General features: G+C 70.8%; 95 protein-coding genes and 1 pseudogene. 67 read left to right on the top strand and 29 right to left on the bottom strand.

Annotated elements, in window-relative coordinates; genetic code table 11:
- From AC07FA_RS32125 to AC07FA_RS32080, 10 genes are all read left to right on the top strand, one after another.
- Positions 1-305 (top strand): transposase (locus AC07FA_RS32125; RefSeq protein ID WP_479079860.1); only part of this gene is annotated, 305 nt, incomplete at its 5' end.
- A 159-nt stretch (positions 306-464) separates the two neighbouring features.
- Positions 465-1631, top strand: a complete 1167-nt coding sequence (locus AC07FA_RS32120) for an NAD(P)/FAD-dependent oxidoreductase (RefSeq protein WP_479079859.1) — start codon at positions 465-467, stop codon at positions 1629-1631.
- Positions 1632-1766: 135 nt separating this feature from the next.
- Entirely contained in the window at positions 1767-2060 is a 294-nt protein-coding gene (locus AC07FA_RS32115; RefSeq protein WP_479079866.1) for a (2Fe-2S)-binding protein, read from the top strand.
- A gap of 91 nt (positions 2061-2151) precedes the next feature.
- A complete protein-coding gene (locus AC07FA_RS32110; protein ID WP_479079865.1) occupies positions 2152-3609 on the top strand; it encodes an FAD-dependent oxidoreductase in 1458 nt (485 codons plus the stop codon).
- A gap of 68 nt (positions 3610-3677) precedes the next feature.
- Positions 3678-4592, top strand: coding sequence for a dihydrodipicolinate synthase family protein (locus AC07FA_RS32105; RefSeq protein ID WP_479079858.1), 915 nt, complete (start codon positions 3678-3680; stop codon positions 4590-4592).
- 64 nt (positions 4593-4656) lie between these two features.
- Positions 4657-5658, top strand: a complete 1002-nt coding sequence (locus AC07FA_RS32100) for a proline racemase family protein (RefSeq protein ID WP_479079857.1) — start codon at positions 4657-4659, stop codon at positions 5656-5658.
- Entirely contained in the window at positions 5655-6596 is a 942-nt protein-coding gene (locus AC07FA_RS32095) for an ornithine cyclodeaminase family protein (RefSeq protein ID WP_479079856.1), read from the top strand. Before AC07FA_RS32100 ends, AC07FA_RS32095 begins: the two co-directional genes overlap by 4 nt.
- 82 nt (positions 6597-6678) lie before the next feature.
- The gene (locus AC07FA_RS32090; protein ID WP_479079855.1) at positions 6679-7401 is read left to right on the top strand and encodes a GntR family transcriptional regulator; all 723 of its coding nucleotides are present in this window, start codon (positions 6679-6681) and stop codon (positions 7399-7401) included.
- A gap of 566 nt (positions 7402-7967) precedes the next feature.
- Positions 7968-10337, top strand: coding sequence for a M9 family metallopeptidase (locus AC07FA_RS32085; protein ID WP_479079854.1), 2370 nt, complete (start codon positions 7968-7970; stop codon positions 10335-10337).
- Positions 10338-10570: 233 nt separating this feature from the next.
- Positions 10571-10981: an ATP-binding protein gene (locus tag AC07FA_RS32080; protein WP_479079853.1), complete on the top strand. Its 411-nt coding sequence runs from the start codon at positions 10571-10573 to the stop codon at positions 10979-10981.
- Between the two features lie 94 nt (positions 10982-11075).
- Here AC07FA_RS32080 and AC07FA_RS32075 read toward each other — a convergent pair whose 3' ends face one another.
- A complete protein-coding gene (locus AC07FA_RS32075) occupies positions 11076-12176 on the bottom strand; it encodes a DUF2637 domain-containing protein (RefSeq protein WP_479079852.1) in 1101 nt (366 codons plus the stop codon).
- Positions 12177-12368: 192 nt separating this feature from the next.
- Positions 12369-13217, bottom strand: a complete 849-nt coding sequence (locus AC07FA_RS32070; RefSeq protein WP_479079851.1) for a (2Fe-2S)-binding protein — start codon at positions 13215-13217, stop codon at positions 12369-12371.
- 145 nt (positions 13218-13362) lie between these two features.
- On the opposite strand from AC07FA_RS32070, the gene AC07FA_RS32065 reads away from it, so the two are divergent.
- Positions 13363-14121 carry a GntR family transcriptional regulator gene (locus AC07FA_RS32065; protein ID WP_479079850.1) on the top strand — a complete coding sequence of 253 codons (759 nt, stop codon included), beginning with the start codon at positions 13363-13365 and terminating at the stop codon, positions 14119-14121.
- Positions 14122-14251: 130 nt separating this feature from the next.
- Here AC07FA_RS32065 and AC07FA_RS32060 read toward each other — a convergent pair whose 3' ends face one another.
- Both AC07FA_RS32060 and AC07FA_RS32055 read right to left on the bottom strand, forming a co-directional pair.
- Entirely contained in the window at positions 14252-15064 is an 813-nt protein-coding gene (locus tag AC07FA_RS32060; protein ID WP_479079849.1) for a hypothetical protein, read from the bottom strand.
- A gap of 163 nt (positions 15065-15227) precedes the next feature.
- The gene (locus tag AC07FA_RS32055; protein WP_479079848.1) at positions 15228-16979 is read right to left on the bottom strand and encodes a PucR family transcriptional regulator ligand-binding domain-containing protein; all 1752 of its coding nucleotides are present in this window, start codon (positions 16977-16979) and stop codon (positions 15228-15230) included.
- A gap of 258 nt (positions 16980-17237) precedes the next feature.
- Here AC07FA_RS32055 and AC07FA_RS32050 point away from each other — a divergent pair, with 258 nt between their 5' ends.
- The 7 genes from AC07FA_RS32050 to AC07FA_RS32020 all read left to right on the top strand — a co-directional run bounded on the left by AC07FA_RS32050 (position 17238) and on the right by AC07FA_RS32020 (position 28680).
- Positions 17238-18128, top strand: coding sequence for an FAD binding domain-containing protein (locus AC07FA_RS32050; protein WP_479079847.1), 891 nt, complete (start codon positions 17238-17240; stop codon positions 18126-18128).
- Between the two features lie 2 nt (positions 18129-18130).
- Complete coding sequence (locus AC07FA_RS32045; RefSeq protein WP_479079846.1) at positions 18131-18724, top strand: (2Fe-2S)-binding protein; 594 nt, start codon at positions 18131-18133, stop codon at positions 18722-18724.
- A 5-nt stretch (positions 18725-18729) separates the two neighbouring features.
- A complete protein-coding gene (locus tag AC07FA_RS32040) occupies positions 18730-21147 on the top strand; it encodes a xanthine dehydrogenase family protein molybdopterin-binding subunit (RefSeq protein ID WP_479079845.1) in 2418 nt (805 codons plus the stop codon).
- Positions 21148-21394: 247 nt separating this feature from the next.
- A complete protein-coding gene (locus AC07FA_RS32035; RefSeq protein WP_479079844.1) occupies positions 21395-22852 on the top strand; it encodes an NCS2 family permease in 1458 nt (485 codons plus the stop codon).
- A gap of 38 nt (positions 22853-22890) precedes the next feature.
- A complete protein-coding gene (locus tag AC07FA_RS32030) occupies positions 22891-24030 on the top strand; it encodes an XdhC family protein (RefSeq protein WP_479079843.1) in 1140 nt (379 codons plus the stop codon).
- A 206-nt stretch (positions 24031-24236) separates the two neighbouring features.
- The gene (locus AC07FA_RS32025) at positions 24237-27890 is read left to right on the top strand and encodes a S8 family serine peptidase (protein ID WP_479079864.1); all 3654 of its coding nucleotides are present in this window, start codon (positions 24237-24239) and stop codon (positions 27888-27890) included.
- Positions 27891-27999: 109 nt separating this feature from the next.
- Positions 28000-28680 (top strand): hypothetical protein, encoded by a 681-nt coding sequence (locus AC07FA_RS32020; RefSeq protein WP_479079842.1) that lies wholly within the window; start codon positions 28000-28002, stop codon positions 28678-28680.
- A gap of 50 nt (positions 28681-28730) precedes the next feature.
- Here AC07FA_RS32020 and AC07FA_RS32015 read toward each other — a convergent pair whose 3' ends face one another.
- Positions 28731-29462 (bottom strand): nitroreductase family protein, encoded by a 732-nt coding sequence (locus AC07FA_RS32015; protein WP_479079841.1) that lies wholly within the window; start codon positions 29460-29462, stop codon positions 28731-28733.
- A gap of 183 nt (positions 29463-29645) precedes the next feature.
- Here AC07FA_RS32015 and AC07FA_RS32010 point away from each other — a divergent pair, with 183 nt between their 5' ends.
- From AC07FA_RS32010 to AC07FA_RS32000, 3 genes are read left to right on the top strand one after another with little or no spacing between them, the layout of a single operon-like run.
- Positions 29646-29879 (top strand): acyl carrier protein, encoded by a 234-nt coding sequence (locus tag AC07FA_RS32010; protein ID WP_479079840.1) that lies wholly within the window; start codon positions 29646-29648, stop codon positions 29877-29879.
- Complete coding sequence (locus AC07FA_RS32005) at positions 29876-31144, top strand: beta-ketoacyl-[acyl-carrier-protein] synthase family protein (RefSeq protein WP_479079839.1); 1269 nt, start codon at positions 29876-29878, stop codon at positions 31142-31144. Before AC07FA_RS32010 ends, AC07FA_RS32005 begins: the two co-directional genes overlap by 4 nt.
- Before the next feature lie 17 nt (positions 31145-31161).
- Positions 31162-32082 (top strand): alpha/beta fold hydrolase, encoded by a 921-nt coding sequence (locus tag AC07FA_RS32000; RefSeq protein WP_479079838.1) that lies wholly within the window; start codon positions 31162-31164, stop codon positions 32080-32082.
- An 8-nt stretch (positions 32083-32090) separates the two neighbouring features.
- On the opposite strand, the gene AC07FA_RS31995 is transcribed toward AC07FA_RS32000, so the two are convergent.
- A complete protein-coding gene (locus tag AC07FA_RS31995) occupies positions 32091-34496 on the bottom strand; it encodes an endonuclease/exonuclease/phosphatase family protein (RefSeq protein ID WP_479079837.1) in 2406 nt (801 codons plus the stop codon).
- A gap of 179 nt (positions 34497-34675) precedes the next feature.
- Between AC07FA_RS31995 and AC07FA_RS31990 the strand changes: the two genes are divergently transcribed.
- From AC07FA_RS31990 to AC07FA_RS31980, 3 genes are read left to right on the top strand one after another with little or no spacing between them, the layout of a single operon-like run.
- Positions 34676-36184 carry an MFS transporter gene (locus tag AC07FA_RS31990; RefSeq protein WP_479079836.1) on the top strand — a complete coding sequence of 503 codons (1509 nt, stop codon included), beginning with the start codon at positions 34676-34678 and terminating at the stop codon, positions 36182-36184.
- Positions 36181-37215, top strand: a complete 1035-nt coding sequence (locus AC07FA_RS31985; protein ID WP_479079835.1) for a glutathione S-transferase family protein — start codon at positions 36181-36183, stop codon at positions 37213-37215. The genes AC07FA_RS31990 and AC07FA_RS31985 overlap by 4 nt, the downstream gene beginning before the upstream one ends.
- A gap of 52 nt (positions 37216-37267) precedes the next feature.
- Positions 37268-38431, top strand: a complete 1164-nt coding sequence (locus AC07FA_RS31980; protein WP_479079834.1) for a winged helix DNA-binding domain-containing protein — start codon at positions 37268-37270, stop codon at positions 38429-38431.
- 30 nt (positions 38432-38461) lie between these two features.
- Here AC07FA_RS31980 and AC07FA_RS31975 read toward each other — a convergent pair whose 3' ends face one another.
- Positions 38462-39304 (bottom strand): LuxR C-terminal-related transcriptional regulator, encoded by an 843-nt coding sequence (locus AC07FA_RS31975; RefSeq protein ID WP_479079833.1) that lies wholly within the window; start codon positions 39302-39304, stop codon positions 38462-38464.
- A gap of 110 nt (positions 39305-39414) precedes the next feature.
- On the opposite strand from AC07FA_RS31975, the gene AC07FA_RS31970 reads away from it, so the two are divergent.
- Both AC07FA_RS31970 and AC07FA_RS31965 read left to right on the top strand, forming a co-directional pair.
- Positions 39415-41091, top strand: coding sequence for an AMP-binding protein (locus AC07FA_RS31970; protein ID WP_479079832.1), 1677 nt, complete (start codon positions 39415-39417; stop codon positions 41089-41091).
- Complete coding sequence (locus AC07FA_RS31965) at positions 41088-42695, top strand: AMP-binding protein (RefSeq protein ID WP_479079831.1); 1608 nt, start codon at positions 41088-41090, stop codon at positions 42693-42695. The genes AC07FA_RS31970 and AC07FA_RS31965 overlap by 4 nt, the downstream gene beginning before the upstream one ends.
- A 36-nt stretch (positions 42696-42731) precedes the next feature.
- On the opposite strand, the gene AC07FA_RS31960 is transcribed toward AC07FA_RS31965, so the two are convergent.
- From AC07FA_RS31960 to AC07FA_RS31950, 3 genes are all read right to left on the bottom strand, one after another.
- On the bottom strand, positions 42732-42971 hold the full coding sequence (locus tag AC07FA_RS31960) for a hypothetical protein (RefSeq protein WP_479079830.1): 240 nt from the start codon (positions 42969-42971) through the stop codon (positions 42732-42734).
- A 98-nt stretch (positions 42972-43069) separates the two neighbouring features.
- On the bottom strand, positions 43070-43588 hold the full coding sequence (locus tag AC07FA_RS31955; RefSeq protein ID WP_479079829.1) for a GNAT family N-acetyltransferase: 519 nt from the start codon (positions 43586-43588) through the stop codon (positions 43070-43072).
- Positions 43589-43649: 61 nt separating this feature from the next.
- Positions 43650-44366 carry a hypothetical protein gene (locus tag AC07FA_RS31950; protein WP_479079828.1) on the bottom strand — a complete coding sequence of 239 codons (717 nt, stop codon included), beginning with the start codon at positions 44364-44366 and terminating at the stop codon, positions 43650-43652.
- Between the two features lie 220 nt (positions 44367-44586).
- Here AC07FA_RS31950 and gcl point away from each other — a divergent pair, with 220 nt between their 5' ends.
- Entirely contained in the window at positions 44587-46371 is a 1785-nt protein-coding gene (gene gcl, locus AC07FA_RS31945; protein WP_479079827.1) for a glyoxylate carboligase, read from the top strand.
- Positions 46372-46713: 342 nt separating this feature from the next.
- On the opposite strand, the gene AC07FA_RS31940 is transcribed toward gcl, so the two are convergent.
- The 3 genes from AC07FA_RS31940 to AC07FA_RS31930 all read right to left on the bottom strand — a co-directional run bounded on the left by AC07FA_RS31940 (position 46714) and on the right by AC07FA_RS31930 (position 50145).
- Positions 46714-48171, bottom strand: coding sequence for a catalase (locus AC07FA_RS31940; protein WP_479079826.1), 1458 nt, complete (start codon positions 48169-48171; stop codon positions 46714-46716).
- A 191-nt stretch (positions 48172-48362) separates the two neighbouring features.
- On the bottom strand, positions 48363-49256 hold the full coding sequence (locus AC07FA_RS31935; protein WP_479079825.1) for a 2-hydroxy-3-oxopropionate reductase: 894 nt from the start codon (positions 49254-49256) through the stop codon (positions 48363-48365).
- A 49-nt stretch (positions 49257-49305) separates the two neighbouring features.
- Positions 49306-50145, bottom strand: coding sequence for a TIM barrel protein (locus tag AC07FA_RS31930; protein WP_479079824.1), 840 nt, complete (start codon positions 50143-50145; stop codon positions 49306-49308).
- Positions 50146-50323: 178 nt separating this feature from the next.
- Between AC07FA_RS31930 and AC07FA_RS31925 the strand changes: the two genes are divergently transcribed.
- From AC07FA_RS31925 to AC07FA_RS31890, 8 genes and pseudogenes are all read left to right on the top strand, one after another.
- On the top strand, positions 50324-50563 hold the full coding sequence (locus AC07FA_RS31925; protein ID WP_479079863.1) for a YkoF family thiamine-binding protein: 240 nt from the start codon (positions 50324-50326) through the stop codon (positions 50561-50563).
- A complete protein-coding gene (locus tag AC07FA_RS31920; RefSeq protein WP_479079823.1) occupies positions 50560-50937 on the top strand; it encodes a helix-turn-helix domain-containing protein in 378 nt (125 codons plus the stop codon). Before AC07FA_RS31925 ends, AC07FA_RS31920 begins: the two co-directional genes overlap by 4 nt.
- 155 nt (positions 50938-51092) lie before the next feature.
- Positions 51093-51605, top strand: a complete 513-nt coding sequence (uraD, locus tag AC07FA_RS31915) for a 2-oxo-4-hydroxy-4-carboxy-5-ureidoimidazoline decarboxylase (protein ID WP_479079822.1) — start codon at positions 51093-51095, stop codon at positions 51603-51605.
- The gene (gene uraH / locus AC07FA_RS31910; protein WP_479079821.1) at positions 51605-51994 is read left to right on the top strand and encodes a hydroxyisourate hydrolase; all 390 of its coding nucleotides are present in this window, start codon (positions 51605-51607) and stop codon (positions 51992-51994) included. The genes uraD and uraH overlap by 1 nt, the downstream gene beginning before the upstream one ends.
- A gap of 6 nt (positions 51995-52000) precedes the next feature.
- Complete coding sequence (gene pucL / locus AC07FA_RS31905; RefSeq protein WP_479079820.1) at positions 52001-52924, top strand: factor-independent urate hydroxylase; 924 nt, start codon at positions 52001-52003, stop codon at positions 52922-52924.
- Between the two features lie 37 nt (positions 52925-52961).
- Positions 52962-53489 (top strand): annotated as a pseudogene (locus AC07FA_RS31900) (solute carrier family 23 protein); the annotation flags it as partial.
- 45 nt (positions 53490-53534) lie between these two features.
- Positions 53535-54923, top strand: coding sequence for an 8-oxoguanine deaminase (locus AC07FA_RS31895; RefSeq protein ID WP_479079819.1), 1389 nt, complete (start codon positions 53535-53537; stop codon positions 54921-54923).
- 277 nt (positions 54924-55200) lie between these two features.
- Entirely contained in the window at positions 55201-56640 is a 1440-nt protein-coding gene (locus tag AC07FA_RS31890) for a nucleobase:cation symporter-2 family protein (RefSeq protein ID WP_479079818.1), read from the top strand.
- 70 nt (positions 56641-56710) lie between these two features.
- Here the strand turns inward: AC07FA_RS31890 and AC07FA_RS31885 are convergent, their stop codons facing one another.
- Both AC07FA_RS31885 and AC07FA_RS31880 read right to left on the bottom strand, forming a co-directional pair.
- The gene (locus AC07FA_RS31885) at positions 56711-57583 is read right to left on the bottom strand and encodes a chitosanase (RefSeq protein WP_479079817.1); all 873 of its coding nucleotides are present in this window, start codon (positions 57581-57583) and stop codon (positions 56711-56713) included.
- A gap of 139 nt (positions 57584-57722) precedes the next feature.
- Positions 57723-58547 (bottom strand): chitosanase, encoded by an 825-nt coding sequence (locus AC07FA_RS31880; RefSeq protein WP_479079816.1) that lies wholly within the window; start codon positions 58545-58547, stop codon positions 57723-57725.
- 64 nt (positions 58548-58611) lie between these two features.
- Between AC07FA_RS31880 and AC07FA_RS31875 the strand changes: the two genes are divergently transcribed.
- Complete coding sequence (locus AC07FA_RS31875) at positions 58612-59295, top strand: alpha/beta fold hydrolase (RefSeq protein ID WP_479079815.1); 684 nt, start codon at positions 58612-58614, stop codon at positions 59293-59295.
- A 28-nt stretch (positions 59296-59323) separates the two neighbouring features.
- Here the strand turns inward: AC07FA_RS31875 and AC07FA_RS31870 are convergent, their stop codons facing one another.
- A complete protein-coding gene (locus AC07FA_RS31870; protein ID WP_479079814.1) occupies positions 59324-59929 on the bottom strand; it encodes a TIGR03086 family metal-binding protein in 606 nt (201 codons plus the stop codon).
- Positions 59930-60090: 161 nt separating this feature from the next.
- Between AC07FA_RS31870 and AC07FA_RS31865 the strand changes: the two genes are divergently transcribed.
- Positions 60091-61053: a fibronectin type III domain-containing protein gene (locus AC07FA_RS31865; RefSeq protein WP_479079862.1), complete on the top strand. Its 963-nt coding sequence runs from the start codon at positions 60091-60093 to the stop codon at positions 61051-61053.
- 66 nt (positions 61054-61119) lie between these two features.
- On the opposite strand, the gene aceB is transcribed toward AC07FA_RS31865, so the two are convergent.
- Entirely contained in the window at positions 61120-62739 is a 1620-nt protein-coding gene (gene aceB, locus AC07FA_RS31860) for a malate synthase A (protein WP_479079813.1), read from the bottom strand.
- Positions 62740-62984: 245 nt separating this feature from the next.
- Positions 62985-63590: a nucleotidyltransferase family protein gene (locus AC07FA_RS31855; RefSeq protein ID WP_479079812.1), complete on the bottom strand. Its 606-nt coding sequence runs from the start codon at positions 63588-63590 to the stop codon at positions 62985-62987.
- 202 nt (positions 63591-63792) lie between these two features.
- Here AC07FA_RS31855 and AC07FA_RS31850 point away from each other — a divergent pair, with 202 nt between their 5' ends.
- Entirely contained in the window at positions 63793-64098 is a 306-nt protein-coding gene (locus AC07FA_RS31850) for a DUF5955 family protein (RefSeq protein ID WP_479079811.1), read from the top strand.
- A 115-nt stretch (positions 64099-64213) separates the two neighbouring features.
- On the opposite strand, the gene AC07FA_RS31845 is transcribed toward AC07FA_RS31850, so the two are convergent.
- The gene (locus AC07FA_RS31845; RefSeq protein WP_479079810.1) at positions 64214-65014 is read right to left on the bottom strand and encodes an IclR family transcriptional regulator; all 801 of its coding nucleotides are present in this window, start codon (positions 65012-65014) and stop codon (positions 64214-64216) included.
- 326 nt (positions 65015-65340) lie between these two features.
- On the opposite strand from AC07FA_RS31845, the gene allB reads away from it, so the two are divergent.
- From allB to AC07FA_RS31830, 3 genes are all read left to right on the top strand, one after another.
- Entirely contained in the window at positions 65341-66684 is a 1344-nt protein-coding gene (gene allB, locus AC07FA_RS31840; protein WP_479079809.1) for an allantoinase AllB, read from the top strand.
- Between the two features lie 2 nt (positions 66685-66686).
- The gene (gene alc / locus AC07FA_RS31835) at positions 66687-67802 is read left to right on the top strand and encodes an allantoicase (RefSeq protein WP_479079808.1); all 1116 of its coding nucleotides are present in this window, start codon (positions 66687-66689) and stop codon (positions 67800-67802) included.
- 94 nt (positions 67803-67896) lie between these two features.
- Entirely contained in the window at positions 67897-68226 is a 330-nt protein-coding gene (locus AC07FA_RS31830; RefSeq protein ID WP_479079807.1) for a putative quinol monooxygenase, read from the top strand.
- Positions 68227-68316: 90 nt separating this feature from the next.
- Here the strand turns inward: AC07FA_RS31830 and AC07FA_RS31825 are convergent, their stop codons facing one another.
- Positions 68317-69054, bottom strand: coding sequence for an SDR family NAD(P)-dependent oxidoreductase (locus AC07FA_RS31825; RefSeq protein ID WP_479079806.1), 738 nt, complete (start codon positions 69052-69054; stop codon positions 68317-68319).
- Positions 69055-69341: 287 nt separating this feature from the next.
- On the opposite strand from AC07FA_RS31825, the gene AC07FA_RS31820 reads away from it, so the two are divergent.
- Positions 69342-70271 carry a DMT family transporter gene (locus AC07FA_RS31820; RefSeq protein ID WP_479079861.1) on the top strand — a complete coding sequence of 310 codons (930 nt, stop codon included), beginning with the start codon at positions 69342-69344 and terminating at the stop codon, positions 70269-70271.
- Here the strand turns inward: AC07FA_RS31820 and AC07FA_RS31815 are convergent.
- Positions 70261-70464 (bottom strand): hypothetical protein, encoded by a 204-nt coding sequence (locus AC07FA_RS31815; RefSeq protein WP_479079805.1) that lies wholly within the window; start codon positions 70462-70464, stop codon positions 70261-70263. The two genes, AC07FA_RS31820 and AC07FA_RS31815, sit on opposite strands and share 11 nt — an antisense overlap.
- A gap of 146 nt (positions 70465-70610) precedes the next feature.
- Here AC07FA_RS31815 and AC07FA_RS31810 point away from each other — a divergent pair, with 146 nt between their 5' ends.
- From AC07FA_RS31810 to AC07FA_RS31790, 5 genes are read left to right on the top strand one after another with little or no spacing between them, the layout of a single operon-like run.
- Positions 70611-71828 carry a sensor histidine kinase gene (locus AC07FA_RS31810; RefSeq protein WP_479079804.1) on the top strand — a complete coding sequence of 406 codons (1218 nt, stop codon included), beginning with the start codon at positions 70611-70613 and terminating at the stop codon, positions 71826-71828.
- The gene (locus tag AC07FA_RS31805; protein WP_479079803.1) at positions 71825-72547 is read left to right on the top strand and encodes a response regulator; all 723 of its coding nucleotides are present in this window, start codon (positions 71825-71827) and stop codon (positions 72545-72547) included. Before AC07FA_RS31810 ends, AC07FA_RS31805 begins: the two co-directional genes overlap by 4 nt.
- A gap of 27 nt (positions 72548-72574) precedes the next feature.
- Complete coding sequence (locus AC07FA_RS31800) at positions 72575-73747, top strand: cytochrome P450 family protein (protein ID WP_479079802.1); 1173 nt, start codon at positions 72575-72577, stop codon at positions 73745-73747.
- Positions 73748-73762: 15 nt separating this feature from the next.
- Positions 73763-74182, top strand: a complete 420-nt coding sequence (locus tag AC07FA_RS31795) for a PaaI family thioesterase (RefSeq protein ID WP_479079801.1) — start codon at positions 73763-73765, stop codon at positions 74180-74182.
- Between the two features lie 11 nt (positions 74183-74193).
- On the top strand, positions 74194-75390 hold the full coding sequence (locus AC07FA_RS31790) for a cytochrome P450 family protein (protein ID WP_479079800.1): 1197 nt from the start codon (positions 74194-74196) through the stop codon (positions 75388-75390).
- Positions 75391-75447: 57 nt separating this feature from the next.
- Here the strand turns inward: AC07FA_RS31790 and AC07FA_RS31785 are convergent, their stop codons facing one another.
- The gene (locus tag AC07FA_RS31785) at positions 75448-76455 is read right to left on the bottom strand and encodes a Gfo/Idh/MocA family protein (RefSeq protein ID WP_479079799.1); all 1008 of its coding nucleotides are present in this window, start codon (positions 76453-76455) and stop codon (positions 75448-75450) included.
- 132 nt (positions 76456-76587) lie between these two features.
- Here AC07FA_RS31785 and AC07FA_RS31780 point away from each other — a divergent pair, with 132 nt between their 5' ends.
- The 7 genes from AC07FA_RS31780 to AC07FA_RS31750 all read left to right on the top strand — a co-directional run bounded on the left by AC07FA_RS31780 (position 76588) and on the right by AC07FA_RS31750 (position 83442).
- Positions 76588-77346: a GntR family transcriptional regulator gene (locus AC07FA_RS31780; RefSeq protein ID WP_479079798.1), complete on the top strand. Its 759-nt coding sequence runs from the start codon at positions 76588-76590 to the stop codon at positions 77344-77346.
- A gap of 135 nt (positions 77347-77481) precedes the next feature.
- Positions 77482-78477 carry a sugar ABC transporter substrate-binding protein gene (locus AC07FA_RS31775; protein ID WP_479079797.1) on the top strand — a complete coding sequence of 332 codons (996 nt, stop codon included), beginning with the start codon at positions 77482-77484 and terminating at the stop codon, positions 78475-78477.
- A 152-nt stretch (positions 78478-78629) separates the two neighbouring features.
- Positions 78630-79640, top strand: coding sequence for a sugar ABC transporter substrate-binding protein (locus AC07FA_RS31770; RefSeq protein ID WP_479079796.1), 1011 nt, complete (start codon positions 78630-78632; stop codon positions 79638-79640).
- Positions 79637-80695, top strand: coding sequence for an ABC transporter permease (locus AC07FA_RS31765; RefSeq protein ID WP_479079795.1), 1059 nt, complete (start codon positions 79637-79639; stop codon positions 80693-80695). Before AC07FA_RS31770 ends, AC07FA_RS31765 begins: the two co-directional genes overlap by 4 nt.
- Entirely contained in the window at positions 80662-81504 is an 843-nt protein-coding gene (locus tag AC07FA_RS31760; protein WP_479079794.1) for an ATP-binding cassette domain-containing protein, read from the top strand. The genes AC07FA_RS31765 and AC07FA_RS31760 overlap by 34 nt, the downstream gene beginning before the upstream one ends.
- A gap of 111 nt (positions 81505-81615) precedes the next feature.
- Positions 81616-82782, top strand: a complete 1167-nt coding sequence (locus AC07FA_RS31755; protein ID WP_479079793.1) for an ROK family glucokinase — start codon at positions 81616-81618, stop codon at positions 82780-82782.
- 63 nt (positions 82783-82845) lie between these two features.
- Entirely contained in the window at positions 82846-83442 is a 597-nt protein-coding gene (locus AC07FA_RS31750; RefSeq protein ID WP_479079792.1) for a hypothetical protein, read from the top strand.
- Here AC07FA_RS31750 and AC07FA_RS31745 read toward each other — a convergent pair.
- The 5 genes from AC07FA_RS31745 to AC07FA_RS31725 are packed head-to-tail and all read right to left on the bottom strand — an operon-like array spanning position 83439 to position 89676.
- On the bottom strand, positions 83439-84869 hold the full coding sequence (locus AC07FA_RS31745; RefSeq protein ID WP_479079791.1) for a cellulose binding domain-containing protein: 1431 nt from the start codon (positions 84867-84869) through the stop codon (positions 83439-83441). The two genes, AC07FA_RS31750 and AC07FA_RS31745, sit on opposite strands and share 4 nt — an antisense overlap.
- Positions 84866-86503 (bottom strand): beta-N-acetylhexosaminidase, encoded by a 1638-nt coding sequence (locus AC07FA_RS31740; protein WP_479079790.1) that lies wholly within the window; start codon positions 86501-86503, stop codon positions 84866-84868. Before AC07FA_RS31740 ends, AC07FA_RS31745 begins: the two co-directional genes overlap by 4 nt.
- 54 nt (positions 86504-86557) lie before the next feature.
- The gene (locus AC07FA_RS31735; protein ID WP_479079789.1) at positions 86558-87397 is read right to left on the bottom strand and encodes a carbohydrate ABC transporter permease; all 840 of its coding nucleotides are present in this window, start codon (positions 87395-87397) and stop codon (positions 86558-86560) included.
- The gene (locus tag AC07FA_RS31730; protein ID WP_479079788.1) at positions 87394-88377 is read right to left on the bottom strand and encodes a carbohydrate ABC transporter permease; all 984 of its coding nucleotides are present in this window, start codon (positions 88375-88377) and stop codon (positions 87394-87396) included. Before AC07FA_RS31730 ends, AC07FA_RS31735 begins: the two co-directional genes overlap by 4 nt.
- Positions 88378-88413: 36 nt before the next feature.
- Positions 88414-89676, bottom strand: a complete 1263-nt coding sequence (locus AC07FA_RS31725; protein WP_479079787.1) for an extracellular solute-binding protein — start codon at positions 89674-89676, stop codon at positions 88414-88416.
- A gap of 260 nt (positions 89677-89936) precedes the next feature.
- Between AC07FA_RS31725 and AC07FA_RS31720 the strand changes: the two genes are divergently transcribed.
- The 6 genes from AC07FA_RS31720 (at position 89937) to AC07FA_RS31695 (ending at position 95237) form a co-directional block, all read left to right on the top strand.
- Positions 89937-90773 (top strand): GntR family transcriptional regulator, encoded by an 837-nt coding sequence (locus AC07FA_RS31720; RefSeq protein ID WP_479079786.1) that lies wholly within the window; start codon positions 89937-89939, stop codon positions 90771-90773.
- A 116-nt stretch (positions 90774-90889) separates the two neighbouring features.
- Positions 90890-91483 (top strand): TetR/AcrR family transcriptional regulator, encoded by a 594-nt coding sequence (locus AC07FA_RS31715; protein WP_479079785.1) that lies wholly within the window; start codon positions 90890-90892, stop codon positions 91481-91483.
- Positions 91480-92316, top strand: coding sequence for an alpha/beta fold hydrolase (locus AC07FA_RS31710; protein ID WP_479079784.1), 837 nt, complete (start codon positions 91480-91482; stop codon positions 92314-92316). Before AC07FA_RS31715 ends, AC07FA_RS31710 begins: the two co-directional genes overlap by 4 nt.
- A 129-nt stretch (positions 92317-92445) precedes the next feature.
- Positions 92446-93735, top strand: coding sequence for a bifunctional 3-oxoadipate enol-lactonase/4-carboxymuconolactone decarboxylase PcaDC (gene pcaDC / locus AC07FA_RS31705; RefSeq protein WP_479079783.1), 1290 nt, complete (start codon positions 92446-92448; stop codon positions 93733-93735).
- Between the two features lie 12 nt (positions 93736-93747).
- Positions 93748-94395 carry an MBL fold metallo-hydrolase gene (locus tag AC07FA_RS31700; RefSeq protein ID WP_479079782.1) on the top strand — a complete coding sequence of 216 codons (648 nt, stop codon included), beginning with the start codon at positions 93748-93750 and terminating at the stop codon, positions 94393-94395.
- Between the two features lie 62 nt (positions 94396-94457).
- Positions 94458-95237: an exodeoxyribonuclease III gene (locus AC07FA_RS31695; RefSeq protein ID WP_479079781.1), complete on the top strand. Its 780-nt coding sequence runs from the start codon at positions 94458-94460 to the stop codon at positions 95235-95237.
- Between the two features lie 11 nt (positions 95238-95248).
- Here AC07FA_RS31695 and AC07FA_RS31690 read toward each other — a convergent pair whose 3' ends face one another.
- Positions 95249-95560 carry a glutaredoxin domain-containing protein gene (locus tag AC07FA_RS31690; protein ID WP_479079780.1) on the bottom strand — a complete coding sequence of 104 codons (312 nt, stop codon included), beginning with the start codon at positions 95558-95560 and terminating at the stop codon, positions 95249-95251.
- 110 nt (positions 95561-95670) lie between these two features.
- On the opposite strand from AC07FA_RS31690, the gene AC07FA_RS31685 reads away from it, so the two are divergent.
- Positions 95671-96462 carry a Clp protease N-terminal domain-containing protein gene (locus tag AC07FA_RS31685; protein ID WP_479079779.1) on the top strand — a complete coding sequence of 264 codons (792 nt, stop codon included), beginning with the start codon at positions 95671-95673 and terminating at the stop codon, positions 96460-96462.
- Here the strand turns inward: AC07FA_RS31685 and AC07FA_RS31680 are convergent.
- Entirely contained in the window at positions 96427-97206 is a 780-nt protein-coding gene (locus tag AC07FA_RS31680; RefSeq protein WP_479079778.1) for an SDR family NAD(P)-dependent oxidoreductase, read from the bottom strand. The two genes, AC07FA_RS31685 and AC07FA_RS31680, sit on opposite strands and share 36 nt — an antisense overlap.
- A gap of 151 nt (positions 97207-97357) precedes the next feature.
- On the opposite strand from AC07FA_RS31680, the gene AC07FA_RS31675 reads away from it, so the two are divergent.
- The 6 genes from AC07FA_RS31675 (at position 97358) to ggt (ending at position 103226) form a co-directional block, all read left to right on the top strand.
- A complete protein-coding gene (locus tag AC07FA_RS31675; RefSeq protein ID WP_479079777.1) occupies positions 97358-97798 on the top strand; it encodes a DUF6278 family protein in 441 nt (146 codons plus the stop codon).
- Positions 97799-97922: 124 nt separating this feature from the next.
- On the top strand, positions 97923-98666 hold the full coding sequence (locus tag AC07FA_RS31670) for an amino acid ABC transporter ATP-binding protein (RefSeq protein WP_479079776.1): 744 nt from the start codon (positions 97923-97925) through the stop codon (positions 98664-98666).
- 13 nt (positions 98667-98679) lie between these two features.
- Complete coding sequence (locus tag AC07FA_RS31665) at positions 98680-99591, top strand: glutamate ABC transporter substrate-binding protein (RefSeq protein ID WP_479079775.1); 912 nt, start codon at positions 98680-98682, stop codon at positions 99589-99591.
- A gap of 16 nt (positions 99592-99607) precedes the next feature.
- On the top strand, positions 99608-100252 hold the full coding sequence (locus AC07FA_RS31660; RefSeq protein ID WP_479079774.1) for an amino acid ABC transporter permease: 645 nt from the start codon (positions 99608-99610) through the stop codon (positions 100250-100252).
- A complete protein-coding gene (locus AC07FA_RS31655; RefSeq protein WP_479079773.1) occupies positions 100249-101118 on the top strand; it encodes an amino acid ABC transporter permease in 870 nt (289 codons plus the stop codon). The genes AC07FA_RS31660 and AC07FA_RS31655 overlap by 4 nt, the downstream gene beginning before the upstream one ends.
- A 308-nt stretch (positions 101119-101426) precedes the next feature.
- A complete protein-coding gene (gene ggt / locus AC07FA_RS31650) occupies positions 101427-103226 on the top strand; it encodes a gamma-glutamyltransferase (RefSeq protein WP_479079772.1) in 1800 nt (599 codons plus the stop codon).
- The last annotated feature ends 135 nt before the right edge of the window (positions 103227-103361 follow it).

Below are 103361 nucleotides of genomic sequence, written 5' to 3'. Positions count from 1 at the left end.
ACGACCCCCACCGCGGCCGGTCCTTCAAGCCCCAGCGCCTGCACGCCGACAAGGCATACGACGTCCCTCACCTGCGCAAGTGGCTACGCCGCAAGCGCATCGGCGTCCGCATCGCACGCAAAGGCATCGAGTCCAGCGAACGACTCGGCCGTCGCCGCTGGGTAATCGAGCGCACTATGGCCTGGCTCACGGGCTACCGCCGGCTCAACCACCGCTACGAACGGAATCCCCGCAACTACCTGGCCTTTCTCGGCCTCGCCGCCGCCATCTGCTGCTACAAGCGACTCGTCCGCCTCACCACGTAGGACACGGTCTAAGTCCGGGCGTAGGTCGGCCCCGGGGCGGTGAGGGGAGGGGCGGCCGCCCGGCGACGTCGTGGGTGACAGTGAGCGCGTGATGGTCCGTCAGAACGCGGTGATTTACGCACCCTTGGCGCTCACAGAGCAATGTGACATATTACTGCCGTGCTCACGAGACAGCCACTGGATGTCGTCATCGTCGGCGCCGGCGTCGTCGGTGCCGCTTGCGCCTACTACGCCACCCGTGCCGGGCTCCGCGTCGCCGTGGTCGACCGCGGGCCGGTCGCGGGCGGCACCACGGGGGCAGGTGAGGGAAACCTCCTCGTCTCCGACAAGGTGCCCGGACCGGAACTGGACCTCGCCCTGCACTCCCACACCCTGTGGCAGGAACTGGCCGACGAACTGCCGGCGGACATCGAGTTCGAGCGCAAGGGCGGACTGGTCGTGGCGGCGGGCGAGGAGTCCCTCGCCACGCTCACCGCGACGGCGCAAGGACAGATCACCGCAGGAGTCACCGCGTACCCGGTGACATCGCACGGTCTGAAAGACCTCGAACCGCACCTGGCCCCCGGGCTGGCAGGCGGCTTCCACTACCCGCAGGACGCCCAGGTGCAGCCCGCCGCGGCCGCCGCGCACCTGCTCCGCGCGGCGCGCGACGGCGGCGCGCGACTCTACGCGGGTGAGGAGGTCACCGCGGTGCTCACCGGCCCCGCGGGGGACGTACTCGGCGTGCGCACGGGCCGCAGGGAACTGCACGCCCCCGCCGTGGTCAACGCCGCCGGTACGTGGGGCGGGGAACTGGCCGCCCTCGCCGGGGTGGAACTGCCCGTACTGCCGCGAAGGGGATTCGTTCTCGTCACCGAACCACTGCCCCGGCTGATCCGGCACAAGGTGTACGCCGCGGAGTACGTGGCCGACGTGTCCAGCGGCTCGGCCGCACTCCAGACCTCACCCGTGGTGGAAGGCACGCCTTCCGGCCCCGTACTGATCGGCGCGAGCCGCGAACGTGTCGGCTTCGACCGCTCGTTGTCCGTTCCCGTCATCAGCAGACTGGCCGCTCAGGCCGCCGCCCTCTTCCCGGTCCTGGCCGATGTCCGGCTGCTGCGCACCTACCACGGGTTCCGCCCGTACCTGCCCGACCACCTGCCCGCGATCGGGCCCGACCCCCGGGCCCCGGGCATGTTCCACGCCTGCGGACACGAAGGCGCGGGGATCGGGCTGGCCCCCGCGACGGGGAGTCTGATCGCCGACATGCTCCGGGGCGAGGCCCCCGTGCTCGATCCGGCGCCGTTCCGGCCCGAACGCTTCGACCGTTCCCGGGAAGCGGCTTGAACCCCGCCCTGGGGAATCGAATCAGTACCGCGAACCGATGGATCTGGAGCCCCCGTGACACGCACACCAGGCCGTCTTACCGGCCGCCTATCCGGCCGGACATCCAGCCGCAGGCCCGCACGCGACGCGGTCGAACTGGTCGGCGCGGCCCCTGAGCCGGAGTTCGAGCTCCTCTTCGACGGACGTCCGGTCCGGGCACTGCCCGGGCAGAGCATCGCAGCGGCGCTCTGGGCGGCCGGCCATCTGACCTGGCGCACGACCCGAGTGAACGGGAATCCACGCGGCGCCTTCTGCGGTATCGGATCCTGCTTCGACTGCCTGGCCACCGTCAACGGCCGCCCCAACCAGCGGGCATGTCTGCTGCCCGCTCGCCCCGGCGACACGATCACGACGCAGAAGGGCGACGGACATGGCGAACTCCTCCGCTGAACCGGGTACCGAGCGAGCGGCGGACCGCGAACACCGGTCCGACGAGGCGGCGTTCGCTGATCTGGCCATCGTGGGCGCCGGACCCGCCGGCATGACGGCGGCGGTCACCGCGGCCGATCACGGGCTCGATGTGACCGTGCTGGATGCCGCGGCGGCGACCGGCGGTCAGTACTACCGCTCACCGGCACCCGCACTGGGCGCCACCCGGCCGGAGGCCCTGCACCACGACTGGGCCGCGTACGAGAGGCTCGCCGGGCGGTTCGAACGGCATCGTCGCGCCGGACGTATTCGCCATTTCACATGGCACCAGGTATGGGCCGTCGAAGGCACGGGCGACGCCTGGATACTGCACGCGGTCACCGGGCCCGAGGGGAGCGGACGGGCGGCTACCAGGGCGCGGAATCTGCTCGTGGCAACGGGATCCCACGAGCGCCAACTTCCCTTCCCGGGCTGGACCCTGCCGGGGGTCGTGGGAGCGGCAGGGGCGCAGGCCATGCTCAAGTCCGGCCTGGTTGTACCGGGCCGACGCATGGTCGTCGCGGGCAGCGGACCGCTCCTCCAGGCAGTCGCATCCTCCCTGGTGAAAGCGGGCGTCGACGTTCCGCTGCTGGTCGAGGCCGCCGGATACGGGGCGTACGCAAAAGCGCCGCACGCGCTGGCCGCCAACCCTGGCAAGCTGGCCGAGGGCGCACGCTACGGGGCCACTCTCCTGCGCCACCATGTGCGCATCCTGACCCGCAGTGCGGTGACGGCCGTTCACGGAACCAACCGGGTGCAGGGCGTCACCGTCAGCCGCCTGGACGGCGACTGGCGACCGGTTCCGGGTTCGGGCCGGCGTTACGACTGCGATGCCCTGGCCGTGGGACACGGCCTCGTACCCCAGTTGGACCTGGCGACGTCCCTGGGCTGCGAGACCCGCGACGGCACCGACGGCACGCATGCGCTGCTCCTGGACGAACAGTTGCGGACCACGGTGCCCGGCGTATGGGCCGCCGGGGAGGTTGGTGGCATCGGCGGCGTTCAATTGGCCATGATCGAAGGAGAGTTGGCCGCCCTGTCGGTGGTCCGCCACGCGCGAGCGGGCAAGGCTTCGGCGGGGCGGGCCTGGCACCGAAGGAACCACGCGCTGCTCCGGGCCAGGCGCAGGATGCGGGCCTTCGCCGATGTGATGGGCGCCGTACACCGGCCGGGATCCGGCTGGCGTGGATGGCTGGCCGAGGACACCGAGGTCTGCCGGTGCGAGGAGGTCACTGCTGGGCGGATTCGCCGGGCGGTGCACGAACTCGGCGCAGGGGACGCCCGTACCGTCAAGCTCCTCACCAGGTCGGGAATGGGCTGGTGTCAGGGGCGCACCTGCGGCTTCGCCGTACGCGAACTCGCCTGCCCCGAAGGTGATTCCACCGCTGGCGGGACCGCCGACCGTCGCCCCTTCGCCTGCCCGGTGCCGTTGTCGACACTCGCTGAGGCGGCTGAGGCGGCTGAGGCAGATCGGGCAGATCAGGTGGGTCGGGCGGTCGAAGGCGGAGGCTGCGGAGGCAGCCGACCGTAAGACCGGACCGTTCACTGTCACACCCTCTATCGCACAGTGACATGTCACACCTCACTCAAGGAGTCTCCATGCAGACAGACACCACCCCCGCCCCCCGTACCCGCCCCTGGCACGGCGTCATGGTCGCCACGCCCCTCACACTGCGCGCCGATCATTCCGTCGACTTCGATGCCTACGGTGAACACGTCCGCAACCTCGTCGAGGCCGGCTGCGACGGGGTGGTCCCCAACGGCTCGCTGGGGGAGTACCAGACCCTCACCGACCAGGAGCGGGACCAGGTCGTACGCGTTGCCGTCGATGCGGCCGGCAGCGGCGCCAGGGTCATGCCCGGCGTGTCCGCGTACGGCAGCGACGAGTCCCGGCGCTGGGCCGAGCGGGCCGCGGAGGCGGGCGCCGAATCGGTCCTCCTGTTGCCCCCCAACGGGTACAAGTGCGAGGAGGCCGCCGTTCGGGCGCACTACGCCGCCGTCGCGGAAGTAGGGCTACCTGTCGTCGCGTACAACAATCCGTACGACACCAAAGTGGACCTGACCCCCGGTCTGCTGGCGCGGCTGCATCAGGAGAACAGCATCGTCGCGGTCAAGGAGTTCAGCGGCGATGTCCGCAGGGCCTACGAGATCGCCGAACAGGCCCCGGGCCTGGATGTACTCGTCGGCGCGGATGACGTGCTGCTGGAACTGGCCCTCGCGGGCGCCGTCGGCTGGATCGCCGGGTGTCCCAATATGCTGCCCGTCAGCTGCGTTGATCTGTACCGGTCCGCTGTGACAGGTGACATGGCAAAGGCCCTGCCCCTCTACCGCCAGCTCCACCCGCTGTTGCGCTGGGACTCCAAGCCGGAGTTCGTGCAGGCGATCAAGGCGTCCATGGATGTCGTCGGGCGCCACGGCGGACCCACCCGGCCGCCTCGTTTCCCGCTGCCGCCGGAGTCCGAGGCCGCGGTGCGCGCAGCGACCGAGAAGGCCCTCGCCGAGGGCATGAGCTGACCAACGGGCCTGCAGCGCACACGATGCAGAGCATCCAGCCCTAACGGATCACCAAGGGGGACCCTTGCGGACTCGTCACATCTTCCACGCGGTCGACTCACATACCGAAGGCATGCCCACCCGCGTCATCACCGGTGGCATCGGAACCATTCCCGGCGCCACCATGGCGGAACGGCGCCGCCACTTCCAGAACAACCGGGACGCGGTCCGCACCCTGCTGATGTACGAGCCGCGCGGGCACGCCGCCATGAGCGGTGCGATCCTTCAGCCGCCCACCCGTCCCGACGCCGACTTCGGCGTCCTCTACATAGAGGTCTCCGGTTTCCTGCCGATGTGCGGCCACGGCACCATCGGTGTGGCCACTGTCCTCGTGGAGACCGGCATGGTCGAAGTCACCGAACCCGTCACCACCGTCCGGCTCGACACCCCGGCCGGGCTCGTCACAGCTGACGTGCGCGTAGAGGGCGGTGCGGCCACCTCCGTCACCCTCACCAACGTGCCCGCCTTCTGCACCGGACTTGACCGGAAGGTGGACGTCCCCGGTTACGGCACGCTGCGCTACGACCTGGCCTACGGCGGCAACTTCTACGCGATGCTGCCCTTGTCCGCCTTCGGGCTCCCCTTCGATCGGGACCGCAAGGGCGACATCCTGGCGGCCGGACTCGCCCTGATGGACGCGGTGAACGCCACCGATCGCCCCGTGCACCCGGAGGACCCCGATATCAACGGACTGAAGCATGTGCAGTTGATCGCACCCGGCTCGGACGCCGCACACTCGCGCCACGCCATGGCCATCCACCCCGGATGGTTCGACCGGTCACCCTGCGGCACCGGTACGTCAGCACGCATGGCACAACTCCACGCCCGGGGTGAACTTCCCCTGAACACCGACTTCGTCAACGAGTCGTTCATCGGTACCTCGTTCACCGGGCGGCTCGTCGAGGAGACCACTGTCGCGGGTCTTCCCGCAGTCGTCCCGACCGTGACCGGCCGTGCCTGGATCACCGGGACCGCGCAGTTCTTCCTGGACCCGGCCGACCCCTTTCCCGAAGGATTCCTGCTGTGACACTGCCCCTGCTCGGCGCCGCCCACATCGAAGCCCTCGGTCCCGGTGGGGCCGTGGACGCACTGGAGGCGGCGCTGCGCGGGGGCCTCGATCCGGCGGCCACGCCCGCCCGCAGCCATGTGACCGTCCCGGGTGGGGAACTTCTGATCATGCCGGCAGCCACCCAGGAGGTGGCCGGAGTGAAGATCGCCGGAGTGGCCCCGGGGAACGCGGCACGCGGACTTCCACGGATCACCGGGAGTTACCTGCTGCTGGACGGCCCCACTCTGGTGCCCCTCGCCCTGCTCGACGGCGCCGCGCTCACCACCCTCCGTACCCCCGCCGTGTCCGCGCTCGCCCTGCGCCACCTGACACCGCCTTCCATCGGGCACCTCGTGATCTTCGGGACGGGCCCCCAGGCGTACGGGCACCTCGCGGCCGTACTCGCGGAGCGGCACGTGGACCGGATCACCGTCGTCGGGCGCACCCCGCACCGTGTCGAGGCGCTGGCCGAGTTCGGCCGACAGCTCGGCGTCGCCGCCGAAGCCGGTGACGCGGACGCCGTGGCCTCAGCCGACCTGGTGCTCTGCTGCACCACGGCCCGAAGGCCGCTGTTCGACGGCGATCTGGTGCGGGACACGGCGACGGTCGTGGCAGTCGGCTCGCACACCGCTGATGCGCGGGAGACCGACTCCCGGCTGGTGGCCCGTTCCGCCGTGATCGTGGAGGAGAGGTCGGCCGCGTTGGCGGAAGCGGGCGATCTCCTGCTCCCGATCGCCGAAGGGGCCTTCGACGCCGAGGGCATCGCGTCCGATCTGGCAGAGTTGGTGACCCGACCGGACCTGTCCAGGGATCTGGCCTCCGTGGGACGGCCCCGGTTCTTCAAGAGCGTCGGGATGGGCTGGGAGGACCTCGTGGTGGCGGCGGCGGTCCACCGGGCCGTGCATCCCGGAGCGTGATATCCACAGGCCGGAAGCGGCAGGCCCGATCGGCAACGTGCCATTGTATTCTGCGACTCCGCACTGTGCTGGAGGAACACACATGGCCCGCCTGACGTCGCTCAGCGTGATCTCGGCGCAAGAGCATCTGCGTGACCGCGTGGCGCATGCACTGAGAGCGGCGCTCATCGCCGGAGACCTGCGTCCGGGCACGATCTATTCCGCTCCCGCGCTGGCATCCCAGTTCGGGGTCTCGGCCACTCCTGTACGCGAGGCCATGCTCGATCTGGCCCGGGAAGGGCTGGTCGAGGCGGTACGTAACAAGGGTTTCCGGATCACCGAGCTGACCGAGCAGGATCTCGACGACTTCACAGAGCTCCGCGCCATGATCGAAGTCCCGACGGTCGGCCGCATCGCCCGGATGGGCAAGGCATGGCAGCTGGAGGAACTGCGGCCGCTCGCCCTGGCGATCGTCGCCGCGGCGCGGGCGAACGACATCCTGGCCTACCTCGAGGCCGACCGGCGCTTCCATCTCGAACTGCTCGGTCTGGCAGGCAACCGCCGACTGGTGGAAGAGGTCAGCAACCTGCGCAAGCGTTCAAGGCTTTTCGGTCTCAACAGACTTGCCGAGACGGGGCAGTTGACGGCCTCGGCGGAGGAGCATGTCCAGCTGCTCGACCTGATGGTCGCTGGCGACGGGCCGCGCGCCGAGGCGTTCATGCTCGCTCATATGTCACATGTCCGAAAGCTGTGGGCGGCCCCCGGAGCCCAGGAGTCCGAGGATGCGCCGGCCAAGAACGTTTGGCTCGACGTCGACGGCGCCTGAGCACCGCTGGTGCCGGTCTGCCGGCGCACACGCATTTCGCCCCCGTGGTACAGCGCTTCGGCGATGACGCGCGGGGGCGCCCCGATGGAAGTCGCGGAACCGTGTACCCGGACGTGTAACGGACGGGTGCACGTGATGTCGGTGGTGTAGAGCGAATTCACCTCCACTCCGGTGTCGAGAAGCAACAACTGGTCACGTCTCAGCGGATCGTCGTTGCGGTGTGCGCGGAACGACGTGTGCACGGGCGGTGAGGACGGCGTGCCTGGGCCCGACCTTCCCCGGCGGCCCGGAGCGCAGAGTGACGACCCCCTCATGAAGGTCTCCATGGCGGGCGGGGTCGCCGGCGCATAGGGGAGTCGCTCCACCAGGCCTGCTGCGGCGCTGAGTTGTCGCGCGGATGAATGTGCGCGCAACGTCTTCCAATAACCATGTGACATGTGCAATTGTACAGCCCGCAGGGCGCGAGGTCGTGCTCATGTCACACGCGAGTACGTCGTCACCTCTCGCTCCACCCCCCTCCGGCTGCGCAACCGCCGCGCGGCCAACACACCGCTGGGAGGCGGCACGTGAAGAACCGATTGGTTCGACAGAGATTCACCGGGTTATCCACCGTGGCTCTGGCAGCTTGCCTGGGCGTTGGGCTGCTCTCCGCACCGAGCCGGGCAGCCGAGCCGCGCCCCCTCGTGGCCGCGGCGTCCGCGACCGGGACCCACGTCCGTGCGGAGCAGCCGGGTGGCCCCGCGGCCGAGGCGCTCACCGCACCTGGCGACGAGGCCGGCCACGTCGGCCGCGCATCCCTGGAGCCCGCGGACCGCGCCCCCCTGTCCGCGTCGAAGGACGCGCTCAAGCGGGACTACGACCAGCCCGGGAGTACGGACCCGAGTCACCCGGCCCCCTCCATGAAGGCAGCGGCGCGGGCCAAGGCGAAGTCAGCCGGAATCGCTGACATTGCAGCGTGCAATGTCACCGACTTCACCAGCCGTACCGGCAGCGCTCTCGTCCAGCAGGTCAAATCGTCGACCACCGACTGTGTCAACACTCTCTTCAGCGTGAAGGGCAACGACGGCTATCTCGCCTTCCGCGAGGCGCAGATGGTCACCATCGCGAACGCCCTGCGTGACGGCTCGGCGTACTACCCCGGCGACAGCAGCACCGGCATGCCCCAGCTGGTGCTGTTCCTCAGGGCGGGCTACTACGTGCAGTACTACGACCCGTCGACGGTCGGCAGTTACGGCCCCGCGCTTCGCACCGCCATCCGTGGCGGCCTGGACGCCTTCTTCGCCTCCTCACACTCCTCCGACGTGACCGACGCCAACGGCGAGACACTGGCCGAGGCCGTCACGCTGATCGACAGCTCCGAACAGAACGCCCGGTACCTGTACGTGGTCAAGCGGCTGCTGGCGGGCTACGACTCCTCGTACGACAGCTCCTGGTACATGCTGAACGCGGTCAACAACGTGTACACGGTGACATTCCGCGGCCATCAGTTGCCCGAGTTCGTCCAGGCGGTGGAAGCCGACCCCAGCCTGCTGAGCGCACTCCACGACTTCGCCTCCGCCCACCTGGACCTGCTGGGCACCGACCAGTCGTACCTGGCCTCCAACGCGGGCCGGGAGCTCGGCCGTTTCCTCCAGGAGGCGTCACTGCGTGACAGGACGGCGCCGTTGGCTGCGGGGCTGCTCAAGATGAGTTCCCTCACCGGCCGGACGGCGCCGCTCTGGGTCGGCGTCGCCGAGATGACCGACTACTACGACCGGGCCAACTGCGCCTACTACGACACCTGCAACCTGGCAGCTCGCCTCAAGAGCGCTGTTCTGCCCGTCGATTACACCTGTAGCGACAGCATCCGCATCCGGGCCCAGGCCGTGTCCACGGCCGACCTCGCCGCCAGTTGCACGAGCCTGCGCAACCAGGACGCCTACTTCCACGGCATCACCAGGGACGGCGGCCCGGTCCGCGACGACCGCAACAGCACCATCGAGGTGGTCGTCTTCGACTCGAGCACCGACTACCAGACCTACGCAGGCGCGATCTTCGGGATCGACACCAACAACGGCGGGATGTACCTGGAGGGAGACCCCGCGGCCGCGGGCAACCAGCCCCGCTTCATCGCCTACGAGGCCGAGTGGGTCCGGCCCGTGTTCCAGATCTGGAACCTCAACCACGAGTACACGCACTACCTCGACGGCCGCTTCAACATGTACGGGGACTTCGGGGCCGGCCTCACCACACCGACCATCTGGTGGGTCGAGGGCTTCGCGGAGTACGTCTCGTACTCATACCGCAATGTCACCTATGACGCCGCAATCGCACAGGCCGCGAAGCGCACCCACACCCTGCGCACCCTCTTCGACACCACCTACGAGAACGCCGACCAGACACGGATCTACAACTGGGGCTACCTGGCGGTCCGGTACATGCTCCAGTCGCACCGCGCCGACGTCGACCGGCTGCTCGGGTACTACCGAAGCGGCGACTGGAATGCTGCCCGCACCCTGCTCACCTCCACCATAGGCAACCGCTATGACGCCGACTGGAACTCCTGGCTGACCGCCTGCGGGGCAGGGGACTGCGGCAGCCTCGGTACGCCACCCGTCGACCAGGGACCGGAGTGCACGGCCGGCGACACCCGGCAGCTGGACAAGAACTGCAAGCGGAGCGGCCTGACGGCGACCAAGGGCAACTACGCCTATCTGTACATCTACGTCCCGGAGGGCACGACCCAGCTGGAGATCACCAGTGCGGGCGGCACCGGCGACGCCGACCTCTACTACAACTCCAGCAACTGGGCGACGGTGTCCGGTTACACCTCACGGGCGACCGGCGCCGGGAACGCGCACACCCTGACCGTGCCCCGTCCGAAGGCGGGCGCCCACTACATCAGTCTGTACGCAGCCCAGGGCTTCGGTGGCGTGAGCGTCTCCACCCGGTACTGATCCCCGTACCGGCCTGTACTGATCCGGTCGGGCGACGGCGGCTTTCCGCGCCGCGCCCGATCGGCTCAGTCGCAGGGAACCGGGCCTCTAGCCCCTGGTGGTCCTGAGCACTGTTCACTTATTGACGTGTCGACAAGCGTGACTGTCCGCGTGCGGGGGCATGCATCCCCGTGAAGGTGTTCGAGGGGTTATGGGACGAAGGAGGTCGATTCACTGTGCGCGCGGGGGAAGCGATGAAGCGACGAGCGGGCCGGTCGGTCCAGCTGCGTCGCCGACTGGGGAACGCCGACCTGTCAGGTGTGGGTGATGTGCGCCGGGCACTGCGGGAGTTCCTGCGGTGTCGCTCGCAGCCCGAGGCGGCCGAGGTCGCCGAGCTGCTGCTGAGCGAGGTCGTGACGAACGCGCTGATCCACACGCGTCACGGCGCGGTCGTCACCGTGACCGCGGGACCGGAGAAAGTGCGCGTCGAGGTGCGGGACTTCACGTCGGGAGCGCCCAAGCCGTACGTACCGAACGCCGACGACGGTACGCATGGCAGGGGCCTGGTCCTGGTACGGAGCCTGGCGGACGCCTGGGGAGTCACGGCCCAGGCGCTGGGCAAGGTGGTCTGGTTCGAGCTGAACGCCGCGACCACACCGGCGTAACCGGCCCCGCGACCACGGCAGCGTGACGCCGCGACCACGAGACAGCATGAGCCGGACAGTGGGAGGCCCTGACACAGCCTCCCACCGCGCGTGCTCAGCCGAACTGCTGCTCCAGGTCCTTGAGCTTCTGCTCCAGCGAGTCGAGCCGGGGAAGGGCCTGAGTGTCGTCCTCGGCGGTGAGGTCGACGGTCCTGGCGTCACCGCTCGCGGTCTGCGGCGCCGGGGCTCCCGGAGGGTTCTTCGCTCCCTTCGGGCTCGGGCCGTTCACGGCTTGTAGGGATGGCCGGGGCCGCAGGGGCAGCTGTCCCGGCTCCGCTATGGCAGGCTCCGCGACGCCCGGCGCGCCCTGGGGTGGAGCGATGGCGGGGACGTCCACCTGGTGGCCGCCGCGGCCGCCCCGCCCCCAGGCCCTGTTCTGCCGGTTCAGAGCCTTGATGTGGGCCCGGTCCAGCTTCTCCTGGCCCCTTCTGCGGAGCCGGTCCTGCTCCTTCTCCCGCCGGTCCTCGCGGACCTCGTCGACCGCCTCGTCCAGGGTGCGTACGCCTTCGAGGAGCATCAGCGACCAGGCGCCGAAGGTCTCCCGGGGCGCCCGCAGCCACCGTACGATCCGGATCTGGGGCAACGGGCGTGGCACCAGGCCCTGTTCGCGCAGCGCGGCCCTGCGGGTCTGCTTCAGCGCGCGGTCGAAGAGCACCGCGGCCGAGAGCGACATGCCCGCGAAGAAGTGCGGGGCGCCCGCGTGGTCCATGCCGCGTGGCGCGTGCACCCAGTTGAACCAGGCGGCGGCGCCGGCGAACGTCCACACCAGCAGCCGGGAGCCGAGCGCCGCGTCGCCGTGGCTGGCCTCCCGCACCGCCAGCACCGAACAGAACATCGCGGCCCCGTCGAGGCCGAACGGCACCAGATACTCCCAGCCCCCGGAGAGGCTGAGGTTTTGCCGGCCGAAGCCGACGAGCCCGTGGAAGGAGAGTGCGGCGGCGACCGCGGCGCAGCAGAACAGCAGAACGTACGAGGCGGTGGCGTAGAGCGCCTCCTTGCGCCGCCGGCGGTCCTCGCTGCGTTCCCAGTTGTCGTCGGCCGTCGTCTTGCCGGCGGCGCGCCTGCCGCGTGCGACGACCGTCACCGCCGCCATGACCCCCACGAGCAGTACGGCGCCCGGAAGCAGCCAGTCAAGCGATATGTCGGTCAGTCTCATGCGCGGTCCCTTGCGTCGCGTAGGGCGTTTCGGGCGCCATCGTGACGGAAACCCCGCCCGGCTCAGGCGGTTTCGGGGCAAGAGAACGCCAATGGGGTGGCGAGGCATGCGGATGAGCGGAATGTTCTCGAACGGTCGTACGGCGAAGGGTGGTTACGTTCGAAGGTGAGTCACCGGCACGGGGGGTGTGGATCAGGGGGCGGGCGTCAGCTTCCGCACCCGGTCGGCATCGCACGTGCGGGGGCAGGTGACGCAGGTGTCCTCGGGGCGCAGCGTGTAGAAGAGGCAGCAGCTCGCCCGGTCGCGGGTCGGCAGCGATTCGCCGCCGGGGCCGGTCAGCTCACGGAACCCGGCGGTGCCCACGTACGGCTTGGTGGTGCCCGGCAGCAGCAGTTCCAGCTCCGTCATCGCGCGGCGCTCCTCGCCCAGCAGATGGGCGATGTACCAGAGCCCTTCGACGACCTCGTCCGTCGCCATGCCCCACAGGGCCCGCTTGCCGCGCCGCATCCGCGGTCCGAAACCCTCCAGCACCGGGCCGAGGTGTTCCGCGAGGGCCGCCAGTACCTCGGCACGCAGCGCGGCCTCGTCGGGGACGACCCGGGCCCCCGGCAGCGAGGCCGCGGGGTCGTCCGGCAGGCAGGCGAACTCCCGTACCCGGACGGTCAGATGTCCCAGCGCGCGCTGGAAGGCGACGTCCTCGACGGGGACGCGCGGCACCCGGCGGTGCAGGAACCACGGCACGGTCACCAGCAGACAGGCGGGCCAGGCGTAACGGTGCAGTCCGAAGCTGGCCACGACGTCCGGGCGGGCCTGCTGTCCGTAGTCCCTCAGCACCTGCGCGTTGTCCCAGGCCAGAAAGGTGTCCAGGGCCGCACCGCCCCCGGCGAGCTCGCCCGCGCCCACCCACCCGGTGCCCGAGGGCGCCACCGCGTCCTCTGCGAGCACCTCGGCCCGCAGCCCGGGGAAGACCTCGGCCAGGCGGGCGTACGCGGCGGTCACGGAGGATGCCGCGGTGCCGGTGAGCAGGGTGGAGACGGTCATGCGGGGACCACCGAATCACGATCGTTGGCAGGTAAGCCTTACCTTACCCGACCTGATCGATGTGTGAACCTGGGCCTCCTCCGCCTATCGTGCACACGGGGCCCGGCGTACGCGAGCCGGTCCCGGGTCAGGCCGAGGAGGTCCAGTGGAGCAGGGCAGTGCGCGTGAGGACGCACGGCTGTCGTACGCGGCCCCGGCGCCCTCGGTGGTCCCACCGTCGGTACGGGTCCCCGAACAGGCGCGCGGAGAGCACACCCACAGCGAGCCGCCCGCCCCCCGCACGGTTCAGCGGCACTCGGTGCGCGGCCAGATCCTGGACGCCCTGCGAGCCGCCCTCGTCGACGGGGAGCTGGCCCCCGGCCAGGTCTACTCCGCACCGGCGCTCGGCGCCCGCTTCGGAGTCTCCGCGACGCCGGTTCGCGAGGCGATGCAGCAGCTGGCCATCGAGGGCGCCGTCGAGGTCGTACCGAACCGGGGCTTCCGGGTCAGCGAGCGCGGGCCGCGCGAGCTGGCGGAGCTGGCCGAGGTACGGGCCCTGATCGAGGTCCCCGTCATGCTGCGGCTGGCGCGTACCGTCCCCGCGGGCCGCTGGACGGCGCTGCGCCCGCTCGCCGACGCCACGGTCGCGGCAGCCGCGGTCGGTGACCGGGCCAGTTACGCGGAGAGCGACCGCGCCTTCCACCGGGCGGTCCTGACGCTCTCCGGCAACGAACAACTGGTGCAGGTCGCGGACGACCTGCACCGGCGGTCACAGTGGCCGCTGGTCAGCAACCCCGCGACCCGCCGGGCCGATCTGCTCGCGGACGCCGTGGAGCACACGGCGCTGCTCGACGCGCTGATCGCCCAGAACCTCGGCGTCGTGCAGTCGCTGGTGCGCGAGCACTTCACGGGCGCGGAGAGCTAGCCGGCACGGTCACCCGACCGGTCAGGCCGCCGTTCCGTCGCCCGTCGCCGGTCACCCGACGCGTCAGGCCGCCGTTCCGTCGCCGGTCACCCGACCCGTCAGGCCCCCGTCCCCTCGCCCCCCGCCGGTCTCACCTGACCCGCCAGGCCGCGGTTCCGTCGTCGAGCGGACGGGCCTGATGGGGCAGTGCCGGTTCCAGTTGCGGGGCCAGCCAGGTGGGAACGCCGCCCAGCAGCCGGAAGAGCCGGCCCGCCTCGGCGCGCAGCCGGGCGGCCTCGGGCTCGGGTTCGGCGTCGGCGAGGGACATCAGCGCGGGAGCCGTACCGACGAGGTAGCCGAGTTCCTCCCTGATCCGCAGTGACTCCGTGAAGCCGTGCCGCGCCTCGGCGAGCTCGCCCTCGCGCAGGGCGAGCGAGGCGAGATGGCGCCAGGTGAAGGAGAGCAGCAGCTCGTCCCCCTGGGCCGTCGCGCCGGCGTGGGCCCTGCGGTACGCGGCGCGGGCGGACTGCGGTGAGTCGGCGATGTTCTGCGCGATCAGGCCCCGGCGGAAGTCCAGCAGCGGCCGGCCGGCCGCGGCGGGGGAGAGCAGGGCGGCGGCCCGGCTCAGGGCCACGCTGGCCTCGTCGGCCCGGTCCCGTACCCCGAGAAGTGTCGAGGCGTAGGCCAGATGGCCGCGCTCGCAGGCCGCGGCCCCGCGCTCGGCGTCGTCGTGGGCCAGCGCCTCGGCGGTGCGCAGGGCGTCCTCGGCGTCCGTCCAGCCCTTGGCGGTGTACAGACACCGCTCGGTCAACAGCGCCGTGCGCTGGAGCGCCGCTGCCGGGTCGGTGGCCGCGTGCGGTTCGAGCAGAGCGGCCGCGTCCGTCCAGCAGGCGCGTGATCGCAGTCGCCATACCGCTGTCTGGAGCGGCGGATCGTCATCTGCTGTCGTTCCGGAACCAGACATGGCGGTATGCGCCACATTGCCCTCCCCGAGCACGCCATCGAGCTGTTGAGTCTGGGCGCATCTCAGCACGGAATGGCACGCCGGGCCAAGGGGTCCGGTCAATGTCAGGTGAAAGATTTCACAATCGTCCGGATCTCCGCGCCGCCGCGCAGACCCCCGGGCGTCAGCTCATACGCAGGGCGAGGAAGAAATCGAGCTTGTCCTCCAGGCGTGAAAGGTCACGCCCCGTCAACTGCTCGATTCGCCCGACGCGGTAGCGCAGTGTGTTGACGTGGAGATGCAGCCGGGCCGCACAGCGGGTCCAGGAGCCGTCGCAGTCCAGGAACGCTTCCAGGGTCGGGATCAGCTCCGCGCGGTGGCGCAGGTCGTAGTCGCGCAGCGGGTCCAGCAGCCGGGCGGTGAACGCCCGGCGCACGTCGTCGGGAACGAAGGGGAGCAGCAGGACGTGCGAGGCCAGCTCGTGGTGGCCGGCCGCGCAGACCCGGCCCGGGCGGGCGGCGGCGACGCGGCGGGCGTGCCGGGCCTCCTCCAGGGCGCCGCGCAGCCCCTCGGCCGAATGCACGGCCGCGCTGACACCCAGTGTCAGCCGGCCGTCGTCGGCGAGGCCCGCGGAGAGCGGTTCACGGACCGCGGCGAGCAGCACATCGGCGTGCAGCACCGGGTCCTGCTCCTTGCCGGCCGCCGGGCCGGTCTCGGAGGCGCCCTCACCGGTGGTCTGTTCGGTGCCGGGCGCGGGAGCGGCGGGCAGCGGTACGAGGGCGATGGCCTCGTCCCCCGTGTGCGCGACCGCGATGCGGTCGGCGGAGTCGGGCCCCACCACCGCGGGATCGACCAGGATCTCCTCCAGCAGCGCCTGGGCGACCGGGCCGGCCGCGATGTCCCCCGCCGGACCCGCACCGGTGCCCGGCGCCGCGTCGGCGGACCAGTCGACCCGGGCCACGACGACCTGCCAGTGGGGCGCCGAGCCGAGACCCGGCAGCAGCACCGGGGCGGCGACCCGCAGCCGGGCCGCGATCTCGGTGGGGGCAGCGCCCGCCTGGACCAGTTCCAGGACCTCCTGGGCGAGCCTGCGGCGTACCGTACGGGCCGCGTCGCGCCGGTCCCGTTCGACGGCGATCAGCTGGGTGACGCCCTGGAGCAGGTCGAGCCGGGCGGCGGGCCAGTCGCTCGCGTCGGCCTCGACGGCGAGCAGCCAGTCGGAGAGCACCGACTCGCGGACATCGCGGGAGGCCGGGGCGGCGCCCCGCCCGGTGTTCCGGATCGGGAACAGCGAATACGTCGTACCGTCCACCGCTGCCCGGTGGGGGCCACGGCGGCCGGTGCGGGTCGCGGCCAGGTGCAGTCCGGCCAGCGCGGCGCCGACCGGCCCCGGCAGCGGCTCACCGGCCCCGGCGATCTGGCGGCCGGTGGGGGAGAGGACCCAGGCACGCAGGTCCAGGTCGGACGTGAGCAGATCGAGGACGACCTCGGGGCCGCCGCCCGCCGGCCCTGACGTCATCAGTCTGCGGTGCCGGTCCACGACCGCGGCCAGGTCGCCGGCCCGCTCGCCGGAGACCTGGCGCACCACGTGCTCGGTGATCGTTGCAAATGCCACGGTCTCGTTCACGGCGAAGAGTGGGAGGCGGTGGTGCCGGCACGCGTCGACCAGATCGGCGGGGATGGCACCGAGCTCCGCCTCGCCCGCGGCGAGTCCGGCGACCCCGGCGCCCGCCAGAATCCGGACGAACGGCTCGGAGTCCGACGCGTCGCGGCGCCAGGCGAGCCCTGTGAGCACCAGCTCGCCACCGGAGAGATAGCGGCTGGGGTCGCGGAGGTCGGTCGTCATGACGCCGCGGACCGTGCGGTCCAGCTCGTCGTCGCCGCCGAGCAGCCGCAGGCCCAGCGCGTCGGTGTCCAGCAGTGCGCGCAGCCGCATCTCTTGCCGCCGATCTTTTTCGTTGGTGCGGGGGATACCTGTGAATTGCGGTGAGGTTACTGATCCCCGCCATTCGTTCGAATCTACAAGACAAGGAAGGAGACCAGCCAACTCCTTCATGGTTTCGGTGACTGCACTGGCCTGATCCTTGCTTGTGTACTGAGTCACACACCGCGTTAACAGCAGATGAACGACCAGTCGAGGGCCGGCCGTCCCCCAGCCCCAGCGAACGACCGATTGAGAAGAAGAGAGCCACTCATGGACTTCCTTCGCCCCGCCAGCTGGGAGGAGGCGCTCGCCGCCAAGGCCGAGCACCCGACGGCTGTGCCCATCGCGGGCGGCACCGATGTGATGGTCGAGATCAACTTCGACCACCGGCGGCCCGAGTACCTCCTGGACCTGAACCGTATCGGTGAGCTGGCCGAGTGGCAGGTGGGCCCGGACCACGTACGGCTCGGCGCCTCCGTCCCGTACAGCGCGATCATGGAGCACCTGCGGGCCGAGCTGCCCGGTCTGGCGCTCGCCTCGCACACGGTCGCCTCCCCGCAGATCCGTAACCGCGGCGGTGTCGGCGGCAACCTGGGCACGGCGTCGCCCGCCGGTGACGCCCACCCGGCGCTGCTCGCCGCGGGCGCCGAGGTCGAGGCCGAGTCCGTACGCGGAACCCGGATGATCCCCATCGACGCCTTCTACACCGGCGTCAAGCGCAACGCACTCGCCCCGGACGAGCTGATCCGGGCCGTGCACATCAAGAAGGCCGACGGCCCCCAGCAGTACTCCAAGGTCGGTACGCGCAACGCGATGGTCATCGCCGTCTGCGCCTTCGGCCTCGCCCTGCACCCCGAGACCCGTACGGTCCGCACCGGTATCGGATCGGCCGCCCCGACACCCGTCCGGGCGAAGGCCGCCGAGGAGTTCCTGAACGCCGCGCTCGACGAGGGCGGGTTCTGGGAGAGCGGCAAGATCATTACGCCGTCCGTGGCCAAGCAGTTCGCGGAGCTCGCCTCCGGGGCCTGCAACCCCATCGACGACGTGCGCGGGACCGCGAAGTACCGCAGGCACGCGGTCGGCATCATGGCCCGCCGCACGCTGGGCTGGACCTGGGAGCAGTACCGCGGCGCCGGCCGCACCCTCGAAGGAGCTGCGTAACCATGCGAGTGAATTTCACGGTCAACGGCCGTCAGCAGGAAGCCGACGACGTCTGGGAGGGTGAGTCCCTCCTCTACGTCCTGCGTGAGCGCATGGGTCTTCCCGGCTCCAAGAACGCCTGCGAGCAGGGCGAATGCGGGTCCTGCACGGTACGCCTCGACGGAGTGCCGGTGTGTTCCTGTCTCGTCGCGGCAGGTCAGGTGGAGGGCCGCGAGGTCGTCACCGTGGAGGGCCTCGCGGACTACGCAAGGCACCGCGAGGACGCCCACCCCGGCGGAGGCTGCGCCTCCGGCGCCTGCGGCACGACTCTCGACGCCGCCCAGCGCTGGCAGGCCAGGCCCGCCGACGGGCAGAGCGGTGAGGCCACCGAGCTCTCACCGATCCAGCAGGCGTTCATCGACGCGGGCGCCGTGCAGTGCGGTTTCTGCACCCCCGGCCTCCTGGTCGCCGCCGACGAGCTGCTGGAGACCCACCCCTCGCCGTCCGACCAGGACATCCGCGAGGCGCTCTCCGGCAACCTCTGCCGCTGCACCGGTTACGAGAAGATCCTCGACGCGGTCCGCCTCGCGGCCGCCCGTCAGGAAGAGACGGTCTGAGAACCATGGCGCTTACACCAGGAGTCGCCTCCGCTCCGGCCGGCACTCCCACCAGCATCTCCCAGGGGTCGACGACCAAGGGCGGCATCGGCGAGTCCACGCTGCGTCCCGACGGCACCCTGAAGGTCACCGGCGAATTCGCGTACTCCTCGGACATGTGGCACGAGGACATGCTGTGGGGCCACACGCTCCGCTCCACCGTCGCCCATGCCGAGATCAGGTCGATCGACATCGGCGAGGCCGTCGCGACGCCCGGCGTCTACGCCGTGCTGACCTACGACGACCTGCCCACCGCGATCAAGAACTACGGCCTGGAGATCCAGGACACCCCGGTTCTCGCCCACGGCAAGGTCCGCCACCACGGGGAGCCGGTGGCGCTGGTCGCCGCCGATCACCCGGAGACCGCCCGCCGCGCCGCCGCCAAGATCAGGATCGAGTACGTCGAGCTGCCGGTCATCACGGACGAGGCGTCCGCGACCGCACCCGACGCGATCCTGGTCCACGAAGGCCGCGACGACCACCACATCGGTCACGTCCCGCACCCCAACATCGTCCACCGCCAGCCGATCGTCCGCGGTGACGCCGACGCGGCCGCGGAGCGCGCCGACGTCATCGTCAGGGGCGAGTACACCTTCGGTATGCAGGACCAGGCCTTCCTGGGCCCCGAGTCCGGCCTCGCCGTGCCGTCCGAGGACGGCGGCGTCGAGCTGTACGTCGCCACCCAGTGGCTGCACTCCGACCTCAAGCAGATCGCCCCGGTCCTCGGCCTGCCCGAGGAGAAGGTCCGTATGACGCTCTCCGGCGTCGGCGGCGCCTTCGGCGGCCGCGAGGACATCTCGATGCAGATCCACGCCTGCCTGCTCGCCCTGCGCACCGGCAAGCCGGTCAAGATGGTCTACAACCGCTTCGAGTCCTTCTTCGGACACGTCCACCGGCACCCGGCGAAGCTCTACTACGAGCACGGCGCCACCAAGGACGGCAAGCTCACCCACATGAAGTGCAAGATCGTCCTGGACGGCGGCGCCTACGCGTCGGCCTCCCCGGCGGTCGTCGGCAACGCCTCCTCGCTCTCGGTCGGCCCGTACGCCATCGAGGACGTCGACATCGAGGCGATCGCGCTCTACTCCAACAACCCGCCCTGCGGCGCCATGCGCGGCTTCGGCGCGGTCCAGGCGTGCTTCGCCTACGAGGCGCAGATGGACAAGCTCGCGGCGAAGCTGGACATGGACCCGGTCGAATTCCGGCAACTCAACGCCATGGAACAGGGCACGCTCCTGCCGACCGGGCAGCCCTGCGACTCGCCGGCCCCCGTCGCCGAGCTGCTGCGCCGGGTCAAGTCCCGGCCGCTGCCGCCCGAGCAGCAGTGGCTGGCGGCGGACTCCGAAGGCAGCAGCGTCGACGTGCGCGCCCTGCCCGGCGGGCTGTCCAACACCACCCACGGCGAAGGCGTCGTACGCGGAGTCGGCTACGCGGTCGGCCTGAAGAACGTCGGCTTCTCCGAGGGCTTCGACGACTACTCCACCGCCCGGGTGCGGATGGAGGTCATCAACGGCGAGCCGGTCGCGACCGTGCACACCGCGATGGCCGAGGTCGGACAGGGCGGCGTCACCGTGCACGCGCAGATCGCCCGTACCGAACTCGGTGTCAGCCAGGTCACCATCCAGCCGGCCGACACCCAGGTGGGCTCGGCGGGATCGACGTCCGCCTCCCGCCAGACGTACGTCACCGGCGGCGCCGTGAAGAACTCCTGCGAAGCCGTCCGGGAGAAGGTCCTGGAGCTCGGCCGCCGCAAGTTCGGTACGTACCACCCGGCCTGGGCCACCGCCGAACTCCTTCTGGAGGGCGGCAAGGTCGTCACCGACGGCGGCGAGGTGCTCGCCGACGTGGTCGACGTACTGGAGGACGAGGCGATCGACATCGAGCTGGAGTGGCGCCACCGGCCCACCGAGGCGTTCGATCTGCGGACCGGCCAGGGCAACGGCCACGTCCAGTACTCGTTCGCGGCCCACCGCGCGGTCGTCGAGGTCGACACCGAACTCGGCCTGGTCAAGGTCATCGAACTGGCCTGCGCGCAGGACGTCGGCAAGGCGCTCAACCCGCTCTCCGTCGTCGGCCAGATCCAGGGCGGCACCACCCAGGGCCTGGGTGTCGCCGTCATGGAGGAGATCATCGTCGACCCGAAGACCGCGAAGGTACGCAACCCGTCCTTCACGGACTACCTGATCCCCACCATCCTCGACACCCCGACCATCCCGGTCGACGTGCTCGAACTCGCCGACGACCACGCCCCGTACGGGCTCCGCGGCATCGGCGAGGCCCCCACCCTGTCGTCCACCCCGGCCGTCCTCGCGGCGATCCGGAACGCGACGGGCCTGGAGCTCAACAGGACGCCGGTACGACCCGAGCACCTCACCGGCACCTGACCGGGCTCCCACGAACTCTCCGGGCGGTGCGGCTGCCGTGAACGTCACACTTCCCCGCGTACCGCACCGTCCGGAGACACCGGGTACCGCACCGCTCGCGGTCCTTGCACTGCCTCAGTACGTCCGTACCTGCACGATCAGTTCGCCTCGGGCCGTCCCCCGGGTGTGCTGCCGACGCAGCAATCCCAAATCCCGCAATCGGTTCTCTTCACGCGGGTGCCCCTGTGAACCTTGGGAGTCAGGCACCATGACCCAGCAGTCAGTGGAGCCCAAGACCGGTGCGGAGGACGCGGGCCACGGCTCGCGCGTCCCCGCCGGAAGATCTTGGCTCGACCGGTATTTCCACATATCCGACCGAGGATCGACCGTCGCGCGTGAGATGCGCGGCGGCGTCACCACCTTCATGGCGATGGCGTACATCCTCCTGCTCAACCCGCTGATCCTCGGTGGCAAGGACGTGGACGGCAACCTCCTCAGCCAGCCGGGCCTGATCACCGCGACGGCCCTCGCGGCCGCCGCGACGACCCTGCTCATGGGATTCGTCGGCAAGGTCCCGCTGGCCCTCGCCGCCGGCCTCAGCGTCTCCGGCGTCCTCGCCGGCCAGGTCGCCCCGGCCATGACGTGGCCGCAGGCCATGGGCATGTGCGTGATCTACGGTGTGGTGATCTGCCTCCTGGTGGTCACCGGCCTCCGCGAGCTGATCATGAACGCGATCCCGCTCGCACTGAAGCACGGCATCACCATGGGCATCGGCCTGTTCATCGCCCTGATCGGCCTCTACAAGGCCGGCTTCGTGCACAAGGGCACGGCGACACCCGTGTCGCTCGGCCCCGCCGGCGAGCTCGCCGGCTGGCCCGTCCTCATCTTCTGCGTGACCCTGCTGCTCATCTTCATGCTCCAGGCGCGCAACATCCCCGGCGCGATCCTGATCGGCATCGTCGCGGGCACGGTCCTCGCCGTCGTCATCAACGCGATCGGCGACATCCCCGCCACGTCCTGGAGCAGCGGCCCGCCGGAGCTCCAGGGGAGCGCGGTCTCCGCACCGGACTTCTCCCTCTTCGGGGACGTGGAGTTCGGCGGCTGGGGAGACGTCGGCGTGATGACGGTCGGCATGATCGTCTTCACCCTGGTGCTGGCAGGCTTCTTCGACGCCATGGCCACCATCATCGGTGTCGGTACGGAAGCGAAGCTCGCCGACGACAGGGGCCGGATGCCCGGCCTCTCCAAGGCGCTGTTCATCGACGGAGCGGGCGGTGCGATCGGCGGTGTCGCCGGAGGCTCCGGCCAGACCGTCTTCGTCGAGTCGGCGACCGGAGTCGGCGAGGGCGCCAGGACCGGACTCGCGTCCGTCGTCACCGGTCTCTTCTTCGCCGCCTGTCTCTTCTTCACCCCGCTGACCGCCATCGTGCCGACCGAGGTGGCGTCCGCCGCCCTCGTCGTCATCGGCGCCATGATGATGCAGAACGCCCGCCACGTGGACTGGGGTGACCGTTCCGTCGCCATCCCGGTCTTCCTCACCGTCGTCCTGATGCCCTTCACGTACACCATCACCACCGGTGTCGCGGCAGGCGTCATCTCGTACACCGCCATCAAGCTCGCCCAGGGCAGGGCCCGCGAGGTCGGGGCCTTCATGTGGGGCCTGACGGCGGTCTTCATCGTCTACTTCGCGCTCAACCCCATCGAGAGCTGGCTGGGCGTCCACTGACGCCCGCCCCCTCCGCACTCGTCCTAAGGAGACACGCCATGCTGGACATCGCCGAAGAGCTCCACCGGTGGGTCGGGCAGGGACGCGAGTTCGCCGTCGCCACCGTGGTGGCGGTCGGCGGCAGCGCGCCCCGGCAGCCGGGAGCCGCCCTCGCCGTCGACCGTGACGGCACGGCGATCGGATCGGTCTCCGGCGGATGCGTGGAGGGCGCGGTGTACGAGCTGTGCCAACAGGCCCTCGACGACGGCCGGACCGTCCGGGAGCAGTTCGGCTACAGCGACGAGGACGCCTTCGCGGTCGGTCTGACCTGCGGCGGCGTCATCGACATCCTGGTCACACCGGTGCGTGCGGACGATGCCGCCCGCCCGGTGTTCGCCGCAGCGCTCGCTGCCGCCGCGGAGGGGACGGCGGCAGCGGTCGCGCGGATCACCGAGGGGCCGGCCGAACTGCTCGGCCGGCCTCTTCTGGTCCACCCCGACGGTACGTACGCGGGTGGGCTCGGCGGGCATCCCGAGCTCGACCGCACCGCCGTGGCCGAGGCCCGCGCGATGCTCGACGCGGGCCGCACCGGCTCCCTCGTCATCGGGGCCGAGGGCTCGCGGTGCGGGGCCCCCGTCACCCTGCTGGTCGAGTCGAGCGTTCCGCCGCCCCGCATGATCGTGTTCGGGGCCATCGACTTCGCCTCCGCGCTGGTCCGGGCCGGTACGTTCCTCGGCTACCGGGTCACCGTCTGCGACGCCCGGCCGGTCTTCGCGACCCCGGCCCGCTTCCCGGAGGCCGACGAGATCGTCGTCGACTGGCCGCACCGCTACCTCGCGACGGCCGACGTCGACGCGCGCACCGTGCTCTGCGTCCTGACGCACGACGCCAAATTCGATGTGCCGCTGCTCGAAGCGGCCCTGAAACTCCCGGTCGCCTACGTCGGTGCGATGGGCTCGCGCCGCACCCACCTCGACCGCAACGAACGGCTGCGCGAGGCAGGGGTCACCGAAGCCGAACTGGCCCGGCTGCACTCGCCGATCGGCCTCGACCTCGGAGCCCGTACGCCCGAGGAGACCGCCCTGTCGATCGTCGCCGAGATCGTCGCCGAGCGGCGCGGCGGCAGCGGACGCCCGCTCACCGGAGCCCACACCCCGATCCACCACGAGGGCGGCCCTTCGCTGGCCTCGGTTGCCTGAATCACCCTCTTGCTCCTGGTCGTTCCGGGCGGGTTACCGCCACGGCGGTTTCACGCCAGCCCTGAACCCGGATGCGGCTGTGGTTTTACCGGTAGATCAGCTGCATGACACTTTCCCCCTCCTCCGTTTCCGGCCGGGCGAGATCCGCTCGCGCGAGACGCAGAGCCCTGCTCATAGCGACCTCGGTCGCCCTCGTGAGCGGTGTGATGCTTCCCGCGGCGGGTTCCGCTTCCGCAGTCCTCCCGCCGCGCGCGGCCGAAGGCCGTCAGCAGGCGCAGCCCGAGAGCCACGACCTCACCCTGATCACCGGCGACGTCGTGCACTACGTGGACGGTGCCGGGAACCAGGACACCGTGACGGTGGACCGGCCCGACGGCGCGACCGGCGGCGTCCATGTGCAGCAGGCGGGCGACGACATCTACGTCCTGCCCGACGAGGCGACCGCGCTGCTCGCGGCGGGGAAGCTGGACCGCCGCCTCTTCAACGTCTCCGCCCTCGTGGAGATGGGCTACGACGACAAGAGCTCCGGCGCCATCCCGCTGATCGCCACCTACCCGCGGAGCAAGGCGCGCTCGCTGCCGGCGCCCCCGCGCGGGAGCGAGACCGTCCGCCCGCTCACCTCCGTCAACGGTGCCGCGCTGAAGGCCGACAAGGACGAGGCCCGGGCCTTCTGGAACGACATCGCCCGTACGGAGACGGCCCGTTCGCTGGACAACGGTCTCGCGAAGTTGTGGCTCGACGGCCGAGCCGAGGCCCTGCTCGCGGACTCGGTGCCGCAGGTCAACGCCCCGCAGGCGTGGGCGGCGGGCTTCGACGGAGACGGCACCAAGGTCGCCGTGCTCGACACCGGCATCGACGCGGGCCACCCCGACGTCAAGGACCGCATCCTCGGCGCCAGGAGCTTCGTGCCCGGCGAGGAGGTCGACGACAGGAACGGTCACGGTACGCACGTCGCGTCGACCATCGCGGGCTCCGGCGCCGCGTCGGACGGTGCGAACAAGGGCGTGGCGCCCGGCGCCGGACTGCTCGTCGGCAAGGTTCTCAGCGACGGGGGCTCGGGCGCGGATTCCGGGATCATCGCCGCCATGGAATGGGCGAAGGCCGAAGGGGCCGACGTCGTCTCCATGAGCCTCGGCTCGCCGGTGCCGGACGACGGCACCGACCCCATGTCGCAGGCCGTCGACGCGCTGTCGGCGGACGGCGGACCGCTGTTCGTGATCGCCGCCGGGAACGCGTACGGCGCGGGCACCATCGGTTCGCCCGGTTCGGCGGCGAAGGCGCTCACCGTCGCCGCGGTCGACAAGCAGGACGGCCGCGCACCCTTCTCCTCCATGGGCCCGCTGGCCGGTTCCTACGGTCTGAAGCCCGACCTGTCGGCCCCCGGAGTGGACATCAACGCGGCGGCCTCGCAGTCGGTCCCCGGCATCGAGGGCATGTACCAGTCGATGTCCGGTACGTCGATGGCCACCCCGCACGTCGCGGGCGCCGCGGCGATCCTGAAGCAGCGCCACCCCGACTGGAGCGGCCAGCGCATCAAGGACGCGCTGATGAGCTCGTCCAGGGAACTGCCCGGTCACACCCCGTACGAGCAGGGCACCGGCCGCCTGGACGTGAAGGCGGCGATCGGCACCACGGTCGAGGCCACCGGCTCCGTCGAGGTCGCCTCCTACGCCTGGCCGCACGCGACGACCGACCCGGTCGCCGAGCGGAAGATCACCTACCGCAACACCGGCACCGAGGACGTCACGCTGGACCTGACGACCGGCACGGACTCGGCCGCGTACACGCTCTCCACGCCGAAGCTCACGGTCCCGGCGGGCTCCACCGCCGAAGCCGTCCTCTCGCTCGACCCGTCGAAGGTCCCGAACGACACCCGGTTCTCCGGTCAGGTCACCGCCAGGGACGCGGCGGGCGCCACGGTCGCGCACACCGGCTTCGCCCTCCAGAAGGAGCAGGAGCTCTACGACCTCACCCTCCGGCTGCGCGACCGGGCGGGCGAACCGACGGACGGGTACGTCGTCATCGCGGAGCTCGGCGACCCGAATCTGGGTGTCGTCGCGGTCTCCGGTGACTCCACGCTGCGGCTGCCCCCGGGCAACTACACCGCCTGGAGCTCGGTGGACATCGACGGTGACCGCGCGGACTCCAAGGCCGTCGCCTTCCTCGCGGCCCCCGAGACGATCCTCGACAAGCCCACCACCGTCACCCTCGACGCCTCCAAGGCCCGCAAGGTCAGTGTGCGGACGCCCAAGGAGACCGAGACGCGTCAGCTGCGATATGACATGGCACGCACCGCCCCCGACGGCACCGTCCAGCGCGACGCGTTCCAGATCCCGCTGACGTACGACCAGCTGTGGGCGAGCCCCACGAAGAAGGTCACCGAGGGCAGCTTCAGCTTCCTGACCCGCTGGCGCCGGGGCGAGGAGCTGATCGACGTGTCGGCCGGCGGCCGTGACGTCCCGGTCACCGTCCAGGGCGGCTCGGTCGTCGCCGAGAACAGCGAGCGCGAACTCACCGGCGTCTTCGCGGGCAACGGCGCGGCGGCCGACTACGAGGGCCTGAACGTCAGGGGCAGGGCCGTCGTCATCCACCGCAGCGACGCCGTCACCCCCGCGGACCGGCTGGCCAACGCCCTCGCCGCGGGAGCCAAGGTGCTCTTCGTCGTCAACGACGGGCGCGGGACACCCATGGAGAGCTACGTCCCCTGGGGCGAGGAGACCGCCATCCCGGTCGCCTCGGTGCAGCGCATCGCCGGACAGACACTGATCGACGCCGCGAAGCGCGGCAAGGACATCGACGTCCGCCAGCGGAAGTTCGCGAGCTACGTCTACGACCTGGTCGACCGCCACGACGGCGTGATCCCGGACCGTCCGCTGGCCTTCGCGCCGGAGACCGGCGAGCTGGCGAAGGTGGAGAACACCTTCTACGGCCACCGGGCCACGCTCGGCGCGGGATTCCGCTATGACATCCCGGACTACGGCCCCGGCCTCGGCTTCGAGGAGTACGAGAAGTTCCCGGGCGTCCGCACCGAGTGGGTCAACCCGCTGCCGGGCGACTCGTTCTGGTACGAGAACCACTCGGTCCTGAACGCCGACGCCACCGGTACGGCCGCCGAGATGCGCTCCGCGGACATGGACTACAGGGCGGGCCGGAGCTACCAGGCCGAGTGGTTCGCGCCGGTCACCCGTCCGCGCCTCGGCACCGGCTACTGGGGCCCGTTCCGCACGACGTACAACGACATGCAGTTCAACATCACACCGTGGACGGACTCCGGCGCGGGCCACTCCGGTTCGATGCCCGAGGACGAGTACGACACCACGTCGTACGCCTTCTACCAGGGCGGCACGCTGATCAAGAAGGGCGCGGGCCGGGCCGGTTACGCCGGCGACCTGTCGCCGGACTCGCTCCCGTACCGGCTCGTCATCGACTCGGCCCGCGACGGCGAGGTGTGGAAGACGTCGACGCGGACCCACAGCGAGTGGAACTTCGTCTCGGGCGCCCTGGACGAGAACGGCCCGTACCAGGCGGACATCCCGATGCTCCAGCTGGACTACGGCATCGAGACCGACCTGGCCGGTGACGTCGAGGCCGGCCGGTGGACCGAACTCGCTCTCGCCTCCGGTACGCAGGAGTGGCTGGACGGTGCGGTGAAGGCCGACAAGGCCACGCTGTCGGTCAGTTACGACGACGGCGGGAACTGGTCGCCCGTTCAACTGCGCGAGAGCGCGACGGGTGAGTGGACCGCGCGGTTCAGGACCCCGGCGAAGGCCGGCGGCTTCGTCTCGCTCAAGGCGCACGCCGAGGGCCCCGGCGGCCTCGCCGTCGACCAGGAGATCATCAGGGCCTTCGGCCTGAAGTGACCCGCTGAGCGACCCCTTCGAGGTGGCCCCGTACCCCTGCCCCGGGTACGGAGCCACCTCGTGTCATGCCGGGGCGGGAGGTCCCGGGGCCGTGCGGTTGGATGGTGCCATGAGCGTTTACGACGTCGCCCGTCACCTGCCCGGGATATCCGCCCTCAGCGACCTCTGCCGTGCCATGGCGATGCTGGACGCGATCCTGTGCCCCGAGTGGGCGGACCGGTGGCACAGCTACGACGCGCAGTGGTCCGCGTCCGGCGGGACACCGCTGGAGCTGGCATCGATGCGCAACGGTTCGGGTGACGCGTACTCGGTCGTGTTCTCGCCCGCCGGAGCGTACGCCCGCGGCTTCGATCACGAGTCGCCGATGAGCCCGTACGTCGACGACGCGCTCTGGCCCGGAGTGCTCGACGACGTCCCGGCCGTCTTCCGCCCCTTCGTGGAGGAACCCGCGTTCGGCGACGAGTCCGGCACGCCCCTGGTGACGGCATGCCTGTGGCGGGAGACCGCGGACAGCGCGTGGCGTACGGGAGACATCGACCTCCCCGAGGACGGGGACGACGCGGACGGCGCGGACTACCTCTTCCAGCTGCTCGTCGCGGGTACCCCCGACGCCTACCTGGAATGGGCCGAGGACTACTACGAAGTCACCCTCGACCCGGCCGCCGTGCGTCATGTGTACGACCTGCGGCCGCTGACCGCAGAGGTGGTCGCGGCACTCAACCCGGAGATCACCCTCGCGGACCTGGCCGACGATCTCAAGGAGACCGGCTACCCGGGAAACCCCGGGTAGCGGCGGCCCCGCCGGGCGGCCGCAGCGGCCACCCGGCGTGACGGTCCGGACTACCAGCGGTCCCGGTGGATGACGTCCGCCACCGGGCGGCGGCGCACGGGACCGAAGTTGCCCTTCGGCCACCCCACCGGAACGGCCGCGAAGGTCCGCATGTCCTCGGGAATCCCCAGCACCTGCTTCCACTCCTGCTCCAGCATCAGATGCCAGATGGTGATGTTCGCCGCGAGACCGAGGGCCCGCGCGGCGAGCAGCAGGTTCTGGACGCCCGGATAGACGCACGAGCCCTCCGCGAGCGCCTGGAAGCGCGTCAGCGTGTTCATCATGTGCTCGGTGCCGGCCGGGCCGAGCGCCCGCGCGGAGGCGAGCAGCCCCTCCTCGTCGACGCGCGGCTCCGGGAAGCGGTAGCACGGGATGATCAGCGCGGGTGTGTCGGCGAAGTGGTCGCGCTGGTACTCGATGGCCGCCACCATCCGCCCGTACGCCGCCTCGTCCATGCCCTTCGGCGCGTACTTGCCGGTCGTCGCCAGATACGCGTCCACGCACCGCTTCCACAGCGGGGCGAGGCGCGCCATCATGGCGCGGTCGGTGACGACGACGTACTCGTAACACTGCATGTTTCCGCCGCTGGGACCCCAGACGGCGGCCTGTATCAGCTGCTCCAGCGTCTCGTCCGGCACCGGGTCCGGCTTGAGGCGGCGCATGGCGCGCATCGTGGACATCGTCGCGAAGAGGGCGGGTCCGTCAGGGGCGGACGCGTCGGTTCGAACCGTTTCCATGGTCATGATCGCGGAGTGTACGGGGATTCGTACACCTGGTCGTCCCCCCACCGCACGGGGGAACGCGAGGCGGACGGCGGCCCGTTAAGGCGTATAAAGGGTCCCTCCGGAGCAGCCGGCGCCCCCGATGGCGATGTCCCCACCCCCACGCGGCCGGCGTCACCGCGTACGACAGCGGAGGAGCGCCCCATGAGCACCTCGGAAGAGATCACGGACCTGCTGGTGACGAAGTTCGGAACCGACCCCCTCGCCATCCGCCTCGATGTGCCGCTCCGTCAACTGCGCCTCGATTCCCTGGCGCTGGAGGAGCTGCGGCTGCTGATCGAGGACCGCATGGACATCGATCTGGAGGACGTCGCGCTCACCTCGCGGGACACCGTGGGCCGGCTCGTCGAGGCCGTGCACGGCAAGGCCACCGCGTGACGGGCCGCAGGCCCGCCGTGCCGTGGGGCAGGCCGCCCCTGGAGCCGTTCGCCGCCGCGGTCACCGGCGTCGGACTGGTCACCGCGGCGGGGGTCGGAACGGATGCCGCCTGGGACGGGGTCTGCGACCCCGCGGCCGCGCCGTCCGTCCACCACCAGCCCGAACTCGACGGTCTGCCGTGCGACTTCATGTACACCGTGCCCGGACTCGACGCGAGGGCCGTCCTGGGTGTGGCCGTGCAGCGGCTGATGGACCGCTTCGCGCAGCTCGCGGTGATCGCCGCCCGCGAGGCGGTCGCCGACGCCGGACTGGACCCCTCGGTCTGGGACAGCGGCCGGGTCGCCGTCGTCATCGGCTCCGCGCACGGCGGACTGCCCTTCTACGACGCACAGCACACCGCCCTCACCGAACGCGGCGCGCGGCGCGTCTCCCCCAAGCTCGCCCCGCTCAGCGTCGTCAACGGCGCCGCGAGCAGCGTCGCCATGGACCTCGGCGCCCACGGACCGAGCCAGGCCGTCTCCACGGCCTGCTCGTCCGGCACCGTCGCCATCGGTACCGCCCACCAGATGCTCCGCACCGGGGCCTGCGACATCGTCGTCGCGGGCGGCGCCGAATCGGTCTGCTCCCGGCTGCTGATCGCCAGCGCCTGCCAGATGAAGGCCGTCTCCACCCGCCGCGACGACCCCGGCGCGGCCTGCCGCCCCTTCGATACCCACCGCGACGGCTTCGTCGTCGGCGAGGGCGCCGGCCTCCTCGTCATGGAGCACCCCGAGCACGCCAGGGCCCGCGGCGCCGTCGTCCGCGCGCACGTCGCCGGCTACGGGGCCTCCAGCGACGCCCACTCGGCCGTCGCCCCCGACCCCGACGGCCTCGGCATCGAACGGGCGCTGCGCACCGCGCTGGCCGACGCGGGACTGGGCCCCGGCGACATCGGACACGTCAACGCCCACGGCACCTCGACCGTCGCCAACGACCTCATCGAGGCGACCATGCTCCACCGGGTGCTCGGCGAAGGCCCCCTCGTCACCTCCACCAAGGCCAGGACCGGGCACACACTCGGCGCGGCGGGCGGCATCGAGACCGCGCTGACCGTTCTGGCACTCCAGCACCAGCTGGTGCCGCCCACCGCCAACCTCGACGCTCCCGACCCCGGGATTCCCGTCGATGTGGTGAGCAAGGAGTCCAGACCGAGCGTCTTCGACTGCGCGGTCAAGACCTCGCTCGGCTTCGGCGGCCACAACGCGGCGCTCGTGCTCACCAAGTGACCGGAGGGAAACCCACCATGTCCGAGGAGATCATCCGGTCCCTGTCGGTGAACGGGCTGCGCTACGGCTGTCGCGTCCTGCCCCGCACCGCCCCGGACGGCGGATCGGGCACCGAACCCGTCATCGTGCTGGGCGGGGCGCTCCAGGGCATGTTCGGCTGGCCGCAGATGGACGACCACCTGGGTCCCTTCGCCGACGTCGTCACCGCCGACCTGCCCGGCATGGGCACGGCGGACCCCCTGCCGCCCGGCCCGGCGGCGGACACCCTGATCGACGCGGTGACCGGGATCATCGACAGCCTGGACGCGCCGAGGGTCAACCTCTTCGGCTTCTCGTACGGCGCCGCGATCGCCTTCGGCTGCGCCCGGCGCGACCCGGGCCGCATCGCCAGGCTGGTCCTGGGCGGCGTCCCCGCGCATATCGGGGAGGTGCAGCGCGATTACTGGCGGCGGGCCTCGGAGCGGCTGGCCGAGGGTGACACGGAAGGGTTCGCGAGGCTCGCCGCCGACGGTCTGATGTGCCTCGATCCGGAGCGCCCGGTGCACCGCAGGGAGCTCGCCAGGCGCTATGTCCGGCGCTCCTTCCAGCACGCGCTCACGCAGTCGCCGCACGCCCCGCAGACCCTGCGCCGGGCGCTGGGGGACCGGCCGGACTTCTCCGGCGGGCTGTCCGGAGTGCCCGCGCTGGTCTTCGCCGGGGAGCACGACACGGTGACCTCGCCCGAACGGCAGCGGGCGTTCGCCGCGACGATCGAGGGCAGCCGCTTCCTCACGATCGACCGGTCCGACCACTGGGTGGTCCTGGAACGGCCCGACGACGTCGCCGAGCTCGTCACCCGTTTCTTCACCGACCGGCCCCTGGAACAGGACGGTACGCTGGCCCTCCCGCACCAGGACCGGGCCGTGCGCGACCTGGCGGGGTCGCGCACGGCCGGGTGAGGCCGCGGTCAGCCCTTGTTGACCTGCATTCGCACGATCTGCGGATCGTGGTCGCTCGCCTGGTCGGCGAACTCGGCGTTGATGTGCACCACGTCGTAGTCGAAGCGGGTCACGGCAGGGCTGGTCAGAATGTGGTCCAGCGTCTGCGAGTTGCCGTCGAACACGTAGCTGTACTGCTCGTTCGCGGGCAGCGTCGTGATCAGCGGCCTGAGGACCCGGCCACTGGTCAACGCGTCCATCGTCGGTGAGAACGCGAAGTCGTTGAGGTCCCCGAGGGCCACCACGCGGGCCGACTTGTCCGCCGCCAGCAGCGACTTGACGAAGGTGTTGACCTCCTCGGCCTGCCGCACCCGCTTGGTCTCGGAGCTGCGCACCGGCTCCTGGTTGCGGCCGTGCAGGGGCTGGTCGCCGCCCTTGGACGTGAAGTGGTTGGCGATGACGAAGACCGGCTTGCCGTGGAAGCGGAACTCACCGACCAGCGGTTTGCGGCTGTCCTCCCACGCACTGCTCGTCGGGTTGATCCGCCCGGGCGACACCGAGAGCGTGGCGCCCTTGTGCGTGTCCACCACGGTCACGGGGGTGGTCGCGTCACCGCCCGCGCGGTCCACGAAGCTGACCCGCTCGGGGTTGAAGAGGAAGACGTTACGGATGTTGCCACCCGGTTCGCCGCCGTCCTGGCCGTCCTCGGGGGCGACGTAACGCCACGCGTACCGCGGGCCGCCCGCCGCGACGATCGCGTCGGTGAACCGCTTCAGCGTCGCGTCCGAGCCGACCGTGCCGTCGTTGACCGCGCCGTTGTCGTCCTGGATCTCCTCCAGGGACACCACGTCGGGCGATGAGAGGCTGACGGCGACGCCCGCGGCGAGCGTGTCGAACTTGGTCTGGTCGTCGAGCGCGTCCAGGTTCTCCACGTTGTACGTGGCCACGGCCAGCTCGTTGCCGCGCTGCGGGCGGGTGACCTCGCGCCGCAGGCCGTTGTCGGTGAGCGTACCGAGCTCGGTGGCCTGGAGGTTGTAGCCGCCGAAGGACGCGTAGTCCATGACGCCCGTGGTGGCGCCGGACAGCACATCGCCCACGTCCGCGACCGGAACGGGCCGGGCGGCGTCGAGCGACAGCACCTTGATACGGCCGGTGTTCTGGTCGGCGTACGAGGCGTAGAGCGTCCCGCCGCGCGCGGTCGGCTGCTCCTGGGGCTTGACCGTCACCCAGATCTCGCCGTACGAGGTGGTCGCCCCGGTGATCCGGGTGTCGGCGATGCGGACCCGGGTGCCTTCGAGCGACTCGTACAGGTCGAGGGCGTACGTCGCCGGGGCGAGGGGCAGCGCTTCGATCGAGCCGCCGTTCGCCGTGGGGGCGTAGGCGCCGGGCACGGAGGCCGCGTCGAGGACGACCGGCGCGGGCAGCGCGTTGCCCGAGGACAGCACGGTGGTCTTCGGCGCGGTGAGCTGGGTGAGCGACTGGGCGGTTGCCGCCGGGTAGTACTCGGCGACCTTTCCGCTGACCAGCACCGAGTCGCCCACGGCGACGGTGGGCGCGGTGCCCCCGGTGTAGACGAACAGCCCCTCGCCGGTACGCGCGTCGGCGTCCGGAGCGGTGTCCTGGATCCAGAAGCCGCGTGAACCGGAGGTCCGTACGGCGGTGACCACGCCCGGGACGGCGGAGACCGTCTGGCCGGCGAGCGGCGAGAGCCGGGTCGCGCCCTGGATGTCGTGCACCCGGACGGTGCCGGGCTCGGTCGGGTTGCCGGGATCGCCGGGGCCGGGACCTGTGCCGCCGGACGTCTCGCCCGCCGCGTTGACCGGGGTGGGGGCGGCGGCCGCGAGGTCCGCGGCGTTGTCGTCGGTGTCGGCGAGGGCCGTGCCGCGCGCCACGGACGCGGTGGCGGAGGCGCCGGTCACCGGGCTGCCCTCGCGCACGACGGCGGAGCCGTAGCCGACCAGGTCCACGATCCTGGTGTCGACGGCGCAGTCGGCGGCCGTCTTGCAGGTCAGGGGAGTGGTGCCGGAGACGAGGGCGACGGAGCCGCCGGCCGCGGACATCGCGACCGTGCCCGTGGCGTCCGCCGTCGGCAGGGCCACGGTGCCACCCGTGCCGGCGGCCTGGACGACGAGGTAGCGGCCACCGGGCGCGATGGACCCGGTGAGCGCGGAGACCTGCCACAGGGAACCGGCGGACGGGGTGGCCGGAAGGTACTGGACGCTGAAGCCCGAAAGGCCGTACGCCGCGGACCCGGCGTTGGCCAGCTCGATGAAGTCGCGGGTGAGCGTCGCACCCGAGTTGCCCCCGCCGCCGTAGACCTCGGAGATCACGGCGGTCGGGGACGGGGCCGCGAAGGCGGCAGGCAGAGCGGTCACCGAGAGGGTGACGGCGACGGCGCCCGCGAGCAGAGCGGAACCGTGTCTGGATATGTGCACGTGTGGAGCCCCCAACTATGTAGTGAGAGCAAAAGCTATGCGCGTAGAACAGGCGTGACAAGGCATCAGAGGTTAATTCCGCGCATCGTAGAAATGTTCGACCATCCGCCGGGTCCGATCCGGGTGGCGCAAGCCGCCGGTCAGGGGCGGAGGGCACGACACGGTCTAGGGTGCGAGGCATGGCAGAGAGCGCGGCGCACCGGGGAGCGGGCTCCGGTCCTGGTGCGGACACCCAGGGTTCCGGGGCACCCGATCCCCGTCGCTGGCAGGCGCTCGCCGTCTGTCTGGTGGCCGGTTTCATGACCCTGCTGGACGTGTCCATCGTCAATGTGGCGCTGCCGTCCATCAAGGAGGGCCTCGACACCCCCGAGTCCGATCTCCAGTGGGTGCTGTCCGGCTACGCGCTCGCGTTCGGCCTCTTCCTCATCCCCGCCGGACGCCTCGGCGACGCCCGTGGCCGGCGGGCGGTGTTCATGGCGGGGCTCGCCCTGTTCACGCTGGCGTCCGCCGCCTGCGGCGCCGCCCAGTCCAGCCTCTGGCTGGTGATCGCCCGACTGGCCCAGGGCGCCGCGGGCGCGCTGATCTCGCCGCAGATCTCCGCGCTCATCCAGCAGATGTTCTCCGGCCGCGAGCGGGGCCGTGCCTTCGGCATGTTCGGCACCGTCGTCGGCATCTCGACGGCCGTGGGGCCACTCCTCGGCGGCCTGCTGATCCAGGTGGCCGGGGCGGCCGAGGGCTGGCGCTGGGTGTTCTACGTCAATCTGCCGCTCGGTATCGCCTGTCTTCTGCTGGCCAGGCGGCTGCTCCCGGACACCCCGTCGGCGGGCCCGGTACGGGCGCGTGACCTCGATCCGGTCGGCGTCCTGCTCCTCGGCGCGGCCGTACTGGCGCTGCTGCTGCCCTTCGTGCAGGCACAGCAGTGGCCGGGCAACGGCAAATGGCTGCTGCTGGTCCTGGCGGCGGCGCTGCTCGCCGCGTTCGTCGGCTGGGAGTCCCGGTGCGGTACGCGCTCGACGCAACCGGTCCTGGATCTCTCCCTCTTCCGGCTGCGGTCCTACTGGCTCGGCTGTCTGCTGATCCTGCTGTACTTCGCGGGGTTCACCTCGATCTTCTTCGTCACCACCCTCTACCTCCAGTCGGGCCGGGACTACACGGCCCTTGAGGCGGGGCTCGCCATCACCCCGTTCGCCCTGGGCTCGGGCTTCGCCGCGAGTATCGGCGGCCGGCTGGTCGGCCGCTTCGGGCGGCCCCTCGTCGTCGTCGGCCTCACCATGGTGGCGGCCGGTCTCGCGCTCACCGCGCTCGCCGTTCACCTGGTGCCGGGGACGAACGCGGGATGGGCGATGGCCGCGCCTCTGCTGCTGGCCGGACTCGGCAGCGGCCTGGTCATCGCGCCGAACCAGACCCTCACGCTCTCCGAAGTGCCGGTGGCCACCGCGGGCAGCGCCGGGGGAACCCTCCAGACCGGTCAGCGCGTCGGGTCCGCGATCGGTATCGCCGCGGTCGGCGCGGTGTTCTTCGCGCAAGTGGGCCCGGACGGCTGGGCCACCGCCTACGACCACGGGCTCCTCGTCTCGGTCGCCTTCGTCCTGGCGGCTCTGGTCGTCGCCCTCGCCGACGTGGGGATCGCGCGACGGGGCAGGAGCCGTACACGGGAATCCGTCGACGCAGGGAGAAGCGAGCCATGAACCACGACACCACCGGGTCCACCGACCAGGAAACCGACGGGAACACCTCGTACGGCCACAAGCCCTTCAAACGGTCCCGCAGTCACTTCGCGGACCGCGTCACGGCCGACGGGCGCGACGGCTGGCCGGTGGAGGCGGGCCGCTACCGGCTGGTCGTCAGCCGTGCCTGCCCCTGGGCGAGCCGGGCCCTGGTCTCGCGGCGTCTCCTCGGCCTGGAGAACGCCCTCTCGCTCGCCGTCGCGGACCCCGTCCAGGACGACCGCAGCTGGCGCTTCACCCTGGACGAGGGCGGCAGGGACCCGGTCCTCGGCATCCGCTTCCTGAGCGAGGCGTACGACGCACGGGAGCACGGCTATCCCGGCGGGGTCAGTGTGCCCGCGCTCGTGGACGTACCGAGCGGCCGGCTCGTCACCAACGACTACCAGCGGATCACCCTGGACCTTGCCACCGAGTGGTCCGCGCTGCACAGGGACGGCGCCCCCGACCTCTATCCCGAACGGCTCCGCGAGGAGATCGACGAGGTCATGGAGGGCATCTACCGGGACGTCAACAACGGGGTCTACCGCGCCGGGTTCGCCAGCGGCCAGGACGAATACGAAGCCGCGTACACCGACGTGTTCCGCCGTCTCGACCTCGTGTCGGACCGTCTGGCGGACCGGCGCTATCTGGTCGGGGACACGATCACGGAGGCGGACATCCGGCTGTTCACCACGCTGGTGCGCTTCGACGCCGTCTACCACGGACACTTCAAGTGCAACCGGTCGAAGCTGTCCGAGGACCCCGTCCTGTGGGCCTACGCCCGTGACCTCTACCAGACACCCGGATTCGGCGACACGGTCGACTTCGGCCACATCAAGCAGCACTACTACCGGGTGCACACCGGGATCAACCCCACCGGCATCGTGCCGCTCGGCCCCGATCCGTCCGGCTGGCGGGCCCCGCACCACCGAGAGGAGCTGGGCGGCCGCCCGTTCGGCGACGGCACCGCTCCGGGGCCGGTGCCGCCGGGCGAGGAGGTTCCGGCTCCGTGACGGACCGGGTTGCGGACAGAGGGTGTCCGCGATGCCGCGTAGCGTGCCGTACATGGCCGCGAAGACGAACCCTCCCGTGCTCTCCAGCCGCGCGCTCAACCGCGCGACACTGGAACGCCAGTTGCTCCTGCGCCGCAGCGCCATGCCGGCGAAGGAGGCGGTCGGGCATCTCATCGGACTCCAGGCCCAGAACACCAAGCCCCCGTACTACCAGCTCCACGCCCGCCTCGACGGCTTCCGGCCCGCCCATCTCTCGGCGCTGATGGAGTCCCGGGACGTGGTCCGTATCGTCACCCTCCGCTCCACCATCCACACCCACACCGCGGACGACGCGCTCACCCTGCGCCCCCTCGTCCAGGGCGCGCGCGAACGGGAACTGAAGATCTTCCGGTCCGGGCTCGCCGGTGTGGACCTCGACCGGCTCGCGGAGATCTGCAAGGAGCTCGTCGAGGAGCGCCCCCGCACGATGAAGGAGCTCCGCGACGCCCTGCTCGGCCACTGGCCGGACGCCTATCCGCAGGCCCTGGCGGTCGCCGCCCGCTGCCGCCTGCCCCTCGTCCAGGTCACCCCGCGCGGGCTGTGGGGGCGCGGCGGGCAGGTCGCGCTGACGACAGCCGAACACTGGCTGGGCCGCCCGTCGGAGCCGGTTCCCGCACCCGACGGGACCGTGCTGCGCTACCTCGCCGCCTTCGGCCCCGCCTCGGTGAAGGACATGCAGATGTGGGCCGGACTGACCCGGCTGCGCGAGGCGTTCGAGCGGCTGCGGCCCCGGCTCCGCACCTTCCGCGACGAGAACGGCGTCGAGCTCTTCGACCTCCCCGACGCACCGCTCCCGGACCCGGACACCCCGGCCCCGCCGCGCTTCCTCCCGGAGTTCGACAACGTGCTGCTCGGCCACGCCGACCGCTCCCGCGTCATCCCGCCGGCGTTCAAGGGGCGCAACGGCAAGGGGAACCAGGCGTACGGGAGCCTCCTCGTCGACGGCTTCCTCGCCGCGATCTGGCGGCTGGAGAAGACCGCCGGCACGCCCGAGGACACCGCGACGGTCACGGTGCAGGCACTCGGCAGGATCAGCGGCGCGGAGCGCGAGGACATCACGCGGGAGGCGGCCTCGATGCTCTCCGTCATGACCGAAGCGACCACGTACGACGTCCGGTTCGCCTCGTTCGTCGACTTCGGCGACCAGGGCCCGCCCGGCGACCGTCCAGTGCGGTGACCGGACACGTTCACCGGGCTTCAGGAAGTCCTAGGGCAGCAGCCCCGCCCGGCGGGCCGCCACCACCGCTTCGAGGCGCGTGTGCGCGCCCAGTTTGCGCATCGCGGAGCGCAGATAGCCCTTCACCGTCTCGGGCCGCAGGCCGAGCCGGTCCGCCGCCACCGCGTTCGTCGCGCCCGTCGCCACACAGGTGATGACGTCCACCTCACGGGGCGCCAGCTGCACCCCGCGGGCCGCCGGGACGCGCGCCCCGGTCGCCGAGGCCAGCCGCCCGCAGACCGCGAGCAGTTCCCCGCGCAGCGCCGGGTCGAGGATCTTCGGGGCCAGCGCCCGCAGCTCCTGGTGCGCCTCGCGGACGTGTTCCCAGGAACCCGGGGGCGTCCCGGGGTCGGTCACCCGCTCCCGGGTGGTCGCGAGGAGCTGCTGCACCTCGTCCCGTACGACCAGCGCCTGTTCCACATCGCGGGCCGCGGAAACCGCCGCCGCGAACGTACGGTCCCCGAGGGTGAGCGGTTCGCGCAGCGCCCCGTACAGCACGCCGCGCACCTTCCGGCGTACGACGACGGGCACCGCGACGACCGAGCGCAGGCCCTCCGCCGCCACCGCCGTGTCGTACTCGTGACTGATGTGCCGCGACGAGGGGTAGTCCGTCACCGCGCAGGGCCGTGACAGCGCGATCGCCTTGCCGCCGAGCCCGCTGCCCGCCGAGATCACGAGACCGCGCAGCGCGGCCGTCTGCGCCCCGTTCAGCTCGACGATCCTGGCGTGGCGCACATCGTGGAGCAGACCGCCGAAGACGACGGGAAGTCCGCTGGTGCGGCGCAGCCGCAGAAGCGCGGACTGCATCTCGACCGCCTCGCCCGGTTCCGGCACGCCGAAGCCCTCCGCCCCGTCCGACTCCACCCCCGTTCGGGGGTGGTGAGATCTGGGTCACTGTTTACATGATGTTAAGCGACCGGTCCGGTCCGCAATGAGGAGGGCACATGTCGGCAACCAGCGCCACGGAGACGTTCCGGGCCGCCCGGGACTTTCTGCTCGAACACCGTGAGGACTACGCGCGCGCGTACGAGGGCTTCAGCTGGCCCCGGTCCGAGCACTTCAACTGGGCGCTGGACTGGTTCGACGTCATCGCCCAGGACAACGACCGCACCGCCCTGCACATCGTCGAGGAGGACGGCCGCCGCACCGAGGTCTCCTTTGCGCGGATGTCGGCCCGGTCCAACCGTGCCGCGAACTGGCTGAAGGCCCAGGGCGTGCGCGAGGGCGACCGCATCCTCGTCATGCTCGGCAACCAGGCCGAGCTGTGGGAGACGGCCCTCGCCGCGATGAAACTGCGCGCCGTCGTCATCCCCGCCACTCCGCTCCTGGGCCCCGCCGATCTGCGTGACCGCGTCGGGCGCGGCCGGGTCCGGCATGTCCTCGTGCGGGCGGAGGACGCGCCGAAGTTCGACGAGGTGCCCGGCGACTACACCCGGATCGCCGTGGGCGGCGAGGTCGACGGGTGGCTCTCCTACAGCGGCGCGGACGAGCAGCCCGCGGACTTCGTGCCGGACCGGAGGACCGAAGCCGACGAACCGCTGATGCTCTACTTCACCTCCGGTACCACCGCCCAGCCCAAACTCGTCGAACACACCCATGTCTCCTACCCCGTGGGCCACTTGTCGACGATGTACTGGATCGGGCTCAAGCCCGGTGACGTCCACCTCAACATCTCCTCGCCCGGCTGGGCCAAGCACGCCTGGTCGAACCTGTTCGCGCCGTGGACGGCGGAGGCCACGGTCTTCATCTTCAACTACACCCGGTTCGACGCGGGACGGCTGATGGCGGAGATGGACCGCTCGGGCGTGACCAGCTTCTGTGCGCCGCCCACCGTGTGGCGGATGCTCATCCAGGCCGATCTCTCGCAGCTCAGGACACCGCCGCGCGAGGTGGTCGCGGCCGGCGAGCCGCTCAACCCGGAGGTCATCGAGACCGTCCGGCGGGAATGGGGCGTCACGATCCGCGACGGCTTCGGCCAGACGGAGACGGCGGTCCAGGTCGCCAACACCCCCGGCCAGCTGCTGAAGGCCGGTTCGATGGGCCGCCCCAGTCCCGGATTCAAGGTCGTGCTCCTCGACCCGGTCTCCGGTGAACCCGGCGCCGCCGAGGGCGAGATCTCCCTCGATCTGTCGGCCGCCCCGGTCGGCCTGATGACCGGCTACCACGGTGACCCGGACCGCACGGCCGAGGCGATGGCGGGCGGTTACTACCGGACCGGCGACATCGGCTCCCGGGACGAGGACGGCTACATCACCTACGTGGGCCGCGCCGACGACGTGTTCAAGGCATCCGACTACAAGATCTCCCCGTTCGAGCTGGAGAGCGCCCTGCTGGAGCACGAGGCGGTGGCCGAGGCCGCCGTCGTGCCCGCCCCCGACCCGGTCCGGCTCGCCGTGCCGAAGGCGTACGTCGTCCTCGCGGAGGGCTGGGAGCCCGGCCCGGACACCGCGAAGGTGCTGTTCGCGCACTCGCGGGCGGTTCTCGCCCCGTACAAGCGCATCCGGCGGCTGGAGTTCGCCGACCTGCCGAAGACCGTCTCGGGCAAGATCCGCCGGATCGAGCTCCGCGAGCGCACCGCCCAGGGGACGGGCACCGAGTTCGACGAAGGGGACCTGCGGTGAACGAGCTGTCGTACGCGCACGGCACCGGGAGCACGCCGCTCCTCGGCGACACCATCGGGTCCAGTCTGGACCGGGCGGTCGGTGCCTTCCCGGAACGCGAGGCACTGGTCGACGTGGCCTCCGGGCGGCGCTGGACGTACGCCCGCTTCGGCGCCGACGTGGACGAGCTGGCCCGCGGGCTGATGGCGGCGGGCGTGGCCAAGGGCGACCGGGTCGGCATCTGGGCCGTCAACTGCCCGGAGTGGGTGCTCGTCCAGTACGCCACGGCCCGCATCGGCGCGGTCATGGTCAACATCAACCCCGCCTACCGGGCGCACGAGCTGGAGTACGTGATCAACCAGGCCGGGATCTCGCTCCTGGTCGCCTCGCTCTCCCACCGTACGAGCGACTACCGGGCCCTGGTCGGCCAGGTCCGCGCCGACTGCCCCTCGCTGCGGGCCGTCCACTACATCGGCGATCCGTCGTGGGACGAGCTGACCGCCGCGGCGGACACCGTCACGGCGGAGCAGCTGGCGGTGCGTGAGGCCGGGTTGTCCTGCGACGACCCGATCAACATCCAGTACACCTCGGGCACCACGGGCTTCCCGAAGGGAGCCACGCTCTCCCACCACAACATCCTCAACAACGGCTACTTCGTGGGCGAGATGATCGCCTACACGGAGGCGGACCGGATCTGCCTGCCCGTGCCCTTCTACCACTGCTTCGGCATGGTGATGGGGAATCTCGCGGCCACCTCGCACGGGGCCTGCGTCGTGATCCCCGGGCCCGCCTTCGAGCCCGCGGCGGTGCTCGCGGCCGTGCAGCAGGAGCGCTGCACCTCGCTGTACGGCGTGCCCACCATGTTCATCGCGGAGCTGGACCTGCCCGGCTTCGCCTCGTACGACCTCTCCTCGCTGCGCACCGGCATCATGGCCGGATCTCCCTGCCCGGTGGAGGTGATGAAGCGGGTGGTCGCCGAGATGCACATGGCGGAGGTGTCCATCTGTTACGGGATGACGGAGACCTCACCGGTCTCCACCCAGACCCGCCGCGACGACGATCTGGAGCGCCGCACGGGCACGGTCGGCCGGGTGATGCCGCACGTCGAGGTGAAGGTGGTCGACCCGGCGACGGGTGTGACCCTGGCGCGCGGTGAGCCGGGCGAACTGTGCACTCGCGGCTACAGCGTGATGCTCGGCTACTGGGAGCAGCCCGCGCGGACGGCCGAGGTGATCGACGCCGGACGCTGGATGCACACCGGGGACCTCGCCGAGATGAGGGAGGACGGCTACGTCCGGATCGTCGGCCGGATCAAGGACATGATCATCCGGGGCGGCGAGAACGTGTACCCGCGGGAGATCGAGGAGTTCCTCTACGCCCATCCGAAGATCGCCGACGTACAGGTGGTGGGCGTGCCGGACGCCACCTACGGCGAGGAGATCCTGGCCTGCGTCATCGCCCGGGACCCGGCCGATCCGCCGACCCTCCAGGACGTCACGGCCTACTGCCGGGAGCGCCTCGCGCACTACAAGATCCCCCGGCGGCTGGAGGTCCTGGACGCCTTCCCGATGACCGTCAGCGGGAAGGTCCGGAAGATCGAGCTGCGGGAGACCTACGGCGCGTAGTCCGTCACGGGGCCGTCTCGTCCGGGCGGGTCCGGATCAGGCGGCCTCGATGATGTCGGAGCCGAGGCCCTGGGTCGCCGCGGCCCACTCGATCAGCAGCACCTCGTACGCCGCGGACTCCACGGACGACCAGTCCTGTCCGGCCCGTGCGTCCACCAGCGCGCGTATCGCCTCGTTCGCCTCGGCTGCGGACGGGGTCGTCGGCTGCGGGGCGGGCATGGCGGGCGTGGTGTGCGGGGGGCTGAACGGGCGTGGAAGCCGAGGAGTTAAGGCCATGTGCTCACTCTACGTCCCACCACTGACAACGCACCGAACATACGGGCCCGTTGTGACGGACGTGACTGTTTATCGTCCATGCCCGCTCCGGTGGCGGTTCACAGCTCGCGCCGCATGCACACCCGCGGCCACCGGTCCAGGCCGTGTTCCTTCTCCAGCGCCCGGATGGCACGCAGACCGTCGGTGAGTTCGTCCTCCGTGAGTGTCCGGAAGCCGAGGCGGCTGTAGTAGGGGGCGTTCCACGGGACGTCGGTGAACGTGGTCAGCGTGAGGGCCCGCAGGTGCTGGGCCCGCGCCCACTGCCCGAGATGGTCGATGAGGGCGCGGCCGATGCCGCGGCGGGCGGCCGTGGGCACGACCGAGACCTGCTCGATGTGTGCCGCGTCGTCGACCGGGTCGGCGAGCAGATAGCCGAGCGGCTGCCCGGCGGCCGGAGCCGGGGATTCCGTGGCCACCCACGAGCGGCCGGCCCGGCGGTAGCTCTCCAGCAGGCCGAGCGGCGGCGGATCGTCGTCCGCGACGGCCGACATGCCGAGGATGCGGAACGGTTCGCCTGCGGCGCGTTCGATGTCCTGGAGAAGGGGCAGTTCGGAGCGCCGGGCGGGGCGGATACGCATGGCTTCAGTATGGCGAGCGGTGCCCGTGGCGGGGAACGGTCCGTAGCGGGAGCGGCCGGATTCAGGCGCCGGTGCTGAGCAGTTCGTCCGCCGGACTGTTGACCGGCTGCGGTGTGCCCGTGAGGTCCATGACGAACAGGGGGAGGGCGAGGCCGTCCGCGCGGCTCCGCGCGTCCGGCGCGTATCCGGCCAGCGAGAAGAAGACTCCGGTGACCGAGGCGTTCAGTGCGTTCAGCCAGAGGCATTCGACATCGCGCAGGACGGTCGGGGTGGTCGTGGAGTCGACCTGGGCGATCAGCCCGGCGGCACGTATGTCCATCCGGGACGAGGGGCGCACAGGGGTCTGCGCCACCTCGCGGTAGCCCAGCCACGACAGATAGAGCGCGGCGGCGGCGACCGCGTCGCGTGCGGTGCGGATCGTCATCGGCCGGAACGCAGGGCGAGGGTGCGCGGCCGTACGCGGCAGCGGGATGTGGGCCGGGCCGGCCGTTGCGGCGGGCGGGGCGGGGGCGCGTGCCGTCAGCGGCCGGACGGGGATGCGGAGCACGGTCCCGCACGGGCAGCACAGCTCCGGATGCGGCCACTGGTCGCGGCGCCCGCAGCCCGCGCAGCGCACCGTCACCCAGTCGTCGTTCCACGTGCGGTGGGTGATCGGCTCCGCCGGGGCGCCGCGCAGCAGGTGCGGGGCGGTGGGGGCGCCGCAGGGACACGGATAGACCGGGGTGATGTAGGCGTGGTCGCGACGGCAGACCGGGCAGCGCACCGGCACGGATTCCACGACGGTCCCCCTCCGGTCCCCCTGCTGCTCTCCGTACTCCCATGGTCTACCAGGAGCGAGGGTTCCGGGGGCGACTTCGCGCACTTGCCTCCCTTGACTGCGGTCCGGCCGCACCTTAGATTGATTCCGTATAGCAGAACTAAACTTCCGTAATACGGAATTGGTGCTCTCAGGTGGCGCGACAGAGCCCGACTCCACCAAATCCGAGCAGGAGCACTCAATGAGTCGTATGACCGCTGCCCGAGCGGCAGTTGAGATCCTCAAGCGCGAAGGCGTCACGAACGCGTTCGGCGTGCCGGGTGCGGCGATCAACCCGTTCTACGCCGCCCTCAAGGCATCCGGCGGGGTGCACCACACCCTCGCCCGGCACGTCGAGGGCGCGTCCCACATGGCAGAGGGCTACACCCGCGCCGCCGCGGGGAACATCGGCGTCTGCATCGGTACGTCGGGGCCCGCGGGCACCGACATGATCACCGGTCTGTACTCCGCCATCGCCGACTCGATCCCGATCCTCTGCATCACCGGCCAGGCCCCGACCGCGGTGCTGCACAAGGAGGACTTCCAGGCCGTCGACATCGCGTCGATCGCCAAGCCGGTCACCAAGGCCGCGACGACCGTCCTGGAGGCCGCCCAGGTCCCCGGAGTCTTCCAGCAGGCCTTCCACCTGATGCGCTCCGGCCGTCCGGGTCCCGTCCTCATCGACCTGCCGATCGATGTGCAGCTCACCGAGATCGAGTTCGACCCCGAGCTGTACGAGCCGCTGCCGGTCAACAAGCCCGCCGCCTCCCGCAAGCAGATCGAGCGCGCGATCGAGATGCTGAACGCGTCCGAGCGTCCGCTGCTCGTCGCGGGCGGCGGCATCATCAACGCCGACGCCTCCGGACTCCTGGTCGAGTTCGCGGAGCTGACCGGCGTCCCGGTCGTCCCGACCCTGATGGGCTGGGGCATCATCGCCGACGACCACGAGCTCAACGCGGGCATGGTCGGCCTCCAGACGTCGCACCGCTACGGCAACGCGAACTTCCTGGAGTCCGACTTCGTCCTCGGCATCGGCAACCGCTGGGCCAACCGGCACACCGGCAAGCTGGACGTCTACACCAAGGGCCGTACGTTCGTCCACGTCGACATCGAGCCCACCCAGCTGGGCAAGATCTTCGCCCCGGACCTCGGCATCGCGTCCGACGCGAAGGCGGCGCTGGAGCTCTTCGTCGAGGTGGCACGCGAACTGAAGGCGGCCGGCACGCTGAAGGACCGCTCCGCCTGGGCCGCGTCCACGCAGGAGCGCAAGGCCACGCTGCAGCGCCGGACACACTTCGACAACGTGCCGCTGAAGCCGCAGCGCGTGTACGAGGAGATGAACCGGGCGTTCGGCCCGGAGACCCGGTACGTCACGACGATCGGCCTCTCGCAGATCGCGGGTGCGCAGATGCTGCACGTGTTCCGGCCCCGCCACTGGATCAACTGCGGCCAGGCCGGTCCGCTGGGCTGGACGATCCCGGCCGCGCTGGGTGTCGCCACCGCGGACCCGGAGGGCCAGGTCGTCGCGCTGTCGGGCGACTACGACTTCCAGTTCATGCTGGAGGAGCTGGCGGTGGGCGCGCAGCACCACATCCCGTACGTCCATGTCCTGGTGAACAACTCCTACCTGGGGCTCATCCGGCAGGCGCAGCGCAACTTCGACATCGACTTCCAGGTCAACCTGGAGTTCGAGAACATCAACTCGCCCGAGCTGGGCGTCTACGGCGTGGACCACGTCAAGGTCGTCGAGGGCCTGGGCTGCAAGGCGATCCGGGTCACGGAGCCGGACCAGCTGCTTCCCGCCCTGGAGGAGGCGAAGAAGCTGGCGGCGGAGTTCCGGGTGCCGGTGGTGGTCGAGGCGATCCTGGAGCGGGTCACGAACATCTCGATGAGCGGTACGGACATCGCGTCCGTCAACGAGTTCGAGGACGTGGCGACGGAGCCGGGGCACGCGCCGACGGCGATCCGCGCGCTGACGGTGTCCTGACCGCAACCACGTGAGCGGCCCCCTCCCGATCGCCCGGGAGGGGGCCGCTGCGTTGCCCGCAAGGATGCCCTCGACCGCCGGCCCGGCCGGCGGTCGAGGACACACACAAAGGGGCGCGGAGTACGGGACCGTATCCGTACTCCGCGCCCCGGCAATGGGCGAACAGGGGCCGCGGCGGCGGCGATCGGCCCGGCACGGGCGTCCGCTTCAGGTCAGCGGACGCGCGCCGGCACCTTCACCACCGCACTGGCATCGCACAGCCGCCGCGGCCTCGTCCTGCCCGTGCCGCGTACAACCCCTCATCCGGGTACACGGGCACGGGCAGGGCTCATGGGGTGGAGGTCAGTCCTCGCGCAGGGCGCGGACGGCCTCCTCCACGCGCTTGCCGTAGTCGGCGTCGGCGGCGTGGAAGTGGGCGAGGTTCTTCTCGATCACGTCGTCGCGCGTGACCTGCGACAGGCCCCCCGCGATGTTGGCGATCAGCCGGCCCTTCTCGTCCTCGGACATGAGCCGGTACAGCTCGCCCGCCTGGAAGAAGTCGTCGTCCTTGGTGTGGGCCGGCGCCTCGTGCGTGCCGGTCCAGCCGTGGACGGCGAGCGGGGCCGCGAGCGCCTCGTCGGTCTGCGCCGGACCGGCGTACGAGTTGGGCTCGTAGTTCTTGTCGTGGCGCGAGCCGTTGCGGGTGGCCATCAGACCGTCCCGCCCGTAGTTGTCCGCGGGCGCGCCCTTGGGCGCGTTGACCGGCAGCTGGGTGTGGTTGACGCCCAGGCGGTACCGGTGCGCGTCCGCGTAGGCGAACAGCCGGCCCTGGAGCATCTTGTCCGGCGAGGGACCGATGCCGGGCACGAAGTTGTTGGGGGAGAACGCCGCCTGCTCGACCTCGGCGAACACGTTGTCCGGGTTGCGGTCCAGGACCAGCCGGCCCACCCGCTGGAGCGGGTAGTCACCGTGCGGCCACACCTTGGTGACGTCGAACGGGTTGAAGCGGTAGTCCGCGGCCTCCGCCGTGGGCATGATCTGCACGTACAGGGTCCAGGACGGGTTCACCCCGCGCTCGATGGCCTGGAGCAGGTCCGTCTGGTGCGAGTTGGCGTCCTTGCCCGCGAGCTCCGCGCCCTGCTCGGCGGAGAGCGAGCGGACGCCCTGGTTCGTCTTGAAGTGGTACTTGACGAAGAAGCCCTCGCCCTGCGCGTTCGTCCACTGGTAGGTGTGCGAGCCGAAGCCGTTCATGTGACGGTACGAGGCGGGGATGCCGCGGTCGCCCATCAGCCAGGTCACCTGGTGTGTGGCCTCGGGGGAGTTGCCCCAGAAGTCCCAGACGTTGTCCGGCTCCTGCTTGCCCGTGAACGGGTCGCGCTTCTGCGAGTGGATGAAGTCGGGGAACTTGATCGGGTCCTTGATGAAGAACACCGGGGTGTTGTTGCCGACCAGGTCGTAATTGCCCTCGTCCGTGTAGAACTTGAGGGCGAAGCCGCGCGGGTCGCGTACGGCGTCGGCGCCACCGAGGGAGTCGGCGACCGTCGAGAAACGGATGAACGTCTCGGTGCGGCGGCCCACTTCGGACAGGAAGTGGGCGCGGGTGAAGCCGGTGACGTCGTCCGTCACCTCGAAGTAGCCGTACGCGCCGGAGCCGCGGGCGTGGACCACGCGCTCCGGGATGCGCTCACGGTTGAAGCGTGCGAGCTTCTCCAGCAGGTGCTGGTCCTGAAGGAGGATCGGCCCACCGACGCCGGCGGTGGCGGAGTTCTGGTTGTCGGCGACCGGAGCGCCTGACTCGGTCGTGAGGACACGCTTAGCCATGTGGCGGGATGACCTTCCATGCTGGAGCTGTTGACGGCTTGAGGAGCGTAGGTTCGCCATGAACAGCGCGTCAACAGTTTGTTGAAAACGAAGTATGTGGTTCCGGGCCGCGGTGACGCCTGGGCGCGACAGGACAGGTGTCAGCGCCACCACGACCCGGAGTTCAGGGGCCCCCGGTGAGGGGGCGGGTGTCAGACCTGCTCGCCGGAGAGACGCTCGACGGAGCGGAGCAGGGCCGAGTGGTCCAGGCCGCCGTCGCCCTGCGCACGCAGGGACGCGACCAGCTGGGCCACGACGGCGCCGACGGGCAGCGCGGCGCCGACGTTGCGGGCGGCGTCCGTGACGATGCCCATGTCCTTGTGGTGGAGATCGATCCGGAAGCCCGGCGCGAAGTCCCGCTTGAGGAAGTTGTCCTTCTTGCGGGTCAGCACGGTGGAGCCGGCCAGTCCGCCGTTGAGGACGTCGAGCGCGGCCGCGAGGTCGACGCCGGACTTCTCCAGGAAGACCACGGCCTCGGCGCACGCCTGGATGTTGACCGCGACGATCAGCTGGTTGGCCGCCTTCACCGTCTGGCCCGAGCCGTGCGGACCACAGAGCACGATGGTCTTGCCGAGGGCCCGCAGGATGGGCTGCGCGGCGTCGAAGTCGGCCTGCTCGCCGCCGACCATGATCGACAGTACGGCTTCGATGGCCCCGGCCTCGCCGCCGGACACCGGGGCGTCCAGGACGCGGATGCCCTTGTCCTTCGCGTTCTTCGCGAGGTCCACGGAGGTCTGCGGGGTGATCGACGACATGTCGATCAGCAGGGCGCCGGACCTGGCGTTCTCCAGGATGCCCTCGGGGCCGTAGGCGATGGCCTCGACGTGCGGGGACGCGGGCACCATCGTGATGACGACGTCGGCGTCCCTGACCGCCTCGGCGATCGAGGAGGCGCCCTTGCCGCCCGCCGCGACCAGCCGGTCGACCTTGTCCTGCTCCAGGGTGTAACCGGTGACGTCGTACCCGGCCTCGACCAGGTTCTCGGACATGGGGGAGCCCATGATGCCGAGCCCGATCCACGCGACCTTGGGGAGGTTGTTGCTCATGAGGGTGCCTTCCTGAAAAGCGGGTGTACGAGGGGGAGTGCGACGCCCCTCAGCGGGCCGCCCGGGTCTCTTCCGGGAGCCACGCGAACGACTCGGCGCTCGGCCGGTCGCCCGGCTTGTACTCCAGGCCGACCCAGCCGTCGTAACCGGCCACGGCCAGCTCGTCGAGGAGCCGCTCCAGCGGGAGCGAGCCGGTGCCGGGCGCGCCGCGCCCGGGGTTGTCGGCGATCTGGACGTGGCCGGTCCTCCCGGCGTACGCCTTGATCACCTGGCTGAGGTCCTCGCCGTTCATGGACAGGTGGTACAGGTCCAGCAGGAACTTCGCGTTCCCCAGGCCCGTCGCCGCGTTGACCTTGTCGACGACCTCGACGCCGGCCGGTGCGCTCACCAGCGGGTACCGCGGCGACTCCGGCTCGTTCAGGGTCTCGATCAGGAGGACCGCCCCGATCCGGTCCGCCGCGCGGGCGGCCAGGACCAGGTTCTCCAGGGCGAGTTCGTCCTGTACGGCCGGGTCCACGCCGTCGACGCGGTTGCCGTACAGCGCGTTGAGCGCCGTGCAGCCGACCGAGGCGGCGAAGTCGGCCGCCACCTCGATATTGGCGCGGAAGCGGTCCGACTCCTCACCGGGCACGGAGAGCGCGCCGCGGTCGGGGCCGGGCAGCTGCCCCGCGTAGAAGTTGAGCCCCACCAACTGGGTGCCCGCGTCGTCGAGCGCCTTCTTCAGGGCGTCGAGCTCGGCCTGCTCGGGGGTGGGGGTCTCGATCCAGGGCCACCACAGCTCGACCGCCGTGAAGCCCGCCGCGGCGGCAGCCGCGGGACGCTCCAGGAGCGGGAGTTCCGTGAAGAGGATCGAAAGGTTCACATCGAAGCGCTGGTCCGGGTATCCCATGATGGGTTCGGCGCTCCTTCCGTATTGCGGAAGTTAGTTTCTGCTTAACGGAAGATTGCACAAGGAGGGGCGAGGCTGTCAAGGGGGTGCCCGAAAATCGGGGGCGGCTAAGGTCGAGGCCGGGCCGCGGGGAACACCGCCGCGGCGAGAGCATGAGGGAGGCAGAGTGCGCTTGAGGGTGGAATTCACCACCGAGCCCTTCGACCTGGACGAGGCGCCCGCCCACGCGGTGGTGGCCCGCGAGGTCATCCAGAGCGCCGAGCTGGACGCCGTGGACGTCGGCCCCTTCGGCAATACCGCGGAAGGGGGAGCGGACCAGGTGCTCACCGCGGTCGACTCGCTGCTGCGCAAGGCCCTGGCCTCCGGCGCCACCCGGGTGTCCCTCCAGGTCAATGTGATCGGGGAGGAGGCGCAGTGACCGAACCGGCCGATCACCCCCTGGTCAGCGCCGTGAAGCCGCTCGTCGATGCGATGGGCGCGGAGCTGCTGGCCCCCGAGCGGGCGGCGGCCGACGACGTGGTGCTCGCCTGGGAGGGGGAGGACGTGATAGCCGTACGCCTTCCGCAGCTCTCCGACTCGCTCGATCACATCCTGGCCGCGATGGAGCGGCGGCACGGGATGCCGCTCTGCGACCTGGACCGCAAGACGAAGCAGTCCGTCGTGCGGGCCCTGGAGGCACGCGGTGCCTTCTCCGTACGGCATGGCGTGGAGACCGTGGCGGGCGCGCTGGGGGTCAGCCGCTTCACCGTCTACAACTACCTGAACCGGGAAAATGCCGCCAAGGCCGAGTAGTTGATCCAAGCGTGGGGAAAGCCGCCGTCCGGATGCCGGGACGGCGGCTTTCTCTGTTCGCGAGATTTCAACAAAGTGTTGACGTCGTGTTGCGGAGGGCGTTAGCTATCCGCAGCCCGAACAACGCACAGCGAAAAACAGCCACGGAGGCTCCCGTGACTTCGAGCTCCACACCGGGCCTCGCCCGGTTCAACACCCTGGCGGGCAGCGAGGCCACCGCCGCGCTGCACGAGGTGTGTGCCAGTGCGGCCTGGGGAAGTGTCATCGTCTCCCGGCGCCCCTACACCACGGTGGAAGACCTTCTCTCCGCGAGCGACGCCGCCATGGCCGACCTCTCGGCGGAGGATCTGGCCGAAGCCATGGCCGGTCATCCCCCGATCGGCCGCCCGAAGCCCGGGGACCCGGCCTCCGCCCGTGAACAGCGGGGCATGGCCGGCGCCTCGGAGGAACTCAGGAACGAGATGCTCGAACTGAACCTGGCCTACCAGGAGCGGTTCGGACACGTCTTCCTGATCTGCGCCACCGGCGCCACCGGTGAGCAGATGCGCGACGCGGTGAAGACCCGGATCGAGAACTCGCCCGAGCAGGAGCGCGAGATCGTGCGCACCGAACTGGGCAAGATCAACCGCATCCGGCTGACCCGTCTCGTGGAAGAGGACAAGGACTGATGAGCACCGCCACCACCGCTTCGGTGTCCACGCACATCCTGGACACCAGCATCGGACGCCCCGCCGAGGGTGTCGCCATCTCGCTCGCGGCCCGCACGGGCCTCACCGGCGAGTGGGTGGCTCTGGGCGGATCCGCCACCGACGCGGACGGGCGCTGCAAGGACCTGCCGGCGCCGCCGGAAGGCACCACCCACGTACGGCTCGACTTCGAGGTCGAGCCGTACTTCACGAAGAAGCAAGCCGAGGCGCAGCAGGACGCCCCCCGCGTAAGGGACAGCGGTGCGTTCTTCCCGGAAGTGGCGATCACCTTCGCCGTCGACCCGGGCGAGCACTACCACGTACCGCTGCTGCTCAACCCGTTCGGCTACTCCGTTTACCGAGGGAGCTAGCAGACAATGCCCACGATTCTCGGCCAGAACCAGTACGGCAAAGCAGAGAACCGCGTCGTCAGGATCACGCGGGACGGCGACACCCACCACATCAAGGACCTGAACGTCTCCGTCGCCCTCTCCGGCGACATGGACGACGTCCACTACTCCGGCTCCAACGCCAACGTCCTGCCGACGGACACCACCAAGAACACGGTGTACGCGTTCGCCAAGGAGTACGGCATCGAGTCCGCCGAGCAGTTCGGCATCCACCTCGCCCGCCACTTCGTGACCTCGCAGGAGCCGATCAAGGTCGCGCGCATCCGGATCGAGGAGTACGCCTGGGAGCGCATCGCGACCTCGGACGGCAACTCGAAGTTCATCGGAGCCGACGAGGTCAACCACTCCTTCGCCCGCAAGGGCCAGGAGCTGCGCACCACCCAGATCACCTTCGACGGCGAGAACTGGGAGATCATCTCCGGTCTCAAGGAGCTCACCGTCATGAACTCCACCAACTCGGAGTTCTGGGGGTACGTCAAGGACAGGTACACGACGCTCAAGGAGGCGTACGACCGCGTCCTGTGCACCGACGTGTCGGCCGCCTGGCGTTACAACTGGACCAGCGACGACCAGCGGATGCCCAACTGGGAGAAGTCGTACGAGCAGGCGAAGAAGCACATGCTCCAGGCGTTCGCCGAGACGTACTCCCTCTCGCTCCAGCAGACCCTTTACCAGATGGGTTCGCGGGTCATCAACAGCCGCAGCGAGATCGACGAGATCCGCTTCTCGCTGCCGAACAACCACCACTTCCTGGTGGACCTGGAGCCGTTCGGCCTCAAGAACGACAACGAGGTCTACTTCGCGGCGGACCGCCCGTACGGCCTCATCGAGGCGACCGTGCTCCGGGACGGCGTCCAGCCGAAGATCCCCGTCGACATGACCAACCTCTGACGCGGCACTGAACCGGCCCCCGCCCGTCCACAGCGGCGAGCGGCCCACCGACGGCCGCACCATCACCCGCGGCCTGCGCACGGACGGCATCGCCACCCTGCTGGGCCCGGTCTTCGGCGGCTTCCCGACGAGCGCCTTCGCCCAGAACGTCGGCGTGGTGTCGCTGACGAAGGTACGCAGCCGCTACGTCGTCGCCGCCGCGGGCGGCGCCCTGCTGGTCCTCGGCGCGTTCCCGGTCCTCGGCGCCGTCGTCTCGCTCGTCCCGATGCCCGTGCTCGGCGGCGCGGGCATCGTCCTGTTCGGCTCCATCGCCGTGAGCGGCATCCGTACGCTCTCCGAAGCCGGCCTCGACGACAGCTCCAACATCATCCTCGTCGCGGTGGCGCTCGGCGCGGGCATCATCCCGCTCGCCGCGCCCGCCTTCTACGCGGGATTCCCCTCCTGGGCACAGACGGTGCTCGGCTCCGGAATCAGTGCGGGCGCGCTCGTCGCGGTCCTGCTCAACCTGTTCTTCCACCATCTCGGCACCCACAGCCGCACCGCTGTGGCACTCAAATCCTCCTAGGGTCCTGCCGTGCCCACATCGCCGATGAGAGAAGAAGGAAGCACCATGGCAGCTTCGGCAGACCCTCAGCGCATCGTCATCGAGAACTGTTCGATCGCGACCGTCGACGCCCACGACACCGAGTACGCCTCGGGGCACGTCGTCGTGGCGGGCAACCGCATCGAGTCCGTCGGCGCGGGCAAGGCACCGGAGGGCCTCGCCGGCGTCGTACGCCGCATCGACGGCACGGGACATCTCGTCACGCCCGGCCTGGTCAACACCCACCACCACTTCTACCAGTGGATCACCCGCGGGATCGCGACCGACCACAACCTCTTCGACTGGCTGGTCGCGCTCTACCCGACCTGGGCGCGCATCGACGAGCCGATGGTCCGCGCCGCGGCGCAGGGCTCGCTCGCCATGATGGCCCGCGGCGGTGTCACCACGGCGATGGACCACCACTACGTCCACCCCAAGGGCTCCGGCGACCTCTCCGGCGCCATCATCGGGGCGGCCCGCGACATGGGCGTACGGTTCACCCTCGCCCGCGGGTCCATGGACCGCAGCGAGAAGGACGGCGGGCTGCCGCCGGACTTCGCGGTGGAGACCCTCGAAGGCGCCCTCGCCGGCACCGAGGCGACCGTCGACGCCCACCACGACGCCTCGTTCGACTCGATGACCCAGGTCGCCGTGGCCCCCTGCTCCCCGTTCTCCATCTCGACCGAACTGCTCAGGCAGGGGGCCGAGCTGGCGCGCCGCAAGGGCGTGCGGCTGCACACCCACGGCTCGGAGACCGTCGAGGAGGAGCAGTTCTGCAAGGAGCTGTTCGGGATGGGCCCCACCGACTACTTCGAGTCGACCGGCTGGCTCGGCGACGACGTGTGGATGGCGCACTGCGTCCACATGAACGACTCCGACATCGCCGCCTTCGCCCGTACGGGAACGGGCGTCGCGCACTGCCCGTCCTCCAACGCCCGTCTCGCCGCGGGCATCGCCCGGGTGCCCGACATGCTCGCCGCGGGCATCCCGGTCGGCCTCGGCGTCGACGGCACGGCCTCCAACGAGTCCGGCGAGCTCCACACCGAACTGCGCAACGCCCTCCTCATCAACCGCCTCGGCGCCCACCGCGAGAAGGCGCTGAACGCCCGCCAGGCCCTGCGGCTCGGTACGTACGGCGGCGCCCAGGTCCTCGGCCGCGCCGACCAGATCGGCTCCCTGGAGGCGGGCAAGCTCGCCGACCTCGTCCTGTGGAAGCTGGACACCCTCGCCCACGCCTCCATCGCCGACCCGGTGACCGCGCTCGTCTTCGGCGCCGCGGCCCCCGTGACGCTCTCCCTCGTCGACGGCAAGCCGGTCGTCGAGGGCAACCACCTGATCACGGTGGACGAGGACGCCATCGCACGTGACACCCGCGACGAGGCCCGCCGCCTCGCGCAGATCGCCGCCGGAGCCTGACGCCCGGCGACGGCACCCCCTGAACCGGCCGGCCGAGGGGGACGGCCCTCGTCCGGCCGCCGTGGACCCGAGCGGGGTCCACGGCAGCCGGTCCGGAGGGCGCGCACCCTATGTGCGCGCCCCCGGACCGGTGATGAGCGCTGCCCGGGCACCCCACCCGCATCACGAAGCACATGCAACACAGCTCATGCAACGAAGCACCTGCACCACGCACCACTCCGCACCACCTCCCTGACACCCACGTCGCCGTGACGTGTACCCGACCGGAGGAACCGCCGTGGCCGCTAAGCCCAGGTTTCGCAATGAAGCACATGACGCAGTCGCAGTCGCAGGAACCGGCCGGAAACACCCGGTCGACGAGACCCTCCCGCCCCTGAAGATGTTCACCAGCGGCCTCCAGCACGTGGCCGCCATGTACGCCGGGGTGGTCGCCCCGCCCATGATCGTGGGGCCCGCCGTGGGCCTCACCGCCAAGGAGACCGCCTTCCTGATGGGGGCGAGCCTCTTCACCGCGGGCATAGCCACGCTCCTGCAGACCCTCGGCTTCTGGCGCATCGGCGCCCGCCTGCCGTTCGTCAACGGTGTGTCGTTCGCTGGTGTGACGCCGATGGTGGCGATAGGCAAGGACCGGGGTCACGAGGGGATCGCCGTCATCTTCGGCGCGATCATCGTCGCGAGCCTCCTCGGATTCGTACTCGCCCCGTACTTCTGCAAGCTGGTCCGCTTCTTCCCGCCCGTGGTCACCGGCACCGTGATCACCCTGATCGGTGTCTCGCTCCTGCCGGTCGCCTTCAACTGGTCCCAGGGCGGCAACTCCACGGCGGACGACTACGGTTCGATGACCAACATCACCATGGCCGCCGTCACCCTCGCGATCGTGCTGGCCCTGCGCAAACTGCTGCGCGGCTTCCTCCAGCAGATCGCGATCCTGCTCGGACTGGTCATCGGCACACTGATCGCCATACCCGTCGGCATCACCGACTTCGCCCCCATCAAGGACGCCGACGTGGTCGGCTTCCCCACTCCGTTCCACTTCGGTGCCCCGCAGTTCGAGATCGCCGCGATCGTCTCGATGTGCATCGTGATGCTGGTCTGCATGACCGAGTCCACCGCGGACATGCTCGCCCTCGGCCGGATCGTCGACCGTCCGGCGGACGAGCGGACCATCGAGGGCGGACTGCGCGCCGACACCCTCGGCAGTGCCATCAGCCCGCTGTTCAACGGATTCATGTGCAGCGCGTTCGCACAGAACATCGGACTCGTCGCCATGACGAAGGTCCGCAGCCGGTTCGTCGTCGCCGCGGGCGGCGGCATTCTGATCCTGCTCGGCCTCGTCCCGGTCGCCGCCTCCGTCATCGCGATCGTGCCGCTGCCGGTACTCGGCGGCGCCGGCATCGTGCTGTTCGGCTCGGTCGCCGCGAGCGGTATCCAGACCCTGGCCACCGCCGCCCTGGAGAAGGGCGAGAACGCCCTGATCGTCGCGGCGTCCGTCGGCATCGGACTGATACCGATCGCCGCGCCGGAGTTCTACCACGCGTTCCCGGAGGACCTGCTCGTCGTCCTCGACTCGGGCATCTCCACGGGCTGTGTGGTGGCGATCCTCCTGAACCTGGCCTTCAACCACTTCGGCCGCACGCCGGACACCGGCCCGGAGCCGCAGGACGCGGCGGGTCCGGAGCAGGCGTCGAAGGGCGCGGCGCCGGTGGCCGTGCACTGACCCCGCCCCGCACCGCGCTGTGGCGCGTACGGCGACCGCCGTACGCGCCACAGGTGTTACCGGGACGGAGTCAGCCGATGTGGAAGCTGTCGCCGTACACCTTCCAGTCGAGCGGCGGGTCCAGGTCCAGATTGCCGTTCCTCAGGAAGACCCGCTGGGCGGTGTCCACCCGGCTGGTGTCCGAGTGGGCCTCCTCCTGCTTCATCGCCCGGACCCGGGCGTCCAGGAACGCGTTGAGGTACGTCACCTCGTCGCCGCCCTGCGACGGGGGCCTCGCCTTCGAGAGGGCCCTCTCGCGGATGGAGCCGAAGCTCGCGCTGTCGCCGCCGTCGCCGTGCATGACGAGGGCGTCGTAGTACGCGAACTGCCCGAGCGTGCCGACCCCGTCGGCCTTGCCCCTCCGGACGGCCGGGTCGAAGTAGACCCGGTCGCGCTCGTCGTTCTGCGCCCGCTCGAAGGCGGAGTCGGACGCGGCCCTGGCCCAGTCCCGCGGGAAGCCCGGGTCGAGCCCCTCGTGGGAGTCGGTGCCGTCCACCTCGCGCAGGGCGGGCAGGTACTTCGCGAGTACGTTGCCGGGCTCGCGCCGCGTGTACAGCTCGACCAGGCCGAGCATGTCGCCGGTGCCGGAGCAGAAGCCGATGATGCCCGCGGTGTAGCCGCGGCCGTCGCCGATGTCCTCGATGTACCGGTACTGCGCCTTCCAGTCCAGCGTGGAGTTCTCTGCGCTGGACACCAGCCGCATCGCGATGTCCTTCTTCGTGGGGTCGTCGAGCCCGGTCGCGGCGGCCTCCTGGTGGTGTGCGGCCGACGCGGTGGGGGCCCCGTCGGCGTGAGCGGTCATGGGGGTCGCCGTCAGCGTAAGGCCGAGCGCCAGGACCGCGAAGCCGAGGGGGCGGGTGAGTCGGGTGGTGCGACGTGCGGTGCCGTTGTGGGGGTTGTGCACCTGTCCTCCAGAGGGGAGTTCGCCATGCCCTTCTTCTGTTAGGAAGCTTTACTACCAGCGTGGGAAGCGCGAGGCATACCCCTGTGCCGAAGAGGAACCGGCGATCAGTCCGATGCCCCGTGCGCCCGGCCCCGGAGGTTCAGTCCCCGTCGACGCGGTAGCTCTCGCCGTATACGCGCCACCGCAGCGGAGTCTCCAGCTGGAGCCTGCCCTCGCGTACGAACACGCGCTGGGCGGTCTCCACGCGACTGGTGTCGGTGTGGGACGGCTCCTTGCGGATCGCTTCCACGCGGGCATCGAGGAAGGCGTGGAGATACGTTTCCTCGTCACCGCCCCGCGCGGGCGGATCGGCCTTCGCGAGCGCCTGGCGCCGTATCGTGGTGAAGCCGACCGAGCCGTCCGTGTCGCCGTGACCGTGCATCACATACGCGTCGTAGTAGATGAACTGACCCAGGGCGCTGAGACCGTCGCCCTTCGCCCGTTCGACCGCCGGGTCGAAGGCGGAGTGGTCACGCTCCGCGTCCTGCGCCGACCGGAAGGCCGGGTCCGCGGCGGCCTTCGCCCACGCCTCGGTGAACGGGCGGCCGAGCCCGGTGTGCGCGTCGCTGCCCACCACGGCGCGCAGTGCGGGCAGATACCGCTCCAGCGGATTTCCGGGCCGGGCCTTCGCGTACCGCTCGACCACGGCGAGCATGTCGCCGGTCCCGGAGCAGAAGCCGATGATCCCCGCGGTGTAGCCGCGGCCGTCGCCGATGTCCTCGATGTACCGGTACTGCGCCTTCCAGTCGAGCGTGGAGTTCTCCGCGCTGGAGACCAGCTGCATGGCGAGCTGCTTCTTCGCCGGATCGTCGAGGCCGGTCTCCGGGGCGGAGCCGCCGGGTCCGGAACAGCCGGTCAGTACGGCGACGGCCGCGGCGGCGGCGAGGACGGCGGATGCGGTCAGGGAGCGAACGGTGTGCTTCACGCGTCAAGGGTGCCAGGCCGGGGCCGGGAGTCCGGGGGCGTCCGGGCGCTGTAGCGTCAGGGGCATGGAAGATCAGTCTGTTGTGGATGTCGGCGATGTGCGGTTGGCGTACCGGACCTGGGGTGACCCGTTCGGCTCGCCGGTCGTCCTGCTGCACGGGCTCGGCGGCTCCGCCGCGAACTGGGAGGCGCTCGGCGGACTGCTCGGCGCCGAGTGGCGGGTGTACGCCCTGGACCTGCGGGGACACGGGGAGAGCGACTGGCCGGACGAGTACGCGTTCGAGCAGATGTGTGAGGACGTCGTCGGATTCCTCGACGAGTGCGAGATCGACCGGGTCGGTCTGGTCGGCCACTCGGTGGGCGGGGTCGTGGCCCAGCTCCTGGCGCAGGAGCACTCGGACCGGGTGGAGCGGCTGGTGCTTGTGGAGACGCCGCCGCCGTTCCCCGGCGAGGAGCACCCGCTGCCGCTCCCCGAGGGACCGGTGGACTACGACGAGAACGTGGTTCCCGCGGTGCTGGCCCAGCTCACCGAGCCCGACCCCGCATGGGAGGAGGGACTCGGTGAGATCGTGGCCCAGACCATGATCATCTCGGGTGGCCCGGCGAGCACGATGCCGCAGGAACGGCTCTCCGAGATGGCCTCCCTGATCCCGGACTGCCGGCTGATCACGATCGCGGGCGGTCACCGGGTGCACGAGACGCGCGCGGATCAGCTCGCCCACGAGATCACCGAGTTCTTCACGAGCTGAGCCTTGAGGGGCTGGGCGTCGCGCCCCGTCAGCCGCCCGGCCGCCAGTCGGGCCTGCGGCCGCTCAGAGCGATCACCCGGTCGAGGAGCGGCGCGTCGGCCGGTACGGGGACCGGCGGTCCGAAGATGTCAGCGCTGCCGGGACCGCCCTCTTCGGGCGTCAGCATCGCCTCCGACGAGCGCAGGTCCGCCTCGGCGGCCCCGTACTCCTGCCCGGTCGACCGGGCCAGGTCCCAGCCGTGGATGACCAGCTCGTTGAGCGCGACCGCGCCGGCCACCTCGCCCGGGAGATCCACTCCGCCCGCCCGGGTCATGCCTTCCCGGGCGGCGGGGGAGCGCCATGCCGCCACCAGTTCGTCGAGCAGGCGCGGCAGCGCCTCGCGCCAGTCCTCGCCGAGCACCGGGCGAGCCGCGTCCGGCGCGGTGTCGGTCGTGGGCCCGAGCTCCTTTCGGCCCGCGTCACGGAAGGCCGTGGCCAGTCCCACGAGGTGGGCGAGCAGCTCCCGTACCGCGTAGTCCTGGCAGGGCGTCGGGCCGCTGAGCTGCCGGTCGTCGATGGGGCCGAGCAGTGCGCGGATCTGCTCGGCGGCCGGCTTCAGATCGAGGGCGGGCCGGTTCGTGCTGTGCGTATCCATACGTCTTCAGACTCTCGCGGCGCTCTGAACTCATCGCGGGACGCACACCGGCACATTGCGGAACGTTCCGTTCGGCCCCCTTGTCGGCGACCCCCACACCATGGCATACAGGTCTGGACCATTGCTCTCGAAGGGAAGGCAGGACCGTGCAACGCCCCCACATGCACGCCGTGTTGACCTGTTCCACCGTCCTGCTCCTTGCCGCGCTCACCGCATGCGGCGGCACCGCGAGCGCCGATACGCAGAAACCGACGACGCCACGAGGGGTGACGGCTCAAGCCGGCAGCGCCACCTCGGTGCACGTCATGTGGGAGCACGCCTCCGACAACAAGGCGATCACCGGGTACGAGATCTACCGCGAGGGCGAGAAGGTCGGCGCCGTAGCGGCGGTGGAGCGGATGACGGACATCGAGGGCCTGACCGCCGCGACGGCGTACACCTTCACCGTCCGGGCCCGTGACGGCGCCGGAAACCTCTCCCGGCCGAGCGCCGCCGCCCACGTCACCACCCCCGCCCCCGCGCCCTCCGACGGCAAGGCGCCCACCGCCCCGGTGAAGCTGCGCGCCGCCGCCGACGGCAGCCGGACGGCGACCCTGTCCTGGGGCGGCTCCACGGATGACGTGGCCGTCACCTCGTACGACGTCTACCAGGAGGGCTCCCGTATCCACAGCGTGCCGGGCACGCAGACCACGGCCCGGCTGAGCGGCCTGCGCCCCGGCACCGTCTACACGTTCACCGTCCGGGCCCGTGACGCCTCCGAGAAGTCCTCGCCGGACAGCAACGCCGTCGACCTCACCACCGCGTCCGCTCCGGGCGCGCCCGCGAGCACCGCCCCCACCGGGCTGCGGACGTCCCTGACCGCCGAAAACGGGGAATCGGTCGTCGACCTGTCCTGGGACCAGCCCGACACCGGCGGCGAGATCCCCGCGTACCAGCTCTTCCTCGACGGGAGGATGACCACGACGATCGTCTGGGGCGGCACACCGCCGAAGGGCCGCGCGACCTACCGCCTGACCCTCGGCGACCCGCCCGGTACGCGCCACTCGCTGAAGATCCGCGCCAGACTGCCCGACGGCACGTGGGGCGACTTCTCCGCCCAGCGCACGGTCGTCCTGCCCGGCTGAGGCGCGCGACAGGTCCGCCCCCGGTGCCCTGGGGCACCGGGGGCGGACCGTCGTGAGCGGGACGGGTCAGCGCAGCTGCTCGTATGCCGGCAGGGTCAGGAAGTCCGCGTAGTCCTGGTCCAGGGAGACCTGGAGCAGGAGGTCGTGGGCCTGCTGCCACTTGCCCGCGGCGAACGCCTCGTCGCCGGTCTCCGCGCGGATCGTGTCGAGTTCCTCGGCGGCGACCTTGCGGGCCAGCTCCGCCGTGGCGTGTTCGCCGTTCTCGAAGACCACGTCCGCGTTGATCCACTGCCAGATCTGCGAGCGTGAGATCTCGGCGGTCGCGGCGTCCTCCATCAGGTTGAAGATGGCCACGGCGCCCATGCCGCGCAGCCACGCCTCGATGTAGCGGATGCCGACCGCGACGGCGTTGCGGAGCCCCTCGTAGGTGGGCCTGGCGTCCAGCGTGTCGATGGCGATCAGGTCGCCGGCCGCCACCGAGACGTCCTCGCGCAGGCGCTCCTTCTGGTTCGGCTTCTCGCCGAGGACCGCGTCGAAGGAGGCCATGGCGATCGGCACGAGGTCGGGGTGGGCGACCCAGGAGCCGTCGAAGCCGTCGCGGGCCTCGCGGTCCTTGTCCGCCTTGACCTTCTCGAACGCCACCTTGTTGACCTCCGCGTCGCGGCGCGACGGAATGAAGGCCGCCATGCCGCCGATCGCGTGGGCGCCGCGCTTGTGGCACGTGCGGACCAGGAGTTCGGTGTAGGCGCGCATGAACGGGGCCGTCATGGTGACGAGATTGCGGTCGGGGAGCACGAACTTGGCGCCGCCGTCACGGAAGTTCTTGACGATGGAGAAGAGGTAGTCCCAGCGGCCCGCGTTCAGCCCGGAGGCGTGGTCGCGGAGCTCGTAGAGGATCTCCTCCATCTCGTACGCCGCGGTGATCGTCTCGATCAGGACGGTCGCGCGGACCGTGCCCTGCGGGATGCCGACGTAGTCCTGGGCGAAGACGAAGATGTCGTTCCAGAGGCGGGCCTCCAGGTGCGACTCCGTCTTGGGGAGGTAGAAGTACGGGCCCTTGCCGAGGTCGATCAGACGCTGGGCGTTGTGGAAGAAGTAGAGGCCGAAGTCGACCAGCGCACCCGGCACCGGAGTGCCGTCGAGCTGGAGGTGACGCTCGTTCAGGTGCCAGCCTCGGGGGCGCATGACGACCGTCGCGAGCTCGGCGGCGGGCTTCAGGGCGTAGGACTTGCCCGACCTCGCGTCGGTGAAGTCGATCGTACGGGTGTAGGCGTCGGTCAGGTTGAGCTGGCCGAGGATCACGTTCTCCCACGTGGGGGCGGACGCGTCCTCGAAGTCGGCGAGCCAGACCCTGGCGCCCGAGTTCAGGGCGTTGACGGTCATCTTGCGGTCGGTCGGACCGGTGATCTCCACCCGGCGGTCGTCGAGCGCGGCCGGAGCCGGCGCGACCTTCCAGGAGTCGTCCTCGCGGAGCTGTGCGGTCTCCGGGAGGAAGTCGAGGGTGGAGGTACGGGCGATCTCGGCGCGGCGCTCGCCCCGGCGGGCGAGCAGCTCGTCACGGCGCGGCGTGAACTGCCGGTGCAGCTCGGCCACGAACGCGAGGGCCGCGGGGGTCAGGACCTCATCCTGCCGGGGCAGGGGCTCGGCATCGACGATGGCCAGCGTGGACGGCGCTGGTGCGGACATGAGCTGTCACTCCTTCAGCGGGCGGTGCGAGCGGCCTCTCACGGCCGCCGGGTCGCCTGAAATGGCACGGCGTGCCAGGGCTCCGAGATACGGCCGTGGGCGCCGTCTGGGGTTCAGAGCGCTTCTGACCAGTGGATAGTAGTTTCCTCATGGTGGAAGTTCAATGGTTTGTTGATGTCGAGATTCTCCGGGTCGACACAAGTGGGGCGCTGCTGGCGCAGCGTGCCAGATCGGGCACGGTCCGTTCACTCCAGGTGCGTCAGATCCTCCGCCGTGTCGATGTCGTACGCCTGAGCCACATCGGAACACTCGACGAGCGTGATCGCATCGCGGTGCGCCCGCAGATAGGCCCGCGCCCCCTGATCGCCCACGGCCGCCCCCGCGATGTCCGCCCAGCGGTCGGCGCCGAACAGCACCGGATGGCCGCGCTCCCCGTCGTACGAGGCGGCGGCGAGGCCCGACCGCGAGCGGTACGCCGACCGCACCCGGGCCACCGCCTGCGCACCGATGCCCGGCTGGTCGACCAGGAGCACCAGCGCCGCGTCCGCCCCCGTCCCGGCGAGGGAGGCGAGCCCCGCCCTGAGCGAGGAGCCCATGCCCTGCTCCCACTCCGGATTGACGGTGACCACGCACCCGGACAGATCGGCCCTGGCCCCGGCCTCTCCGGCCGCCGCGCCCAGCACCACGTGGAGCGGGCCGCAGCCCCCGTCGCGCAGTGTCCGGACGGCGTGCTCGACCAGCGGGCGGCCATGGTGTTCCAGCAGGGCTTTCGGCCGGCCGCCGAGCCGGCGGCCGCCACCCGCGGCAAGCAGGACACCGGCGATCACGGGCTTCTCTGAGGGAGATGACATGGGCCCTGGATACCACTGCGTCGTTCGAACAAGCGACACGCGCGTCACCCGGAGGGGGCACCCCGAATTCCGTCCATGGAGTGGCGCACGCCCCCTTCCATGACGTTAACTTGCGGACAACCCCAGGGACTTGACGACGGTCATGGTTCTGGGCGTCACACCGGCACAAAGGCGTGCGAGGGGGAGTGCTTTGTTGCGAAGCGTGGGGCAGAAGCGGGTGACCGGAAGCGGTGAGGACGACCCGAGAGTGCCGGAGCTGCGTACGGCCGTCTCCCGGCTCCGCCGTGAACTCGCCGGATACCCCGTGGAGTTCCCGGACCGCGGGATCGCCGAGGACGAGCTGGCGGCGCTGGACGCCATGGCGACCAGCGGCACACCGGAGATTCCCCGGCTGCGCCGCTCACTGCTGCTGATCGCGGGGGCGATCGGCTCGGTCAGCGCACTGGCTCCCGGGCTCCGGGAGGTACGGAACGCGGTGGACCTCTTCGGGGAGCCCCCGCGCCACTGAACCGCGCCGGGGGCGGCCGGGCCGGCGGCGGGCCGGACGGCGTGCCGCCGCCCGCGGGCCGACGCGGCCGCCCCGGGGGCGGGCACGCGCACTGCCCGGCCCTTCAGGACACGGCTCAGCTGGTGGCGCCGCTGCTCGCCAGCGCCTCGGAGAGTTCCTTCGCGACCTGCTGGAGTATCGGCACGATCCGCTCCGTCGCCGTCTCCGTCACCCGCCCCGCGGGGCCCGAGATCGAGATCGCCGCCGACGTGGGGGAGTTGGGCACGGACACCGCCAGGCAGCGGACGCCGATCTCCTGCTCGTTGTCGTCGACCGCGTAACCGGCCCTGCGCACCAGATCGAGTGCCTCGAGGAAGCCGTCCGGGGTGGTGATGGTCTTCTCGGTCGCGGCCGGCATGCCCGTACGGGCGAGCAGGGCCCGCACCTCGTCGGCCGGGGTGTTCGCCAGGAGCGCCTTGCCCACGCCCGTGGAGTGGGGGAGGACCCGGCGGCCCACCTCGGTGAACATGCGCATCGAGTGCTTCGACGGCACCTGGGCGACGTACACGATCTCGTCGCCGTCCAGCAGGGCCATGTTCGCCGTCTCGCCGGTCTCCTCGACCAGGCGCTGGAGGTAGGGGCGGGCCCAGGTGCCGAGCAGCCGGGACGCGGACTCGCCGAGGCGGATCAGCCGCGGGCCGAGCGCGTAGCGGCGGTTGGGCTGCTGACGTACGTAGCCGCACACGACCAGGGTGCGCATCAGCCGGTGAATGGTGGGCAGGGGCAGTCCGCTGCTCGCGGAGAGCTCGCTCAGCCCGACCTCGCCCCCGGCGTCCGCCATCCGTTCCAGCAGATCGAAGGCGCGTTCAAGGGACTGCACACCGCCGCTGGGGCCGGCGGGCTTGGAGTCGGATGTGCTGGCGTGGGACGGCGGCACGTCAACGGTCCTTTCGATGCGGAACAGCAAGGCGCCAGCCTACCGGGCTGTTCCCGATCGGCCCACTGTTCCCGGGGCGGCGTCCTTGCCGGTCAGGGGCCGTTTTGTCCAGGTGCGCAGGTCGTCGGGGCGGTCGCCCGAGGCTCTTCCTGGTCCATGCTACATTCCGCTCTACGAAATTGTTCTTTTACTTCGTGGAAACATCCAATCGCCCTGGCGGGTGGTCGGCTTGCTGTCCGGCGGGGACGGTGAGGGTCTTGACGAGGGGGAGTCCCCGATGAAGACTCCTTCAACAGTTCGTTGAAACCACGAAGTGAGGAGCACGCGTGTCCGGTGCGGACGTGAACCTGCTACTGCGCTCGACGCGCGTCGTCACCCCCGAAGGAACGCGCCCCGCGACGGTCGCCGTCGCCGGGGGGACGATCGACGCAGTCCTTCCGTACGACGCCGAGGTGCCCCGGGGTGCCCGTCTGGAGGACTTCGGCGACGACGTCCTGATGCCGGGCCTCGTCGACACCCACGTGCATGTGAACGACCCTGGCCGCACCGAGTGGGAGGGCTTCCACACCGCCACCCGCGCCGCCGCGGCCGGCGGCATCACCACCCTCCTCGACATGCCGCTCAACTCCCTGCCGCCGACCACGACCGTCGGTCACCTGCGGACCAAGCAGCGGGTGGCCGCCCCCAAGGTGCACGTCGACACCGGCTTCTGGGGCGGCGCGATCCCGTCCAACACCAAGGACCTGCGCCCGCTGTACGAGGCCGGGGTCTTCGGCTTCAAGTGCTTCCTGTCCCCCTCGGGCGTCGAGGAGTTCCCGGAGCTGGACCAGGAACAACTGGCCCGCTCCATGGCCGAGATCTCCGGCCTCGGCGGCCTCCTCATCGTGCACGCCGAGGACCCGCACCACCTGGAGTCCGCCCCGCAGCGCGGCGGCCCCGCGTACGCCGACTTCCTCGCCTCCCGTCCGCGCGACGCGGAGAACACCGCGATCGCCGGCCTCATCGCCCACGCCAAGCGGCTGAACGCCCGCGTCCACGTGCTCCACCTGTCGTCCAGCGACGCGCTGGAGCCGATCGCCGCCGCCAAGCGCGAGGGCGTCCGCGTCTCCGTCGAGTCCTGCCCGCACTTCCTCACGCTCACCGCGGAGGAAGTACCGGACGGGGCGACCGAGTTCAAGTGCTGCCCGCCCATCCGGGAGGCCGCCAACCAGGACGCGCTGTGGCAGGGCCTCGCCGACGGCACGATCGACTGCATCGTCTCCGACCACTCGCCCTGCACCACCGACCTCAAGACGCCGGACTTCGCCTCCGCGTGGGGCGGCATCTCCTCCCTCCAGCTCGGCCTCCCCGCCATCTGGACCGAGGCCCGCAGGCGCGGCCACGACTTCGACGACGTGGTGCGCTGGATGTCCGCCGCCCCCGCCGAACTGGCCGGACTGGCCCGCAAGGGCGCCATCGAGGCCGGCCGCGACGCCGACTTCGCCGTCCTCGCCCCCGACGAGACCTTCACCGTCGACCCGGCCGAGCTCTTCCACCGCAACCAGGTCACCGCCTACGCCGGCAAGACCCTGCACGGCGTCGTGAAGTCCACCTGGCTGCGCGGCGTACGGATCGCGCACGAGGGCGTCCTCGCCGAACCCACCGGCCTGCTCCTCGAAAGGAACTCCTGACCATGACGGCGATCCCGCACTTCACCGGTGACGCGAGCCCGTACGGGGGCGGCGACCCGTACGCCGACTACCGCACCGCCGACTTCCCCTTCAGCCGGCTCGTCGACCTCGCCGACCGCCGCCTGGGCGCCGGGGTGATCGCCGCCAACGACGAGTTCTTCGCCGAGCGCGAGAACCTGCTGAAGCCCGGGCCCGCGGAGTTCGACCCCGAGCGCTTCGGGCACAAGGGCAAGATCATGGACGGCTGGGAGACCCGCCGCCGCCGTGGCGCGAGCGCCGCGCGGCCGCACCCCACCGACGAGGACCACGACTGGGCGCTCGTCCGGCTCGGGGCGCCCGGTGTCGTACGCGGACTGGTCGTCGACACCGCGCACTTCCGGGGGAACTACCCGCAGGCGGTCTCCGTCCAGGCGGCCTCCCTGCCCGGCTCCCCGTCGCCCGCGGAACTGCTCGCGCCGGACGTGAAGTGGACGACGCTCGTCCCCCGTACGGCCGTCGGCGGCCACGCGGCCAACGGCTTCGTCGTCGACGCCGAGCAGCGCTTCACCCACCTGCGGGTCAATCAGCACCCGGACGGCGGGATCGCCCGCCTGCGGGTGTACGGGGAAGTGGCCCCCGACCCCGCCTGGCTGGGCGCGCTCGGCACCTTCGACCTCGCGGCCCTGGAGAACGGCACACAGGTCGAGGACGCGTCCGACCGCTTCTACTCCCCGGCCACGAACACCATCCAGCCCGGCCGCTCCCACAAGATGGACGACGGCTGGGAGACCCGGCGCCGCCGTGACAGGGGCAACGACTGGATCCGCTACCGCCTGGCCGCACAGTCGCGGATCGGCGCCGTCGAGATCGACACCGCTTATCTCAAGGGCAACTCGGCGGGCTGGGCGACGCTCTCGGTGCGGGACGGGGACACCGGCGACTGGACCGAATTCCTGCCGCGGACCCGGCTCCAGCCCGACACCAACCACCGCTTCGTCCTGCCGGAACCCGTCGTCGGTACCCACGTCCGCATCGACATCTTCCCGGACGGCGGGATCTCACGGCTGAGGCTCTTCGGTTCGCTGACCGGGGAGGGGGCGGCGGCGCTCGCCGCACGCCACCGCGAACTGGGCGGCTGAGAGACGCCCGGCGCGTCCTGCGGGTGCCGTTTTGTCCTCCCTCGCCGCACGGGCTTGAATGGGGACCCGCCGGACGTACCGACCAGGAGTTTCCATGATCTTCATCGCCGTCAAGTTCACCGTGCGCAGCGCCGAGCGGGACAACTGGCTGCCGGCCGTCGACGACTTCACCCTGGCCACCCGCAAGGAGCCGGGAAACGTCTTCTTCGAGTGGTCGTACAGCGTCGAGAACCCGGACCAGTTCGTCCTGCTCGAAGCCTTCGCCTCGCCGGAGGCGGGCGAGGCGCACGTGAAGTCCGCCCACTTCGCGGCGGCGATGGAGACGATGTCCGAGCTGGTCGCCGAGGTGCCCGAGATCATCAACGTCGAGGTGCCGGGCGAGGGCTGGGGCCGCATGGCCGAGGTCATGCCCCGCAACCGCTGACGCGGCTGTACGGGATGGGGCGCCGGCCGGCCCCGGCAGCCCGGCGGGCGGGGCCGGCCGGCAGCCCGCCCCGCCCGCCGGTCCCAGGAGTCACGCGGCGTGGCCGCCGTCCACCACCACCTCCGTGCCGGTGATGTAGGCGGCGTCGCCGCTCGCCAGATAGGCGATGAGGGAAGCCACCTCGTCCGTCGTGCCGAACCGGTCCAGCGCGGTGGCCGAGCGCTGGCCCGCCGCGAACGGACCGTCGGCCGGGTTGAGGTCGGTGTCGACCGGGCCGGGCTGGACCAGGTTCACGGTGATGCCGCGCGGTCCGAGCTCGCGGGCGAGCGGCTTGGTGAGTCCCGCCAGGGCGGACTTGCTCAGTGCGTAGAGCGTGCCGCCGGGACCGCCCGTGTACCTGCTCAGTGCCGTACCGACGGAGATGATGCGACCTCCGTCGCTCATCCGCTCGGCTGCCGCGCGGCAGGCCAGGAACACGGCCCGTACGTTCACGGCGAGTACCCGGTCGACATCGGCGTCCGTGAGCGAGGAGATGGGGCCGAGGACGCCGATCCCGGCGTTGTTGACGAGGATGTCGAGGCGGCCCAGCGCGTCGGCGGCGTCGTTCACGGCGGCCGCGGGCGAAGCGGCGTCGGCGGCGTCGGCCCGCAGCGCGATGCCCCGGCGGCCGTACCCCTCGATCTTCCGGACGACGGCCTGGGCCCCCGCCTCGTCCTGCACGTAGGTCAGGGCCACGTCCACACCGTCCTGCGCCAGCCGGAGGGCGGTGGCCGCGCCGATGCCCCGGCTGCCACCGGTGACGAGTGCGGTCCTGTTGCTGCTGGTCATATCGGGATTCCTTGCCGCTCGATGAGCGCCGCCGTGCTGGCGACAAGGTCCAGGAAAGTCGTTCGGCGCCCGGGACACCGGCGGGAATCGGACGCCCAGGCCGCGCACCCGGTGGACCGTACGACGAGCCGTTCCACCGAGCCGGGTACGCCCGGGCCCGCACCGGAATCCGCCCCGTGAGACGGGTGTTCCCGCGGGCCGTACCCGGCCGGTACGGTGATCGCTCCGCGTGCGAGCCGGCGAGGTCTCCACACATCCATTCCGCTGTGGAGAACCAGGAGAACCAGGTGTCCTCGATCGCCGTGCCCGTCCTCGCGCCGCCGCGCCGCGCGTGGCTCACCGACCTGCCCGTGCTGGTCGTCGCCGCCGTCTGGGGGTCGAGCTATCTCGCCGCCAAGGGCATCACCACGACGCACACCGTCATCGCCGTCCTCGTCCTGCGGTTCGCGATCGTGCTGCCCGTCCTGGTGGCCGCCGGATGGCGCAGGCTCCGCGCACTGACCCCGGCGCAGTGGCGCGGAGCCGGTGTGCTCGGCCTCGTGCTCAGCGGGATCTTCCTGTTGGAGACGTACGGCGTCGTCCACACCTCCGCGACCAACGCCGGGCTCATCATCAGCCTCACCATGATCTTCACCCCGCTCGCCGAGGCCGCGGTGACCAGGATCAGGCCGCCCGGGGCCTTCCTCGCCGCCGCCGGGCTCTCGGTCGCCGGGGTGCTCCTGCTCACCCAGGGCGGAGGCTTCACCAGCCCCTCGGCCGGCGACGTCCTGATGCTGCTGGCGGCCCTCGCCCGTACCGTCCACGTCCTGCTGATGGCCCGGATCACGTCGGTCAAGGAAGCCGACTCGCTGTCGCTGACCACGGTTCAGCTCGGCAGCGCCGTCGCCGTCTTCGCCGTCCTCGCGGCCCTGCCGGGCACCGGCGCGGCGCCCTGGACCGTCGCCGCGGACTTCGGGGTCCGCGAGTGGGCCGGGCTGGTGTTCCTCTCCGTCTTCTGCACGCTCTTCGCGTTCTTCGTGCAGATGTGGTCCGTACGCCGCACCTCGCCGTCCCGGGTCAGCCTGCTGCTCGGTACGGAACCCCTGTGGGCCGCCGCCGTGGGCATCTCGATCGGCGGGGAGCGGCTCGGCGTCCTCGGAGTGCTGGGCGCCGGGCTCGTCCTGGCGGGGACCGCGTGGGGGCGTCGCAGCGCGGACAGGGCCGCCGTCACTCCTTGACCGCGTCCGCCGCCATCATCACCGCGACGCCCGTCACCACCAGCACGATATGGACGAACGTCGCGTTCTCGTCGAGGAAGCCGATCCGCCGCACCACCGCCCAGAGCCGGAACCACCCCGTCCATTCGTGCAGCAGCCCGGCCACGCCCTGAACGAAGACGACAAAGCCCACCGACTCGACGAATTTCTTCATGCGCCGAGCCTCGCCGGTACGGTCCCTCGCCCGCGTCGGCCACCGGTCTGCGAGGCCGCGCCGAAAGTCTTCGGACCGTACGACTTTGGTCGCTTCCCGGCTCCCGCCGCCCATGTCAGGGCTCCCGCCTGCGTAGCTTTGCCGATATGACGCGAACGGAGTACCGCTGGCTGCTGCCGTCGGCGATGACAGACCCCGGCCTTCCCGGCGACGGGGGCAGGTCGCGCCGCACGGTGCGGGACTGGGCGGTCGACATCACCGCCTTCCTCTGCGCCGCGGGTGTCGGCCTGCTCGCCATCGGCACGATCGAGGCGGACTCCACGACACCGGAGACGGTCGTCTTCGCCGACGCGCTGATCGGCGCCGCGGCCTGCTGCGCGCTGTGGGCCCGCAGGCGGTGGCCCGTGGCGCTCGCCGTGAGCCTCACCGTCGTCGGCACCGTCGAACCGGTGGCGGGCGGCGCCCTGCTGGTCGCGCTGTTCAGTCTGGCCGTGCACCGGCCGTTCAGACCGGTCGCGCTCGTCGGCGCCGGGGCCCTGGCCGTCGCGCCCCTGCAACCGTGGCTGCGGCCCGACCCGGACATCTCGTTCACGGCCTCCACCGTCTTCGGTGTCCTCCTCGTCCTGCTGGTCCTCAGCTGGGGCATGGTCGTACGGTCCGGACGCCGGCTCGTCCACTCCCTGCGCGAACGGGCCCGCCGCGCGGAGGCCGAGGCCGAGCTGCGCGCCGAGCAGGCGCAGCGGCTGGCCCGCGAGGCGATCGCCCGGGAGATGCACGACGTCCTCGCCCACCGGCTGACGCTGCTCAGTGTCCACGCGGGCGCCCTGGAGTTCCGGCCGGACGCACCCCCGGCCGAGGTCGCCCGCGCCGCCGGCGTCATCCGGGACAGCGCCCACGAGGCGCTCCAGGACCTCCGCGAGATCATCGGTGTCCTGCGCGCACCCGGTGAAGGCGACGAGAGCGACCGGCCGCAGCCCACCCTCCTCAGCCTGGACGCACTGATCGCCGAGTCCCGTCTCGCGGGCATGAAGGTCACCCTCGAAAACAGGGTCGCCGACCCGGCGGCCGCCCCCGCCGCCCTCGGCCGCACCGTCTACCGCGTCGCCCAGGAGTGCCTCACCAACGCCCGTAAACACGCGCCGGGCACCGAGATCACCCTCACCCTGGACGGCGGGCCCGGCGACGGTCTCACGATCGAGGCCCGCAACCCCGCCCCCGTCGAGCCCTTCGAGCGGGTCCCCGGATCGGGGCAAGGCCTCATCGGCCTCACCGAGCGCGCCACCCTCGCGGGAGGCCGTCTCGGCCACGGCCCGGAACCCGATGGCGGCTTCGGTGTCCGGGCCTGGCTACCGTGGGCCGCATGAACACCCCGACGCCTCCGGTGGCGCGACCGGTCCGGCTGCTCATCGTCGACGACGACCCTCTCGTACGCGCCGGGCTCACCCTGATGCTCGGCGGCGCCGCCTCCCTCGACATCGTCGGGGAGGGTGCGGACGGCACCGAGGCCGCGGACCTCGTCGAACGGCTGCGCCCCGACGTCGTGCTGATGGACATCCGGATGCCCGGCATGGACGGCCTCACCGCGACCGAGGCCCTGCGGCGCCGCCCCGACGCCCCCGAAGTCATCGTCCTCACCACCTTCCACGCCGATGAGCAGGTGCTGCGCGCCATCCGCGCCGGGGCGGCGGGCTTCGTCCTGAAAGACACTCCGCCCGCCCAGATCCTCGAATCCGTGCGACGGGTCGCCGCCGGCGAACCGGTTCTCTCGCCCGCCGTCACCCGGCAGCTCATGGCCCGCGCGGCGGGCGGCGCCCCGGACGACCGGGCGGGCCGCGCGGACCGGGCGCGGCAACGGTTCGCCGAGCTGGCCGAGCGCGAACAGGCCGTGGCGCTCGCGGTCGGACGGGGCAGCTCCAACGCGGAGATCGCCGCCGCGCTCCACCTGAGCGTGGCGACCGTGAAGACGCATGTCTCCCGCGTCCTCGCCAGGCTCGGTCTCAACAACCGTGTCCAGATCGCGCTGTTGGTGCACGACGCGGGACTGCTCGACGAGGACACCGGCAGGGGCGGCGGCATACGCTGAACGGACCGGACGGGGAGGGGGCCGGCCATGACCATGGTCGATCTGAGCGAAGCGCACGACTTCACGGCGAATCCGTATCCGCACTACGCGAGGCTGCGCGCCGAAGGACCGGTGCACACCATCCGTGCCGAGGGCTTCGACCGGATCTGGCTCATCGTCGGGTACGAGGAGGCCAGGGCGGCCCTCGCGGACGAGCGCTTCGGCAAGGACTGGCGGACGGCGGACGGTTCGCCGGGCGGGGCCAGCCCGATCTACGCCAACATGCTGGAGATGGACGCGCCGCACCACACCCGGCTGCGCAAACTCGTCGCCCGCGAGTTCACCGCCCGGCGGATCGAGGCGCTGCGGCCGCGGGTCCAGGAGGTCACGGACAGCCTGCTCGACGCGATGGTCCCCGCGGGGAGCGCCGATCTCGTCGACGCGCTGGCCTTTCCGCTGCCGATGACCGTCATCTGTGAACTCATCGGCGTCCCGGACCTGGACCGGGACGCCTTCCGCCGGATGACCGGCAGCCTCGTCGCGCCGGCCACGCCCGAGGAGGAGGCCGAAGCGGCCCGCGCCATGGGCGCCTACCTCGCCGAGCTCATCGAGGACAAACGCCGCGCGCCGGGCAAGGACCTGATGAGCGCCCTCATCGAGGCGCGCGACGACGGCGGCGACCGGCTCTCGCCCCACGAACTCGTGGGCATGGCCTTCCTGTTGCTGGTGGCGGGCCACGAGACGACCGTCAACCTCATCTCCAACGGCGTACGGGCACTGCTCGACCACCCGGAACAACTGGCCCTGCTCCGGGCCGATCCCGGTCTCATCGACGGCGCGGTCGAGGAGATGCTCCGCTACGACGGACCGGTGGAGACGGCTACCTTCCGCTTCACCCGGGAGCCGGTGCGGGTCGGTGCGACGGTCATTCCGGCGGGCGAGGCGGTGCTCGTCGCCCTGGCCTCCGCCGACCGGGACCCGGGGCGCTACCCGGAACCGGACACCTTCGACATCCGCCGCGAGGCGAAGGGGCACCTGGCGTTCGGTCACGGCACGCACTTCTGCCTGGGCGCGCCGCTCGCCCGTATGGAGGGCCGGATCGCGATCCGCACGCTGCTGGAGCGGTGCCCCGGGCTCACGCGTGATCCGCAGGGCGGTGAGCCCGACTGGCTGCCGGGCCTGCTGATGCGGGGGGTCCGGCGGTTGCCGGTGCGCTGGTGAGGTAGAAAGCCTGTCATGAGCGAACTCGACCTCGGGACGGCACAGAAGGTCCTCGACAGCCAGCCGTTCAGCGTGCTCGTCGGGGCACGCGTCACGGCCTTCGGGGACGGGGGCGCGACCCTCGACGTCGAGGTCCGGCCCGAACTCCAGCAGCAGAACGGCTTTCTGCACGGCGGTGTGCTGGCCTACGCCGCGGACAACGCGATCACCTTCGCCGCAGGCACCGTGCTCGGCCCCGCCGTTCTGACCGGCGGGTTCTCCATCCAGTACATCCGCCCGGCCACCGGGCGCACCCTGTCCGCCCGCGCCACCGTCGTGCACTCCGGCCGCCGTCAGGCCGTGGTCCGCTGCGACCTGTCCACCGTCGGGGGCGACGGCGAACAGACTCTCTGCGCCGTCGCGCAGGGGACCGTGTTGTCTGTCAAGCAGCCCTGAAGGGACCCGCGTTGACCACCGAATCGCTCGTCGACCTCGCCGCGCTCGGTGAGGACTTCACCCGCGACCCCTACCCCGTCTACGCGGAACTGCGGGCGCTCGGCCCGGTGCACCGGGTGCGCATACCGGAGGGCACACCCGCCTGGCTCGTCGTCGGATACGAGGCCGGCCGTGAACTGCTCGCCGACCAGCGGCTGTCCAAGGACTGGCGCCGGGCCTCACCCACCCTGGGTGTCAGCAAGGTGTCGGCCGGCACGTCCATGCTCAGCTCGGACGCTCCCGTCCACACCCGGTTGCGCAAGCTGGTCACCCGGGAGTTCACCCCGCGCCGCATGGAGCAACTGGTGCCGCGTGTACAGGCGCTGACCGACGAACTGCTCGACACCATGCTGGCGGGCCCCCGCCGGGGCGCCGACCTGGTCGAGGCGCTGTCCTTCCCGCTGCCGATGTCCGTCATCTGTGAACTCCTCGGCGTGCCGTTCCTGGACCGGCAGGCGTTCCGGCAGTGGTCGAACACCGCGGTCTCCTCGCTCGACGCGGAGGAACGCGTCTCGGCGACCGGGTCGATGTCCACCTATCTGACCGGGCTCATCGCACAGAAACGCGCCCAGCCCGGCGACGACCTGATGAGCGCGCTGATCCACACGGCGGACGACGACGGCGACCGGCTCTCCGGCGACGAGCTGATGGGGATGGCCTGGCTGCTGCTGGTCGCGGGCCACGAGACCACGGTCAACCTGATCTCCAACGGGGTCCTCGCGCTGCTCACCCACCCGGAGCAACTGGCCGCGCTGCGAGCCGACTTCGGCCTGATCGACAACGCGGTGGAGGAGACCCTGCGCTACGAGGGCCCGGTCGAGACCCCCACGTACCGCTTCACCACCGAACCGCTCGACGTGGGCGGCACGGTGATCCCGGGCGGGGGTGAGCTGGTCCTGATCGCGATGGCGGACGCCAACCGCGACCCGGCCCGCTACGCCGAGCCCGACCGCTTCGACATCACACGGGATGCCCGGGGCCATGTCGCCTTCGGGCACGGCATCCACTACTGCCTGGGCGCGCCACTGGCCCGGATCGAGGCCCAGATCGCGATCAGGTCGCTGCTGGAGCGCTGCCCGCAGCTGCGTCTCGACGCCGACCCGTCGAAGCTGCGATGGCGTACGGGGATGCTGATCCGGGGGCCGCTGAGCTTGCCGGTGACGTGGTGACCGAAGACGGTCCGGGTCCGCCCGGCGATTGAGGCCAACGGGGCCCCGGGGGGCCGTTCAGCCCCCCGGAACCTCGTCCAGGTCCACCGGCCGCCGCTCGCGCCGCGACCACTCGCACGCCTCCGCGATCCGCAGCGCGTGCAGCGCCTCGCGCCCGTCGCACGGATTCGCCAGCTCACCCCGCACCACCCGGACGAACGCGTCGAGCTCCGCCTCGTACGCCGGGGCGAACCGCTCCAGGAAGCCCGGCCACGGCTTCGCCGGCGCCGCGGGACCCTGCGGCTCCGTCGACGTGAGGGGCGTACGGTCGTCCAGTCCGACCGCGATCTGGTCCAGCTCGCCCGCCAGCTCCATCCGTACGTCGTACCCGGCGCCGTTGCACCGGGTCGCCGTCGCCGTCACGAGCGTCCCGTCGTCCAGGGTCAGCAGCGCCGCCGCCGTGCCGACGTCCCCCGCCTCGCGGAACATCGCGGGCCCGGCGTCCGACCCCGTCGCGTACACCTGTGACACCTCGCGGCCCGTCACCCACCGCACCATGTCGAAGTCGTGGACCAGGCAGTCCCGGTACAGCCCGCCGGAGAGCGGGAGGTAGGCGGCCGGCGGTGGCGCGGGGTCCGAGGTGATCGCGCGCACCGTGTGGAGCCGGCCGAGCCGCCCGTCCCGTACGGCCGCCCGGGCGGCGCCGTATCCGGCGTCGAAGCGCCGCATGAAGCCCAGTTGCAGGACCGTGCCCGCCGCTTCGACCTCGGCCAGGGCGCCCAGCGTGCCCGCCAGGTCGATGGCGATCGGCTTCTCGCAGAAGGCCGGGAGGCCGGACCTGGCGGCGCGGGCGATGAGTCCGGCGTGGGCGGCGGTCGCCGATGTGATCACCAGGGCATCAAGGGCGACGGCGCCCGCGAACAGTTCGTCCACCGAAGCGGCGGCCGCGCCCGTACGGGCGGCGGTCAGGGCCGCGCGCTCCGGGTCGGCGTCGGCCACCACCAGTGAGTCCACGGCGGGGTGGCGGCTGAGCACCTCCGAGTGGAAGGTACCGATACGTCCCGTTCCGATGAGTCCGATGCGCATGGCCCCAAGGTGGCGTTCGCGCTGTCGTCATGTCAAGCGTTTGTCCTGACAAATGAACAGGGCACATCAACGGGTCGCGCGCCCGTTCGGGACGGCATGGCTTTGTCAGGACAATCGAACTAGGCTCGTTCCGTGCCCACACAAGGAACCGACCGGCCGCTCCCGCTGAGCGTGGACCGCACCAGCCCGGTGCCGCTCTACTTCCAGCTGGCGCAGCAGCTGGAGGCGGCCGTCGAGCAGGGCCGGCTGGCCCCCGGCAGCCTCCTCGGCAACGAGATCGAGCTCGCGTCCCGGCTCGGCCTGTCCCGCCCCACGGTCCGCCAGGCGATCCAGTCCCTCGTCGACAAGGGGCTGATGGTCCGCCGCCGGGGCGTCGGTACGCAGGTCGTGCACAGCCAGGTCAGGCGTCCGCTCGAACTCAGCTCGCTCTACGACGACCTGGAGAAGGCCGGCCAGCGCCCCGCCACCCGGGTCCTGCGCAACACCGTCGAACCCGCCACCGCCGAGGTCGCCGCCGCGCTCGGCGTCGCCGAGGGCAGCGAGGTCCACCTGGTGGAACGCCTGCGGTCCGCACACGACGAGCCCATGGCCCTGCTCCGTAACCATCTGCCCCCGGGGCTGCTCGGCCTCCCCACCGAGGAACTGGAATCCACCGGGCTCTACCGGATGATGCGCGCGTCGGGCATCACCCTGCACAGCGCCCGGCAGTCCGTGGGGGCCAGGGCCGCCACGACGGGGGAGGCGGAGCGGCTCGCGGAGTCCGCGGGGTCACCCCTCCTGACCATGCAGCGGACCACGTTCGACGACACCGGCCGGGCGGTCGAGTTCGGCTCGCACGTGTACCGGGCCTCGCGCTACTCGTTCGAATTCCAGCTGCTCGTACGCCCCTGAACGACCACGCGGGACACCGCTCCGGACAGCGGACTGCGTAAGAATGTTCGGACAAACTATTGACGGTGGTCATACAACGCCGCTAGAACTCCTCCAGCCGCACTCGGGCGGCCGGGGAGAGAAGGCGGGCCCACCATGCGCACGACTCGCACGGCAACAGTCCTGATCGCCATCTGCGCGCTCGCCCTCGCCGGATGCAGCGGCTCCGGCGGCAAGGACTCCGAGGACACGTCCGGCGGCGGCGGGGGAGGGGGCAAGGGTGTCTCCACCCCCCGTATGAAGATCGCGATGGTCACGCACTCCGGGCAGGGTGACACCTTCTGGGACATCGTGCAGAGCGGCGCCGAACAGGCCGCGGCCAAGGACAACGTCGAGTTCCTGTACTCCGCCGACAAGGAGGGCAAGGAACAGGCCCAGCTCGTCCAGGCCGCCATCGACCAGAAGGCCGACGGCATCATCGTCACGCTCGCCAAACCGGAGGCGGTCAAGGCGGTCGTGGCCAAGGCCGTCAAGGCCGGTATCCCCGTCGTGACGATCAACTCGGGCGCGCAGCACTCCGCCGAGGCCGGCGCGCTCAGCCACATCGGGCAGGACGAGACGGTCGCGGGCGAGGCCGTCGGCGAGGAGCTGAACAACCGGGGCAGGAAGAAGGTGCTCTGCGTGATCCACGAACAGGGCAACGTGTCACTCGAAGAGCGCTGCGCCGGGGTGAAGAAGACCTTCGGCGGACAGGTCGAGAACCTCAACGTCGAAGGCACCAACATGCCGGCCTCCACCTCGTCCATCGAGGCGAAGCTCCAGGCGGACAAGGGCATCGACGCGATCGTCACCCTCGGTGCCCCGTTCGCCGCCGCCTCCGTCAAGGCCAAGGAGGGCTCCGGCTCCACCGCCGAGGTCGACACCTTCGACCTCAACGCCGAAGTGGTCGAGCGGCTCAAGGCCGAGGAGGTCGGCTTCGCCGTCGACCAGCAGCCCTACCTCCAGGGCTACCTCGCGGTCGACGAGATCTGGCTCAACCGGACCAACGGCAACGTCATCGGCGGCGGAAAGCCGGTGCTCACCGGACCCGCGATCGTCACCGCGAAGGACGTACCGCAGCTGGAGGAATACACCGCGCGCGGCACCCGGTGACCGCCCGGTGCGGCACCGTGCCGCCGCACCGCCGCGCCCCTGCCGGGCGAGGCGGACACCCCCTCGGGGATACTTGGGCAGCCGGGCCGGGAGCGCGCTCTCCCCGGCTCCACCAAGCAGCACAGCGAGCAGCACTAGAAGGGCACGACGTCGTGGCAAGGGTTCGGACAGGGGTACGTGCGATGGGTGCCGTGCTGGCAGCGGTGCTCGGTGCCTCCCTCATGGGATGCAGCAGCACCGGCGGCAAGCGGGCGGAAGAGCGCGCGGCGCAGGCGGCCGAGGGCCGGTCCGCGGTGAACACACCGCGCTGGACCTTCGCCATGGTCACCCACTCGGGCGACGGCGACACCTTCTGGGACATCGTCCAGAGCGGTGCCAAGCAGGCGGCGGTGAAGGACAACATCAACTTCCTCTACTCGCACCACGACGAGGCGCAGCAGCAGGCCCAGCTGGTCCAGGCCGCCATCGACAAGAAGGTCGACGGGCTGATCGTCACGCTCGCCAAGCCGGACGCCATGAAGGCCGTCGTGGCCAAGGCCACCAAGGCGGGTATCCCGGTGATCACCGTCAACTCCGGCTCCGCGGAGTCCAAGGAGTTCGGCGCCCTCACCCACATCGGGCAGGACGAGTCCATCGCCGGTGAGGCCGTCGGTGACGAGCTCGACCAGCGGGGCCGCAAGAAGGCCCTGTGCGTCCTGCACGAACAGGGCAACGTCGGCCACGAGCAGCGCTGCGCGGGAGCCAAGAAGTCCTTCGGCGGCACGATGCAGAACCTCTACGTCGACGGCACCAACATGCCCGACGTCCAGGCGTCCATCGAGGCCAAGCTCCAGGCCGACAAGAGCATCGACGCGGTGGTCACCCTCGGCGCGCCGTTCGCCGACGCCGCCGTGAAGGCGAGGGAGACCGCGGGCAGCGAGGCCGAGGTCGACACCTTCGACCTCAACGCCAAGGTCGCCACCTCACTGAAGGCTGGCACCCTCGGCTTCGCCGTCGACCAGCAGCCCTACCTCCAGGGGTACGAGGCCGTCGACCTGCTCTGGCTCTACCGCTACAACCGCAATGTGCTCGGCGGCGGCCTGCCCGTCCTGACCGGACCGCAGATCATCACCGCCGACGACGCGCCCGAGCTCGCCGAGTACACGAAGCGAGGGACCCGATGACAGCGACCGGCCAACCGGCGGCCCCCGCCCCCGGCAGGACCGACGAGCGGCTCCTGCGCACCTCGCCCCTGCGCAGACTCCTCGGCCGCCCGGAACTCGGCTCGGTCGTCGGCGCCGCGGCCGTCTTCCTCTTCTTCGCGGTCGTCGCCGACAGCTTCCTCCAGGCCTCCAGCTTCGGCACGGTGCTGTACGCGGCCTCCACCATCGGGATCATGGCCGCGCCGGTGGCGCTCCTGATGATCGGCGGCGAGTTCGACCTCTCCGCCGGTGTGCTGGTGACCAGCTCGGCCCTGATCTCCTCGATGTTCAGCTACCAGATGACGGCCAACGTCTGGGTCGGCGTGTTCGTCTCCCTGCTGGTCACCCTGGCCATCGGCGCGTTCAACGGCCTCATGCTGACCCGCACCAAACTGCCGAGCTTCATCATCACGCTCGGTACGTTCCTGATGCTGACCGGTCTCAACCTCGGCTTCACCAAGCTGATCAGCGGCACCGTGTCGACGAAGTCCATCGGCGACATGGAGGGCTTCGAGTCGGCTCGCAAGGTCTTCGCCTCCCAGCTGTCCATCGGCGGCGTCGAGCTGAAGGTCACCATCCTGTGGTGGTTCGTGCTCGTCGCGATCGCCACCTGGATCCTGCTCCGCACCCGCTTCGGCAACTGGATCTTCGCGGTCGGCGGCGAGGCCGACGCCGCGCGGGCCGTGGGTGTACCGGTGATCCGTACGAAGATCGGGCTGTACCTCGGGGTGGCCTTCGCCGCCTGGGTCTCCGGACAGCACCTGCTGTTCAGCTACGACGTGGTGCAGTCCGGCGAGGGTGTCGGCAACGAGCTGACGTACATCATCGCGGCCGTCATCGGCGGATGCCTGATCACCGGCGGCTACGGCTCCGCGATCGGCTCGGCGGTCGGCGCGTTCATCTTCGGCATGACCAGCAAGGGCATCGTGTACGCGGAGTGGAACCCGGACTGGTTCAAGTTCTTCCTCGGAGCGATGCTGCTCCTGGCCACCCTGCTCAACGCATGGGTGCGCAAGCGCGCGGAGGCGACCAAATGACCTCGACCCAGGCACTCGTCGAACTGGACGACGTCAGCAAGTTCTACGGCAGCATCAAGGCGCTCGAACACGTCTCGCTGGAGGTCCACGCGGGAGAGATCACCTGCGTGCTCGGCGACAACGGCGCCGGCAAGTCCACCCTCATCAAGATCATCGCGGGGCTGCACCGGCACGACGGCGGCACCTTCCTGATCGACGGCGAGGAGACCACGCTCGCCAACCCGCGCGACGCCCTGGACCGGGGCATCGCCACCGTCTACCAGGACCTCGCGGTCGTACCGCTCATGCCGGTCTGGCGGAACTTCTTCCTCGGCTCCGAGCCGACGAAGGGCGCAGGACCGTTCAGGCGCCTCGACGTACAGCTGATGCGCGAGACGACCCACGCGGCACTGCTGCGCATGGGAATCGACCTGCGGGACGTCGACCAGCCGATCGGCACCCTGTCCGGCGGCGAGCGCCAGTGCGTGGCGATCGCCCGCGCCGTCCACTTCGGTGCCAAGGTCCTCGTCCTCGACGAACCCACGGCGGCGCTCGGCGTCAAGCAGTCCGGTGTCGTGCTGAAGTACGTCGCCGCCGCCCGCGACGCCGGCCTCGGCGTGGTCCTGATCACGCACAACCCGCACCACGCCTACCTCGTGGGCGACCGGTTCGTCCTGCTCAAGCGCGGCGTCATGTCCGGCAGCCACACCCGGGACAGCATCACGCTGGACGAGCTGACCAGGCAGATGGCGGGCGGCAGCGAACTGGAGGAGCTGAGCCACGAACTGGAACGCGCCACCGGTCCGGAATCGGGCCCCGCAGGGGACTGAGGACGAAACGGTGCCGTACGGACACCGGCAGGCAATGGCAGAATCGACCACGGCGGGCGCAGTCCGCCGCCGGCGCCACCACGCACCGGCCCCCCGACCGACGCAGGGACGATGAGCACGTACCGCGACTTCGCACACCGCGGCTCCGCCCGCGCCACCGTCCTGAAGACCGTCGGCACCCGGGAGCGCCGCTCGCACCTGACAGCGCCCAGGGTCCCGACCGTCGGCATCGACATCGGTGGTACGAAGGTGATGGCCGGCGTCGTCGACGCCGACGGCAACATCCTGGAACAGCTGCGCACCGAGACGCCCGACAAGTCCAAGAGCCCCAAGGTCGTCGAGGACACCATCGTCGAGCTGGTCCTCGACCTCTCCGACCGGCACGATGTGCACGCCGTCGGCATCGGCGCGGCCGGCTGGGTCGACGCCGACCGCTCCAAGGTCCTCTTCGCCCCGCACCTCGCCTGGCGCGACGAACCCCTGCGCGACGCCATCGCCTCCCGCCTCGTCGTCCCCGTCATGGTGGACAACGACGCCAACACGGCGGCCTGGGCGGAATGGCGCTTCGGCGCCGGCCGTGGGGAGGACCACCTCGTCATGATCACGCTGGGCACCGGGATCGGCGGCGCGATCCTGGAGGACGGGCACGTCAAGCGCGGGAAATACGGGGTCGCGGGTGAGTTCGGCCACATGCAGGTGGTGCCCGGAGGGCACCGCTGCCCGTGCGGGAACCGCGGCTGCTGGGAGCAGTACAGCTCAGGCAACGCCCTCGTGCGCGAGGCCAGGGAACTGGCGGCCGCGGACTCCCCGGTGGCCCACAGCATCATCGAGCGGGTCAAGGGCAACATCCCCGACATCACCGGACCGCTCATCACCGAACTGGCCCGCGAGGGCGATGCGATGTGCATCGAACTCCTCCAGGACATCGGCCAGTGGCTCGGCGTCGGCATCGCCAATCTCGCCGCCGCACTCGACCCGTCCTGCTTCGTCATCGGAGGCGGCGTCAGCGCCGCGGACGACCTGCTGATCGGCCCGGCCCGGGACGCCTTCAAGCGGCACCTCACCGGCCGCGGCTACCGCCCCGAGGCGCGCATCGCGAAAGCACAGCTCGGCCCCGAGGCGGGTATGGTCGGCGCCGCAGACCTGGCCCGGCTGGTCGCCCGCAGATTCCGCCGCGCCAACCGCCGCCGCGTCGAACGGTACGAGCGGTACGCGCAGATCTACGACCAGGCCGCGAGCACCATCCGCAGCACGCGGAGCGCCCGTACCGTCGACTGATCCGCGCGGCTCCGCCACCAGCCTTCCGCACTCCGTATCCGCAGCACCTGGGGACCACCGACCATGACCGCAGCCGAGCACACCGCCGCGCAGGGCCCGGCCTCGCCGACCGGCGACGGCGAAGGCCCGCCCCCGCAGGACCGGCGGCGGATGATCCGCCGCCGGCTGATCACGGCGATCACGATCGTGCTGCTCATCGGCATCCCGGCGGGCTATCTGGTGATCTCCGCCGGACAGAGCCGCCGCTCGGGCAAGGACAAGGAGGCCGAGGCCGCCGCGCAGGGCCTGCGGGAGGACTGGCCGTCCGGGATGCAGCGGCGGATCTTCGAGATCCCGATCCCCGGCAACGCGTCGGGGGTCCAGTACTACGAGACCAACAACTGGAAAGCCAGCCGGATGTACGTGAAGTTCCGTACGACGTCCGCCGGTCTCGACCGCTTCCTGAGCAACACCGGTACGGGGCGGGCGGCCCTGAAGCCCGGTGCCGTCACCATCGGCCCGCGGGACATAAAGATCACCGGCTGGTACTTCGGACCGGGCGTGTACTGGGCCGGTGTGACCCACACGAACAAGGACCCGCGCCCCACGCAGAACATCACCGTCAACATGACCGATCCGGCCAGCCCCGTCGTGTACGTCGTCTCCGCGGCGACCCCCTAACCGGCGGGCACCGTGTCCTGGAAGGTCGTGCCCGCGGCGCGGTAGGCGCTCACCTCGGCGTTCACCTGGGCCGGTGTGAGTACCCGGTCCTTCACGTGCAGGACGTAGTCGACCTGCTGGCCGTACGAGCGTGGCGTCGTGCTCGTCTGCCCGGCCAGGTCGATCAGCCACTGGTTGAAGTTGATCGACATCGGCCGCTCCGGGAGGTAGGACGCCCCGTGCGTACCGAAGTGCTGTCCGTCGACGTAGTACGTGATGGCGTTGTCGTCGATGGTCAGCACCAGGTCGTGCCAGCCGGCGAAGCTCTGCCGGGACTCGCTGTGCTGGTTGACGGCCTCCCAGGGGTCGGGGCGGTAGGTCTCCCACGAGGTCGTGTAGAGGATGTTGGCCGGTTCGCCCCACCCGCCGTTCGGCAGGTACTCGAAGTCGTACTCGGCGTAGTCGTCGGCCATCGGCGCCTTGAGGTCGTTGATGGTGAAGAAGGTCTGGACGAGGCGGTCGCCGTCCGGGCCGTACGTGGGGGCGTCACTGAACCTCACGCGGGCCGCGTAGGTGCCGTTGCGGAACTTCGTGGACTTGGTCAGGATCTCGGTGTGCTTCGTCGACGCTCCCGTACCGGCCGTGGACGTCTCCAGGTTCATCACCGAGTTGCCGTTCTGCACGGCGAAGGTGACGTTCTCCGGCGCCCAGGTGGCGCCCGGAACTCCGGGGCCGCCGGAGTTCGAGCGGACGCTCCAGCCGTTCGTGGCGATCTTCGGGTCGGTGTGTCCGCTGTAGTTGAAGTCGTCGAACAGTGCGGGCCCGTCGGCCGGAGGGCCGGTGGGCGGATCGGTGGGGTCGGTCGGTCCGTTGCCGCCCGGCGCCTCGCCCCAGGCCGTGGCCCCGTCGAGGTGCGCCGTGGTCCGGGTCCAGTCGCCGTAGGCGGACCGCTCGGCGCCGAAGGAGTAGTCGTCGCTCTGCCGCAGGGTCTGCCAGTTCGTCTGATGAAAGCGCAGCTGCATGTCGCCGGTGTCGGCGCCCGGTGCGAGTGACCCCGCGCCCGCGGTGAACGCGATCTCCAGATAGCGGTCGGCGGTGGCCGTCGGGGTGGCGAGCGTCCCGAAGGTCCCGGTGATGTTCGCGCAGCCCTTCACGGCCCAGGAGCAGGCGAACCGGTAGGCCGCGGTGGGCGAATCGGCCTTGAAGTAGTAGCGCACCTTGACGTCGCTGAGCGCGACGCTCGTGCTGCCGGTGTTCCGGACCTTCAGCCACGGCTCGCTCTGGTCTGCCGTCGCCCCGGACGCGCTGGTGCGGTACTGCACGACCAGCCCGCCGGCGGCGGCCGCGTTGGCGGTGGCGGGCAGAGCGGCGAGTCCCGCGCAGCCCAGGGCCAGTGCGGCGGCGGCCGCGGATGCGGCGCGCAGCCGGGTTGTGGCGATCCTGTTCATGGGTGTTCCTCTCCGGAACTGTGGTGGGGTAGTGGTGCCTGAAGGGTCCGCGCTGTTCCTCGGGAGGTGGTCGGAGCGGGTGGTGGACTCAGGGGGCCGTAGGGGACGCGGAGGGCGTCCAGGCGTGCGGAGTGCCCGCGCAGCCGCTCGGTGAAGCCGGCCCAGTCGCTGCGGTGGCCGGACCACGCGCGGTCGGCCAGGGCGCACAGCCGTGGGTAGGTGAGGTATTCGATCCGCTCGGCGGATGTGACGTACTCCGTCCACAACTGGGCCTGGGTGCCCAGGACGTGTCGGGCCGCGGACTCCTCCCACCCCTTGGGCGCAGGGGTGTGGTGGTACACGGCTCGCAGGTCGACGGGCGGTCCGGGCTGCGCGGGCGGCTCACCCGGGTCGTCGGACTGGGCGTAGTCGAGGTAGGTGGCCCGGTGGTGTGCCGGGACCACTCGGTGGCCGCGGCGGGCGGCGGCCAGCGCGTGCGCCGGGTCGCGCCAGGTCATCACCGCGAAGTCGAGGGGCAGTTCGGCGCCTGTTTCGGCCCAGCCGACCGGCGTACGCCCGTGCTCCACCAGGAACGCGCCGATGCGTCCCAGGAACCAGCCGTGCAGCGCCCGGGCATCGGGCAGCCCCTCGGCGGCCGCCCGGGCGCGGGCCGCCGGGCTGTTCTCCCACTCGGTGGTCGGGCACTCCTCCCCGCCGATGTGGATGTAGCGCGAGGGGAAGACGTCCATGACCTCGGTCAGCACGGTCCGGCAGAAGTCGAACACCTGCTCGTGGACCCCGAGAACGGTGTCGCAGACCCCCCACCGGGTCCAGACGTCCAGTGTCCGCGAAGGGTCGTTGCCCAGTTCGGGGTAGGCGGCGAGAGCGGCCCTCACATGGCCGGGCATCTCGATCTCGGGGACTACCGTCACGCCGCGCGCCGCCGCGTGGTCGACCAGTTCCCGCAGCTCCTGCCGGGTGTACGCCCCCGAGTGCGGTGCGCCGTCGAAGCGGGCGGCGCCGCCGGGCGCCGGGGGCCCGCTCATGGACTCGGCGCGGCGGCCACCCGTCTCGGTCAGCCGTGGGTAGGCGTCGACCGGCATGCGCCAGCCCTGGTCGTCGGTGAGGTGCAGGTGCAGGGTGTTCAGTTTGTGCAGGGCCAGCAGATCGACGTATCTGCGCAGGTAGGAGAGGGGCTGGAAGTGCCGGGCGACATCGAGCATCGCTCCGCGCCACGGATAGCGCGGCACATCGCTGATCTCGATACAGGGCAGCACCCAGGGCGTGCCGGGACGGGGCGAATCCGACAGCGCCTCGGCAGGCAGCAGCTGACGGACCGTCTGCACCCCGTGGAGCAGCCCGGTGAGCCGTGCGGCGCGCAGCAGCAGGCCCTGCGGCCCGATCGTCAGCCCGTACCCCTCCTCACCGAGACCGCCGAGCCGGGGATCGAGCACCAGCACGATCCGGCCGTCGGCGGACGGCGCGAGAGGCAGTCCGGTGGCGGGGCTCAGCAGGGTCCGCAACAGGTCGGCCGCCGCCCGTGTCCCGGGCATCGCCCGTATGGAGGTGTCCCGGTCGAGGGTGAAGCGGCCGGGGCGGGGCGACACCTTGCGCGGCCGGGGGAGGAGGGAGAGCTCGGGGCGTGGTGCGGGCACGGGGGTGGCCTCCGGGGTTCGTGTCTCGGGCTGTTCACCGGGTCCGAGGAGTGCTCAGCCCTTGACGGCGCCGGCGGCGAAGCCGGAGGTGACATGCCGCTGGAGCAGCAGGAAGATCACCAGCGCGGGAAGGGCGAAGAGCGTGGAGGCGGCCATGGTGGCGCCCCAGTCGGTGCCGAAGGTGTTCTGGAAGGACGACAGCCAGACCGGCAGGGTGCGGTTGTCCTGTTCCTTGATGATCAGGAAGTTGGCGTACGCGAACTCGTTCCACGCGGTGATGAAGCCGAAGAGCGAGGTCGCCATCAGCCCGGGAGCGAGCAGTGGCATCGCGACCCGCCGGAAGGCGCCGATCCTGGTGCAGCCGTCGACCTGCGCCGCCTCCTCCAGCTCGGGGGGAATGGTCGCGATGAAGCCCCGGAGCACCACGATCGTGAACGGCAGCGTGATCATGAAGTAGACCAGCGTGAGTGCCGGCAGCCGGTCGAGCATGTGCGTGTCGCGCGAGATGATGTAGACCGGGATGATCAGGGACTCCCAGGGCGCCATCTGCGCGATGAAGACCAGGAGCATGAACTGCCGCCGGCCCCTCCAGCGCATCCTGGCGACGGCGAACGAAGCCCCGAGCGCCACGACCAGCGAAAGCAGTACGGCGCCGAGTGTGACCAGGACGCTGTTGCGCCAGAACAGTTCGAAGCCGTCGGCCTGTACGGCCCGGCGGAAGTGTTCGAGCGTCCAGGTGTGCGGAATGAGGTGCGGGTCGGCCGACTGGATGTCCCGGGACGGCTTGAAGGCGGTGCTGATCATCCAGTACACGGGGAACAGGCACACCACGACGGTCACCACGGCGGCCGCGTTCAGCGGAATCCGGCGGAGCCGGGGGCGTAGCAGGGTCATCGCGGTTCGTCCTCCTGACGGAACATCTGACGGAAGTAGAGGACGAGCACCCCGGACATCAGGACCACGGTGACCATCGAGGCGGCGGAGCCCAGGTCGTAGCGCTGGCTGGAGAGGGCCGTCTGGACCGCGTACACCGGCAGGATCGTGGTGGCGTCGCCAGGCCCGCCGCTGGTCATCACCCAGATCTGGACGAACGCCTTGAACGTCCAGATCACTTCGAGCGAGAAGACCAGCATGAAGACCGGCCGGAGCATCGGGAAGGTGACCGAGCGGAAGACGCGGGAGCCGGAAGCGCCGTCCAGCCTGGCCGACTCGTACAGCTCGGTGGGCACCGTCGTGAGCGCCGAGTACAGGGTGATCGCCGCGAACGGTACGGACTGCCAGACGATCAGTACGACGAGGATCGCGAAGGCCGCGGTGCCGTTCGCGAACCACGGGTAGCGGTCGAACGAGTCGAGGCCGAGCGAGGTCAGCGACCAGTTGACGATGCCGAATTCGGAGTGGAACAGCCACTGGAAGACCGTGGTGGCCGCGACCACGGGCATGGCCCAGGCGAGCACCAGCGCGCAGAGGACCACCGTGCGCCCGGCGCGGGCCAGCCGCTCGGTCATCAGCGCGACCAGGGTGGAGATCACCATGATCAGTGCCACGTTGACGGCCATGAAGACGAAGGTGCGTCCCACCACCTCCCAGAACCGCGGGTCGGACAGCAGTGTCCGGTAGTTGCGCAGCCCGACGAACTCCGCGTCACCGCTGATGAGCTGGCGGAGACGGAAGTCCTGGAGCGAGATCAGCACCGCCCGCCCCAGCGGGTACACGAGCAGATAGAGCATGCCGCCGATCGCGGGTGCGATCAGGGCGTACGGCCAGAGGCTGTGTGCCGCTCGTGACCTTCGCCGTGGTGCCGGTCCGGCGGGGCGGCGCGCCGGTGGGAGCTGGGGGGTGCGTGGAGCGGTCCGCTCACGGGTGACCGGCACGGCACGCCTCCTCTCGGTGGGGGGATGGAGGCTCGGTCAGGAACCGGCGTTCATGGCCCGGGTGATGTCCTGTGATGCCTTGGCCGCTTCCTTCGACGCGTCTTTGCCGGTGAGCACCGCGGTCATGTAGTCCTTGACCGGGTTCTCCGCCTCCACCGCGGCCCAGCCCGGGGAGTTGGGCGTGGCGTGTCCGTTCGCCGCGCCGACCGCCATCGCGGAGGCTCCAGGGTCGGCGGCCACGGCCGGGGCCAGGGTGGTCCGGTTGGGTACGTAGCTCATGGCCACGGCGAGCTTCTTCTGCCAGACGTCGCCGGTCAGTTCCTTGATGAACGTCAGCGCCTCGTCGGGGTGGCCGGCCGCGGTCGGTATCACCAGATCGGATCCGCCGGTGAAGACCGCGCCCGGGGTGTCGGCGGTCTTGCCCGGGATGGGGAAGAAGCCGAGCTTGCCCTGGAGACCGGGGTTCTTCTCCACGACCACGTTCGCCCCGCCCGGTGTGGAGATGACCTGGGCCACCTCCCCCTTCGCCATCACGTCGGCCTGGGGCGGATCGGCCTCGTCGGAGTCCTTGGGCCCCTTGCCCAGCGCCTGGAGCTGTGCGTAGAACTCCATGCCGCGCAGCGCCTCCGGAGTGTCCAGCGCGCCCTTCCACCCGTCGCCGGACTCAGTGGCGAAGTCGCCGCCCTCGTCCCAGATGAAGCCGCCCAGCGCGTACCACATCTGCCCGGGAAGGTAGATGCCCTGGACGTTGCCCTTGTTGAGCCTGGTGGTGGCGTCGATCCACTGCGCGCGCGTCCTGATCGCGGCGGCGTCGACCCCGGCCGCGTCGAAGAGGTCGGTGCGGTAGATGACGACCCGGTTCGCCGCGTAGTACGGAATGCCGTACTGCTTCCCCTCGTACGCGCCGGGCTCGGCCAGGCCCTTCAGCCAGTCCTCGCCCTTCAGCTCGTCCTTCTTGTCGCTCAGGTCCAGCAGCCCGCCGCTCTCCGCGAACTGGGCCACCTGGGTGTTGCCGGTCTCGATCACATCCGGTGCGTCGTTGCTGGCCAGAGCGGCGCTGATCTTCTGGCCGATCCCGTCCCACTCCTGGATCTGGATCTTCACCTTGATCTTCGGGTGCTGGGCCTCGAAGCCCTCGACGAACTCCTTCTGGAAGGCGGCCGAGACGCTGTCGCGCATCAGCCAGACATCGACCGTTGTCACGCCACCGGCCTCGTCGGAGCCGCCGGAGGAACTGCAGGCACTGAGCGCGGCGGCCATCACAAGCGCGGACCCACCGGCAAGCAAGCGGAACTTCACGGTTCACCTCGGAATGAGCAGGACCTGACCACCTGACCAGTGAAGCCCACTGGTCAGCTCACCTCCTGATGGTGGATGAAGGTGGCATAGACCAATGGGGTCGTCAAGGGCCTGTGCACAAAGGGAAGTTGGTGATCTCGTGGTGGAATCCATCGATCGCCATCTGCTCACGAGGGCTACACTTCACCTGACCAGTGGCTCAAGCGCGGGCGCTGGTCAGTCAGCTGGTAAGGAAGTCAGCGGTCAGGAGGGGGAAGCGCATGGCAGCCGACGCGGCAGGGGCAGTGCTCAAAAGGGAACGGGCCCGCGACGCCGTCCTGGAGCTGATGGAGTCGCGCGACCCCGGAGACGCCATCCCGTCGGAGCGCGCCCTGTGCGCGCTGCTCGACGTGTCGAGGCCCACCGTGCGCGCGGCGATCGACGAGCTGGTGGCCGCGGGGCTCCTGGTCCGCGAGCACGGGCGCGGCATGTTCGTCGCCCCGGCGAAGATCACCCAGGAGCTGGTCTCGGGGGACCTCGCCCTGACGGTTCCGCAGGCCGCCGGCGCGTGGTCGAGCAGGCTGCTGGAGTTCACCACCCTCCAGGCCGGCGCCCGGGTGGGCCGCAAGCTCCGTATGTCACCGGCCGAGGAGATCGTGTACGTCGCACGGCTGCGGCTGGTCGACGGCGCACCGATGGCGATCGAGCACCTGCACATCCGGGCCGCACTCGTACCCGGCCTCTCGGCCCCGGAGCTGGAGAGCGGCGACCTCTACGAGCATCTGCGGAACACGCACGGGGTCCATGTCCACGAGGCCGTCCAGGCCATCGAACCCACCGTCGTCACGCGGGCCGAGGCGCGGTTGCTCGATGTGCCCGAACTCTCCCCGGCACTGCTCTTCGAGCGGCTGACCTCGGACACCACCGGCCGGCCCGTCGAGTACGTCCACTCGCTCTACCGGGGGGACCGCTACCGGATCGTCTCCCGCCTCGCACTCGGCACCGCGGCGGCGGCGCCGCCCGTGCGGGAGGGTCACCACCCCGGCATCCCGCCGGGCGACTTCGCCCACGGCGACCCGATCGCCTCTTCCACCAGGGGGGACGTCCAGTCGTCGTGACCGGGGGCCCGTGCCGGGCGGGAGTGCGGTGCCGGTGCGGCGTGAGTGACTTCTCCTGGTTGCCGTTCCTAGGGGTCCTAGGATAGAACTAGGACCCCTAGGAACGAGGTGGGCGCATGGTGCGTGCAGGGCTGACGGCGGAGCGGGTGACGGTCGCGGGCGCCGAACTGGCGGACGAGGTCGGGCTCGACCGGGTGACCATGTCGCAGGTGGCGCGGCGGCTCGGCGTGAAGGACGCGAGCCTCTACGCGCACGTCCGAGGTCTGGAGGACCTGCGCGGACGGATCGCGCTGCTGGCGGCGGACGAGAAGACCATCCGTATCGCGGAGGCGACCGCGGGACGGGCGGGCAAGGACGCGCTGGTCGCGTTCGCCAACGCCTGGCGGGAGTACGCCCACCGGTATCCGGGCCGCTACACGGCGACGCAGACCCCGATCGAGATCGCCCCCGAACTGGTCGCCGACGCGCCCGGACCGCGGCGTGCGGTCGAGCTCACCTACGGCATGCTGCGCGGCTACGGACTGGCCGAGCCGGACCTGACGGACGCGGTCCGGTTGCTGCGCGCCACGTTCCACGGGTTCGTCGCCCTGGAGGCCGCGGGCGGGTTCGCGCACGAGCGGTCGCCGCAGCGGTCCTGGGGCCGCGCACTCGACGCCCTGCACACGCTCCTGGAGCACTGGCCCCCGTACCGAGAAGGAGAGTCCGCATGAGCGACCGGACCACCGGCAGCCTGCGCGTGAACGGCGCGACCCTGCACCACGAAGTGCGCGGCCGGGGCCCGCTCCTGCTGCTGATCCCCGGCGGCGCGGGCGGCGCGGCCTCCTTCGACGGCATCGCCGACGCCCTGGCCGCCGAGTACACGGTCGCGACCTACGACCCGCGCGGCATGTCCCGGAGCACGCTGGACGACACCCGGGCCGAGCAGCGAGTGGCCGAGCACGCCGACGACGCGTTCCGCATGCTGGAACTGCTGTCGCCCGGTGAGCCCGCCCGTGTGTTCGGCGCCAGCTCGGGCGCGATCGCCGCCCTGCACCTGCTCACCGCCCACCCGGAACGCGTCGAACGCGTCGTGGCGCACGAGCCGCCGGTGGTGGAGGTCCTGCCGGACGCCTCCGAACACCGCGCGTTCGTCGCGCGCGTGCGGGAGACGTTCCACGCGCAGGGGCTCATGCCGGCGATGGGCGTCTTCGCCGCGGGGCTGAAGAAGGACGGCGACGCCACCGAGCCGAAGGCGCCGACCGAACTCCCGCCGGAGGCGGCGGCGCGGGCCGAGCGGACGATGGCGAACCTGCCGTACTTCGTCGGGCGCATCGTGCCCGGCTTCATGTCCTACGTCCCGGACATCCACCGCCTGGAGGCGCTGTCGGACCGGCTCGTGCTCGCCTGCGGCCAGGACTCACGCGGTGAGCTGCCCTACCGTCCGGCCGCCTTCCTGGCCGAGCGCCTCGGCACCCCGCTCCTGCACTTCCCCGGCGGCCACACCGGCCTGACCACGCACCCCGCCGAGTTCGGCGAGCTCCTCCGGAAGGCGTTCCGAGCCTGAGGTGGCCTCGATGTGCGTCAGGACCGCTCCCCTCCCGCCTTCCGGACCTGACACCCCGATGAGGGGCGGGAGCCGGGTAGGTGCGCCCCGGCGCTGTGCGAGACGGTGAGAGATGAGAGGGTCTAGCGGGTGAGCCAGACACCACCGAACACCCTGAAATACTGCTTTGACGGGCCAGAAGACGCCCCAGTCCTGGTCATAGGCCCATCACTGGGTACTTCATGGCACATGTGGGACCGGCAGATACCCGAGCTCTCCCAGCACTGGAGGGTCTTCCGGTACGACCTCCCGGGGCACGGCGGCGCCCCCGCCCACCCCGCCACCGGCGTCGCAGAACTCTCCGACCGCCTGCTCGCCACCCTGGACAGCCTCGGCGTCCAGCGCTTCGGATACGCGGGCTGCTCCATCGGCGGCGCGATCGGCGCCGATCTGGCGCTGCGCCATCCCCACCGGGTCGCCTCGCTGGCCCTGGTGGCGGCCTCGCCCCGGTTCGGCAGCGCCGACGAGTTCCGCCAGCGCGGCGTGATCGTCCGCACCAACGGCCTGGAGCCGATGGCCCGTACCGCCCCCGAGGCCTGGTTCACCCCCGGCTTCGCCGCCGCCCAGCCGGCCATCGTCGAGTGGGCGGTCCAGATGGTCCGCACGACCGACCCCGGCTGCTACATCGCCGCGTGCGAGGCGCTGGCCACGTTCGACATGCGTACGGAACTCGGCCGCATCAGCGTCCCCACCCTCGTCCTGGTCGGCGCCGAAGACCAGGTCACCGGGCCCGCCGAGGCCCGCACGCTCGTCGCGGGGATACCCGATGCCCGGCTCGCGCTCGTTCCCGGTGCCTCCCACCTGGCCCCCGTCGAGCAGCCCGGGGCCGTCACCGACCTGCTCCTCACGCACTTCTCCACTGCCTGGCAGGACACCCCGGGCCCCACCCCCGTCCCGTTCCCCGCACCGCCCGCCGTCCCGCCGGTCTCCGCCCCCTTCGCGCCCGTCGCGGAGATCGCCGCGGCCCCTGCCGGCCCGGAGACCGCGGGAGGGGCCGGGGACGACCGCTACGACAGCGGCATGAAGGTCCGCCGCGAAGTGCTGGGCGATGCCCATGTGGACGGTGCGCTCGCCGCGTCCGACGCGTTCACCGACGACTTCGAGGAACTGGTCACCCGTTACGCCTGGGGCGAGGTCTGGAACCGCGACGGTCTCGACCGCCGCACCCGCAGCTGCGTCACGCTCACCGCGCTGGTCGCCTCCGGTCACCTGGAGGGACTCGCCGCCCACACCCGGGCCGCGCTGCGCAACGGGCTCACCCCCGACGAGATCAAGGAAGTGCTGCTCCAGTCCGCCGTGTACTGCGGCATCCCGGCGGCCGGCGCCGCGTTCGCCATCGCCAGGTCCGTGATCCAGGAGGAAACCAGGCCGCCCGCGTAGCAAGATGGGCGCATGGACGCATCGCCTCTCACGCTCACGAAGAAGACGCACTCCTGCATCCGGCTCGAAAGGGAAGGGCGGGCGCTCGTCATCGACCCCGGTGGCTTCTCCGAGGGTGACGCGGCGGTCGGCGCCGACGCGATCCTGGTGACGCACGAGCACCCCGACCACTTCGACGAGGCGCGGCTGCGCGCCGCCCTGGAGGCCGATCCGTCCGTCGAGATCTGGACCCTGCGCAGCGTGGCCGACCAGCTCTCCGCCGCCTTTCCCGGCCGGGTCCACACCGTGGGCCACGGAGACACGTTCGCCGCCGCCGGCTTCGACGTGGAGGTGCACGGCGAGCTGCACGCGGTGATCCACCCGGACATCCCGAGGATCACCAACATCGGCTTCCTGATCGACGGTTCGGTCTTCCACCCCGGAGACGCGCTGACCGTGCCCGACCGCCCGGTCGACACGCTGATGCTGCCGGTGATGGCTCCGTGGAACAAGATCTCCGAGGTCATCGACTATGTGCGCGAGGTCCGGCCGCGGCGCGCCATCGACATCCACGACGCCCTGCTCACCGATCTCGCCCGCCCGATCTACGACAGCCAGATCGGCAAGCTGGGCGGCACCGACCACGGCCGGCTGGCCCCCGGCGGCGCCACCCAACTCTGACCGGGAGCGCGGGGCGGCCGGGAGCACGACGGCTGTCAGTGGGAGGGGCTAGGTTTACTGGTATGCGCATCGCCACCTGGAACGTCAATTCGATCACCGCCCGCCTCCCGAGGCTGCTGGCCTGGCTGGAGAGCACCGGCACGGACGTGCTGTGCCTCCAGGAGACCAAGTGCGCCGCCGAACAGTTCCCGGCCGAGGCACTGCGCGAGCTGGGCTACGAGTCCGCGGTCAACGCCACGGGCCGGTGGAACGGGGTCGCGCTGATCTCCCGCGTGGGCCTCGCCGACGTCGTCACCGGCCTGCCCGACGGCCCCGGCTACGAGGGCGTGCAGGAGCCGCGCGCGATCTCGGCGACCTGTGGCCCGGTCCGTCTCTGGTCGGTCTACGTGCCGAACGGCCGCGAGGTGGCGCACGACCACTACGCGTACAAGCTGGCCTGGTTCGAGGCCCTGCAGAAGGCCGTCGCGGCGGACGCCGCAGGCTCCCAGCCGTTCGCCGTCCTCGGCGACTTCAACGTCGCCCCGACGGACGAGGACGTCTGGGACCCGGCGCTCTTCGAAGGGGCCACGCATGTCACGCCGGCCGAGCGCGCCGCGCTCGCGAGTCTGCGCCAGGAAGGGCTGTCGGACGTGATGCCGCGCCCCCTCAAGTACGACCGTCCGTACACGTTCTGGGACTACCGGGAGCTCCGCTTCCCGAAGAACAAGGGCATGCGGATCGACCTGGTCTACGGAAACGCCCCCTTCACGGTCGCGGTCAAGGACAGCTACGTGGACCGTGAGGAGCGCAAGGGCAAGGGCGCGTCCGACCACGCACCGGTGGTCGTCGACCTCGACCTCTGAGCGGAGGCGTCCTAGGACCTCGGCGCCGGCAGCAGGTGCGGCGCGTGGGCCCGCACGGCATCGGTGACCTGCCGCTTGGACGGGTTCACCATGGACCGGCCGGCGACCGTCACGGTCGGTACGGTCTCATTCCCGTCCGCGACCGACCGTACGAAGGCGGCGGCATCCGGGTTCCGCCAGATGTTCACCTCGGTGTACGTCAGTCCGGAGAAGCGCAGCCGGAGCCGCAGCTTCATGCAGTACGGGCAGCCGGGCCGCCAGTAGACGACCATGCCGCCGTCCTCGTCGCCCCGGCTGCCCTCATGCGCCGTGCCGTCGGCCATCGCGAGCCCTCATTCCCGTGTCCTGCGGGCCTGTTGGCCCTTCGGCACCACCATAAGGGCACTGTCAACGCAGGGTTGACGCCACGCAGGCGTCAACCTACGGTTGACATATGACGAATCCCGTCCGTTCCGTGCACCCCATCCGTCTCGACGACCTGATCGAGGCCGTCAAGAAGACCCACCCCGACGCGCTGGAACAGCTCTCCGGGGCCGTGATCGCCGCGGACCATCTCGGCGAGGTGGCCGACCACCTCATCGGCCACTTCGTGGACCAGGCGCGGCGGTCCGGTGCCTCCTGGACCGATATCGGCCGCAGCATGGGGGTCACCCGGCAGGCCGCCCAGAAGAGGTTCGTACCCAAGAGCCAGGGGGAGGCGCCGGACCTGGACCCGAGTCAGGGTTTCAGCAGGTTCACGGAGTCCGCCAGGAACGTCGCCGCGGGTGCCCACAACGAGGCCAGGGCCGCGCGCAACGAGGAAGTCCGGGCCGAGCACCTGGTGCTGGGACTCCTCGGGCAGCCCGACGCGCTCGCCGCCCGGACGATCGTGAGCCAGGGCGTATCGCTGACGTCGGCCCGTGACGCCGCGACCGCGGCCCTGCCGGCCGGCGCCGACGAGGTGCCCGAACTCATCCCGTACGACGCCGGTGCGCGCAAGGTCCTGGAACTCACCTTCCGCGAGGCGCTGCGGCTGGGGCACAACTACGTCGGGACGGAGCACATCCTGCTCGCCCTGCTGGAGTCCGAGGACGGATCGGGCGTGCTCACCGGCCTCGGCATCGACAAGGAAGCGGCCTCCGCCGCCATCGCGGAAGCGGTGGCTGCCGAAGCCGAAGCCGAAGCCGAAGCTCCCGGGACCCGCGGGCACTCAGTGGACGGAGAACCCGCCGTCGACGAACAGTGACTGGCCGGTGACGTAGGCGGAGGCGCCGCTCGCCAGGAACACGGCCGCGCCCGCGAAGTCCTCCGCCAGCCCGTTGCGCTTGACCATCGTGCGCGCGGCCAGCGCCGCCACCTTCTCCGGGTCGGACGACAGCCGTGTGTTGAGCGGCGTCATCACGAAGCCGGGCACCAGGGTGTTGCAGGTGACCCCGCGCGGCGACCAGGCCTCCGCCTGCGAGCGGGCCAGCGACTCCAGCGCCCCCTTGGAGACCCCGTACGCGCCGCTGTTGACGAAGGCCCGGTGCGCCTGCTGGGAGGTGATGTGGATGATCCGGCCGAAGCCCCGCTCCGCCATGCCCGGCCCGAACCGCTCGCCCAGCAGGTATGGCGCCTTCAGGTTCACCGCCATCGTGGTGTCCCAGACGTCCTCGCCGAGTTCGCCCATCGGGGGCCGCAGATTGATCCCGGCGCAGTTGACGAGAATGTCGGGCTCTCCGAACGCCGAGGCCGCCTCGTCGGCGGCCGCGCGGACGCCCTCGGAGGTGCTCAGGTCGCCACTCACCCAGGCCGCGCGGCAGCCGTCGGCGGTCAGCTCGTCGACCGCGGTGGCCAGTTCGGCCTCCCTGCGGGCCACGATCACCACACGCGCACCGGCGTGGGCGAGCGCGCCGACGATGGACCTGCCGATGCCGGAACTGCCGCCGGTCACCACGGCGACACGGCCGTCCAGGGAGAAGAGTTCGGAAAGATACGACTGCGTGATCATGGGCAGACTCTAATCGCGGGGCTACTCCGCTCCGTTGCGGGCCAGCGCCTCACCCGTTCCCTCCCGGTCTGTTCTGATTTGTCAGGTCTCAGGTCGGAATAGGCAGCGCGCCCTGTGGTGCGGAACACGGCGGGGATGGGACCCTAGTGGTATGAACATCCCCTTCTTGGACAACTGGCGTAAGCGTCAGGGTGGTACGCAGGGGGGCGCTCTCGCGGCCGCCGTCGAAGCCAACCCGGACGGTGTGGCCGAGCTGCTCGCCGAATGCGAACTGCTGCGTGTCCGAGCTGAGCAGAACGGACTCGAACTGGACGACAGTCCCGCCTCGTTGAGCGCACTCGACCAGCTCCCGCCCCGCTGGCGCGACGATCCCGAGGAGCTGCCCTGGCTCGGCAATGACGCGGGCCTCTATCTCGGCACCGTCCTCGTGCGGAACGTGCCCGGCGCCGCCTGGCACATCCGCCCCAGCGGTCAGCCCGTGGTGTGCCTGGACTCCGGGCGGGAGATCGATGTGGTCGAGGCCGGACTCGACTGGGCGATGTCGGGCAGCCCCGAGCTCTCCCAGGTGTACGCGGAGTCCGCCGAGAGCTGACGCCGTCACCAAATCGAGATAAACAGCCTTATCGCCCCCCAATGCGTGTCGGCCGCTAAGTCCCGTACCCGGACGGATAGTTTGCGCTGACTTCAACACAAGCGACATATGGGTAGGGCAGTGTATGGCCGTCGATCCGTTGATCGAGCTGCGGGGCGTCAACAAGCACTTCGGGGCGTTGCACGTACTGCAGGACATCAATCTCACCGTCGGCCGCGGGGAGGTGGTGGTGGTGATCGGCCCCTCCGGCTCCGGTAAATCGACGCTCTGCCGGACGATCAACAGACTTGAGACGATCGAGTCCGGCCACATCGCCCTCGACGGCAAACCCCTCCCCGAGGAGGGGAAGGGACTGGCGCAGCTCAGGGCCGAAGTGGGCATGGTCTTCCAGTCGTTCAACCTGTTCGCGCACAAGACCGTGCTGGCGAACGTCTCCCTCGCTCAGATCAAGGTCCGCAAGCGCAAGAGGGAGGAGGCCGACAAGCGTTCACGGGAGCTCCTGGACCGGGTCGGGCTCGTCGCGCACGCCGACAAGTACCCGGCCCAGCTCTCCGGCGGCCAGCAGCAGCGCGTGGCCATCGCCCGCGCCCTGGCCATGGACCCCAAGGCCCTCCTCTTCGACGAGCCCACATCGGCGCTCGACCCGGAGATGATCAACGAGGTGCTTGAGGTCATGCAGCAGCTCGCCCGGGAGGGCATGACCATGGTCGTCGTCACCCACGAGATGGGCTTCGCGCGGTCGGCGGCCAACCGTGTCGTCTTCATGGCCGACGGAGCCGTCGTCGAGGACCGTCATCCGGAGGAGTTCTTCACCGCCCCGTCGAGTGACCGCGCCAAGGACTTCCTGTCCAAGATCCTCAAGCACTGACGGGGGATTCCTGGTGCGTACGAGAAAAGTCCTGGCCGCGCTGGCCTGCCTGCTGCTCGCCGTCCTCGCCGCGGGCTGCGGCAAGGACGGCAGCCCGCCGGTCAAGGGGCCCAAGCCCGGGGCGCTGCCCCACTACGAGGTGGACACCGGCTTCGAGCTGCCCGATTCGAGGACCTGGCGCAAGGCCAGGAGCCGCGGATACCTGATCGTCGGAGCCAAGGAGGACCAGCCCTACCTGGGAGAGAAGGACCCGGCCAGCGGTGTCTACTCCGGCTTCGACATCGAGATCGCCCGCATGATGGCGGCCTCCCTGGGCTTTGAGCCGGACACGGTCCGCTTCAAGACCATCGCGTCCGCCAACCGCGAGACCGCCCTCCAGAACGGGCAGATCGACTACTACGTCGGCACCTACACCATCAACGACATGCGCAAGAAGATCGTCGGCTTCGCCGGACCGTACTTCATGGCCGGTCAGGGACTGCTGGTACGCACCGACGAGGACGACATCCACGGGCCGCAGGATCTGGACGGCAAGACCGTCTGTTCCGCCGCCGGATCGACGCCGTACCAGCGAATCGCCGATGACTACCCCAGGGCCGACCTCGTCGCCTACGACACGTACTCGATCTGCGTCGACAACCTGCTGACCTTCCAGGTCGACGCCGTCACGACCGACGACGCCATCCTGCTGGGCTTCGCCGCCAAGGCCCCGGAGGAGATGAAGGTCGTCGGGAAGCCGTTCTCCGAGGAGCCGTACGGCATCGGCGTCCCGCGCAGCGACAACGCGCTGCGCTTCGCGCTGGACGACGCCCTGGAGGCCAACGAGAAGAACGGCAACTGGAAGAAGGCGTTCGAAGCGACGCTGGGGCTCTCCGGAGTGCCCGCGCCGACGCCGCCGCCCATCGACCGCTACCCGGCGAACTGAGGGGACCGGCCATCACATGGATGTACTCACGGAGAACTTCTCCCTCTACGGCAAGGGGTTCCTCGGCACCGTCGAACTCACCGTCTACTCCTCGGTCCTGGCCCTGGTCCTCGGCTTCCTCATGGCCTCGTGCCGGGTGGCGCCCGTCGGCTCCTTCCGGGTGCTCGGCACGGTCTGGGTGACGGTCCTGCGCAACACCCCGCTCACGCTGCTGTTCTTCGCGGTGCTGCTGGGGCTGCCGCGCTTCGGGCTCGTCCTGCCGTTCGAGGTCTTCGCCGTCCTCGCGCTCGGGTGCTACACCTCCGCGTTCATCTGCGAAGTCCTGCGCTCGGGCATCAACACCGTGCCCACGGGCCAGGGGGAGGCGGCCCGCAGCCTCGGAATGAACTTCGGGCAGACCCTCAACGCGGTCGTCCTGCCCCAGGCGTTCCGCTCGGTGATCCCGCCGGTCGGCTCGACGCTGATCGCCCTCGCCAAGAACTCGGCGATCGCCGGCGCGTTCAGCGTCACCGAACTGCTCGGCACCTACAAGACCCTCAACGAGCTGGGCTACAGCATCATCTGGTCCTTCGTGTGGATCGCCGTCGGTTACCTGCTCATCACCCTGTCCATCAGTGCGCTCTTCAATGTGCTGGAGAAGCGCTGGGGAGTCGCCCGATGACCCACTCCGCGCCCTCGGCCACCGCGCTCTACGACATCCCGGGACCGCAGACCCGCAGGCGGCACCGTCTGTACGGCATCGTGTCCACGGTCCTGATCCTCGCCCTGCTCGGCTGGATCATCTATCTGCTCTTCGACACCGACCAGTTCACCAGCGAGAAGTGGACGCCCTTCGAGTACGAGGGCATCCAGGAACTCCTGCTGCGCGGGCTCGGCAACACCCTCAAGGCGTTCGCCTACGCCGCCGTGCTCTCCCTCGCGCTCGGCGCCGTGCTCGCGGTCGGGCGGCTCTCCGTCCACCGGCCGGTCCGCTGGGTCTGCACGCTGCTCGTCGAGTTCTTCCGCGCGATGCCCGTCCTGGTGATGATCTTCTTCATCTTCGTGGCGCTGAAGGTACAGCCGCTGCCCGCCCTCGTCGCGGGGCTGACCCTCTACAACGGCTCCGTGCTCGCCGAGGTGTTCCGTACCGGAATCCACTCCGTGGACCGGGGCCAGCGGGAAGCCGCCTACGCGCTCGGTATGCGCAAGACGCAGGTCACGACCTATGTGCTGGCGCCCCAGGCGGTACGGGCCATGCTGCCCACCATCATCAGCCAGTTGGTGGTGGCGCTGAAGGACACCTCGCTCGGTTATCTGATCACCTACGAGGAGTTTCTCCACGCGGGGAAGCTGATCGCGTCGAATCTCGACTACGATCTTCCTTTCATCCCTGTGGTGATGGTGATCTCGCCGATTTACATCGGACTCTGCATGCTGCTCTCATGGTTCGCCACGTGGGTGGCCAAGCGGGAGCGGCGCAACGTCAAGACCAAGGCCGTCGAGGTCGCTCCGGCGGAACCCGGAACGCTGCTGCCCGGCGGGCAGTAGCCGAGCGGTACCCGCCCGGCAGCAGCCGGTGATCACTTCTCGTACGGCGGAACCGGACACCATCCGGGCCGTGCAGGGCGAGGAGAAGGTCAGCTGCGCGCCGGTCGGGTTGTGCTCGATAGGCCGAGCGGCCCCCCGTCGTGGAGATGCGCGACGAGGGCCGCTCTCCCCGGTCCCGGAGAGGAAACCCGCCGCGCCCGCCTTCGGAGTGCGGTGCGACTGAGGCCCGGGTTCTTGTTCGAGGCGGTCCTGACGATCGGGGCGGGGCGGAGTTACCCTGCGCGGACGATCCTTCACTGGAGGTGCGCATGCGTCGTTCCGTCGCGCGGAATGTCTCGTTCTTAGGAGTTCTCGCCGTTGTGGCCTCGGTCGGGGCAGCCGCTCCCGCCGGTTCCACGACGCCGGCCGGCCCGCCGCCCAAGTCACCGGTGGCGGTGGGATACGGGGGCGCGGTGGCGAGCGTGGACGCCGATGCCTCGGCCGCCGGCATCGAAGTGCTCCGCAACGGCGGCAACGCGGTCGACGCGGCCGTGGCGACCGCGGCGGCGCTCGGTGTCACCGAACCGTATTCGGCGGGCATCGGCGGCGGTGGCTACTTCGTCTACTACGACGCCGCCAGGCGGACCGTACAGACCGTCGACGGCCGCGAGACCGCACCCCGCAGCGCGGACTCCTCGCTCTTCCTGGAGAACGGGAAGCCGATCGCCTTCGGCGAGGCCATGACCAGCGGGCTCGGGGTCGGTACGCCCGGCACCCCGGCCACCTGGGACACCGTGCTGGACGCCTGGGGCAGCAAGTCGCTGCGACAGCTGCTGAAACCGGCCGAGCGGCTCGCCCGCGACGGCTTCGTCGTGGACGGCACGTTCCGCTCGCAGACCGAGGGGAACCAGGCCAGGTTCGCGGACTTCCCGGACTCCGCGAAGCTGTTCCTGCCGGGCGGACGGCTCCCGGTGACCGGCTCCGTCTTCAAGAACCCCGACCTCGCGCGTACGTACGGGGAGCTGGGCCGGGAAGGCGTCGACGCCCTGTACCGGGGGGAGTTGGCCGAGGACATCGTGTCCACGGTCCGTAATCCGCCCGTCGACCCGGCGGCGGCCCGGGTGGTGCGGGCCGGTGATCTGACGGTCAGGGATCTGAAGCGCTACCGCACCCTGCGTCAGGACCCGACCAGGGTCGGCTACCGCGGTCTCGACGTGTACGGCATGGCGCCGTCCTCCTCCGGTGGTACGAGCGTCGGCGAGGCGCTCAACATCCTGGAGTCCACGGATCTCGCCAAGGCGAGCCCGGAGCAGTATCTGCACCGCCTCATCGAGTCGAGCCGGATCGCGTTCGCCGACCGCGGCCGCTGGGTGGGTGACCCCGCGTTCGAGGACGTGCCGGTGCGGGGGCTGCTCAGCCAGCGGTTCGCCGATGCCCGGGAGTGCCTGATCGACGACGGCAAGGCGCTGACCAGTCCGCTGGCGCCCGGCGACCCGCGTGACCCGGCCGCCTGCGAGAGCACCGGCGTGGCAGCCCCGACGACGTACGAGGGGGAGAACACCACCCATCTGACCGCTGCCGACAAGTGGGGCAACGTCGTCGCCTACACGCTGACGATCGAGTCGACGGGCGGCAGCGGCATCACGGTGCCGGGGCGTGGCTTCCTGCTCAACAACGAGCTGACCGACTTCTCCTTCGCGCCCGCCAGTCCTGCCGTCCACGACCCCAATCTGCCGGGTCCCGGCAAGCGGCCCCGCTCGTCGATCTCGCCGACCATCGTGCTGGAGCACGGCAGGCCGGTCCTCGCGCTGGGCTCGCCGGGCGGCGCGACCATCATCACCACCGTGCTCCAGACCCTGACCGGCCATCTTGACCGCGGGCTCCCCCTGGTCGAGGCCATCGCGGCCCCGCGTGCCAGTCAGCGCAACTCACCGACGACGGAGATCGAGCCCGGACTGTGGGACAGTCCGGTCCGCGCCGGTCTCGAATCCCTCGGCCACGCGTTCCGGCTGAACCCGGAGATCGGGGCGGCGACCGGGGTGCAGCGGCTGCCCGACGGACGCTGGGTCGCGGCGGCGGAAAAGGTGCGCAGGGGCGGGGGCTCGGCGATGGTGGTGCGTCCGGGCTGAACGTCGTGACAGAACAGCCGTGGGCGGGGGGGGGGGGGGGGGGGGGGAGGGGGGGGGAGGGGGGGAGGGGGGAGAGGGGGGGGGGGAGGGGGAAAGGGGGGGGGGGGGGGGGGGGGGGGGAGGGTGAGGGGGGAG

Source organism: Streptomyces sp. NPDC045968, from assembly GCF_056430475.1.
The sequence above is the reverse complement of the archived record's forward strand: the minus strand, read 5'-3'. Positions and strand labels throughout refer to the sequence as shown.

Coding starts and splice junctions, on each gene's coding strand:
- AC07FA_RS32110 (WP_479079865.1), top strand. CDS start 2,152: ATGACGGCGGCGGTCACCGCGGCCGATCACGGGCTCGATGTGACCGTG.
- AC07FA_RS32105 (WP_479079858.1), top strand. CDS start 3,678: ATGCAGACAGACACCACCCCCGCCCCCCGTACCCGCCCCTGGCACGGC.
- AC07FA_RS32090 (WP_479079855.1), top strand. CDS start 6,679: ATGGCCCGCCTGACGTCGCTCAGCGTGATCTCGGCGCAAGAGCATCTG.
- AC07FA_RS32080 (WP_479079853.1), top strand. CDS start 10,571: ATGAAGCGACGAGCGGGCCGGTCGGTCCAGCTGCGTCGCCGACTGGGG.
- AC07FA_RS32075 (WP_479079852.1), bottom strand. CDS start 12,176: ATGAGACTGACCGACATATCGCTTGACTGGCTGCTTCCGGGCGCCGTA.
- AC07FA_RS32070 (WP_479079851.1), bottom strand. CDS start 13,217: ATGACCGTCTCCACCCTGCTCACCGGCACCGCGGCATCCTCCGTGACC.
- AC07FA_RS32060 (WP_479079849.1), bottom strand. CDS start 15,064: ATGTCTGGTTCCGGAACGACAGCAGATGACGATCCGCCGCTCCAGACA.
- AC07FA_RS32055 (WP_479079848.1), bottom strand. CDS start 16,979: ATGCGGCTGCGCGCACTGCTGGACACCGACGCGCTGGGCCTGCGGCTG.
- AC07FA_RS32050 (WP_479079847.1), top strand. CDS start 17,238: ATGGACTTCCTTCGCCCCGCCAGCTGGGAGGAGGCGCTCGCCGCCAAG.
- AC07FA_RS32045 (WP_479079846.1), top strand. CDS start 18,131: ATGCGAGTGAATTTCACGGTCAACGGCCGTCAGCAGGAAGCCGACGAC.
- AC07FA_RS32040 (WP_479079845.1), top strand. CDS start 18,730: ATGGCGCTTACACCAGGAGTCGCCTCCGCTCCGGCCGGCACTCCCACC.
- AC07FA_RS32035 (WP_479079844.1), top strand. CDS start 21,395: ATGACCCAGCAGTCAGTGGAGCCCAAGACCGGTGCGGAGGACGCGGGC.
- AC07FA_RS32030 (WP_479079843.1), top strand. CDS start 22,891: ATGCTGGACATCGCCGAAGAGCTCCACCGGTGGGTCGGGCAGGGACGC.
- AC07FA_RS32025 (WP_479079864.1), top strand. CDS start 24,237: ATGCTTCCCGCGGCGGGTTCCGCTTCCGCAGTCCTCCCGCCGCGCGCG.
- AC07FA_RS32020 (WP_479079842.1), top strand. CDS start 28,000: ATGAGCGTTTACGACGTCGCCCGTCACCTGCCCGGGATATCCGCCCTC.
- AC07FA_RS32015 (WP_479079841.1), bottom strand. CDS start 29,462: ATGACCATGGAAACGGTTCGAACCGACGCGTCCGCCCCTGACGGACCC.
- AC07FA_RS32010 (WP_479079840.1), top strand. CDS start 29,646: ATGAGCACCTCGGAAGAGATCACGGACCTGCTGGTGACGAAGTTCGGA.
- AC07FA_RS32000 (WP_479079838.1), top strand. CDS start 31,162: ATGTCCGAGGAGATCATCCGGTCCCTGTCGGTGAACGGGCTGCGCTAC.
- AC07FA_RS31990 (WP_479079836.1), top strand. CDS start 34,676: ATGGCAGAGAGCGCGGCGCACCGGGGAGCGGGCTCCGGTCCTGGTGCG.
- AC07FA_RS31985 (WP_479079835.1), top strand. CDS start 36,181: ATGAACCACGACACCACCGGGTCCACCGACCAGGAAACCGACGGGAAC.
- AC07FA_RS31980 (WP_479079834.1), top strand. CDS start 37,268: ATGGCCGCGAAGACGAACCCTCCCGTGCTCTCCAGCCGCGCGCTCAAC.
- AC07FA_RS31970 (WP_479079832.1), top strand. CDS start 39,415: ATGTCGGCAACCAGCGCCACGGAGACGTTCCGGGCCGCCCGGGACTTT.
- AC07FA_RS31960 (WP_479079830.1), bottom strand. CDS start 42,971: ATGGCCTTAACTCCTCGGCTTCCACGCCCGTTCAGCCCCCCGCACACC.
- AC07FA_RS31955 (WP_479079829.1), bottom strand. CDS start 43,588: ATGCGTATCCGCCCCGCCCGGCGCTCCGAACTGCCCCTTCTCCAGGAC.
- gcl (WP_479079827.1), top strand. CDS start 44,587: ATGAGTCGTATGACCGCTGCCCGAGCGGCAGTTGAGATCCTCAAGCGC.
- AC07FA_RS31940 (WP_479079826.1), bottom strand. CDS start 48,171: ATGGCTAAGCGTGTCCTCACGACCGAGTCAGGCGCTCCGGTCGCCGAC.
- AC07FA_RS31935 (WP_479079825.1), bottom strand. CDS start 49,256: ATGAGCAACAACCTCCCCAAGGTCGCGTGGATCGGGCTCGGCATCATG.
- AC07FA_RS31930 (WP_479079824.1), bottom strand. CDS start 50,145: ATGGGATACCCGGACCAGCGCTTCGATGTGAACCTTTCGATCCTCTTC.
- uraH (WP_479079821.1), top strand. CDS start 51,605: ATGAGCACCGCCACCACCGCTTCGGTGTCCACGCACATCCTGGACACC.
- pucL (WP_479079820.1), top strand. CDS start 52,001: ATGCCCACGATTCTCGGCCAGAACCAGTACGGCAAAGCAGAGAACCGC.
- AC07FA_RS31895 (WP_479079819.1), top strand. CDS start 53,535: ATGGCAGCTTCGGCAGACCCTCAGCGCATCGTCATCGAGAACTGTTCG.
- AC07FA_RS31875 (WP_479079815.1), top strand. CDS start 58,612: ATGGAAGATCAGTCTGTTGTGGATGTCGGCGATGTGCGGTTGGCGTAC.
- AC07FA_RS31870 (WP_479079814.1), bottom strand. CDS start 59,929: ATGGATACGCACAGCACGAACCGGCCCGCCCTCGATCTGAAGCCGGCC.
- AC07FA_RS31865 (WP_479079862.1), top strand. CDS start 60,091: ATGCACGCCGTGTTGACCTGTTCCACCGTCCTGCTCCTTGCCGCGCTC.
- aceB (WP_479079813.1), bottom strand. CDS start 62,739: ATGTCCGCACCAGCGCCGTCCACGCTGGCCATCGTCGATGCCGAGCCC.
- AC07FA_RS31855 (WP_479079812.1), bottom strand. CDS start 63,590: ATGTCATCTCCCTCAGAGAAGCCCGTGATCGCCGGTGTCCTGCTTGCC.
- alc (WP_479079808.1), top strand. CDS start 66,687: ATGACGGCGATCCCGCACTTCACCGGTGACGCGAGCCCGTACGGGGGC.
- AC07FA_RS31830 (WP_479079807.1), top strand. CDS start 67,897: ATGATCTTCATCGCCGTCAAGTTCACCGTGCGCAGCGCCGAGCGGGAC.
- AC07FA_RS31825 (WP_479079806.1), bottom strand. CDS start 69,054: ATGACCAGCAGCAACAGGACCGCACTCGTCACCGGTGGCAGCCGGGGC.
- AC07FA_RS31815 (WP_479079805.1), bottom strand. CDS start 70,464: ATGAAGAAATTCGTCGAGTCGGTGGGCTTTGTCGTCTTCGTTCAGGGC.
- AC07FA_RS31810 (WP_479079804.1), top strand. CDS start 70,611: ATGACGCGAACGGAGTACCGCTGGCTGCTGCCGTCGGCGATGACAGAC.
- AC07FA_RS31805 (WP_479079803.1), top strand. CDS start 71,825: ATGAACACCCCGACGCCTCCGGTGGCGCGACCGGTCCGGCTGCTCATC.
- AC07FA_RS31800 (WP_479079802.1), top strand. CDS start 72,575: ATGACCATGGTCGATCTGAGCGAAGCGCACGACTTCACGGCGAATCCG.
- AC07FA_RS31795 (WP_479079801.1), top strand. CDS start 73,763: ATGAGCGAACTCGACCTCGGGACGGCACAGAAGGTCCTCGACAGCCAG.
- AC07FA_RS31785 (WP_479079799.1), bottom strand. CDS start 76,455: ATGCGCATCGGACTCATCGGAACGGGACGTATCGGTACCTTCCACTCG.
- AC07FA_RS31775 (WP_479079797.1), top strand. CDS start 77,482: ATGCGCACGACTCGCACGGCAACAGTCCTGATCGCCATCTGCGCGCTC.
- AC07FA_RS31765 (WP_479079795.1), top strand. CDS start 79,637: ATGACAGCGACCGGCCAACCGGCGGCCCCCGCCCCCGGCAGGACCGAC.
- AC07FA_RS31760 (WP_479079794.1), top strand. CDS start 80,662: ATGGGTGCGCAAGCGCGCGGAGGCGACCAAATGACCTCGACCCAGGCA.
- AC07FA_RS31755 (WP_479079793.1), top strand. CDS start 81,616: ATGAGCACGTACCGCGACTTCGCACACCGCGGCTCCGCCCGCGCCACC.
- AC07FA_RS31750 (WP_479079792.1), top strand. CDS start 82,846: ATGACCGCAGCCGAGCACACCGCCGCGCAGGGCCCGGCCTCGCCGACC.
- AC07FA_RS31745 (WP_479079791.1), bottom strand. CDS start 84,869: ATGAACAGGATCGCCACAACCCGGCTGCGCGCCGCATCCGCGGCCGCC.
- AC07FA_RS31735 (WP_479079789.1), bottom strand. CDS start 87,397: ATGACCCTGCTACGCCCCCGGCTCCGCCGGATTCCGCTGAACGCGGCC.
- AC07FA_RS31720 (WP_479079786.1), top strand. CDS start 89,937: ATGGCAGCCGACGCGGCAGGGGCAGTGCTCAAAAGGGAACGGGCCCGC.
- AC07FA_RS31715 (WP_479079785.1), top strand. CDS start 90,890: ATGGTGCGTGCAGGGCTGACGGCGGAGCGGGTGACGGTCGCGGGCGCC.
- AC07FA_RS31710 (WP_479079784.1), top strand. CDS start 91,480: ATGAGCGACCGGACCACCGGCAGCCTGCGCGTGAACGGCGCGACCCTG.
- AC07FA_RS31700 (WP_479079782.1), top strand. CDS start 93,748: ATGGACGCATCGCCTCTCACGCTCACGAAGAAGACGCACTCCTGCATC.
- AC07FA_RS31695 (WP_479079781.1), top strand. CDS start 94,458: ATGCGCATCGCCACCTGGAACGTCAATTCGATCACCGCCCGCCTCCCG.
- AC07FA_RS31690 (WP_479079780.1), bottom strand. CDS start 95,560: ATGGCCGACGGCACGGCGCATGAGGGCAGCCGGGGCGACGAGGACGGC.
- AC07FA_RS31685 (WP_479079779.1), top strand. CDS start 95,671: ATGACGAATCCCGTCCGTTCCGTGCACCCCATCCGTCTCGACGACCTG.
- AC07FA_RS31680 (WP_479079778.1), bottom strand. CDS start 97,206: ATGATCACGCAGTCGTATCTTTCCGAACTCTTCTCCCTGGACGGCCGT.
- AC07FA_RS31675 (WP_479079777.1), top strand. CDS start 97,358: ATGAACATCCCCTTCTTGGACAACTGGCGTAAGCGTCAGGGTGGTACG.
- AC07FA_RS31670 (WP_479079776.1), top strand. CDS start 97,923: ATGGCCGTCGATCCGTTGATCGAGCTGCGGGGCGTCAACAAGCACTTC.
- AC07FA_RS31660 (WP_479079774.1), top strand. CDS start 99,608: ATGGATGTACTCACGGAGAACTTCTCCCTCTACGGCAAGGGGTTCCTC.
- AC07FA_RS31655 (WP_479079773.1), top strand. CDS start 100,249: ATGACCCACTCCGCGCCCTCGGCCACCGCGCTCTACGACATCCCGGGA.
- ggt (WP_479079772.1), top strand. CDS start 101,427: ATGCGTCGTTCCGTCGCGCGGAATGTCTCGTTCTTAGGAGTTCTCGCC.